This is a genomic window from Hyalangium gracile, assembly GCF_020103725.1.
GTDB lineage: Bacteria > Myxococcota > Myxococcia > Myxococcales > Myxococcaceae > Hyalangium > Hyalangium gracile.
Map to the genome: position 1 here is coordinate 112,895 of NZ_JAHXBG010000010.1, position 114,725 is coordinate 227,619.

Consider the following 114,725-nt stretch of genomic DNA (forward strand, 5'->3'; position numbering starts at 1 on the left):
GAAGAGGCTGGCAACGTGGGTACGCATGAGGGGGACCATAACGCCATCCCCCGGCTCTGTCCCCTACGGACAGGTGGGCGCGGAAGGACTGGGCGCGGCCCCCGGCGCGTGGTGTTCTCCGGCTGTCGAATGATTGCCCTGCCCGCGCTGCGCGCCGCCCTGGAGTCCGCCCTCGCCGCCCTTCCCCCACCCGAGCGCTTTTCTCGGAGTGAGGACGCGGACACCGCGCGCCGCCTCGGCGAGCGCCTGCGGAGGGATCTGCTGCCCCGGCTGGGCGGAGACGCGCCGCTGCTGCTGGTGGCCATCGCGGGGCCCAACAACGTGGGCAAGTCCACGCTCTTCAACTCGCTGGTGGGCGCGGCGCTGTCCCCCGCCCGTCCCGAGGGAGGCCTCACCAAGCAGTGCCTCGCCGCCGCGCACCCGGAGACGTGGACGGGCGAGCTGAAGGACTTCCTCACGCGCCGCTATGACGTCGTCCCGGTGCCCTCGGGCACGGACGCGCCGGTGGACCAGCCGGGCCCCGCGGGGCGGCTCTACCTCGCGCTGGCGGAGGCGGTGCCTCGGGGCCTGCTGGTGATGGACACGCCGGACTTCGACAGCGTGTACCGGGACAACCGCGAGCGCACGGAGGCCCTGCTCGTCACGGTGGACGTGCTCGTCTTCGTGGTGAGCCGGCAGACGTACCAGAACGCGGCGCTGGTGGACTTCCTGCGCGCGGCGGTGGGGCGCGGGCGGCCCTACCTGCTCGTCTACAACGAGGCCACGCGCGAGGAGGTGGCGCGCGGGCACCTGGACAAGCTGGCCGCGGACGTGGGGCACCCGCCCCTGGCGCGGTATCTCGCGCCGCACCAGCCGGAGGTGGAGGCCGGGGAGCGCCCGCTGTCCACGCAGCCGCTGGACCGGGGGCCCTCCCTGGGCGCGCTGCTGGGAGAGGCCGAGCACGCCCGGGAGCTGAAGACGAAGGCGCTGGCCGCCTCGCTGGCGGATGCGCGCGCGGAGCTGGAGGCGCTAGGTCGGGCGGCGCGAGCGTCCTCCCACGATCCGGAGCGGCTGCGCCAGCGGCTGCGGCACGAGCTGTTCGCGGTGGGCAAGAGCGCGGCGCTCAAGGGCGTGCCCGCGGATGTGCTGGTGGATGCCTTCCGGGACGAGCTGGACGCGCGCAGCGCCTTCCACCGCTACGTGCGGCTGCCCTTCCGGGCGCTCGCCACGGCGCTGACGTTCGTCTCGAAGAAGGTGCGCCAGTCCTTCACCGGGCCAGAGCCCTCGGCGGCGCCGGTGATTCACGCCACGGACGAGACGCTGCGTGACGGAGTGCGGAGGCTGGTGGACGTGCTCGCCCCGGAGGTCGCCGCGTGGAAGGGGGACGCGGCGACCCGGACCCGGCTGGCGGAGGCCTTCGGAGCGGGGACGCTGGCCCGGCTGGAGGAGCCCCTGGGTTTCGAGTCGCTGCACGCGCACGCCGCGGACCGGGACAGCCTCTACACCTTCTGCCGGAGCCTGGTCGGCGCCGAGATGCAGGGCGGCATGCGCGAGGAGCTGCTCCAGACCCTCACGACGCTGGTGTACTCGGTGCCCTCGGGCGCCGCGGCGGTGGTGACGGTGGCCACGGGGGGCGTGGGGCATGACGCCGTCATCTGGGCGGGCACGCTGCTGTCCACGCCGCTGCTGGAGCGCTTCGTGGACCTCTTGGGAGCGGACGTGCGCGCCCGCGTGACGCAGAAGTGGGCGGAGGCCCACGGCGCCACCCTGGCCCGGGCGCTGGAGGAGCGCTTCTTCGCGGAGGTACTCCAGCACCTCGACGCCGAGGCCTCCGGCTGGGTCCGCACCGCGGAGACCCTGGAGGACAGCGCTCGAAGGCTCGCGGAGTGAGCAGGCGGCCAGCCTCCTGCCAGCGGGGGTAAACCCCGATATGCTGGGCAGCGAATGCCCCTGCGTTGGAGCTGAGCCGTGCAGACCTTGCCGCCTGGACCGGCCCAGCCTGCCTCATCCACCTCGTCCCGTCTTCCCCTGGCAGCGCGCCTGCTGTTGCTGATGCTCGCCGTGTCGCTGCCGCTGCTCGTGGGGCTGGGGCTGGTGATGATGGACGTCAACGCGGACGCGCTCCGGCTGGCCTCCCGAGAGCTGCACCTGGCCATCGCGGGAGATGTGCGCCGCGCCATCCGGGCCGAGCTGGCGAGAGACCAGCAGGAGCTGGCGAGCGTGAGCCACCTGCTCCTCGCGCCGGGCCTGGGCTCGGATGAGCAGCGGTTCGCGCTCGTGGGCTCGATGCTCTCGACCTCCACGGTGCTCGACTTCGTGACGGTCTACACCCCGGACGGCAAGCGGCTGGGGACCCTCAAGGCGAAGGAGATTCCCCTCCCGGAGGTACCAGAGCAGCTCCCTGCCTCGGTGCTGAAGACGGCCCCTGCCCGCGCGCTGCTGCCGCTGGAAGTCCAGCGAGGCACCGAGGAGCCATGGCTGAGCGTGATGCACCGGGCGGAGGTGGACGGAGAGACGCGAGCCTTCCTCCTGACGCATCTGCGACTCGAGCCCCTGCTGGAGCAGCTGACGAAGCTGGGAGAGGATCGACTCGGCTCGCACACGGGGCTCTACGTGGTGGATGAGTCCCGACGGGTGGTGCTCCACGCGGACCCTGCGCGCATCGGCACCTCGCGGGAAGGACTTGGCATCTTCACCGCGCTGGCGGGAGATGCCTCCTTCCGCTCCGACTTCGGGGCCTCGCCCGAGTTCGAGGAAGACGGCGCGCCCATGGTCGGCGCGCTGGAGACGGTGCCCGAGCTGGGCTGGGCGGTGGTGGTGCAGCGGCCGCGAGCGCTGGCCTACGCCTCGCTCGGGTGGATGCGGCTGTGGGTGGGCGTCGCGCTGGGGGTCTGCGCGCTGGTGGCGCTCGGAGGCGCCCTGCTGGGAGCCAGGCAGCTCTCGCGTCCCATCCGAGCCCTGGTGCGGGCCACTCGCGACATCGCCGCCCGAAGCTTCACCCAGGTCGAGGGAGGCGTGGAGGCACGCGGGGACGAGCTGGGACACCTGGGACGCTCCCTGGGAGAGATGGCCCGTTCCCTCACGGCCTCCGAGAAGGAACTGGTGGAGCAGACGCGCGTGCGCACCGCGCTCAGCCGCTACCTGTCGGCGGACGTGGTGGAGCTCATCGCCCGGGAGCCGGACCGGCTGCGCCTGGGAGGCGAGCGACGCGAGGTGACGGTGCTCTTCTCGGACGTGTGCGGCTTCACCCGCCTGTCGGAGTCGCTCCCGCCCGAGACGGTGGTGGCGCTGCTCAACGAGCTGTTCACCTTCGCCACGGAGATCATCCACCGGCGCGGGGGCATCATCGACAAGTTCATCGGCGACAGCGTGATGGCGGTGTGGGGCACGCCCGAGAGCCACCCGGACGATGCGCGGCAGGCGGTGGAGGCCGCCATGGAGCTGAGGCGCTGGGTGGAGACGGGCAACCGGCGCTGGCGGCAGAAGTGGGGCGTGGAGATCCAGCTCGCCATGGGCCTGCACACCGGCACGGTGGTGGCGGGCAACCTCGGCAGCGAGAAGCGCATGGAGTACACGGTCATCGGCGACACGGTGAACGTGGCGGCGCGGCTGGAGTCGATGGCGCAGCCCGGGCAGATCCTGGTGAGCGCGGCCACCCGAGAGAAGCTGGGCCCGGATGCCGAGGTGCTCCGGCACCTGGGCGAGCGCGCGCTCCACGGCCGCAACGCCACGACGTCGGTGTTCGAGGTGGCGGCGTGAGCCCGGAGCCCGCGGCACGGCTGGGACGCACGCTGGCGGGGCGCTTCCACCTCCTGCGCGTGCTGGGCCAGGGCGGCATGGGGACGGTGTACGAGGCGGAGCAGGTCGGCCTCTCCCGCCACGTGGCCCTCAAGGTGCTGCACCCGCATGTGGCGTCCTCGCCGGGAGCCGTGGAGCGCTTCCAGCGCGAGGCCACGCTGATGGCGCGACTCCACCACCCCGGAGCGGCGCACGTGTACGACTTCGGGCAGGACGGAGGAGAGCTCTTCCTCGCCATGGAGCGCGTGCACGGGGAGACGCTGGAGGCAGTGACGTTTCGGGAGGGCCCCCTGCCGAACCCGGTGGCGGTGGACGTGATGGCGCAGGTGCTGGAGGTGCTCGAGGCGGCCCACGCGCTCGGCATCGTCCACCGGGACCTCAAGCCCGCCAACGTGATGCTCACGGGCGAGCTGTCTTCGCCTCGTGTGAAGGTGCTGGACTTCGGGCTGGCGCAGGTGGTGGACGGGTCGGCCCAGGCGCGCATCACGGCCTCGGGCATGGTGCACGGCACGCCCGCGTACATGTCGCCCGAGCAGTGCCGCGGCGAGCCGGTGGATGGACGCGCGGACCTGTACTCGCTGGCATGCATGCTCCATGAGTTCCTCACCGGACAGCCACCCTTCGGGCAGACACCCGCCGCCGAGGTGATGAGCGGCCACCTCTACCGTCCGCCGCCGCCCCTGCGGCAGCTGCGGCCCCAGCTGCAGCTCCCCCAGGCGCTGGAGGCCCTGGTGCTCGACTGCCTGGCGAAGCGGCCGGAGCAGCGCCCGGAGAACGCCCAGGTGGTCCGCCTGAGGCTGCGCCAGACGCTCACGCCCGCCATCCCGCTCTCCCAGGTGCCACGGGGCGAGGGCAAGAAGAAGGAGCGCCCCGCCTCGGCGCCTCCATCCCCCACCCCTGAAGTTCCCTCGGGGCTTCCTGTGGGCGTTCTCGAGGAGGGAGGGTCCTTCTCCATGGAAGTGGGCACGGCGCTGGCCGCGGTGGGCTTCCGGGTGGTGCCGTGTACCGAGAAGGAGGTGCCTCTAGGTGACTTTCGCGCGCTGGTCATCGTCCCCGCGCCGGGCCGCGATGCGCTCGCGCTGGCCTGCAGGCTGGCCTCGAGGCCCGAGGCTCCGCCGGTGCTGCTGTGCGGCGAGGACGACCTCACGGTGATGACGCGCGCCATCGAAGGTGGAATCTATGACTACGTACCACTACCCCTCGACCCGCCGGAGCTCTGCCGCAAGGTGGCACGGGCGCTCCGAGCGCGCCGCTGAGCGGCTGCTGACGCTGGGGGTGTTGCTGGCCGCGACGCTCGTGGGAGCCGCCGAGCCAGCCCCCTCGAGCGAGGAGTTCACCGCCGTGCAGCCGGGGGAGTCCTGTCAGGCCATCGCCAGACGGGTGTGGGGCCCGACGGGGAGCTATCGACGGCTCCATGAGCTGAACAACCTGGCGAACAACCACCCGCCTCTGGCTGCGGGGACTCGCCTGCGCATCCAGCCCGAACCGGAGGCGCACCTGACCTACGTGAAGCCGGACGTGAACACGCGTCCCCCGCGGGAGCCGACGTGGAAGCCCGGGCGGCAGGGCGAGGCGCTGTACCGGTTCTATCAGGTGAACACCCTGCGCGGCGCGGGAGCGGAGGTGACGCTGAAGGACACGTCCAAGCTGCAGCTGCGTGAGAACGCGCTCGTCGTCATCTACGGCGCGTCCCAAGGCAGCGCCAGGGAGCAGCCCCGCAAGTCCGGCGGTGTGGAGCTGGTGCAGGGAGACCTCCACATGCGGCTGGCGTCCTTGCGAGGCGAGCCCCTCCCACTGGAGACCCCCGCGGCGAAGGTGACGGCAAGCGGGCAGGACCTGTTCGTGGGCGTGGACGACCAGCGCATGAGCCGGGTGGCGGTGTTCAACGGCCGGGCCCAGGTCGCCGCGAGCGGCGCGCAGGTGGAGGTGCCAGGCGGAAAGGGCACGCGCGTGGAGCAGGGAAAGGCGCCGGAGCCACCTCGACCGCTGCTCCCGGCTCCGGCGTGGAACGTCTCGGGGCCTCGGGAGGTACTGCTGGCCCTGGGCGGTGGGCCCCAGCCCCACGTCATGAGGTGGAAGCCCGTTCCGGGCGCGGTGAGCTACCGCGCGGTGCTGGCGAGAGACGAGAGCCTCAACGACGTCGTGGCCGAGGCGACCTCCTCGGGGGACCCGACGACCACGCTCGGCACGGGCGCGCTGGCCCCGGGCAGGTACTACGCACGAGTGCAGGCAGTGGACTCCCTGGGACTGCCGGGCATGCCCTCCGCGCCGCGACAGGTGTACGTCGTGGCGGTGAAGGTGGAGCGTGGCGAGGTGCAGCCTCCCGGCCGCGTCACGGGCAAGGGGCAGGTGAAGCTCTCCGTGGATCCCTCCCTGGGGATGGCCCTGCGGGTGAAGGGAAAGGCCGTGGGCCCCGAAGCGGTGCTGCTGTCCCCGGGGCTGCAGACGGTGGACATGGAGGGCGCGGTGGGCTCCGTGAGCGCGGAGGTCCTCCCCTCCGTGAGCACGGAGCTGGCGCTGAAGGCAGAGGCGGGGCGCTTCAAGCTCGAAGTCACCGCACGGCCGGCGGAGGCCGGCGCTCCCCCCATCGCCGATGGGGCGCTGCAGGTGCGGGGGCTGGAGGGCTCCTCGGTGTCGAACCTGGTCCGTCAGGGAGAGACCCGCTGGACGGCGGACGTGACGCCTGCGCGCTCGGGCGGACGGCTCCGGGCGACGGTGGAGATCTGGACCTACGGAGAGCCCGCCGGACGCGCGAGCGCCGAGGCCCAGGCGCCTTGAGCCAGAGGACGGATCATTCGTATTGGGTAGGAAGTGCCAGCAAGACCAGAAGGGTTATGACCTGACCGGTCACTTCAAAATCACTACCCCGGGTGTCCTTGGAGCCCAACGTTCCAAGTCCTATGAATCGCACCGACTTTTAGCGGTGGGCATGGGACGATCATGGACAAGGAGCTGACCGAGACCCTGAAGAAGGTCATCGGGCCGAACATCCGCAAGGCACGCGTGCGCCTGGGGCTCTCGCAGGCACGGCTCGCCGAGATGGTCGAGATGTCGACCGAGGTGCTGGGGCGGATGGAGCGCAAGAAGGTGCTCCCCCGGCTGGAGCGGCTCGTCCTGCTGCGCAAGATCCTCGGCGTGCCGCCCGACCAGATGCTCGGCTTCTCGTCCGGCCCGAGCACGCCCGTCGCCCCGCGCATGTCACCGGCCTATGACGAGATGATGACGGTGATGCGCCACTTCTTCATGCAGATGGAGTCCCGCCTGACGGAGGAGGAGCGCAAGGAGCTGATGCAGACCTTCTCGCACCTCCAGCGCTTCATCGCCCTCATCAAGAAGAAGGGTCCGTCCAAGGCCCAGTCGCGTCGCGCGCCCAAGGCGCGTGGCCGGACCCGAGAGTAGCCCAGATCACCCCTATCAGGTAGGCAACCCTCGGGGAACCGGGAGAGTTCTAACCTGGGTGGTCTTTTATCCATACCTACCCCGCGTGTCCTTGAAAATCCGACTCATTACGTCTTACGTATGCCCCCAACTTTTCAAGGTGGGCGAAGGTCATGGACAGCGAACGCGTGAAGGTTCTCAAGAAGACCCTGGGCGCGAACATCCGGAAGGCGCGTGAGCGGCTGGGCATCACCCAGGAGCAGATGGCCGAGATGCTCGATATGTCACCCGAGGTCTACGGGCGCATGGAGCGAGGGCTCATCTTCCCGCGAGTGGAGCGGTTGGTGGACATCTGCGCCAAGCTGGGCGAGTCCGCGGACCAGCTACTCGGGCTCCCTCTGTCCGAAGCCTCGGCCGAGAACCTGGTGCGTCAGGACGAGTGGTTCACGGTGATGCACCGCTTCACCCCCGTGCTGCCCCGGCTGACGCAGATCCAGCGTCAGGCGGTGCGGCGGCACATGGCGGACTTCCAGCGGCTGCTGGTGTCGTTCCTGGAGCCCCAGCAGGACCCGGAGGCGAAGCGGTAGCGGCGTGGCAGGCTTCCAACCTGATGAGTCACCTGCCATCTTGCCTACCTGCGGTATTCTGTGCCTCCAACCCATGACGTTGTATTCCATCCATCCAACCCATGATGTTGGGTTGCTCCCGGAGGAGAGGACGCATGGATGGCCTCGACAAGAGGACGCTGGGCAGGAACATCCGTCAGGCCCGTTGCCGGTTGGGGCTCACGCAGGAGCAGATGGCCGAACGCATCGACATGGCGCCGGAGGTGTACGGACGCCTGGAGCGCGGGCTCATCGCGCCCAGGCTGGAGCGCTTCGTCGCCATCTGCCGGGTCCTGGGTGAGTCGCCGGACCGGCTGATTTCCCAACCAGAGGCAGCGGAAGAGGACACGATTCCGGCGGCGCGGGCCGGGACGCAGGCCTCGATCAGCGCCTTCAAGAAGGCGCTGGCCTCCAATGTCCGCGATTCCCGCAGGCGGATGGGCTGGACGCAGGCGGAGATGGCCCGGCGCATCGACATGCCCGTGGAGACGTACGGGCGCATGGAGCGGGGCACGATGCTCCCGAGCCTGGACTGCTTCGTGGCCATCTGCTGCGTGCTCGGCGAGATGTCGGACACGCTGCTCGGACTGAAGCCTCCCAAGCGCCCGAAGCGGCGCTGAAGAGGCCAGACGACCTGCCAGGTCACCCCGAGGTCGGGCGCGAGGGGCGCCCGGCTCGGTTCCCTTGCGCCCTTGGAGCTCGGCTCCCGCTACCGCGAGGAGGCGGGGCTGCAACCCCACTGCGTCATGTCCTCGGTGACGGTGGTGCACACCCACCCGGCGCCACAGGAGTCCAGCACCGTCGGATCGCACCGGCGGTAGCAGGTGCTGGTGGTGGAGCTGCCGACGCCACAGACCTGGCCGGACGGGCAGCTCTCCGCGCGGAGCGGGTCACAGAGCCGAGCGCACCAGAAGACGCCGTGGCCCTGGGACAGGCGCAGGTTGCAGCGCTCGCCCGCGGCGCAGGGCTTTTCGGGACACTCGCCCCTCACTTCAGAGAGGCACTGGTGGTCCGTGTCCCCGAGGCGCTTGCACCGCTGGCCCTGCGCGCAGCCCCGGGTGCGACAGTCCGGGAAGCAGGCGGGGCCGTTGAGCCCCTCCTCACAGGTAGAGCCGTCGGGGCAGCTCGCGGCATCCCCGAGCCGACACGGCGCGCTGCAGATGCCCCGGTGGCAGACGAGCCCTTCCTGGCAGGCCCCTGCCTGCGAGATGAACAGCCCGTCACAGGCCTCGCCCTCGCGGCGCGAGCCCGAGAGGACGCACCGGCGGATGACGGGGCCGGTGGCTCCCGTGGTGGCGGGGCGGCAGACGAGGCCAGGAAAGCAGTGCGCGTCCTCCTCGCACTCGGACGTCTGGCACTCGAAGCGCCGCGTCTCCCGGTTGGCGACACAGCCACTGCCCGCGGGGCAGTCACTGTCGGTCCGGCACTCGCCACAGCGAAAGGCTCCGCCCTCGACGGAGCACCGCATTCCGTCCGCGGGGAGCCCGTCCGAGGTGGAGCTCTCCGCCTCCCTGGCAGGCGGGTTCGAGCCAGGAGCGCCGGCATGGGAGGCGACAGCGGAAGCGGCTGGGATGACGGCAGCGGCTTCGTGGCCACCAGCGGGTGTGGTCGTCACGGCGGCCGGAGCCGAGCCCTGCTCGGGATCAGCGAGGGTGCTTTCGCCACCGAGCCACGAGGGGCATTCCGGCTCTGCCAGGTCCAGCACCCGCGAGACGACAACAAATGCGTCCTGCTCTCGAGGAGACAGTGGGAGCTCGGACGTCATCGGGGCTGACGAGATTGCCACGAACAGCACGGCCGCCAGCAGGAGGAACCTGAGTCGCACATGGGCCTCGAGGTTGCTGCGAGGTGGCTAGCAGCCGCGGGAACTGCAGCACAGGAGGGCTCCGCCATCGGGGGAACAACCGCAGGGGTAGCACTCCCAGCACTCGCGCATCGCCGCGGACGCCATCGTCCCGCCCAGGACGGCCCCCCCCAGGCTGATTGCCAGCAACCAATGCCACATGGTCTGTTTCGCGCTCTTCATGTGTTCCCCCGTGCCGCGGCCATGCCTGCGGCTGGAGCCGGTCGCGTGCGCCACCGGCTCTGCACTCGTGGTTTGACGAAGGGACACCAGGTTGGGCGGTCAGCCGCGAGGTGCGCGGTGTGACTCGCTACGTCATGTCGAGATGTGACCTGGCGGATCCTCGATGCAGGGCTGCTCCATCAGCAGCCGAGCCGGGCGGACTATCGGGCCGACGAGGCGTCGCTGGCTACTGCCCCGACGTCCTGGGTTGAGTCACCTGCCAAACCCTCGAGGTTGCGTTCCGCACGCCTCGAACGGCCCATGGGGTGCGGCAACCCATCGGGTCACCTTCCGAGGCCCCTACCTGGGGCATCCTGTCCACCCAATGCACGAGGTTGTATCCGTTCTCACAACCCACCACGGTGGGTTGTCTCCGAGGAGGAGGACCACATGAGGGAGTTCTCGAAGGTGCTGGGATCGAACATGCGGCAGGCGCGCCAGCGCATCAACCTCACGCAGGAGCAGGTGGCCGAGAGTCTCGACATGCCCGTGGAGGTGTACGGGCGGATGGAGCGAGGGTCGATGCTTCCACGGATGGAGATGTTCGTCGCCATCTGTCGCACACTGGGGGCGACACCCGACCAGCTGCTCGGCTACTCCCAGACCCGGCCGGACCCGATCTTCTGAGGGGCTTCCGGGCCGGCAGCTCCAGGCCTTCGCCCGTGCCGGAACATTTGATCGGCACGGGCAGATGGCGGATAATGTAACCCCTTGTTCTCACTACCTTCCCGAAGCGCCCTGGCGCTGACCCTGGTATTCGTGTGCCTCGCGGGACCCGCGTGGGCCGCCAAGCTGCCGGACGTCATCGTCACGGGTGACCCAGTGGCACCGTCGCCGGACCAGCCCGGCACGGGGCTGTGCGTCGCCAACAGTGTTTCGACGGACCCGGCCGGCGATTTCCCTCAGGGTGCCTCATCCTACATCGGGGGCATGAACGACTTCATAGAGCGAACGGCGGCGAGCCGGACCACCTACGTGCTCCGCACCCCGTTCGACCTGTCCAACAACAACACCGGCGGGACTCAGGCGAGCAGGGGAGATTTCATCGATGCCGTACCGGGTTGCGCCAGCTACGGCTGCAGCTTCTTCGTCAATGATCCGTTCACATCGTTCGGTTCGCGCTTTCGTGGCTACCTGAACGTCACATCGGACATGGTGAACAAGCCGCTGCATTTCGGCTTCTACACCGATGATGCGGTGAGCTTCGTCATCTTCGACAAGGGCAACGTCCAGTACCCCGTCATCAACCGACCGCCGCAACTCGGTGCCGCCACCTGGCGCACCACGAATAGTGTCACCTTCCTGCAGTCTGGCCTCTACCCTGTCGAGATTCTGTATGCCGAGGTCACCGACCACGGCGCGCTGGAACTGGCCATCCTGGACGGCACGTTCACCGACTTCGAACGAACTGCCAACCAGACCCCCATCGTCAAGCTGAACGAATCCGGCTTCCTGCTCGTCCAGCCCGAGAAGTTCTTCCAGACCGAGAATGGTCGCCCATCCTTCCCGGATGATCCGGCGACTCCTGACGACGAGCTCAGGAAGTGCCAGCAGTGCAACCGCGCCAATGCGAACTCACCCGGCAATGGTGGCTGCGGTCTGAACTCGGGCTACTACTGCAACGGTGCCGCGCTGTGCGCGCCTTGTGACACCTCTCGACTCTGCGGCCCCAGCTGCTCTCCCTGCGGCCTGAGCACTCCCAACTGCGTCAACGTCAACGGCACCTATACCTGTGTCGAGTGCATCGATGACTCCCAGTGCGGCGGCCGTCGCTGCGACCTCACCACCAACACCTGCACCGGCTGCCTCGAGGACAAGGCCTGCCCCAATGGCCAGGTCTGCGACAAGCTCAACTACACCTGCGTGGAGTGCAACCGCGACGAGGACTGCCCGCCCGACGAGGTCTGCGCCCCCGAGATCAAGCAGTGCAAGGAGTGCAACGAAGACTCCGAATGCGAGCGCGGCAAGAGCTGCTCCAACCACCAGTGCGTCACCTGCTCCACCAACGACAGCTGCGCCGGCAACTCCTGCAACTGCTGCCCCTCCGACACCCAGTGCGCGGCCCCCTCCCCCGGCGCCTCGCCCTCCTGCGTGGAGTGCACCACCGACAGCCAGTGCGCCGAGGGCAAGAAGTGCGACAGCCTGAACGGCCGCTGCGTCGACGCCATCCCGGAGTGCAACACCTCCGAGCGCTGCGGCTCCCAGTGCGTCAAGTGCCCCACCGACCGCCCCGTCTGCCTCGACGGCCAGGTCTGCGTCGCCTGCCGCAATGACCTCGAGTGTGGCAGCGGCCAGTTCTGCCTCAGCGGCGAGTGCTCCTCCTGCACCACCGACCGCCACTGCGGCGCTCGCTGCGGCGCGTGCGAGCAGGACAAGCCCTTCTGTCTCACCGACGGCACCACCGCGGGCAGCTCCTGCGTGCAGTGCCGCAATGACTCCGACTGCCCCGGCGGCACCTGCAACCCCTCCACCTTCACCTGCGTCAACACCACCGGCTGCGAGGAGAACTGCGCCGAGCAGGACAAGGTCTGCAACGGCTCCTCCTGCGTCGAGTGCTTCGCCGATGCGCACTGCCCCTGCGGCGGCTCCTGCGACGTGAGCACCGGCACCTGCACCACCCAGTGCCAGGACAGCGGGGACTGCCTGGGTGTCGAGTACTGCTCCACCACCACCCAGGAGTGTGAACGGGGCCGCCGCAAGCCCGGCACCACTCCTCAAGGTGGCTCGTTCTGCTGCGAGTCGACCACCAGCGACCTGACCTCCACCGGCACCGGCGCCTTCCTCGCCCTCATGCTGGTCGGCTTCCTCTTCCTGTACTCCCGCCGGGCCTTATGAAGCATGCGCTCCTGACGGCCCTCGCTCTGGCACTGGGCCTCGCCTCCTCTTCCGCCACCGCGCAGGACGCTCGCTTCGACGTCCAGCTCTTCCGGCCGTCCGGAGCTCCTCAAGACGTGGTGATGGTGGGCCAGTCCCGTCCCCTCTCGCACCTGTCGGCCTCCGGCGGCTTCTTCCTCAACTTCTCGCTCGACCCGCTGGTCCTCGTGAACAAGGAGGGTGGCTCCTCCAACAAGGTGCTCAGCATCGTCGGCAACCGCCTCCAGCTCGATGCCATCGCCAGCGTCGGCGTCCTCGACTGGGTGGAGCTCGGCGTGGACATGCCCCTGGTGCTCGCCCAGGGAGGCGACAACCTCGAGGCCATCGGCACCGAGGGCCCCATCCAGGGCTACGTGCTCGGAGACCTGCGCCTCAACGCCAAGGTCGCCATCCCCGGCCTGCGGCGCCGCGCCGAGGACTCGGGCCTGGGCGCCGCGCTCACCCTCGGCTTCAGCCTCCCCACCGGAGACCAGGAAGCGTTCGCCAGCGACGGTGAGTTCACCTACACGCCCGGCCTCATCGTGGACTACCGCTTCGACAGCGGCATCCTCCTGTCCGCCTCCGGTGGGCTCTGGAACCGCCCGGACCGCATCTTCAACGGCACGCAGCTGGGCGACATGGCGCCCTTCGGGCTCGCCACGGAGATTCCCATCCTCCGCGGGCGGGGCATCACCGCCGTCGGAATGGTCCACGGCGCAGTGGGGCTCGACAAGCTGCCGAACCAGCCGCGGGACATCCCCGCCGAGCTGCTCTTCGGCCTGCGCTGGTACAGCTCCACCGGCCTCACCTTCACCGTCGGCGGCGGCGGTGGGTGCGGGTGCTCGCTGCAGGCGCCCTCGCTGCGCTTCTTCAGCTCCATCGTCTGGGTGCCCGCCAAGACGGCCGAGTGGGAAGCGCTCGAGAAGTTCAAGGCGCCCCCGGAGCCGCCTCCACCGCCCGCTCCCGACACGGACGGCGACGGGCTCACCGACGACAAGGACGTGTGCCCCAAGGAGCCCGGGCTGCTCGATCGTGGCGGCTGCCCCATCCGCGACGCGGACGGCGACGGCGTCGAGGACAGCATCGATCGGTGCCCGGACATCCTCGCCGGCCCCGGTGGCAAGTTCGGCTGCCCGGTGGCCCGCATCCAGGGCAACAAGATCCTCATCCTCGAGCCGGTGAACTTCGCCACCGACCAGGACGTCATCCTCTCCGAGTCCTTCCCCGTCCTCGAGGAGGTGTCCCAGGTGCTCAAGACGCACCCGGAGATCCAGCGCGTCCTCATCGAGGGCCACACCGACTCGCGCGCCGGCGAGGTCTACAACCTCGACCTGTCGAAGCGCCGCGCGGCCAGCGTGCGCACCTACCTGGAAGAGAGCGGCGTGCCGGCCGAGCGCCTCTGCTCCCAGGGCTTCGGCCAGAGCCGTCCGGTGGGCGAGAACGACACGGAGGAGGGCATGGCGCGCAACCGGCGCGTCGAGTTCACCATCCTCCCGCCCGCCGCCGAGGGCGAGCCGCGCTGCCCGGGAGATCCCGTGGAGAAGCCCGGCAAGAAGCCGAAGAAGGCTCCGTCCCCGAAGCCTCCCCAGGGCCGCAAGTAGCGCCCGGTCTCACGGACCCGAACACCCGAGAGCGGATGTTCGGGTCTCACGCATCAGCGCCCCACTCGAGCAGGGGCCCGCGGCGGGAGCGGGCTCCAGGCCCCAGGGCCACCGGCGGCACGTAGAGCCCCAGCGGCTCGCGAGTCCACCACGCACCCGTGTGCCGCCGCGTGTCCAGGTCCGTCATCCGATAGTCGTAGAGCATCGCTCGCACGTAGCGCGGAGGGTGCTCCGGGAAGGGGTTCTCGGCGAAGAGCGCGAGCACGTCTGGTGAACCCTCCAGCAGCCGCACCAGCAGCGACAGGAACCAGCTCGGCGGAGAGCCCAGGGCGGCGAACCACATCTGCCAGTCCAGGCGTGGCTGGTGCGGTGCCACCTGCCGTGGAGCCTGCTCCGGCCGTGACACCTTGTAGCGGAACCCGTACTCGCGCCAGTGCTCGCCGTCCTCCGAGCCCTCGATGGAAATCTCCGGCCGGCGCACCGTCATCACGCTGAAGAGGCCGTAGGGATTCACCGAGCGGAGCGGACGAGCCCAGCTCCCCAGGCGCTCGAGGACTTCGGGGCCGCGGCGCGGCAGCTCGAAGCGGGCCAGCAGCTCCCTTGCTCCGAGTGCCAGGACTGGCGCCGCCGCCACGCTCCCGAGCACGGTACGCCAGAGAGGCCGGGGACGTGCCGGCTCCGCGGGCAGCACCGGGAGCACGCGCGAGAGGGCCTCATCGTCCAGCAACCAGACGCCCAGCACGAGCGACTGCACGTTGAAGAAGCCGTAGTTGCCCGTCGCCATGATGGACGCCTGCAGCATGCTGAAGAGCGCGAAGGCGAGCTGGCGGAGGCGTCTCGGGGCGAAGACCAGGAAGGGCGCCGCCGTCTCCAGCCCCAGCGTCGCGGCCGTGGACAGCTTCTGCACGCGCGGCGGGAGGTGGTGGGCATACCAACCTCCCCGGTTGGGCAGCGGCGCCGTCTCGTAGAAGTGGCGGAGCGCGGTCAGCTCGCGCCACGTGCGGTCACCCGACTGGAGCTTGCTCAGCCCCGAGCCCAGGTAGAGCCGGAAGAGGAGCATGCGGAAGAGCGCCACATCCAGCGCGGAGGCATCGTCACGGCCGGGCCCAGGCCGCAGCCCCGAAGGCGCCGTCAGGACGCCGAGCAGCCCCATCTCCAGCAGCAGCACATCCCACTGGAAGGAGAGGAACTCCCGGCCCGCAGAGGCATAGGACAGGTACAGGCCCCAGAGCAGCGCCGTGGTGAGCCTCGGGGCCACGTTGAGGATCAGCAGCAGCGACAGGACCTGCCCGGCCCGGCAGCCGCGCACCAGCGCCTCGTCGGATGTCCCCAGCCAGAACACCGAGGGGATGAGGTGGAAGCGCTTGGGCCCCATGTCCTGCAAGCGCTCCGAGCCCATCAGCTCACGCATCGGGCTGATGCCCCTCGAGCCGTAGAGGCCCAGCACCTGTCTTCCCAGAGACGTGAAGGCGATGAGGAAGGTGCCTCCCAGCAGTCGCAGGAACAGCCACCGCACCAGCCGGTGCTTGGGAGGCCCCACGTACCGTCGCCCGAGAAGGAGCCGATCGAGCCGCGCTGTTTGGCTCGAGGTGCCGAAGAGCCAGCGCAGCGGAGCCCTGGCTGGCAGGAGCCGGACTCGCCCTTGGGTGCGAGCCTCCCAGCTCGCGCCCCACCTCCGACAGAAGCCACAGGCTCCGTCATGGGTGATGAGTGGCTGAATGGTCGGGCCCCAGCGCATGTCTCTCCCCCGGCTACCCAGAAGAAGATGGGAAGTCAGGGCGCCCCTGCCCTCGCTCGCGGGTGGGCCTGCTCGCCTGGTGAGCAAGAGGGACGGCAGGCCACCCGCCAGGGGCTGGACGATGGTGCATAGCTTTGCTCGCATGACCGAGCCGAAGGCGAGAGCGAAGCACCTCGAGGAAGTGGTCCCTGGCGTCTACAACTGGCACGTCCAGGACAACCGCATCGGCGCTCGCAGCGACGCCTACGCCGTGGTCGACCGGGATGGCGCCGTCGTCCTCATCGATCCGCTCCCCATCGACGAGAAGCTGCTGAAGCCACTCGGAACCATCGCGGCGATCGTCCTCACTGCGGGCAACCACCAGCGCTCGGCCTGGCGCTTGCGCACGCTCTTCAATGTCCCCGTCTGGGCACCCGAGAACGCTCACGGGCTCGAGGAGGAGCCGGACAACTTCTACACCAGCGGCGACTCCCTCCCCGGTGGGCTGTCGGCGTTGCACACGCCCGGCCCCGCCGAGGTCATGTACACGCTCTGGCTGCAGCAGCACCCGCGAGGCATCGTCTTCATCTCGGACCTGCTCACCCACGAGGGCGACGGCCGCCCCGAGTTCGTCCCCAGCCAGTACCAGGACGATCCCCAGCGCACCCGCGTGAGCGTGCAGCGCGTGCTCGACCATCTGCCGGTGGACACCGTCTGCTTCGCGCACGGCGAGCCCATCGTCGGTACCGGCAAGGCGGCGCTCCGACTGGCGCTACAGCTGGACAGCGAGGGGCCCTCCGCTCACGCGCCCTGAGAGGCTCCGTGCGCCGCTACCCCTGACCCGGCTCACCGCATCGGGCGGCTGCTCTCGGGCAGTGGCCCCTCGTGGACCAGGATGCGGCCCGCCTCCACTCCAGGGGGGACGATGTGCAGCAGCTCTCCCTCCTCCGCTCGGCGCAGCAGCTCGGCCAGCGCCTCATGGTCGTCCACCGCCACCCGGAGTGTCGGCGGAATGTGGAGCTGACGCTCCATGGCGGCTACCTGCCGCACCTCGTCCACGAGCTCCGTCTCGTAGAGGAAGCTGCGGTCCGCGTAGTCATGGTCGCCGGGCACCATGCCCACCAGCCGGAGCGGACCCAGGCGCGTGTGGACTCGCAGGCTCGGGTTGTTCCACTGGGCGACGCCTCGCATGCGGCGCGCGCGCAGCATCCTCAGCGTCAGCATCTTGATCCATGAGCCGGCGCGCAGGCCGCGCACGAAGCTCAGCATCGAGACGCCGATGAAGAGCCCCGGCACCACCGAGGGCGCCGCGTAGTAGGCCGCGCCGATGGCCAGCGCCTCGGGCGCGAGCCCCAGCCTCTCGCGCGCCTTCTCGTCCAGCATCCTCGCCGGGCAGCGCAGCAGACCGATGGCTCCTGGCAGCAGGTAGAGATCGGAGAGCACCCAGTTCGGCACTCCTATCGCCTGGAAGGCGAGCTGGTTCAGCTCCCGGTACTGCCGCACCAGGTCGCCATGGTGCTCGGCCGGGAGGAACTTCACGGGAACCCCCACGGGCTTCAGGTCCAGCGCCTCCGCGTTGGCGGCTGCGCCCAGCGCCGCGAGCGACAGTTCCGAGTGGCGCGCGAAGAAGCTGTCGGCCAGTACATGCATGTCAGCCCTCTGCCTCCGTTCGAGCCGCCACGGTAACCAGGCGGCTCTCTTCCGGAACGGTAAAGCACTCCGGAGGCAGACGTGCATGAGAATAGACCTTCACGACAAGCGTGTACCCTCCAGGTAGGGTGCCTCCGTTGATCGCCGCACCTTCGCTGCATCCAGTGCTAGCCTCGCGCGCTCGACTCGGTGAGGCTGGGGCCGCGTGGATGAGACGAAACTGCCCGAACCCGAGGATCTCCAGCCCCTGATCGCCGCCGCCCTGGCCCTGCCGGCGCTCAAGCCGCATGCCGCGCGCCTGGAGCGGCTCCGCCAGGATTATGCCCGTGGCGTCGCCCGGAAGGATGCGCCCCTCGCCGTCGCCCTCGTGGGCGCCACCGGCGCCGGCAAGTCCACCCTGCTCAACGCGCTGGCCGGACAGCACCTGGCTCGCGAGGGCGAGGACCGCCCCACCAGCACCACCGCCACCGTCTTCGCTCCGGCCGGCGCGGAGCTGGAGGCGCTCTCACGCGTCGGCGCCTCCGTGGTGCGCTACACCGCCAGCCCTCATGGACTCTGGGGCGGACAGGTCTTCATCGACACGCCCGACCTCAACAGCGTGGCCACCACCCACCGTGAGGTGGCTCGCGCCGCGCTGGAGCTCGCCGATGTGGCCCTCGTCGTCATGCACCGCGGCAGCGTCGCCGAGGCCACCCAGATCGAGTTCCTCGCCGAGTTCGCCCGGCGCCGCTCCCTCGTCTTCCTCATCAACTTCGCGGATGAGCTGTCCGCCGACTCCCGCGAGGCCCTCAAGGCCCAGGCCCGCAAGCTCGCCTCCGAGCAGCTCGGTCTGCCTCAGGACTCCATCCCCACCTTCGCCATCAGCGCCCGCTCCGCCCGCGAGGGCAAGGATGCCTCGGGCGAGTTCGGCGCCTTCCTCTTCCACCTCCGCGAGCTGGCCACCCAGGCCGTCGCCGCCCGCGTGCGCCGTGGCAACGCCCTGGGCGCGCTCGAGGAGATGGCCACCCGGGTGGAGACGGCGCTCCAGGAGACGGAGGCCCTGCTGTCCCGCACCCGCGCCGCCCTCGAGTCAGGCCTCGGCCGCACCAGCGAGGGCCTCCGCAAGGACTTCGACTCGCGCCTCGGCCTAGCCCACGGACACCTCGCCTCCGAGGTCCGCAGGCAGGCGGCGGGCCGCTTCTGGGGTCCCGCGGCGTGGGGGCTTCGCCTCTCCTTGTGGGGCGCGGGCGGCATGGGCGCCGCCACCCTCCTCGCCCGGCGCAGCCTCCCCGTCGGGATCGCCGTCGCCGCCGCCTCCACCGCGCTGGACGCGGTGAGAGACAGGACTCGCGCCCGGGCCGCCGAGACCACCGTGGTGGAGCCCTTCGAGGATGATCTCGCCGTCGAGTCCGCCGCTCGCGCCGCGCTCACGGAGGCCCGCGCCGTCGCTCATGCGAGCGGGCTGCCTCCGGAGACACTCGGCGTCCCCGACACGGACACACTCCTGGCCGAGCTCCAGGCCGTGCGCGCGAGCACCTGGCGCTACACCGCCACCACCGCCGTGGCGGAGGCCGTCTCCATCTGGTGGCGCGTGGCCCGCTGGCTGGTGCTCCCGCTCATCAACCTGCCCCTCTTCGCGCTGCTGGGGCACGTGGGCTATCGCGTCGTCCGCGCGTACCTCGAGGGCCCGCTGTTGACGGTGGAGTACTTCGTCAACGCGGGCGCGCTCTTCGTCCTGCTCGCGGGCGCAGGGGCGCTGCTCGCCTCAGGGAGTCTCGCGGGCGCTGGCCGTGCCGCGCTCCGGTCGGGCCGGACGCGTTTTACGGAGGCCCTCGCCACCCTGAGCGGGCGGCTGGGAGAGGCTGTCGAGGACACTCTTCGCCCCGGCCGGGATGCCGCTCGGCGCCTGCTGAGCCTCATCCGCGGTCGCTGAGAGCGACACCAACGCCTCACCCGTGCGCGACGGCTCCTGCGCGGCCACCATGGTGTCCTGCGTGTCGCGGCACAGCGGCGCCGCCACGCGCGTGTCACGCACCGGATCGCCGTAGCCCACCAGGCGCGCGGGCACCGAGGGGTTGTTCCACCCGCGCCCCGTCTCCTTCGCCACCTTGAAGTGCAGGTGCGCGCCGCACGCCCAGCCCGTCGCGCCCGAGAAGCCCAGCAGCTGGCCCTGCTTCACGCGCTCGCCCGGCTTCACCACCACCGCGTTGAAGTGGAGGTACTGCGTCTCCAGCCCGTCACCGTGCGAGACGACGACGTAGTTGGCCTTGGGGGCGAACTTCTCATCGCAGCCGCCCTCCGTGCTGTCACCGCGCGCCAGGCGCACCACACCGTCCTTCGCCGCGACGATGGGCGTGCCCTCCGGCATGCGGAAGTCCCAGGCATATGTGTCGTTGTACTTGTGACTACCCGTGTCGTGGCCTTGGCTCACCGGATAGATGCGGCCACAGGCAAAGGGGACGCCTACTTCTGGCATGTCCGCGATGGAGTTGGGGGAGACCGCCGGAACCGACGCTAGAACCAGGAGGGTTGAAAGGATCATGGTTGGGGCCGCCTCTCAACGGAGAGACATCCGCGGCCTATTCCGTGACGGATTTCCCGTCCCTCTCGTCCCCCTCACGTCCCCGGAGCAGAGCCCTTGCCCTCCCGGCTGCTCCTCTCCGCCTCGCTCGCGCGGTTCCGAGCCAAACAGTCGGAAATGACTGACTGGTCACTTTTTAAGCAACCGGCTACAACAGAGGATATGCCCCAGCGAAAGGCCCGCTCAGGGACGCCCGCGCGTCCCCACCGCACCCAGCAGGAGCGACGCGAGGAGACGCGCCGCCGGCTGCTCGACGCCACCATCACCGTGCTGGTGGAGCAGGGCTACGCGCGACTCACGACGAACGAGGTGGCGAAGCGGGCGGGCGTCTCCCAGGGCGCCATCTTCACCCACTTCGAGACCAAGGCCGACCTGCTCTGCGCCTCCGTGGAGCTGCTCTTTCCCCGCCTCATCCAGGACTATCTGGCCGGGCTCGGCGCCCAGCCGGCCGGGCGCGACCGCATCAGCGCCGCCATCCAGGGGCTGTGGGTCGTCTTCCAGCGCCCCGAGCTGCAAGCCGCCATCGAGCTGTACGTCGCCGCGCGCACCGACCCCGAGCTCCAGGCCGCGCTGGCCGCCATGGAGGGCCCCCACCGCGACAACCTGGTGCGCGTGGCGCGCGAGCTGTTCCCCGAGGCCGCCTCGCACAAGGAGTTCGAGGCCGTCGTCGAGCTCGTCGTCGACGCGGTGCAGGGCGCCGTCATCGCTCGCGTGGCCCGTCCGGACCACCCCTCCCTCCAGCGCATGCTCAAGGTCCTCACGCGCTTCGTCCACCGCAGCTTCTCCCGGGGCCGGCACCGCCCGCTCGAGCGGGCCTAACGAGGTCAACCATGGACAACTCCCACATTCCCGACCTGCTCACCCCGGCCGTGCCGTTCTTCATCGTGTCGGTGCTCGTCGAGGCCTTCGTGGTGAAGCGGCTGAAGGATCAGGGGCGCGACGTCGCTGGCCACACGGTGAAGGACACCGCCGCCAGCCTCTCCATGGGCCTGGGCAACCTCTTCATCAACTTCTTCTGGAAGGGCGTCGCCTTCGCCTTCTACCTGGCGCTCTACCACCTCACGCCACTGAGGCTCGGCTCGCTGGGCGCGCTGTCCTGGGTGCTCATCTTCTTCGGTGAGGACCTCTGCTACTACTGGTTCCACCGCGTCCATCACGAGAGCCGCTTCTTCTGGGCCGGCCACGTCAGCCACCACTCCAGCCAGCACTACAACCTCTCCACGGCGCTGCGGCAGCCGTGGACCACCCCCATCACCGGCGTGCCCTTCTGGGCGCCCCTGGCGCTGCTCGGGTTCCACCCGGCGATGATTGTCACCGCCCAGTCCATCAGCCTCCTCTATCAGTACTGGATCCACACCGAGTCCATCGGTCGGCTCGGGCCCCTGGAGTGGGTGCTCAACACGCCCTCGCACCACCGCGTCCACCACGCGGCCAATCCCCAGTACCTCGACAAGAACTACGCCGGCGTCCTCATCATCTGGGACCGCCTCTTCGGCACCTTCGAGCCCGAGGTGGAGAAGCCCGTGTACGGGCTGACCAAGAACATCCACACGTACAACCCGGTGCGCATCGCCTTCCACGAGTTCGGCGCCATCTGGAAGGACTTGCGGCGCCCCGAGCCCCTGCGGCTCCGGCTCGCCCGCGCCTTCCGCAACCCGGCCTGGAAGCCCCCCGAAGAGAAAGCCGCTCCTCCGTCGACGCTCCCAGCCTGACGACAGCCCCACCTGCCTGCTCGGGAAGAGGCAGACTCCCTTCCGTGTTCGCGCGCCGCGCCGCCACGGCGCATGGGAGGGTCTTGCACATGTCGTCGCAATCCAGGTGGGGCTCGTGGGGAGGGCTCGGGCTGCTCATCGCGCTCGTGGGGTGCGCCACCACGCAGACGGCTCAGCCGGTGCCCGCCGCTCCGACCCCCGCCACGGGCGCTCCGGCGGTCATCGCCTTCGTCGGTGTCTCCGTCCTCCCGCTGGACTCCGATCGGGTGCTCGGCGAGCAGACGGTGGTGGTGCGCGGCGACCGCATCGTCGCCGTGGGCCCCTCCGCCTCCACCCCCGTGCCCGAGGGGGCGATGCGCATCGACGGGCGCGGCCGCTACCTCATGCCAGGGCTGGCGGACATGCACCTCCACCTGCTGCCCGGTGAGGGAGCCCCCGCCGATCCCGCCGGCCAGCAGATGGCGTTACTTCTCGCCAATGGCGTCACCACCGCACGCGCCCTGGGCGGGCCCCCGAGCGGCCTGGCCCTGAGGGAGCGCATCGCGCGAGGCGAGGTGCTCGGGCCCATGCTGCGCGTGGCGGGGCCCTCCTTCCACGCGAAGTCCGTCCAGGGGCCGGAGCAGGCCAGGCAGCGGGTGCGCGAGCAGAAGGCCGCTGGCTATGACCTGCTCAAGACCCACGGCGGCCTCAACCGGGAGACGTACGACGCCATGATGGCCGAGGCCAAGGCCCAGGGCCTGCGCGTGAGCGGCCACGTCACGCAGGAGATCGGCCTCGCGCACGCGCTCGCCTCTGGCCAGCAGATCGAGCACCTCGATGGCTACCTGGCCGCGCTCCTGCCTCCCGGGGACACCACTCCCGTGGACCAGGTGGAGTTCGGCGCGGCCCTCGCCCGGATGGACCCGGCTCGCATCCCCGCGCTCGCCGAGGCCACGAAGCGGGCCGGCACCTTCAACTCCCCCACCCTGGCCCTCTTCGAGCTCGTCGCCAGCGATGGCGCCGTCCCCGAGCTGCGAACCAACCGCGAGCTGCGCTACGTGCCCACCACCGCCGTGGACGCCTGGACGAAGGAGCTGCTCACCGGCCCGCTGGCGGAGGCTCCCGCTTCCGGCAAGCACCGGCTCCTCGCGCTGCGTCGCCAGGTGCTCCAGGGGCTCCACGCGGCGGGCACCCCGCTGCTGGTGGGCTCGGACTCGCCCCAGCTCTTCATGGTGACCGGCTTCGCCGTCCACCGGGAGATGGAGGCCATGGCCGCCGCGGGCCTGCCCCCGCTCACCGTGCTCCAGGCCGCCACGCGCAACGCCGCCGCCTGGTTCGGCGAGAGCGACCAGTGGGGCACCGTCGCCCCCGGCCTGCGCGCGGACCTGCTGCTGCTCAACGCCAACCCGCTCCAGGACGTGGCGCTCACCCGGGCCCTCGTCGGCGTCATGGTGCGCGGCCAGTGGCTCCCCCGCGGCGAGCTGGACGCGAAGCTGGACCAGGTGGCCACCGCCGCCAAGGCGCCCCCTGGGTGACTTGCAACCTCCTGAACGGACTTGTGTTCAGTGTCGGGCGAAGTGGGTCCGCCAGAAGGAAGCTTGCCGCTCATACCTTCCCCCCTCGGGGATGAGGCGCTAGGACAGGGCTGGGATGGCCTCTTCCGGAGGAACGATGAGCCAGCGAGCGCTGTGGGAGCGATACAAGAAGTACCTGTGCGTCTGCCCGTCCGTGGGCTTCACGCTCGACATCTCGCGGATGAACTTCTCCGCCACCTTCCTGGAAGAGATGGCCGCGCCCATGCGCTCGGCCTTCAGGGCCATGGAGGCCCTGGAGCAGGGCGCCATCGCCAACCCGGACGAGAAGCGCCGCGTGGGCCACTACTGGCTGCGCGCCCCCGAGCTGGCGCCCGAGGCGGAGATCGGCCGCGCCATCCGCGACACCCTCGCGGACGTGCACTGGTTCGCCGAGGAGCTCCACGCCGGCCGCATCGCCCCGCAGACCGCCGAGCGCTTCACCCACCTGCTCGTCGTCGGCATCGGCGGCTCGGCGCTGGGGCCCCAGCTCGTGGCCGACGCGCTGGGCGGCCCCGCCGACCCGATGCGCATCTTCTTCTTCGACAACACGGACCCGGATGGGATGGACCGTGTCCTGGCGCAGCTTGGAGACAAGCTGCCGGAGACGCTCACCCTCGTCATCAGCAAGTCGGGCGGCACCAAGGAGACGCGCAACGGCATGCTGGAGGCCGAGCGCGCCTACAAGGCCCGCAGCCTCGACTTCGGCGCGCACGCGGTGGCCATCACCGGCGCCAACAGCGAGCTGGACCAGTACGCGAAGAAGCACGGCTGGCTGCGCGCCTTCCCGATGTGGGACTGGGTCGGCGGTCGCACCTCCGTGCTGTCCGCGGTGGGCCTGCTGCCCGCCCGACTCCAGGGGCTGGACGTGGACGCGCTGCTGTCAGGCGCCCGGGACATGGACCGAGAGACGCGCCAGCAGGACGTGCTGCGCAACCCGGCCGCGCTGCTGGCCCTGATGTGGTTCCACGCCGGCAACGGGCGCGGCGCCAAGGACATGGTCATCCTGCCGTATAAGGACCGGCTGATGCTGATGTCCAAGTACCTGCAGCAGCTCGTGATGGAGTCGCTCGGCAAGGAGCTGTCGCTCAAGGGCGAGGTGGTGAACCAGGGCCTCGCCGTCTACGGCAACAAGGGCTCCACCGACCAGCACGCCTACGTGCAGCAGCTGCGTGAGGGCGTCCACAACTTCTTCGCCACCTTCATCGAGGTGCTCCAGGACCGGCAGGGCCCCTCCATGGCCGTGGAGGAGAACACCACCAGCGGCGACTACCTGCTGGGCTTCCTCCTGGGCACGCGGCGCGCCCTCTTCGAGAAGGGCCGCGAGTCCATCACCCTCACCGTGCCGGACGTGAGCCCGCGCACGCTGGGAGCCCTCATCGCGCTGTATGAGCGCGCGGTCGGCCTCTACGCCTCCCTGGTGGACATCAACGCCTACCACCAGCCCGGCGTCGAGGCCGGCAAGAAGGCCGCCGGCGCGGTGCTGGAGCTCCAGCGCAAGCTGCTCACCCACCTGCGCGCGAAGAGGGGCAGCGCGAGCTCCGTGGAGGAGCTGGCCACCGCCGTGGGCGCCGCCGACGAGGCGGAGACGGTGTTCAAGATCCTCGAGCACCTGGCCGCCAACCCGGACCACGGCGTGGAGCGCACCCCGGGCGCCACGCCCTTCGAGGCCCGCTTCGGCGGCAAGTGAGGCCGGCGCTCAGGCGCCTCCCAGCTCCTCGATGAGCGCTCGGGCCCGCACCAGGTCCGGCGCGTCCAGGCCCTCGGTGAACTGGCCGTAGAGGGGCACCAGCAGCTCGCGGGCCTCCGCGCGCTGCTGCATGCGGAGCAGGAGCCGGCAGAGCGGGAGCGCGGCTCGCAGCTCCAGCATCCTCGCCTGCCGCTCCCGAGCCAGCGCCAGCGCCTCCCGGAGATAGGCCTCGCCCGCGGTGGGGTCCGGCGCCGTCTCCAGCAGGTGGCTGCCCAGGCGGATGAGGACGTGGAAGATCGAGAACCCCTCGTCCGTGGCGCGTGCCTGACGGAGGGCTCCCTCAAGACGCGCCGTGGCGGCCTCCGTCCTGCCGAGCGAGGCTTCCACCTGCGCCGCGAGTGACGAATAGAAGGGCAGGAGCAGCGCGCTGCCCTGCTCATCCAGCATCGCGAGCGCCCGCTCCATCCCCTCCAGGTCCCGCTTCCCCCAGCAGCGCATGACCTCGCAGTACGCCCCCTGGGACGAGAAGCGCTGACGCTCCATCAGCTCCTTGGCCTGCTCCGCCAGCTCGGCGTGCCGGGCGTGATCCTCCCGGAGCAGGTACAGCCCGAGCGCGAAGATGTAGGCCACCGCCTGCGTGCTGGCGTGGTTCAGCTCGCGCGCCAGGGCCAGCGCGGTCTCCATCATCCGCGCGGCCTTGTCGGGCAGCCCCAGGTGCCACTTCGCCAGCGCCAGGACGAGCCGGGCATAGATGCGAGGCTCGATTCCATACAGGTAGAGCGACTGCCGAGGCTGGGTGCCCGCGTCGAATGACAAGGCCCGGAGCGTGCACTCGCGGGCCTCCGCGAAGCGCCCCTGGGCGCACAGACAGTCTCCCTTCAGGGGGAGCACGACGATCTGATGGCCGACGTCCTCGGCCAGCCCTTCCATGGAGACGAGCCGCTCCACCAGGCCGCGCGCCTGCGCATGCTGGGCGCGCAGGTGGTGGAAGTTCACCAGCGCCCACAGCGTGGGGACCACGTGAGGGCTGTTCCCGAGCAGATCGATGAGCGCCTGGCTGCGCTCCACCCGCTCCTTGACCGACGGATCAGACCAGCCCCGGGTGGCCATCACCGCCGGAGTGATGACGCCGTTGAGGTCCAGCTCCCACCGCGCGCGCTCCCGCACGTCCTTGACGGCATCCAGCCACCCGAGCGCCTCCGTGGCGTGGCTCAGGGCCTCGTGGTCGGCCGAGCGCATCAGCGCCGCCAGCGCCGCCTTGTGCGCGTAGACGAGCGCCTCCTGCTTCTTGTCGCCCGCGGCGTAGTGCCGGGCGAGCAGGTCCGGGCGCTGCTGCGCCAGCTCCGGGAAGCGCTGCTCCAGGGCCGCCGCGATGCGGGCATGCACCTGGCGGCGCAGCGGCTTCACCATGGACTCGTAGGCCGTGTCGCGGATGAGCGCGTGCTTGAACGCGTACGTGGGGTTGCGGGTGCCGCGCCGCCGGTGGACGAGGTCCGCCGCCACCAGCACATCCATGTCCTTCTTCAGCGCCTCCGGGCTGCTCGGGAAGGCGGCCTCGAGCACCTCGTAGCTGAACTCACGCCCCAGCGCGGCGGCGAGCTGGAGGGTGCCCTTGGTCGGCCCGAGCCGATCCAGTCGCGCCATCAGCGAGTCCCTCAGCGTGCTGGGGATGGCCAGGGGGATGGACTCCCGCCCCGGGGCATCGCCCTGCCGGGCCAGGGACTCCACCACCATGCGCGTCAGCTCCTCGACGAAGAGGGGCACGCCATCCGTGCGGCCCACCACCTGCTCCACCACCTCGCGCGGCAGCGGCGCCTCCCGGGTGAGCCTGCGCACCATCTCCTCCACCTGCGGGCGCTCCAGCCGGCTGAGCTGCATCTGGAGCGCCTGGTTGGAGGGCCACGGTGGCACGAACGACGGACGCGCGGTGAGGACGGCGCACAGGCGCGCGCTGGAGGCGTCCTTCAGCAGCAGCGTCACCAGCTCCAGCGTCATCGGGTCGGCCCAGTGCAGGTCCTCCACCACCAGCAGCACCGGCTGCTGCTGGGCCATCTCGAAGATGAGCGCCAGCAGCCCGCCGAGGATCTCCTCCTTCTGGCGCTGGGGAGACAGCGTCTGCTGCGGGTAGCGATCCGAGGTCCCCTTGAGGGGGAAGAGCGAGGCGAACAGCGGCACGAACTCCCGGAGCTCGAAGCCGTAGCGCGTCAGCAGCTTCTCGAGCGCGACGGTGATCTGCTCGGACGTCGAGTCCCGGCCCACGCCCAGCATCCGCTCCAGCAAGTCCACCACCGGCCGCAGCGTGCTGTTGCGCCACTCGGGAGCGCAGCGGCACTCCAGGAAGGTGTGTGGCGTGGCGCGCGCCTGCTGGGCCAGCTCCTGCGTCAGCCGCGTCTTCCCGATGCCCGGCTCGCCGGTGATGAGGATGCCCTGCCCCATGCCCGCCACCACCTGCCGCCAGCGCTGCACCAGCAGCTCCCGCTCGAGCGTCCGGCCGAACATCGGCCCGGTGGGGGTGCCCTCCAGGCCCGACGCGGAGACGCGCTGCCTGTCACGCAGGCGGAACACCGCCACCGGCCGCGTGCCCGAGCCCACGCGGTGCTCTCCCGAGGGCTCCAGGGTGAAGTTCTCCCGCAGCACCTTGGCCGTCACCTCGCTGACGAGGATCTCTCCCGGCTGGGCGAGCGCCTCCAGCCGCTCGGCGATGCCGGGCGTGGTGCCCGTGAGGACCGGCAGCCCCGCGATGCCCTCTCCCCGCAGCTCGCGGCCGATGACGAGCCCGGTGTGGAGGCCCACCCGGACCTCCAGCTGGACGCCGTGGACCCGCGCCAGCTGCGCGCTGCGCTGCTCCAGCTCCGCCTTCAGCTCCAGCGCCACGTGGGCCGCGCGCAGGGCGTCGTCCTCCTGCGCCTGCGGATAGCCGAAGTACAGCAGCAGCCGCTCTCCCAGGACGCTGCCCAGCCAGGCCTCCCGCCGCCGCGCCAGCTCGATGGCGGCCGCGTGCTGCGTCCACAGCATCGCGTCCAGGTCCTCGACGTCCGCCGTGTCGGCTCCCTCGCCGGCCAGCCTCAGGCCGCAGCAGAGGGCGGTGAGCTGTCGGCGCTCTCCCTCGGCGGGGACGTGGGTCGGCGTCACCACGCTCTGGGGAACCCCGGCCTCCGTGGAGGGCCACCCCTGCGTCACGCAGGCCTCCAGCTCCAGCAGCAGATCCTGCGCGGTGACGTCCCGGGCCTTGGGGTCCTTCTCCGTGGCCCGCCGCAGGAGCCGCCCGAGCCGGTGGCCCTCGAGCCACACCGGCAGGGGGATGGGCTCGGAGCCCAGCTGCTTGAAGACGAGCTCCTGCAGGCTGGTGCCCTCCACCACCCGCTTGCCCGTGAGGCACTCCAGGAAGATGAGGCCCCACGCGTACAGGTCCGTGCGCGCCGTCACCGGCTCGCCCCGGAGCTGCTCGGGCGCCGCGTAGGCGGGCGTGCCCAGCGTGTCGCGCGTGCGGGTGATGCGCGAGAGGTCCTCCCGCCGGTCCTCGTCGGACAGCGTCCCCAGCCCGAAGTCGAGCACCAGCGAGTTGCGCCGCACGCCCGTGCTGGTGAGCATGATGTTCTGCGGCTTGAGGTCGCGGTGGACGATGCCCAGCTTGTGCGCGCAGCCCAGCGCGTCCAGCACCTGGAGCATCAGGTGCGCGGCCTCCCACGGCGGCAGCGCCCCCTCCGAGGCGAGCACGTCCCCCAGCGTCCGGCCCGGCACGTACTCGAAGACGGTGTAGAGCTGCCCGTCCTCGGTGCTCCCCGAGTCGATGAGCCGGACGATGTGCGGGTGGTAGAGCCGCGCGCACAGCCGCATCTCGCGCTGGAAGCGGGCGGTGAGCCCCTCGTCACCCGTGTGCAGGAAGTGCAGGACCTTGACCGCCACCTCCTGCCCCGTCGCCTTCTGGCGGGCCCGGTACACCTGGCTGAAGCCACCCTCCCCCAGCTTGGAGAGGATCTCGTAGCGCTCCTGGAACACCGTGCCCGCTGCGATCGAAAACAAGGCTGAAGTCTCGGAAGAGGGGAAGCTGAGGATATCTGATTATCCTAGAATTTTCCGTTTTTACGAGACCTGTGTTTCCTTATCATCACGTTCGCGGAGGCCGCGCCTCGAAGACACGCAGCAGCAGGACGATGGAGGGGACGACGAGGGCGGCTCCCACGGCGATGGCGACCATCAGCAGGCGCAGCACGTTCGGGCTGACGGCCGCGGCCTGGATCGTCACGTCCGGCACCACCAGGTAGGGGTACTGGGACGCGGCCCAGCCGAGCACGATGAAGCCCACCTGCGCCGCCGCCGTGACACGGGCCCAGGAAAAGCGCCGCCGCCACAACAGCACGAAGGTCGCCACCGCCGACAGCGCCGTGATGGCGTGCAGCGCCAGCGCGAAGGGCGCGTGGAGCAGCCCGCTCCAGACGCGCGGCGCGGCCTCCCGCGCGAGCACCAGCACGCCGAGCGCCGCGAGGAACACCGCCCCACCCGAGAGCAACGCCCGGCGCCGGAAGTCCTCGCGCAGCGGCTCGGAGTCCGCCTCCGCCGTGAGGTACACCGCCGCGAGGAACGCGAAGAGGCACAGCGCCAGCACGCCCACCGCGACGGAGAACGGCGTCAGCCACGGCGCGAAGAAGCCGCTCACCACCACGCGGCCCTCCACGCGGATGCGGCCGCTCACCACCGCGCCCACGCACATGCCCAGCAGCACGGGAGAGATGACGCTGGCCACGCTGAAGACGAGCCCCCAGCGCCGCTGCACCAGGTCTCCCCGCGCGTCGTACGTGCGGAAGGTGAACGCCGTGCCTCGGAAGACGATGCCCAGCAGGAGCAGCGTCAGCGGCACGTGCAGCGCCACGGTGAGCACGGCGAAGGCGCGAGAGAAGCCGCTGAAGAGCAGCACCAGGCCGACGATGAGCCAGACGTGGTTCACCTCCCACACCGGGCCGAGGGCGCGGGCGATGAGCGCGCGCTGCTCCGCCTTGCGTGGGCCCGAGGCGAGCAAGTCCCATACGCCGCCGCCGAAGTCCGCTCCGCCGAAGATGGAGTAGAGGACGAACGTCCCCGCCACCGCGAAGGCCAGGAGGAGCTCAGTGGGCATCGTCCGCCTCCCGGCCGGGCAGCGTCCCGGCCACCTGCCGCGCGAGGAGGAAGGCCACCACCAGCCCCAGGAAGAGGTACACGAGCGTGAAGGTCCAGAAGGGGGCGGCCAGGTGCGGCACGGGCGTCACCGCCTCCGAGGTGCGCATCACCCCGTGGATGATCCACGGCTGGCGGCCCCACTCGGTGACCATCCACCCGGCCTCCAGCGCCACCAGCCCGAGCGGCGAGGCCAGCAGCCACGCGCGCATCATCCGCGGCCCTGAAGGCCACTCGCGCCGCCGCCAGCGCAGCACCAGCGTCACCAGCGCGAGCAGCGCCATGGCGCTCCCGGTGCCCACCATGAGCTGGAAGGACAGGTGCACCTTGGCCACGGGCGGCCAGTTCTCCCGAGGGAACTCCTTCAGGCCCCGCACCTCCGCGTCTGGATCCCCGAAGGCCAGGATGGAGAGGGCACGCGGAATCTCCAGCGCGTAGGGCATGGTGGCCGTCTCCTCGTCCGGCAGCCCGCCCACGCTCAGCGGCGCGCCACGCTGCGTCTCGAAGAGGCCCTCCATCGCCGCCAGCTTCTCCGGGCGCGCCTCGGCGGTGTGCTTCGCCAGGAAGTCTCCCACCAGCGGCTGAGCGAGCGCGGTGATGCACGCCAGCGGCAGCGCCACCGCCAGCGCCTTGCGGTGGAACGCCGAGCCCGGGTGCCGCAGCAGCACGAAGGCGTGGATGCCCGCCATCGCGAAGGCGCTCGCCTGGTAGCACGACAGCAGCACGTGGGCCGTCTGGTACTGCCAGCCCGGGCCGAACATGGCCACCAGCGGCTGGATGTTCGTGGGCCCCGTCGGCGTGGGCGTGAAGCCCGTGGGGTTGTTCATGAAGACGTTGACCAGCGTGACGAAGAAGGCGCTCGCCGCGCCGCTCAGCGCCACCATCACCCCGGAGAACAGGTGCAGCCCGGGTGACACCCGCTCGCGGCCGTACAGGTAGATGCCCAGGAAGATGGCCTCGGTGAAGAAGGCCACGCCCTCGAGGCTGAAGGGGAAGCCGATGACCTCCCCGTACTGCCCCATGAACTCGGGCCACAGCAGGCCCAGCTCGAACGAGAGCACCGTGCCGCTCACCGCGCCCACCGCGAAGAGGATGGCCGTGCCCTTGGCCAGCTTCTGGCTCAACAGCCGGTAGTCCGCGTCCCCCGTGCGCCGGGCCTTCCAGTCACTGAGCACCATCAGCACCGGCAGCGCCACGCCCGCCGCGGCGAAGACGATGTGAAACGCCAGCGACAGCCCCATCTGGGCCCGCGCATAGAGCAGATCATCCACGTGGATGAGTCTGCTTTATGCGCGTTCCTCTCGCAATTAAATCAGCTACTACCTCACTGCAGCGGGCACGGGGCGGCGCCGCGGGACGAGTCCCTGCACCGAGTTCTTCGCGATATTCGACGCCAGCGCTGTCGCGAAGATGATGACGAGCTTGCGGCCCAGCTCCACGGCGAGCGGCTTCTGCTCGGCGGAGGAGGCCACGCGGTCCGGGTGCGCCCACGCGCGCTTCATCGCCTTGAGGCGGTGGTCGGCGAGGATCTGCTGCCGGTGCCGCGCGCGCCAGACCGCCACGCCCAGGCCCACGCTCGTCAGCACGGCGGCCGTGATGGCGATGCCGACCAGGAGGTCCCGATGCTGCGCGGCCTGGTAGCGCACGTCCAGCGCCTGGTGCCGGCGCCGGTCCAGCTCCTCCAGCGTCAGGAGCAGCTCATCGCGGATGCGGTCCGCGGTGCGCTCCACCTGCTCCCGGTCGCCCATGCCCTTGGTGATGTGCTCGTGCTCGCCGTCGGGCTTGCGCTCGGCCACGGGCGCGCGCTCGGTACCGCGCAGGAGCTGATCGCCGCGCTCGCGCTTGTCCTGGCCTTCGTTCTTCTGCTCGAGATGGCCCCACTCGTTCATTGCAGTGTCCCCCGCGCCAACTCGAAGTCCGCCTTGAGCCGCTCCTGGGTGTGCGGCAACGGCTTCTTCGGCAGCTTCTTCACCCCGGCCCAGGCCAGCCCTCCCGCGATGAGCAGGATGGCCACCCCCACCAGCAGCACGCCGAGCCAGGCGCTCAACGGCAGCGCCAGCCCTATCGCGACGAAGAGCGCCGCCAGGCCGCACAGCACCAGCGTGAGGGCCGCTCCCAGCAGGATGCCGCTGGTGCGCGCGGCCTTCACCTCCTCGCGCAGTTCCTTCTTGGCGTGGAGCACCTCCGCCTTGACCAGCAGCTTCGCCTCGGCGAGGGCGTGCCGGACGAGCTCGGCGGTGCTCAGGGTTTCCAGTTGGCTTCGCTCCAGGCGCTCCGATTCGAGTTCCACGTCTCCGCCTCCGGACTCCAGAGGGGCGTTGGCGTGTGCCGTGTCTGGCACCACGCGCCCCTGCTCCTGGGTGAAGGTGGGCAGGGCACCGCAGCGGGTGAAGTCCACTGGGCGGGCCAGACGACTGGCTGCCTGCCCGTCCCACGGAGCATGGATCAGCAGGAGGCACGTCGGGCCCGAGGGGCGCGACTTCGCGAGTCAGCACGGCGCGTGCCGACTTGCTCGGCAATGGACGCACTGGATGTGCGGCTCCTATGGTGCTGTCTCATGAGACAACCAAGGCGTCTTGTGTCCGCTACCCTGGTCGCTTGGCTGCTGCTCCTGTCGGCAGTCCCGCGTCCGGCCCAGGCCCAGGCCCCGGGGGAGTTCCAGCGTCACCTCAACGCCGCGATCCGGCTCTACCAGAGCCTGGAGTACGAGCGCGCCCTCACCCAGATCAACCTCGCCCGCGGCAAGCCGCACAGCTCGGACGAGGAGGTGAAGCTGTCGCTCTATGAGGGCATCATCCAGGCGGAGCTGGGCCATCAGGACGAGTGCACCGCCGCCTTCAAGTCGGCGCTCCTCGTCCAGCCCGAGGCGAAGCTGCCGGTGAAGGTCGCCCCCAAGGTCGCCACCCTCTTCGAGTCCGTCCGCGAGCAGGTGAAGCGCGAGCTGGCGGCCATGCCCGCAACGCCGACCCGGCCCGAGGTGGCGGCCACGCCCCCAGCGCCCGCTCCAGCTACCGTCACGCCCTCCGCCACGGAGGTCTCCCGGGAGGCGGCGGGGTCGAAGCTCCTGCGCCGCCATGCACTCATCCCCGCCATCGCCGGAGGAGCGCTCGTGGTGGCCGGCGGCGTCTCCTATGCCCTGTCTCGCGGCGAGCTCAGCCGCCTGCGCGACGACGATGACAGTCTCCAGAGCCGCCAGGCCGTGGACGACACCGTCGCCAAGGGGAACCGGTACCAGACGCTCGGCGTCGCCCTGCTCGGAGTAGGGACCGCGGGGCTGGCCGCGGCGGCGGGCATCTACTTCCTGGGCGCTCCGGACACGCCCGCCACCGTGGGGCTCACGACGGATGGGAGGTCCGCCTTCGTGTACGGGAGGTGGCCGTGATGAGCCGGAGAAACATATGGCTCGCCTCGGCCCTGCTTCTCGCCGGGGCTCTGGGCTGCACGGACTTCGACAAGGAGGGAGAGTCCTTCTGTCAGCGCAACCCCGCCGCCTGCAATCCGGACAAGACGCCTCCCGAGATCACCGCGAGCCAGCAGTCCGCTCCCAGCGCCCTGGGTGAGCAGACGCTCACCTTCAGCGTCACGGCGAAGGACGCGGAGACGGCCCAGCTCCGCTTCTCGTGGACGGCGAGCGCCGGCACCCTCGCGGAGCCAACCCACACCGACACCACCAGCACGGTGACGTGGACAGCGCCGCTGTGCCTGCCCGCGGGCACCCCCATCACGGTGACGGTGACGGTGATGGATGATGGCGGCTTCTCCACCCAGAAGTCCTTCACCGCCACCGTCAACGCCTGCCCCACTCCCAAGGTGGCCGCCGGCGGGGGACACTCCCTGGCCCTGCGCGCCAATGGCACGGTCTGGTCCTGGGGGCTCAACGTCTTCGGCCAGCTCGGCAACGGCTCTCCCATCGTGCTCGTGGCGGAGCCTGGGCGTGTGCCGGGGCTGACCGCCGTGACGGCCGTGGCCGCGGGCCAGCAGCACTCGCTGGCACTGCGAAGCGACGGCACCGTCTGGGCCTGGGGCTACAACAACTCCGGCCAGCTTGGAGATGGGACGACCACCAGCAGCAATGTGCCTGTCCAGGTGACGGGCCTGACCAGCGTCACCGCCATCGCCGCGGGTACCACCCACAGCATGGCCCTCCGAAGCGACGGCACCGTCTGGGCCTGGGGCAACAACAACTCCGGTCAGCTCGGGGATGGCACGACCACCCAGCGCAACACGCCCGTGCAGGTGCTCACCCTCACCGACGTCACCGCCATCGCCACAGGCTCCAGCCACGGCGTGGCCTTGCGCGGGAACAAGACGGTCTGGACCTGGGGCCGCAACAACTCCGGTCAGCTCGGGGATGGGACGACCACCAGCCGCTCCAGCCCTGGCCAGGTGCCCGGGCTGACGGAGGTGGCCGCCATTGCAGCCGGCTCCGTGTCCTCCCTCGTGGCCAGGAGCGATGGCTCCGCCTGGGGCTGGGGAGACAATGATGATGGCCAGCTGGGGGATGGGACGACCACCCAGCGCAACGCCCCCATCCAGGTGGCGACCCTGTCCAACGTCACCCTGCTGGCCGCGGGCACCAGCCACGCCATGGCCCTGCGTGGCGACGGCACTGTCTGGACCTGGGGAAGGAACAGCGCCGGCCAGCTCGGGGATGGAACGACGACGGATCGCCTGCTGCCCCAGCAGGTGCCCGGTCTGTCCAATGTGGCCTCCATCGCCAGCGGCGAGAGCCACTCGATGGTGCTCCACGCCGATGGCACCGTGAGGACCTGGGGAAGCACGGTGCTGGGCCAGCTGGGAGACGGCGTCTCCAGCCTGCGCCTCTCCGCCGTGCAGGTGGCGGGGCTGAGCTCCGTCCTGGCCATTGGCGCCGGTGACTCCCACTCCCTGGCCGCGCTGGCCAATGGCAGCGTCCAGACCTGGGGGGACAACGACAACGGCCAGCTGGGAGACGGGACGCTGGTGAAGCGCAGCCTGCCCACCGAGGTGTCCGGACTGTCCAACGTCCTGAGTGTCGCTGGCGGCAGGAGCCACTCCCTGGCGCGGCTCAGCAACAACGTCGTGCGGGCGTGGGGAAGCAACTTCTATGGCCAGCTGGGAGATGGCACCACCATGGAGCGTCCTTTCTCCGTGCAGGTCACCAGCCTGACCGGCATCACGGCCATCGCCGCGGGAGAGTCCTTCTCGCTGGCGGCGCGGAGCGATGGCACCGTCTGGGCGTGGGGCTACAACGGGCTGGGCCAGCTCGGCGATGGCACGACCACCAACCGCCTCGCTCCCGTGCAGGTGACGGGCCTGGCGGGAGTCACCGCCGTCGCCGCGGGCTATGGGCACTCGCTGGCGCTTCGTGGCACCAGCGTCTGGGCCTGGGGCTACAACGGCTCGGGGCAGCTCGGGGACAGCACCAGCACCAACCGCGGCACCGCCGCCGTGGTGCCCAACCTGACGGGCGTCACCGCCATCACCTGCGGGAGCGACCACTCCCTGGCCCTCAAGAGCGACGGCACCGTCTGGGCCTGGGGTGAGAACGGTGACGGTCAGCTCGGAGATGGAACGACCATCGACCGGTTCGAGCCGCGGCAGGTGCCAGGGCTGAGCGGCATCACCGCCATCGCGGCCGCCCGCTCCGGCTCGCTGGCCATCGGTCCCGGAGGCGTCGTCTTCGCGTGGGGCGACAACAGCTCCGGTCAGCTCGGGGATGGGACGATCATCAGCCGCCCTTCGCCCGTGCAGCTGCCGGGGCTCTCCAACATCACCGCGCTGGCCGCCGGCGGCTACCACGTGCTGGCACTGCGCTCGGACAAGACGCTCTGGGCCTGGGGCTTCGGTGAGGAGGGGCAGCTCGGAGACGGCTCGCCCTCGTACCGCGCCTCGCCGGTCCTCGCAGTCCTCCCCTGAGGGGAGTCCTCGGAGACGTGGGCCTCAGCGCTTGCGGTGCAGCGCGAGCGCCGTGGCCAGCGTCTCGCGCACCTGCCGGGCCTGGAAGAGCCGGTCCGCCGTGTCCACCAGGTTGTCCAGGTAGAGCACCTGCTTGCGCAGCCGCGCGGGCAGCGCTCGCGTGCCCAGGTGCGCGCCCAGCAGCGCTCCGGTCACCGCCGCCGCCACGTCCACCTCGCCGCCACAGCGCAGCACCAGCGCCACCGCCTCGCGGAAGTCGTGCGGCACCTTCAGCGCCGCGTACAGCGCCGTCAGCAGCACCGGCACCACGTGCGCCGGCAGCCCGTCCACGCCCTGCAGCTCGGAGCGGGGCACGCCAATCTTCCGCAGCGCGGTGAGCGCCCGCGTCGGGTCCCACGTGAGCAGCCGGGGCAGGTGCCGCACCTCGTCCGCCAGGTCCTTGTCGTGCTCGGCCGCCGCCAGCGCCAGCTTCTCGCAGAAGGCCACCGCGGTGAGCGGCTCCTCCTCGAGGCCCAGGGCCACCGCCTGCGCGAAGGCCGCCGCCGCCGCCGCGCACGTGGGGTCCTTGTGCGTCACCACCGTCAGCACGCCCGCGTCATGCGGCAGGCGCTTGTGGCCGCTGCGCTCGAAGAGGCCCACCACCATGGCCCGGCTGAGCACCGAGGGGCACTTCACGCCCATGGGCGCCCCCGCGCTCATCCACGGCTTGCCACCGGCCAGCCGCTGCAGCGACTCGGAGAGCCCCCGGGGCGGCTGGAGGATGACGCCCTCCTGCCACAGCCAGGCGAAGTGCGCGGCCGCGCTGCGCCCGTCCACCTTGCCCTCGCGGATGATGCTCTCGGCGGCCGCCAGCATCAGCTGCGTGTCGTCCGAGAACTGCCCCTTGGCGAACTTGCCGCGCGGCCGCGGGGAGAAGTCATCCGCCAGGTGCGTCAGCCGCGTGAGGCTGGCCGGCGGAATGCCTCGGAGCGGGAAGCCGAGCGCGTCCCCGATGGCAAGGCCCAGGAATGCCGCATGGAACCTGTCCTGGCGCTCAGCGGGAGTCAGCGGCATCGGAGGCGCGCAGATTAACCGACGGATCGCCCATGGCCAGAGCAGAAATCGGCTACATGTCGGCGTCACGCCCCAGGTTCACCACCGCTTGCAATCGCGCGACCACCGCCTCTGCTCCCTGGTGGAGGTGTGTCCCATCCCACAAGGCGGGCGTCGTCTTCCCACCCAGGCGGTGGAAGTCCGCTTCTACCTCCGGGTAGGTGAGGTTGCGGAAGCGCACGCGGTCCTCCAACGCATGGTCGACGATGTAGCGCCGGGCCACCGCCGAGGGCGGGTCCGCGATGCGATGAAAGAGCTCGAGCAGATCCACGGCCATTCTCCCGAAGGATTATGGACCGCGCTCCGCCGAGACGGGAAGGAAGAGGTCCGCCAGGTCTCTGCGGGAGCGCTTCACCACGTCCGCCACCGTGTACTTGCCCAGCACCGCGAGGAAGGCCTCGCGCGCCTCGTAGAGCACGCCCTTGAGGCCGCACGCGGGGGCGATGGGGCAGGTGTTCTTGTCCCGCTCGAAGCACTCCACCAGGTGGAAGTCCGGCTCGGCCACGCGGAACACCTCGCCCAGGGAGATTTCCGAGGGCTCGCGCGCCAGGGTGATGCCGCCGGTGCGGCCGGGGCGCACCTCGATGAAGCCGTGCCGGCCCAGCGTCTGCACCACGCGCACCAGGTGATTCTTGGAGATGCCGTACGCCTCGCTCACCTCCTGGGTGGAGACGAGGCGCCCGGGCCGCGCGGCCAGGTACAGCAGCACGCGCAGCGAGTAGTCAGCGTGAAGCGTCAGATGCACGAGAGGTGGCTCCTGCTCCCGCTGGCGTGCTGGCGCTCGGCAGGAAGGCATCCGCGTGGATGTCCTTGAGCGAGAGCCCGGCCAGGAAGAGCTTCTTTCGGAGGGATAGCACCAGCTCCGGGTTCCCGCAGAGGAACGCGCGCCAGCCGACGGGTTTCGGGCACTCGGCGCGGATGAGCGCGTCGAGCGGGCCCACGTGCACATCCTCGCCCAGCCGGCCCTCCAGCACCCCTGGCCGGTAGTGCAGGTTCGGGTGGCGCGCGGCCAGGGCGCGCAGCTCCTCCACCAGGTAGAGGCCTCGCGGATTCAGCGCGCCGTGGAAGAGCCAGAGCGGACCGGAGTGGCCCTGCGCCAGCGCGTCCCGGACGATTCCGTACAGCGGCGCCAGCCCCGTGCCCGTGCCCGCCAGCAGCAGCGGCTGCTCCGGCCGGCCCGGCAGGTAGAAGCACTCACCCGCGGGCCCCTGCAGCCGCACCTCGTCTCCCGGCCGAGCCTCGGAGCGAAGCCACGTGCTCATCGCCCCACCCGGCAGCAGCCGCACGTGCAGCTCCAGCAGCTCCTCGTCCGGCAGGCTCGCCACCGAGTAGCTGCGCGCCAGCCCATCCGCGCGCAGCAGGGTGAGGTACTGGCCCGCCCGGTACTCGAAGGGCGCCTCCGGCCGCAGCCGCACGCGCAGCACGTCCTCACTCAGACGCTCCAGGGACGCGAGGCGCGCGGGCACTCGCAGCTCCTCGGCTCCACCGCCGGCCACTTCCAGCTCCGCGCCCGGCTCCGGCCGGCACGAGCACGCCAGGAAGTAGTTGCGCGCCTTGAGTGTCTCCTTGAGCCCTGCCTGGGACTTCTCCGGCACCACTCCGTTGGCCGCGCGCATCAGGCAGGACTGGCACACCCCCGCCTTGCACGCATGCGGCACGGAGATGCCCTGCCGCAGCAGCCCATCGAGCACGGACTCCTCCGGCTCCAGCGGATACCACCTCGCCTCGTACCTGACCCGGGACATGCGCGCGCCCTCCCTACTTGTTCAGCACGTCCGCGCGCATGCTCTCGGCGGCCTGCAGCACCTGCTGGACGAGCGGCGCGGGCACCCCGAGCTCCGTCAGCGTGCCGCCCAGGTGCTCGGCCACCGCGTTGAAGTGCGAGTCGTTCAGCCCCTGCTTCACCAGGTGCGCGTGCCCCTTGCGCATGTCCAGGCCCGTGTAGCTGTTCGGCCCGCCGCATACCATGGTGAGGAACGCCTTCTGCTTGGCGGCCTGGCGCTCCATGTCCACGCCCTCGAAGAAGCGGCTGATGCGGTCGTCCGACAGCACGCGCCGGTAGAAGAGCTCCACCGCCGCATCCATCGCCTTCGAACCGCCGATCTGCTCGAACAGGGTGCTCATGTGCGCCTCCGGCCTCGCGGGCCCTTAAATATGTATCTTGAATGCATCTTTTTGGGCGCGACGTCAAATACCCGAAAGTTCAGGGGGTTGAACGCGTGGAGCGACCTGGCAGGGAGGCGGCCTGTGAGCGAACGAGTAGCGAACTGGTATGACAAGCAGACCAGTTCGCACAGATTGCGCACGGCATGAGGGCGAGCCGGCCGCGGGGGCGGACTCGAGCCCTCTGGTTGTTTCAGTGTGCGAAGCCTCTTCGGGAGCCGAGAGAGGCTACTTCGGACCGACCTAGCGGACGCCGGCGGCGTGCATGCGCGCCGTCTCGCGGCGCACCGTGGCCTGCTCCACCTCGTAGCGGGCGTCCTCGGGCTTGAGGTCCTTCATGCGCTGCTGGGCCTCGGCCATCCGGCGGCGCGCGGCCTCCACGTCGATGCCGGCGACGGGCTCGGCGCCATCGGCGAGCACCAGCACCTTGTCGTTGCCGACCTCCACGAAGCCGCCCGCCACGAAGAAGGCCTCGCGCCGGCCGCCGTCGATGAGGGTGAGCGCTCCGGGCTCCATCAGCGACAGGAAGGGCGTGTGGCCCGGCCGCACACCGAAGAGGCCGTGACCACCCGGGACGATGGCCTCGTCCGCCTGCACGGAGAGGATGCGCTTCTCAGGGGTGACAATCTCCACGGTCAGCTTGGCCATGTGCTCCTCACGTCCTGCGACGTCAGAATGAGAGGCGGTGCGTCTTCGCACCCACCGACTCGAACTCCACCTTCGCGTCGTCCGTCAGCCGAGGGCCCTTGCCGGGGATGCCCAGCGTCCCCTCCAGCCACTTGAAGTGCGCATGCATCTGCCGCACCTCGCCCAGCTCACGCGACCCGAGCAGGAAGTCCTGCAGGCGCTTCTCCTGCAGCTTCTGCCCGCTGCGGTCATACAGCTCCGCCACCGGCGTGTTGGCCCACGCCGGCACCTTCACCTTCTTCTTGCCCTTCTTCTCCACCGTCGACTTCTTGCCCTTCTCCGCCAGCGGACGGAGCAGCCAGAAGCGCTCCCCGTCATTCGAGGCGAAGTAGAAGTCGTCCACCGTGCCGATGCACCCCTCGAACTGCCACACCGGGCCGCTCTCCTTGTGCATCTCCACCCGGCACTTGCCGGGGGCCTCCTCCACCAACCGCACGCTGTACATGCCGTTGGCGCTGACGTGAGACTTGCTGCGACGCTCCTGGGCCAACCCCGGGAGCGCCACCAGCAACGCCAGGATGAGGAGGGTGCGGCTCATGAAGCACCTCGGGGGGATGCCGGGAGCCGCTTACGCCGCCGCCATCTTGCGGGCGTTCTCGAGCACCTCGTTGATGTCGCCCGCCATGTAGAAGGCCGCCTCGGGGATGTCGTCGTGCTTGCCGTCGGCGATCTCGCGGAAGCCCTGGATGGTGTCCTGCAGCTTCACGTAGCGGCCCGGCTTGCCGGTGAACACCTCGGCCACGAAGAAGGGCTGCGACAGGAACTTCTGGATCTTCCGCGCGCGCGCCACCGTGAGCTTGTCCTCCTCGGACAGCTCGTCCATGCCGAGGATGGCGATGATGTCCTGCAGCTCCTTGTACCGCTGGAGGATGCCCTGGACCTTGCGGGCCACGCCGTAGTGGTCCTGGCCCACCACGAGCGGATCCAGGATGCGGCTGGTGGAGTCGAGCGGATCCACCGCGGGGTAGATGCCCAGCTCGGAGATGGCGCGGTTGAGCACCGTGGTCGCGTCCAGGTGGGCGAACGTGGTGGCGGGCGCCGGGTCCGTCAGGTCGTCGGCGGGCACGTAGATGGCCTGCACCGAGGTGATGGAGCCCTTGGTGGTGGAGGTGATGCGCTCCTGCAGGGCGCCCATCTCCGTGGACAGCGTCGGCTGGTAACCCACCGCGCTGGGGATGCGGCCCAGGAGCGCGGACACCTCGGAGCCGGCCTGGGTGAACCGGAAGATGTTGTCGATGAAGAGCAGCACGTCGCGGCCCTCCACGTCACGGAAGTACTCCGCGATGGTGAGCGCCGAGAGCGCCACGCGAGCACGGGCGCCGGGCGGCTCGTTCATCTGCCCGTACACCAGCACGCACTGGCTGGCCTCCAGGTTCTCCATGTTGATGACCTTGGACTCCTGCATCTCGTGATACAGGTCGTTGCCCTCGCGGGTGCGCTCGCCCACGCCGGCGAACACCGAGAAGCCACCGCGCTCCTTGGCGACGTTGCGGATGAGCTCCTGCAGGAGCACCGTCTTGCCCACGCCCGCGCCGCCGAACAGGCCAATCTTGCCACCACGGGTGTAGGGGGCCAGCAGGTCGATCACCTTGATGCCCGTCTCGAAGGCCTGGACGCGCACGTCCTGGTCCACGAAGGTGGGGGCCGGACGGTGGATGGGCCAGGTCTGCTGGGCCTTCACCGGGCCCACCTCGTCCACCGGCTCACCGGTGACGTTGAGGATGCGGCCCAGGGTGCCCTTGCCCACCGGCACCTGGATGGGGGCGCCCGTGTTTTTCACCGCCTGCCCGCGGGCCAGGCCCTCGGTGGAGTCCATGGAGATGCAGCGCACCATGTTCTCGCCCAGGTGCTGCGCCACCTCGATGGTGAGGTTGTCCGCCTCGGCGTTGATGGTGGGGTTGGTCACCTTGAGGGCGGTGTACACTTCCGGGAGCACGCCGGGCGGGAACTCCACGTCAACCACGGGTCCGAGAACCTGGGTGATCTTGCCTACCGTCGCAGCTTGAGCGCTCATGAGTTCGTCTGCCTCTTGCGAATAAGCGGTGGAAACCGCCTCGCGTCGAAAGTCGGCCCGAGGGTGGGAGGGCGGGCCCCCTTTACCGGGGGGCACACTCCGGGTCAAGCCTCGTGGCGGCCGAGTCAGAAGCGGGACTTAAGGCCCCCCCTGCCCGGGCGCCAGGGTTGCCTGCGAGGCTGGCTGGTGGACCAGCGGCGGACCGCCAGGCCTGAAACGCCGCGGGGCCCGCCCTCCAGCTGGAGGGAAGGCCCCGGGGGTGTGCGGAACGAGGCGCTGGAGCGGCTACTTGAGGGCCTCGGCGCCAGAGACGATCTCCATGAGCTCCTTGGTGATGACGGCCTGGCGCGTGCGGTTGTAGTGCAAGGACAGCTTGCCGATCATGTCCGTGGCGTTGCTGGTGGCGTTCTCCATGGCGCTCATGCGGGCGCCGTGCTCGCTGGCCACGCTCTCGAGCAGCGCGCGGTACAGCTTGATGGAGACGGCCTGCGGCACCAGCCGGTCCAGCACGTCGTTGCGGCTCGGCTCGTACTTGAAGTCCACCAGCCCCGCGCCCGGCGTGGCCAGCGCGCCGCCCGCGGCACCCGCCGGAGCGGCAGGAGCCGCCGGCCCGAAGGTCTGCAGCGGCAGCATCTGCGACACGAGCACCTTCTGGCTGATGGCGGAGACGAACTCGTTGTAGATGATGTAGACGACGTCCACTTCGCCGTTGAGGTAGCTGGCGGTGAGCTCCTCGGCCACGGCCTTGGCGGACAGGTAGTTCAGCCGCTGGTAGAGGCCGCCGAAGTCCTTGCGGATGGTCTGCCCGCGGTTGCGCAGGAAGTCGTGGCCCTTGCGGCCCACCGTGGAGAACTGGATGCGCTCCAGGGCGCTGTTCTCGTAGAGGAAGCGGCTGGCGCGGCGGATGACGTTGGAGTTGAAGCCACCGGCCAGGCCGCGGTCCGAGGTGAGCAGCACCACCTCCGCGCGGCGGATGGGACGGGCCGTCAGCAGCGGGTGGGACACCTCCTCATCCCCCGAGCGCGCGGCCAGATCCGAGATGATCTGGTCCAGCATCTGCGCGTAGGGGCGGGCGGCGATGATGGCATCCTGGGCCTTGCGCAGCTTGGCGGCGGCCACCATCTTCATCGCCTTGGTGATCTGCCGCGTGTTCTTCACCGAGCGGATGCGCTTGCGGATGTCGCGAAGGGACGCCATGGGGACGGTAGCTCCTGTTCGGACGCGGCCCCGCTACCCCAGTACGAGGAGGCAGGCGCCGAGCGGCGCCCCCTATATAAGCGGCACGTCAGCGGGTCAACCGGAGCCTGCACTCTGGATGCCGGGGGGTGTCCAACAGGGAGCGACCGGGCGGAGAGGCCCCTCGAGTGGGGTGCCGCGGCCCCCATCGGGGCATAGCCTTCCAGGGCAGGCACCCGCGTCGGAGGACACCCATGGCCTCTCTGCTGAACGGTCCCATTCTCATCGTCGAGGATGACGAGGACATCCGGGAAGCGCTCCAGGGCTTCCTGGAGCTGCAGGGCTATGACGTGGTCCTGGCCACCCACGGCCGGGAGGCCGTCGAGCAGCTGCAGCGCCAGCCCCGGCCCGCCCTCATCCTGCTGGACATGGCCCTGCCGGTGATGGACGGACACCGGGTGCTCACCTACCGCAAACAGACGAACGGGCTCCAGGAGGTGCCCGTCATCATCGTCTCGGCGGGAATGGCGGCGATGAACCCCCGGGACAGGGCCCTCTACGCGGCCAACTACAACGTGGCCGCCTTCCTGAAGAAGCCGGCGGACCCGGACCAGCTCCTGGAGACCATCGAGCGCCACGCGCTGCGCCCGTCGAGCGAGCCGGCAGGCGCCCCGGCGTGACGGAAGCCCGTTCCACCCCCTTCCAGGCGCCGGGAGGCCGGGAGACAATGCCTTCCCTTCAACGGTCTTCCTTGGAATGGGGCGTCGCGGCGTGCTCGGAGTGTGGATGCGCAGAGGGCTCCTCGGGGCCGCGCTGGCGGTGCTCGGGGTGCTGGCCCTGTCGCACTTCGTCCGGGTGCGCTACCAGGACCGCATCGTCCCGCTGAGCTCCGCCCCCGAGGCGCCGGTGGTGCTGGTGTTCGGCGCGGGGCTGGCGCCGGGCGGGGTGCCCTCGGCGGTGCTGGCGCAGCGGCTGGACACCGCGATTGCCCTCTGGAAGGCGGGCAAGGCGAAGGCGGTGCTCGTCAGCGGGGACAACTCGGACCGCTTCCATGACGAGACGCGCGCCATGCGCCGCTACATGCTCGACCGGGGGCTGCCCGAGCAGGCGGTGCTGGGAGACGACTCGGGGCTGTCCACCTATGACAGCTGCGTGCGCGCCTTCACCGTCTTCCAGGTCCGCAAGGCGCTGCTGGTGACGCAGGGCTTCCACCTGCCGCGCGCGCTGTACATCGCCAACTCGGTGGGCATGGACGCCTGGGGCGTGGCGGCGGACGAGGGCCGGCCCTCCACCCGGCGCTACGCGGTGCGGGAGATGTTCTCCCGGGTGCTCGCGCTGGCCATGGTGACGCTGGAGCGCAAGCCCACCTACCCGGCCGAGCGCACGGCGGCCACCGGGCGCTGAAGCCTCCGAGGGCAGGCGGGCAGGCACCGCTCGTTGCCGCGCCTCCCTGGGGTCCGCACTGTTAGCTCGGTAGCAGCCGAGCCACCGAGTTCCTCAGGAGGAAGAATCATGCGCTTCAAGAAGCTGGGTTCGGAGGATGTGGGGGAGGCGACTTCGCGACGCCATGTGGATCCGGTGACGGGACAGGAAGAGGTGAACATCACCGATCAGGACCTGGCGGCCACCCCTCCGCTGGAAGAGGAGCCTGACTTCCGCGACATCCTCCCGGACCAGATCCACGAGTTCCGTCGGGGCGAGGAGGACGAGGAGGAAGAGGACCGCGAGCTGACGGCGCGGCCGAGCCAGGACATGCGTCCCATCCAGAAGGAAGAGCTGCCCGAGGGCTAGAGCCGTGGCCACGGCATCGCGCCCGCGCTCCCAGGTGTCGCCCCGCACGGTGTGGACGGTGGGGCTCAACGTGCTGGGGCTGCTGGGCCTGCTGATGCTGCTGCGCGCGGCCAGTGGCGCCCTGTCCTGGGTGCTGGTGGCGCTCTTCCTGGCGCTGGCGGCCCAGCCGCTGGTGGCCTGGCTGGAGCGCCACGGCATCCGGCGAGGGCTGTCGGTGGCGCTGCTGTTCCTGGGCTCCCTGGGGCTGCTGGCGGCCCTGCTGACGACCTTCGTGCCCATGGTGCTGGAGCAGGGCCGGGGGCTGGTGACGGCCCTGCCGGGCCTCATCGAGTCGCTGCGCCACCAGGGGTGGATGGAGCAGCTGGACGCGCGCTTCGGCCTCTTCGACCGCATGGCGGAGGAGCTGCGCCAGGGGCTGCCGGGCGCGGCCATGCCCGTGCTGGGCGTGGTGACGGGCATCCTCCACCGCGTGGCGGCCTTCATCACGGTGGTGGTGCTGGCGGCCTTCTTCCTCGCCTTCGGCAAGGAGCTGTTCGACACGGCGATGCTCTGGGTGCCCCCGGACAAGCGCACGCACTGGTATCAGCTCGCGCTGCGCATCCACCGCACCGTGGGGCGCTACGTGGCGGGCTCGTTCTTCATCTCGCTCATCGGCGGCGTGGTGACGACGGTGACCCTGGCGCTGCTCGGAGTGCCCTACTTCCTGCCGCTGGGCCTGGTGATGGCGGTGCTGGGGCTCATCCCGTTCATCGGGGCGTTCCTCGGCGGGATGCTCATCGTGGGCGCGACGTTCGCCACCGTCGGCTCCCACGCCGGCTTCATCTCGCTGGGCGTGTTCCTGGCGTACCAGCAGGTGGAGAACCACCTGCTCCAGCCGTTCATCCAGCGGCGCACGCTGCGGATGAACCCCCTGCTCATCGCGCTGGCGATGCTGGCGGGCACGGCCTTCGCGGGCATCCTGGGGGCGCTGCTGGCGCTGCCGGTCGCCGGGGCCGTGCAGGTGCTCGCGCAGGACATGCTCGCCCGACGTCAGGAGCGCTGGCGCATCGAGGGCCAGGACGACACCCTCGCCGTGCCTCCACCGCCCCCCGTGCCCAACGAGGACGCCCCCGAGGCACGGCACTGAGGAGGGCTCGGGTGGGAGGCGTCGATGGCCTCCCACGCAGGCCCTCCCGCGCACGGCTCAGCGACCGCGTCGCGCCCCGGCCTTCTTGGCGGGGGCCTTCTTCGCCGCGCCCTTCCTGGCAGGAGCCTTCTTCGCAGGAGCCTTCTTCGCAGCAGCCTTCTTCGCAGTGGCCTGCTTTGCCGGGGCCTTCTTCGCAGCGGCCTTCTTGGCCGCAGCCTTCTTGGCAGCGCCCTTCTTGGCCGCAGCCTGCTTCGCCGGAGTCTTCTTCGCAGCGGGCTGCTTCGCCGGAGCCTTCTTGGCCGCAGCCTGCTTCGCCGGAGCCTTCTTGGCCGCAGCCTGCTTCGCCGGGGCCTTCGCGGCTGGAGCCTTCGCCGCCGTGCGCGCCGCAGCCTTCTTGCGAGGCACCGCGGGCTGCTCCTGGCTCTTGAGGCCTTCGATGCGCCGCTCGGCGGCAATCACCGCGGGCTCCTCGAGCCCTGCCTCCTTCTTGCCCGCCTTGCCCTTGAGGCTCTTCATGCGCCGCTCGGCGGCAATCACCGCGGGCTTGTCGAGCGTCGGCTCGCCCGCCACCGGTGCTGCCTCCTCGGCCTTGGGCGCTGCTTCCTCGGCCTTGGGCGCTGCTTCCTCGCCCTTGGGCGGCTTCGCGGCCTTGGGGGCCTTCGGAGCCTTGGGCGCTGCCTTCGGAGGCTTCGTCGCGGCCTTCATCGCCTTGACCGCTGCTTCCGGAACCTTGGGGCGCACGCCCTCCTCATACTCGTACGCCAGCTCCGGCACCTCGGCGGCCGCTTCCTCCTCGCCCGCCTCTTGCTGCGTGGCGGCCGCCTCCGCCTCCTCGCCCTCGGCAGCCACCGCCTCCTCTTCCTCCTCGCCCTCCGCGGCCTCCTTCCCCCCGGCCAGCTCGCTCAGCGCGCCCTGCACGGCGGCGATGGCTCGCGCGAAGGTCCGGTCGCCGAACTCCTCGTGCTCCACCGGCGGCACCAGCACGCTGAGCATGTTCGACAGCGAGCGGTAGAGCCGCATCTCCTTCTTGTCTTCGTCCCACGTGCCGTAGAGCCAGTCCTCGTCCCCGAGCGCATGCACCCATTCCGGCAGGGGCCCGCCCCCATCGCCCTGCTCCACCATGGCGGACTTGCGCGCCGTGAACAGGTGGCGGTGCGTCCCCTTCAGGCCGAAGCGCCACACCCCCGCCACCGGCAGCCCCACCAGCATCTTGCGCGTCTTCTCCAGCACGCTGGCCTGCTCGCCCTCGCCATGCAGCGGGTAGAGCACCACGTCCCCCTCGAACGCGCCGCCATTGAAGGCCGAGTACAGATCGCCCAGCTCACCCGGCAGCGGCACCCCGGACTCCGTCTCGGCCCGCCGCAGCTCCTCCGCGGCCACTCCCGGGTTCTTCGTCTTTGCTGACTTCTGCAGCGCCTCCAACCACTCGTGCATGGCCCCTCCACGAAACAACAGCGCCCCGTTCAGGCGCTCATGCCCCTCTGCGCAGTGCCAATGTCGGTCCTCCTGCACCTGCTGACCAGGGGAATGCTCCGTCCAACCACCGTTCTACACCGCTCTTTGCCTCTCCTCGCCAATCTTCACCTCCCGGGGTGACGTTCTGCTCGTCCGAGCACCCCTCGCGCCTGCCCCGACCAGGCCCCCGCGGGCCCCTCCGTGGGAAATTCCTTGCCCACCCTCGCGGGCCTGCTTCCTCGGCTCCCTGCTCCAGAAGGACCTCCAGCATCCACCACCCGACACACCGCAAGGCACGCCCGGTGCACGCCCCCCTGCCCTGGAACGGAGGGCGTATGGGGCGCTGGAGCTGGCTGCTGGGGGTGGGCATCGCGGGACTGGTGGCATGTGGGCCGGCGGACCATCAGCCTCCCGGGACGCCCCTCCCCGGTGTGACAGGGACGGACCCCCTCCCGGGAGATCCGGATGGGGGCATACCGGTCCCCACGCTTCCGGATGGGGGCCCCCCGGACGGAGAGCCCGGGGATGGCGGGCCCACCCTGCCGGATGGGGGCACCCCGGATGCGGGCCCCCGCCTGGGCGTGTACCCCGCCGTCCAGACGCGCGTGCCGACGTTCGACCTGCGCATCCTCCCGGAGCACCTGGCCCAGCTGGAGGCCAACCCGGAGTCGGACGACGAGGTGCCGGTGGTGGTGGTGTTCGACGGGGTGCCGGCCCCGGGCATGATGCGCTACCGCGGCGCCAGCTCCCGGACGCTGCCCCAGAAGAGCTTCAAGATAGAGCTGGACCCGGGCTACGAGTTCGAGGACCGGGACCACTTCGAGCTGCTGGCCGAGTACTACGACAGCGCCAAGCTGACCGAGAAGTTCGCGGTGGACCTCTTCACCGCGCTGGGGCTGCCGGTGCCGCGCGCCCGCTACGTCCGGGTGAGCATCAACGGCCAGCACAACGGGCTCTACCTGGACATGGAGCACGTGGGGAAGGACTACCTGAAGCACCACGCGCTGGAGCGCAGCGCCTCCATCTACCGCTGCGGAGACCGCAACTGCGAGCTGACGCTGCGCCGCGGCTCCTACCAGGGGGACTTCGAGAAGAAGACCAACGAGGACACGGGCCGCGCGGACCTGGATGCCTTCCTGGCCTGGGTGAACCGCTCGGATGACGCGCAGTTCGAGGCCCACGTGGGGCGGTACCTGGACGTGGAGGCCTACCTGGGCAACCTCGCCGTGGACGCGCTCATCTCCAACAACGTCATCGAGGACGCGCGCGGCTACTGGATCCACGAGCACCAGAAGGACCGGTGGCAGTACGTGCCGTGGGACTTGAACAACGCGCAGATGCTCTTCTGGCGCACGTGGGAGCCCACGGATCCGCCCATCACCAACCGGTGGCCGCAGGCCTTCAGCGTGTATGACCCGTGGGTGCAGCGCCTCTACGAGACGCGCCTGGCCCAGCGCCCGGCGCAGCGGCCCACCTGGAGCGTGCTCAACACCCGCATCTGGGACCGGCCCGCCCTGCGCGCCCGCCTGCTGGCGAAGCTCGAGGCGGCGCTCGCCGGCCCCTTCTCCGAGACCCAGGCGAACGCGCACATCGACGCGCTGTGGAACCTGGTGCGGCCGCAGCTGGAGCAGGATCCTTATATCTCGTCCGAGCACATGGCGCGGGCCCGCGGCTTCCTCAAGAAGTACGTGAAGGAGCGCGCCAGGTACCTGCGCGGCGTGCTCGACACGCTGAAGGCGCACGGCAGCGGGCCGCTCGTGCTGAGCGAGGTGAACGCCGGCAGCGCGGGCTACGTGAAGCTGCACAACCGCGGCGCCACGCCCCTCACGCTGGAGGGCTACGAGCTGACGAATGATCTGCGCGCCACCTCCCGGCACGTGCTGCCCACGCTGACACTGGAGCCAGGGCAGACGGTGCGCTTCGAGGCGGACGGGGACACGGCGGCGGGCCCCCTGCACCTGCCCTTCACCCTCTCCCGGGAGGGCGGCGAGGTGGGCCTCTTCGACGGCAAGCGCCTGTCGGAGTCCGGCAAGCTGCCCGTGTACGGACCGGAGGACATCCTCTATTACGGGCCGCTGCCCTCGGGGACGGTGTATGGGCGCAAGACGCCCCAGAGCGAGGACTTCGAGCGCAGGCCGCTGGCACCCTGACGGCCCGCCCGTTAGAGAGAAGCCCATGGCCCACCCGACGACCTACGAGGCAACCACCGAGAACTTCGACGCCCTGGTGCTCCAGCCCAAGGGCGAGCTGGTGGTGGTGGACTTCTGGGGCGACGGCTGCCCCAACTGCGACATCTACGCGGCGGCCGAGCCCTCCCTGCTCTCCGAGCTGGAGGGCGCCCCGATGCGCGTGGTGAAGGTGAACGCGTACGAGCAGGAGGAGCTGGCGCGGCGCTTCGGCCTGTTCGGCATCCCCACCTTCCTGCTCTTCCGGGACGGGAAGCTGCTCGGGAAGATGAGCCAGTACTACGGCCGGGAGTACTGGCTCGGCGTCGTCCGCGAGCACCTGCCCTCTCGGGCCTGAGGGCTCAGGCGCTCTGGGCCGTGGGCGATGAAGGCGGGTCTCCGCCCTCCAGGCCTCCGGCCACCCCGTCGAGCGGCGGCGTGACGAGGATGGGATCCGGTCCACCCTCGGGAGGCAGCTCCGAGGGCCCGCTGAGATCGATCCCCTCCAGGCTGCCCACGCGGAAGAAGGACGTGAGCCGCCGCAGGGTGTCGGCCTGCACGGCCAGCGCCTCGGCCTCCTTGGCCAGGTCCTCGGCGGACTTCGCGTTGCCCTGCGTGGTGCGCTCCACCTCGGACATGGCGTGGCTCATCATCCCCACGCTGGTGGACTGCTCGCGCGTGGAGGCGGCCACCTCGTGCACCAGCTCCGCCGTGCGGCGGATGGAGGGCACCAGGTCCCTCAACAGCCGGCCGGACTGCTCGGCGATGTTGCGGCTGGAGACGGCCAGCTCGCCAATCTCCCGGGCCGCCGTCTTGCTGCGCTCGGCCAGCCGGCGCACCTCGCCGGCCACCACGCTGAAGCCCTTGCCGTGCTCGCCGGCGCGGATGGCCTCGATGGCCGCGTTGAGCGCCAGCATGTTCGTCTGGTGCGCCAGCTCCTCGATGAGCGACACGTTGGTGGAGATGCGCCGCATGGCCTCCACCGTCTTGCCCACCGCCTGACCGCTCACCTCGGCGTCCTGCGCGCCCACCCGCGCCATCTCCTCCATCTTCTGGCAGCTCTCGGTGTTGCGCAGCACCGCGGCGCTGATCTCCTTGAGCGTGCGCGCGTTCTCCTCGGTGATGGTGGCCTGGTCGGTGGCGCCCTGCGCCAGCATCCGCGACGAGGAGGCCAGCATCGCGGAGGTGGACGCCAGCGTGGAGGCGCCGGCGCGCACCTCGGCGACAATCTTGGTGAGCCGCCCCACCGCCTCGCCCAGCGCCTTGCCCAGCGCGTCCTGGTCCGAGCGCGGCAGCACCCGCGCCGTCAAGTCTCCGTGGGCCAGGCCCACCGCCATGGCCACCATCTCCTGCGTGGAGCGCGCCATGTCCAGCGTGGAGCGCAGCAGCAGGGCGACCTCGTCCTGCGTCTCCACCTCCAGATCCAGCGCGTCCTCGCCCTCCTCCAGCAGCTCCAGCTCGCCGCGCGACAGGCGCATCGTCATGCGCGTCAGCCGCGCCACCGGCTCGATGATGATGCCGGAGATGCGCCAGGCCAGCAGCAGCCCCAGGCCGCTGAGCACCAGGCCGAGCAGGACGAGCTGCACCCTGAGCGACAGGAAGGCGGACTGGGCGCTGGTGTTGGACAGCTCCGCGAAGCGGCGGTTGATGGCCCTCAGCCAGTTCAGCGCCTCGGCGAGCCGCCCCAGCGCGCCCTCGAGCTGCTCTCCGTCCACCGGCGCCTGCGCCAGGACGCGATCCCTCAGCGGCCGATACCCGGCGAAGGCCACATCGAACAGCTGGAGCGCGGAGCTCTCGTCCTGCTGCAGCTTCAGCTCGTCCAGGCCCGTGAGCGTCTCGGTGAAGGCGAGGCTCTGCGTGCTGATCCACTCCTTCTTGTAGCGCTCGATGAGGGCCAGCAGCGCCGCCTCGTGCTCGCGCACCTTGGCGGCTCGCGCGGCGCGCTCCTCCGGGGAGAGGTTCGCCCGGGACAGCAGACGCAGCTCTCCGGCCAGGGCCTCGCGAAGGGTGAGGGCCTCGTCGAGCGCCATGATGGGCACGAGCATGGAGCCGTAGACGGTGTCGTACTCGGACTGGAGCTCCCACGTGCCCCGCAGTGCCAGCGACAGCACGAGGAAGACCGACACGGGGATGAGTACGGCGATGAGAGCCAGCTTCCAGAACAGCTTGAGACGACGGACCATGGGCGAGTGCCCCGAGGCGGGCATGGAGCCGGCCCGGAGAAGGCCTCGGAGTATAGAAATTCTCCACCCCCTACAGACAGTCCCCCTGTGTGGAAAGCGCCAGGCAAGGGGGGAGCCCAGGCCTTGGCGGCTACCCGACAGCCTCCTCCGGCCCCCTCCCGGCCAGCGGTGGACAGTGCGAGAGTGGAGGCTCGCATGCGCCTCGTCCTCGCCGTCCTGCTCGCCTCCTTGCCTGCGTTCGCCGCCTCCCCCTGGGACGCGCCCGCCTTCTCGGCGGATCCGGCCGCCCTGGTGGGAGCCGCGGCGGCGCTCCCCACCCCCGAGGGGGTGGACGTCGAGGTGCTCCTGGAGGAGGGCACCTTCTCCTATGACGCGAAGGGCCGTGAGACGTCCACCTCGCGCCTCGTCTACCGGGTGCTGACGTCCGAGGGGGCCAAGGGCTGGGCGACCGTGGGGGTGGACTACACGCCCTGGCACGAGGAGCGCCCGGAGGTGCGCGCCCGCGTCATCACCCCGGACGGCAAGGCGCACCTGCTGGATCCGTCCACCCTCATCGACTCCACCCCCACCGACAGCGCGCCGGAGACACTGTCGGACCGGCGCCTGCTGCACGGCCCGCTGCCCGCCATCACCGCGGGCGCCGTGGTGGAGCAGCTCATCACCACCCGCGAGACGGAGAGCGTGTTCTCCAGCGGGGTGGTGCGGCGCTTCTTCTTCGGCCGGGAGGTGCCGGTGCGGCGGGTGCGCCTCACGCTCGAGGTGCCTCGGGGCGGCACGCTGAACTTCGTCCCGCGCGGGGTGCGCGTGAAGCCCCGGCAGGAGCAGGCGGAGGGGCGCACGCGGCTGGTGTTCGAGCAGGGCCCGCTGGAGGCGGTGGAGCCTCCCGAGCCCTTCCTCCCCGCGGACGCGGTGAGCTTCCCCCACGTGGCCTTCTCCACGGGCCGGGCGTGGAGCGACCTGGCCCGCCGCTACCATGAGACGGTGGAGGCCCAGCTCGCCGGGGCGGACCTGGAGCGCACCGCGCGGGAGCTCGTCGGAGACGAGAAGCGCCGCGAGCGGGTGGCCGCGCGGCTGGCGAAGTGGATGCACTCGCAGGTACGCTACACGAGCCTCCAGTTCGGCGAGGCCGCCGTCGTCCCGCGCCAGCCGGCCGAGGTGCTGGTGCGCCGCTACGGCGACTGCAAGGACCTGTCCACGCTGCTGGTGGGGCTGCTGCGCGCCTCGGGGATTCCCGCCTCGGTGGCGCTGCTGCGCACGGGCTCGGAGGACGTGCAGGAGTCGCTGCCGGGCTTCGGCCTCTTCGACCACGCCATCGTCTACATCCCCGGCAAGCCGGCGCTGTGGATCGACGCCACGGACTCGTTCAGTCCGGTGGGGGAGCTGCCGGTGACGGTGCAGGGGCGGCTGGCGCTGGTGGCCAGCCCGGACACCAAGGGCCTGGTGCGCATCCCCGAGGCGCCGTCGTCCGCCAACAGCTTCACCACCACGCGCGAGGTGTACCTGTCCGAGCGCGGGCCCTCGCGCATCGTGGAGGTGAAGGACTCCACGGGGGCCGTGGCCGCCGCGTACCGCGAGCACTTCGCGCTCACCGAGGCCTCCCGCGTGCGCGAGGGCTACGTGGAGTACGTGAAGAGCGTCTTCGCCGCCTCGGACGTGGCGCGCCTGAAGTCCCAGGAGCTGGAGACGCTGGAGAAGCCCTTCCGCGTGGAGCTGGAGGTGCAGGACGCCAGCCGCGGCTTCACGGATGACCGGGAGGCGGCGGTGGGGCTCGGCGGCGCGTCCGTGCTCGGCCGGCTGCCGGACTACCTGATTGACGCGCCCTCGGACGACGAGCCGTGGATGAAGCGGGAGGGCGAGCTCGTCCTGATGGAGCCCTACACCGCGGAGCTGCGCTACCGCGTGGTGCCTCCGCCGGGCTACTCGCCCAAGCCGCTGCCCAGGGACTTCACGCGCCGGTTGGGGCCGGCCACCTACTCGGGCGTGTACGCCGTGAAGGGCGGGGAGGTGCACGTCACCTTCCGCTTCGATGCGGGCAAGCGCCGCTGGTCCGCGGCGGAGGTGGAGGCCTTCCGCTCGGCCTTCGAGGACCTGCGCGAGGAGGACGAGCCGATGCTCGGCTTCGAGCACGACGGCGCGACGCTGCTGGCGGACGGCCGCGTTCCCGAGGCGCTCGTGGCCTACCGCCGAGCGGTGGAGCGGCACCCGGGCGAGGCGCTGCACCGGGCGCAGCTGGCGCTCGCGCTGCTGGAGGCGGGCGCGGGGGAAGAGGCGCGCGCGATGGCACGCCGAGCCACCGAGGTGGAGCCGAAGTCCGGCCTGGCCTGGCGCACCCTGGGCTGGGTGCTGCAGCACGACGGCCTGGGCCGGCGCTTCAAGCCGGGCTTCGACTACGCGGGCGCCATCGCCGCGTACCGCAAGGCACGGGCGCTCGATCCGGACGACTTCGAGACGCGCGGGGACCTGGGCATCCTGCTGGAGTACGGCCCTGGGGGCGAGCGCTACGCCCGGGACTCCCGGCTGGGGGAGGCCGTGGCGGAGTTCCAGGCGCTGCGGGAGGACCTGGGCCGCAAGGACATGGACGACCACCTGCTGCTCGACCTGTTCCTGCTGGAGCGGTACGCGGAGGTGCTGAAGCTGGGCGGTACGCTGGAAGCCTCGCCGCTGCGCAGCAGCGTGCGCCTGAGCGCCTCGGCGCTGGTGGACGGACCGGCGGCGGCGGTGAAGAACGCGGCGAAGTGGGTGCCGGCCATCGATGCCCGCCGCGAGGCGCTGGAGGACGCCGCCAACCGGCTGCTGCGGCTGCGGCGCTACCCGGAGGCCGTGGCGCTGCTCACCGAGTCGGCCCGAGGCGCGCCGGACGCCGTGGAGAAGCAGCGGCGGCTGACGCCACTGACGAAGACGACGCGCTTCGAGCGCAAGGCCCTGAAGGGCGAGGATCCGCGCTCGGTGGTGCAGCGGCTGTTCCTGGCCGTGCTGGACGAGGACGGGGGCCAGGCGCAGGCGGAGGGGCTGATCCTCAAGTCGGTGCTCACGGCGGATCCGACCCTGCCCGCCGAGCTGCTGCGGACGGTGCGCGTGGTGCTCAACCAGGGCTTGCTGGCGGAGGTGCCACAGGACGCGGCGGTGGACCTGGCGCTGTCCTTGATGGAGCTGCGCATGGATGGGGACGCGAAGCAGGGCTTCCGCATCCAGTCGCGCCTGCCCTTCGAGGGCGCCAACGCCAGCGAGAACTGGTTCGTGGTGCGCTCGGGCGGCGAGTTCCGGCTGCTGGGGACGGGGTACGACTACGGGGTGCTGGGCCAGGAGGCGATGAGGCGCCTGGAGGCGGGAGACCTGGCGGGGGCGCGCCAGTGGCTGAACTGGGCGAGGGCGGCGATGCCCTCGACGCTGGTGGAGAGCCAGGCGGGCGCCAACTTCCTGCGCCTGTGGCGAAAGGGCGCGGAGGCCGGGCGGGAGGAGATGCGGCTGGCGGCGGCGAGCCTGATGGCCTTCGGGCAGCAGGCGGTGCGGGCCATTCCCCACCTGAGCCTGGCGCGAGAGCGGGCGACGACGGACGCGGAGCGACGGGGGTTCGATCGAGACCTGCTGGCGGCGTACTACCACCTGAAGCGGCTGCCGGAGATTCTCGAGACGGCGGATCGGCTGCTGGAGGCGGCGCCGGTGGATGAGGTGGCGTTCTCCCATGTGGCGTACGCGCTGCAGCAGCTCGAGCGGCCGGATGACCTGGTGAGGCGCGCGGAGGCGCGACTGAAGCTGTTGCCGGACGACGAGCGGGCGCTGGAGACGCTGGCGAACGTGGCGACGATGCGCGGCGACCTGAACAAGGCGCAGGAGTACCGGCGGCAGATCGTCGAGGCGGGCAAGGCGACGGCGCACACGTACAACGAGCTGGCGTGGAACACGCTGCTGCTGGGCAAGGTGAGCCAGGAGGCGGTGGAGGACGCGCTGAAGGCCAACAGCCTCACGAGCTACGGCAACGCGTCCTACGTGCACACACTGGCGACGCTCTACGCGGAGCTGGGCAAGGGGCAGGAGGCGCGCCAGTTCCTGCTCAAGTCCCTGGAGCTGCACGGCGTGGGGACGCTGGAGACCTACGACTGGTACGTGGTGGGACGGATCGCCGAGGGCTACGGGCTGCTGGAGGAGGCCCGCGCAGCCTACAAGCGCGCGCGGAGCTCCAAGCCGGACATCAGCAGCGTGGACTCGCTGGCCAGCACGCGGCTCAAGCTGTTGGAGGAGGTGCCGAGGACGGTGGCGAAGCCGGCCCCGTGACTCCTCCCGGCGATGTGCTAAGCGCGAAGGAGCAGCCCGCCTGAAGACGAGTCGACTCCTGTGGATCCGGCTGGGGCCGCGGGCGCACGCGACCCGCCCGCTCCGGCATGCGACAGCGCCCCTGGGCAGACGCGAGGGATCCCGAGGTGACCCGGATTACTCCGCGACGGCCAGCGCCTCGGCGGAAGGCAGGGAGGCGAAGGAGACCTGGGCCGCGAAGCCACCCGGCCCGTGGCCACGCAGCACGCTGACCGTGCCGTCCGAGCCGTTCGTCACCGCAAGGTCCACCCAGCCATCCGCGTCGATGTCACGAGCCACCACGGCGCTGCCACCCTCCACGGGGAAGGAGACCTGCGACGCGAGCGTCCCATCGCCCTGGTTCAGGAACACGCTCACCGTGCCGCTGTCCGGGTCCGTCACGGCGAGATCCACCTGACGGTCCCCATTGAAGTCCGCGCACGCCATCGCGGCGGGGAACCGACCCATCGCCTGGAAGACGCCGGACACGTCGAAGGCTCCCTCGTCGTTGCAGCGATCCAGGGCCTGGGTGCTCGTGGCCAGGTCCGCACCGGCCTCCACAGCCTCGGGCTGGCCGCAGCCGACGGCGAACAGGGACACCACAGCGACTCCAACCCACGACATCGTGTTCAGGCTCGACATGACTCTCCACTCCTTGCGTTGGTATCCGCCCCTCCTCGAGAGGGGCGTGGCAGGTGTGAAGAATACGGATCGGTCTGACATTTCCCGGGGGCAGCGCTCGGGCTCCCGGCCCACATCCGCGCCTGCGCCCCGGGTAGGCTTCACCCCAGGCTGTGGAGCCGACTCCGCAGGTCGGTCCGCCCGGGGAGCTGGCGGTGTGTTCAGGTCTCCGGGGAGACCTGTTGTGGCGCGGTGAGGCCCGAGGTGTAGCGCCAGAAGGCGGGCAGCAGGAACCCGCAGAGGATGACGCCCACCACGCAGAGGATGCCTCCCGAGGTGATGGAGACCCGCGTCGAGGTGAGCGAGGCGATCCAGCCGGCCCGAGCGTTGCCGATCAGCGGGCCGCTCAGGTAGCTGATCATCTCGATGCCCGCCATGCGGCCTCGCATCTCGTTGGGGATGGTCTCGTTCCAGATGACGCCTCGGAACAGGCCGCTCACCATGTCCGCGGCCCCGGCCAGCCCCAGGAAGAAGAGCGCGAGCGGCAGGTTCGGCGCCAGACCGAACGCCACCATCGCCACGCCCCACAGGCCCGCCGCGATGACGACGGCGGCGCCCCGGCGTCGGACCCGCCCGGTCCAGCCGCTGAAGGCCGTGAGGACCAGGCTGCCCACGGACATGGCGGAGAACAGGGCGCCGGCCGCCGTCGCTCCGCCCCACCCCTCGGCCATCGCGGGGAACAGGGCGGTGGGGAAGGCGAACGTCATGGCCACGATGTCCACCACATAGGTCCCGATGAGCTCCGGCCGCCTCATCGCGTAGCGGAGCCCCTCGAGGACGCTGGCGAGCCCCGGCGCATGAGCTGTCTCGGGCGGAGGCATCTGCCGCATCATCCACAGCATCGCCAGCGCGAAGAAGAACGAGACGAAGTCCACGAAGTAGGCCAGCTTCGTGCCGCCCGCCGCGATGAGGACGCCACCGAGCGCGGGCCCCGCCACCATGCCCACGGTTCCACGAAAGGACCCCAGCGCGGCGATGGCTGGCAGGTCCTTCGTCTGGACGAGCTTCTGGGTCATCGCATCCATCGCGGGGCGGTGGAAGCCGTTGGCCGCCTGCGTGAGCGCGGAGATGACGAAGATGGCCGCGAGGCTCGGCTTGGGCAGCAGCGAGTTGACGGTGAACCCCAGCGCTCCCAGGCACATGAAGGCCTCTGCGGCCAGGAGCAGCTTGCGGCGGTCCATCGTGTCCGCCACAGTGCCTCCCACGAGCCCGAAGACGAGGACCGGGACGAGCTGCACCGTGCCCAGCAGGCCCACCATCAGGTTCGACTGGGTGAGCTCGTACACCTGATAGGGGACGGCGACATAGGTGATCATGCTGCCCAGGAACGAGACGAGCTGTCCCATGAACAGCAGGCGGTAGTCCCGGTACCGCCGCAAGGGTGAGAGATCGATCAACATCGTGTGGACCCGGTCCGGCGCATCGGAAGGAAGAGCGGTCGCATGGCCGCAGGCTCCCGAGGAGTGTCACAGGAGCCACCTCGAAGGGAAGCGGAGCCTTCCACGCCTCTCTCCGGGTACGGCAGCGCCTCCGAGGTGACAGTGCCTCGCCCGAGACGTCGCCCAGGCTTGCACACGCGCCCCGGCATTGTTCAACTCTTCTTGAACAATCCGGAGGAGAGCATGCAGGGAATCGCTGGAAAGATCGCGCTCGTCACGGGGGGCAGCTCGGGCATCGGTCTGGCCACGGCCCAGGCCCTGGGTCGCGCGGGAGCGAAGGTGGCCATCGCCGCCAGGAATGCGGACCGAGGGGAGTCCGCCGTCCGGGCCCTGCGGGAAGCAGGAGCCGATGCCCTCTTCATCGCCACCGACGTCTCCCGCTCGGACGAGGTCCAGCGGCTGGTGGACGGCGTGATGGAGCGCTGGGGACGCCTGGATCTGGCCGTGAACAACGCCTCGCTGGCGGGGCTGCGACTGGCGCCCCTGGCCGAGCTCTCGGAGGAGGAGTTCGACCGGACGGTCTCGGTGTCGCTCAAGGGCGTCTGGCTGTGCATGAAGCACGAGCTGCCGGCCATGCTCCGTGGAGGCGGAGGCGCCATCGTCAACGTGTCCTCGGTGAATGGGTTCTCGGGGACGCCCATGGCGGCGGCCTACTGCGCGGCCAAGCATGGGGTGCACGGCCTCAGCCGGACGGCGGCCATGGAGTACGGCGGGAAGGGCGTGCGCGTGAACGTGGTGTGCCCGGGCGCGCACCGCACTCCCATGCTGGAGGGGGTGTTCGCGAGCGTGTCTCCGGGGGCTCCCGAGCAGGCGGAGGCCATGTACAACTCCCACATTCCCCTGGGGAGGATCGGTGCTCCCGAGGAGTCGGCGCGCGCCATCGTCTGGTTGCTGTCGGCGGAGGCCTCCTACGTGAATGGCTCGCTGCTGACCGTGGACGGGGGCCTGGCAGCTGGGATGAGTTAGGCACCTGTGCCAATGCAACGGCCTGGCCAGGGAGGCGCCCTGGGAGCGAACCGGTACCCAACTGGTATGACAAGCAGACCAGTTCGGACAGAGTCCGTCTGGCAGGAGGGCGGCTCCAGGCACCCATGAAGAAGACGCTGCTGCTGCGAGAACCCCACCAGGTGAGGGTCCTGGCCCATCCGCTCCGAATGCGCATCATCGAGGCGCTCCGCGCCCAGGAGGCCTCTCCCAAGCAGGTGGCGGAGATGCTGGGGACGAAGCCAACGCGGCTGTACCACCACTTCTCGGCGCTGGAGGAGGCGGGGCTCATCACCGTGACGGGGACACGGCCGCGACGGGGCGCGGTGGAGCGGCTCTACCAGCCTACGGCTCGGAGCTTCGTCGTGGACCGAGCCCTCTTCGAGGGTCGACAGCGCCGGCAACACGGCGCGGACGTCACGAGTGCCGCCTCGACCATGTTCGCGGTGACGCTGGACGAGCTGCGGACCGGCATCGAGGCCGGGACGATTCCGCTGACGGACCGCGAGCGCGTGGAGGTGGCCAGCCTGCGTCTCCCGCTTTCCCCACGGGCGCTGCCGCGGCTGATGCGGCAGCTTCGGAAGCTGCTGAAAGACTTCCAGGCCGCCGAGGCGCACGAGGACGGTGAAGCCGTGCGCCTGACGCTGGCGTTGTTCCCTGTCGGTCCGAAGCAGGTGGGCCCGCGTCAGTCCCGGTAGCCGCGCGCCTGCAGGTGGAACAGGTGGGCGTAGCGCCCGTCCTTGGCCATCAGCTCCTCATGGCTGCCCAGCTCTTCCACCTGCCCGTTGTGGAGCACGGCGATCTGGTCCGCCATCCGCACCGTCGAGAAGCGGTGCGAGATGACGATGGCGATGCGGTCGGCAGCCAGGGCCTGGAAGCGCTCGAAGAGGGCGTGCTCGGCCTCCGCGTCGATGCTCGCGGTGGGCTCGTCGAGGATGAGCACCTCCGCGTCCTCGCGCATGAAGGCGCGGGCGACGGCCAGCTTCTGCCACTGGCCCGCGCTGAGCTCCTGCCCCTTCTCGAACCACCCGCCCAGCATCGTGTCGAACTGCTGGGGCAGCGCCGAGATGACGGGACTGGCGCCTCCGAGGTCCGCCGCGCGGACGATGCGGTTGCGGTCCTCGAGCGCCGGCACGTGTCCCAGCCCGATGTTCTCCGCCACGCTGAACTGGTAGCGGACGAAGTCCTGGAACACCGCGCCGAAGCGGCTGCGCAGGTCCTCCACGTCCATGTCGCGCAGGTCCACGCCTCCGTAGAGGATGCAGCCCTCGGTCGGCTCGTAGAGGCGCAGCAGCAGCTTCACCAGCGTGCTCTTGCCCGCTCCGTTCTCTCCCACCAGCGCCAGCTTCTCCCCGGGCTTGAGCGTCAGCGACACATGCCTCAGTGCCCACGCGTCCTTGCCGGGATACTTGAAGGACACGTCCCGCAGCTCGATGGAGTTACCGCGGCCGTGAGGAGGCTTGAGCGGGGGCAGGACGCGCGGCTGCTCCGCGCCGGTGGGGATGTCCAGGTACGCGAACAGGTTGCTCATGAAGAGCGCGTCCTCGTACATGGAGCCGATGCTGGTCAGGATGCCCTGGAACGCCGCCTGCCCCTGACGGAACACCGCCAGATACATGGCCATGTCACCCACTGAGATGGCGGAGGAGGCCGCCCGGCTCGCGACGAAGGCATAGCAGCCGTAGAAGGCGGCCAGAGACAGGATGCCCAGCCCCAGCCCCCACCCCATCCGCTTGAGCGCCAGGGCCCGGTCCTCATTGAAGAACTTCTCGAAGAGCGTGCGGTAGCGGCCCAGCACCAGGGGGCCCAGACCGAACAGCTTCACCTCCTTCACGTGGTTGTCCCGCGTGAGGATCCACTCCAGGTAGTTGAGCTTGCGGCCCTCGGGGGCACGCCACGAGTAGAGACGGAACCCCGCGGCCGCCAGGCGGGCCTCGGCGATGAAGGCGGGGATGGACGCGGCCACCAGCACGGCCACGCTCCACGGCGCCAGAGACACCAGGAGCGCCGCGTACGTGGACAGCGTCACCACGTTGCGCGCGATGGTGAACACCTGCATCACGAGGGAGAGCGGGCGGCTGTTGGCCTCACGCCGCGCGTTCTGCATCTTGTCGTAGGTGTCCGAGTCCTCGAAGTGCCGAAGCTCGAGTTCCAGCGCCTTGTGGAGGATGCGCTCGTTGAGGAGGTTGCCCAGGTTGGCGCGCAGCAGCTCCCGGGTGAGCGCCAGGCTGCGCTCCACCAGCGCCGAGCCCAACATCAGTCCGAACTCCAGCCCCACCAGCTCCATCACGTGCGAGCGGAGCGCCGGGTCTCCACCGCTCTTTGCCGCCGCCACCACGCCGTCGACGATGAGCTTGCCCACGTAGGCGATGGCCGCGGGCAGCAACGCCGCCACGAGCGTCAGCCCCCCGAGCATCACCGCCAGCTTGGGGCTGGACTGCCAGAAGATCCGGAACGTGCCCGGGAGCTGCTTGAAGAGGCTGCCCGCGTTCTTCAGGCGGGACGTGAGTGAAGCCGGAGGGGATGCGAGGGGTGGAGCCACGATCCGCTGTTACTAATCGATTCGCGGCCGGTCCGCTTGCCCGCCCATCCTCCCTATATCTGTAGCGAGGAGGAAGAGTCCCACGACGCCCCTGGCCTGGTGCCGGGCACATCGCTATCGTGTGGGCATTCCACTCACGGCGCGTGGGCCTTGGCCACCAGCACGTCACAGCTGGCGCGCATCACCAGCTGCTCGGGGAACCCGGGCCCCGGCAGCGGCGACTCCTCGCCACTCATCCCCAGCGCCAGTAGATCCGAGCCCCGCTCCTCCGCCTCCGCCAGCATCGCCTCCACCAGCGGCTCGCCGCACCGGATGGAGACCTCGCACTCCCGCCCCGCCTCCCGGTACGGCGCCAGGAACCGACTCAGCGCCTTGCGCGCCGCCAGCTCGAGCTCCTGGCGCACCGACAGCCAGTGCTCCTTCGACGTCATCCCCGCGTGCCACAACCCCGGCGCCAGGCACGGCGCCGGCACGTGCACCACGTCCACTCCCACCGGCGCCGGACACAGCCGCAGCGCCAGCTCCAGCGCCCGCCGCGAGTCCTCCGACAGGTCCACCGCCACCAGCGGCCGCTGATACGCCCGCGACGGATGCGCCCCCACCACCAGCAGCGGCGCCTCCATCCGACGCACCAGGCCTCGCACCGTCGCGCCTCGCTCCTGCCCTCGCGCCGCATGCGGGCGCCCCACCACCGCCACCTCCACCTCCAGCCGCCGCACCGCCCCGGAGATCTCCTCCACCGCATCCCCCGCCCGCAGCTCCTCCTTCACCTCCACCGGCTCCCGCTCGCGCAGCCTCCGACGCGCCGCCCCCGCCACCCGGCTCAGGCAGCGCCCCTCCAGCAACATCTCCCCGGGCACCGGAATCAACGGCAACTGCTTCGCCGCGTGGAACAACGTCAGCGAGGCCCCTTCGACCAGCGGCAGCCGCAGCGCTCGCGCCAACGCCAGGTCCGAGCACATCGAGAAGTCCGTCGCCACCAGCAGCCGCGTCAGCCCCCGAGCCTTCTGGCTGGCGTGCAGCAGCTTCTTGAGGAATGGGTGCGGCGTGACCGTCGAGCCCACGTCGAGATGTGAGGTTCCAGCCATCGCGACACCTCCATCCTCCTCTCTTTTGAAGCTTCAGACTCCGGGACGTCGCCGCCACCTTTTCGGGAACAGCCCGCTCCCCCGCTCGCAGGGCCTGCTCCCTCGGCCACGCCCCCCCACCCGTCGCCACACCGCCCCCTGCGTCGCTCGGGATGCGGCCGCGTGCAGCCCCTGGCACAACGGGACGCTCTTCCGTCCTCCAGTCCACGCCCTGTCGGAAGGAATTACAGGAGTGTGCGCAGTTCCACGCACTTGCGCGCAGGCAGGCATGCATCCCGCAACCACAAATCGGCTCCTTGCCGTGTCCGCTCCGCGACACGCTCCGGCTCCGCGCGAGCCGCAGCGACGGCCAGCCCTTTGCAGAGGAACAGGGCGTCAGTTGGGGAGCTGCCGCGGTGACAGAGCGGGAGCGTAGAAGGGGGAACAGCCATGCGCGGAGTCATCACAGGACGTGAGGTGGTCGCCAACCTCGGCCTCATCTACCGGGAGTTCGGCGCGAGCTGCCTCGTGCGCTGTCTGTGGGCGCTCGTCAGCGGCAAGTCCACCACCTTCCTCGAGGTGGCCTGCCAGTGCGAGCGCCACCCCTGAAGACACGAAGGGCCGCAGGGAGCTGCACCCCCCACGGCCCCTCAGTCCCCCCTTCGCCGGTCCGAGCCTACGGCTCCTCCCGGCGGCGATCCGGATCCACCGCGTCCTTGATGACACGCTTGGCGTCCTCGATCTTCTCCTTCACGTTGCCCTTGAAGGTGTCGGCCTTGCCCTCGGCCTCCAGCTCACGGTCGCCCGTGGCCACGCCCGTCGTCTCCTTGATCTTCCCCTTCGCCTTGTCGGTCCACTCACCCATGGTGCTTCCTCCTGTGTCGTGTGCGCCGTGGCGCCCCGAGTCAAAGGTGGGCACACACTTCAAGGCTGGCAGGCGTCGGGACCACGTCCGCTCGCACGCTCTCCGAGGAGCGGGGCTCAGTCCGCCAGGGGTTCCGGAAGCGGCGCGAGCCCGCCGCTCACGCTCAGCACCGGCAGGCGGAGTGTCCGCGCCAGCTCACCCATGAGGGCCCCGAGCCGCGCCAGGCGCTCGCGGGGCTCCGGACGTCCCTCCTCGAAGCTCGCCGCATCCAGATACTCGAGCTGCGCCGAGGCCCGGCCGTGGAGCGTCCCCAGCCTCGCGTCGAGCGCCTCCAGCCGCACGTGCATCGCCTCGAGGAAGGCCGTGGCACGGCCGAGCTCTCCGCACGCCGCGTCGAAGGCGCGAATCGACTCGCTCTGCGCCGACGTGGGGCCGCAGGCCGCCGCGGGATAGAGCGAGACACCGTCCACGATGACGGCCGGCGCCTGCTCCTTCAGCCAGCCCCGCTCGAGCCACTCCAGCATCGGCGCCAGCTCCGGCGGCGCCACCTCGCCCACGCCCAGCAGCGCCCAGGCCCGGCGCGCCGAGGGAGCCACGGGCTCACGGGGCAGCGCACCCACCGCGACAGCGCCCTCGGGCGTCAGCACCTCGGCGGCCCGCGCGTGCTCCCAGCGCTCCAGCCGCTCCAGCAGCTCGCGGAAGGGGAGCGCCGTCTGCTGCCACGCCAGTGACTGGCGCTCGCCGTACGTGCGCGCCCGCTCCTTCACCCGCTGACGCGTGGCCCGGAGCGTCTTCACCGCCTCCTGGTGCCGCGCCCAGGCCTCCCGGCCCGCGGTGCCCTCCGGGAACGGCGGCGGCGGCGAGAGCTCCTCCAGGGCGCGCTTCAGCCCGAGCCCCAGCGTCGTCAACGCGATGCCGCCGAGTGCGACGGGCAGAAGGAAGAACATGCGGACACCTCCACCCGCACCCTAATCCGCTCCCACCCGCGAGCCGATCGCCGCCCGCGCGCTCCCCTTCTCCTCAGGCGGGCCTGCGAAGGCTCCACCCCTGAAGCCCACCTCGCAGGAGCGGAGCGCATCAGGCCGCGCCACCTGAAACGGGCCGAGGGCGACCCGAGTCCTCATCACCCCCATGTCCAGTCCACCCTCCCTGCCGGGCGAACCGTGGCCGTACTGGTCTGCTTGTCATACCAGTTGGGGCCAAGTCCGCGCACAGGGCGCCTCCCTGGCCAGGCCGTGGCCCTGGCGCAGGCCCCTTCCCGCCAGATGCATGAACTTCTTCGGAATGGCTTAATCTCTCGGGTGAGCACGGGTGGCTCCCTCTCCCACCCTGGTCCTTCCCATGACGACTTCAGCCCTCTCCGCCCATGAGCGTTGCGCCGGCGCGCTTCGCCTGCTGTTCCTCGGCGAGTTCGCCCTCCTCCTCCTGAGGCTCCTCCGCATTCCGGCGGACGCCCTCTTCATGGCGCATGTGGCTTCCTCCGGAGCGGGGCTGCGGATGTACTTCGCCGCGTACACGCTGATCTCCCTGCTGCCCGAGGGGCTCGTCGTGCTCGGCCTCCTGCGCTTCGGAGCGTCCCTGGAGAACCCGACGGTGCGCCGGTGGTCGTGGGCGACCGTCAGCCTCCTCGGTGTCCAGGTGGCCACCAGCCTCACCGGAATGGCGCTCTCGTGGGCCATGGAGGGCAGGAGAGGACCGGCAGGCACCGTCCTCTCCGTCGTCGGCAACGGGGTGTTCCTGGCCTTCCTCGCGGCGATGCTCGTGACGGTGTGGAAGGGGTGCCGGAGCCTCGAAGCCCGTCCGCCTCGGGAGCTCTTCCTGGCCATCGGGGGCATCTCGGCGCTGGTCTTCGTGGGGCGGCTCCTCAGCCACTTCCTCCAGCCCGGCGACCCGGATCTGCCGACCCTGTACATGGTCCTGCAAGGTCCCACCCTGGCCAGCGCTGGCCTGCTGGTGGGAGCCCTCTTCCTGACCCGCGCGGAGTTGCTGCGCGCGCGGGAGGCACAGCCCGAGGACTCGGAGTGGAGCGCCGCGCGGAAGGGACTCCGCCTGTGGCTCTGGGGCCTGGTCACGCTCGTGGGCGGGGGCCTCCTGGCGTTCGCGCTCGTGCTGGCGAGCTGGGATTCCAAGACGACCGTCGTCGTGGCGTTCTGCGCCCCCTTTGTCCTCCTGGCCATGGGCCTCTTCCAGTACGCGCGCGTGCCGGAGGCTTCCGGTGCGCGAGTGCCCGCCTACGTGGCCGTCAGCCTGTTCGTGCTCGTGTTCTCATCCATCGCCTGGGTGGCCCACCCGGTGTTCTCGATCGGGCTCCGCGTGCTCAGCCTGACCGGCATGGCCTTCCTCGTCCGCTCCTTCATCCGGGCGGCGCCCTCCCTTGCCGACACCACGAGGCACGTGGGCCAGGTCCTGCTCATCTCGAGCGCGGCGACGTTCGGGCTGGTCCTCTTCGCGGCGTCCGACGACATCCTGCGCCTCCTGTACTTCGTGGCGGCGCTGGTCAACCTCATCTACGGAGTGCGCTTCATCGTCCTGGTGAACCGGCTCAGGCGCGAGCTGGGGCCGGAGGCCGAGGCCACCGCGGCGGCCCCCGTGTTCTCCCAGGTTTGACGCGAGCCGGGCTCAGCCCGCGCGCACCTGGGCCGCGGGCAGCCCCTCCAGCGGCGGCACATAGGGCCACTGCGGCAGCGCGCCCTTGCCCGCCTCGCGCGTGAGGTAGTCGGCCGCGATGTTCGCGCTCTCCATGATGGTGAGCAGCCCGCTGCCCGGGTGGGTTCCTCCGCCCACCCAGTAGAGCCCCTCCACCTCGCGGTTCTTCACCTTCGGGCGCAGCGGCCCCAGCTGCAGCCAGGTGTGCGAGAGGTTGAACACCGCGCCTCGGAAGACGTGGAAGTCGTCCCGCCACGTCTCCGCCGTGAAGTAGCGCTCCGCGCGGATGTGCCGGCGCACGTCCTTCAGCCCCACCTTCGCCAGCATGTCCGGGATCCGCTCGCGCAGCGCCTTCTCCGTGGCCGCCCAGTCCACCGGCTGCGCCGTGTTCGGCGTGGGCACCAGCACGTACAGCGTGGAGTGCCCCGCCGGCGCCCCCGAGGGGTCCGTCACGGTCGGGTTGCACACGTAGAAGGGCGGATCCTCCACGTCCACGAACCGGTCCTCCAGCGCGTCCCGGTCCGTGCGCCGCGCGTTCTCAGACAGGTAGATGAGGTGGTGCGGCAGGTCCGAGTACACCGTGTCCAGCCCGTAGTAGGCCATGAAGGTGCTGCACGAGTACTTCGCCTTCTCCAGCGACGCGTCCGACAGCCGGGTGCCCTGGCGCGCGTCCGGGGGGATGAGGTTCTGCGCCGCGTACGCCAGGTCCGCGTTCACCACCACCGCGTCCGCGTCCAGCGTCTGCCCGCTGGCCAGCCGCACCCCCACCGCGCGCCCCGCGTCCACGCGCACCTGCTCCACCGCCTCGCCCATGCGGAAGGTGGCGCCCAGGTCCTCCGCGCACTTCATCATCCCCCGCGACAGCGCCCGGAAGCCGCCCTCCACGTGCCACACGCCGAAGGCCAGCTCCAGGTACGGAATCACGCTGAACACCGAGGAGCACGTGGTGGGGTGCAGCCCCAGGTACTTGGAGGGGTAGGACAGCGCGTACGTAATCCGGTCGTCGTGGAAGAACGAGTCCAGGTGCCGGTACAGCGTCTGCCACGGCTTGAAGCGCAGCGTGGGCGCCAGCCGCCACGGCGCGTAGTACCCCAGGCTGCCGGCGTTGGTGGCGATGAACTTCTCGTAGGCGATGGCGTACTTCTCCCGGCCCTCCTCCAGCCACGCCCGCAGCGCGCGAGGCTTGTCGGCGCCGAACCTCGCCACCTCCGCCTCCATGCGCGCCGGGTCCTTCGAGGTGTCCAGGTACGTGCCGTCCCAGAAGTGCACCCGCGTGTTCGGGTCCAGCGGCACCAGCTTCACGTAGTCCTCGAGCCGCTTGCCCGAGCGCACGAAGATGCGCTCCAGCACCCCGGGCAGCTGGAGGATGGACGGGCCGGTGTCCAGCGCGTACTCGCCGCGCTCGCCCAGGGTGAGCCCCTTCATGCGCCCCCCCGGCAGCGTGTCCTTCTCCACCACGGTGACCTTCAGCCCCTGGCCCGCCAGGTTGATGGCCACCGACAGGCCTCCCGGGCCGGCTCCCACGACGATGACGTGTCGCACCATGCCCCCTACGATGCCCGGGACGGCCCGGCGTTGCAGCAAGCACGTGGCTTTCCGGAGAACCTGGAGCCCCTCTTTCCTCCGGTACACAGCTCGTCAACGAGGTGGTTCCCGAGCCCGGGAAGCCCTGTTAAGCGAGGGGGCTACACCGTGGCTCCCGCTCCCCCATGACGCCCCTGCCCCGTGAGGTGCTCCTCTTCACCCTGGAGGGCCAGCGCTACGCGCTGCCGTCGGCGGATGTGCGCGAGCTGGTCCGCGCCGCGCTCCTCACCCCCCTGCCCCGCGCGCCCGACGTGGTGGAGGGCCTGCTCAACCTGCGCGGCGAGCTGCTGCCCGTATTGGACTTGCGCCGCCGCTTCCGGCTGCCCCCGCGCCCGCTGTCCCCCTCGGACCACTTCATCGTCGCCCAGGCCGGAGCGCGCCGCGTCGTCCTCCGGGTGGACCGCACCGAGGAGATGCTCGCCATCCAGCCCGGTACGCTGGATGAGACGCCACGCACCCTGCCCGGCGTGGGCTATGTGGCCGGCGCCGTGAAGCTGCCCGACGGGCTGGTGCTCGTGCACGACTTGAGGACCTTCCTGTCCGAGGCCGAGGCGCTCGCGCTGGACTCGGCCCTCTCGGGTGCCCGGGAGGGCGTGTGAGCTCCGGACCGCTCCCCTGGAGCGACATCGGCTATGCGCGCGTCTTCGAGCGCGTGCAGGAGCGCGCCGGCCTGCTGCCCCCCACGTGCGTGCCCGCCGCCGAGGAGGGCATCGCCCGCGCCATGGCCCGCGCCAGGGACTCGGACTTCTCCTCCTATCTGGAGCGGATTACGTCGGACGCGGCGGCGCTCGATGACCTCATCACCGAGCTCACCATCGGAGAGACGTACTTCTTCCGCACGCACGAGCACTTCGACTTCCTGAGCCGGCAGGCGCTCCCCGAGCTGCGCCGGCTGCGCCCTCCGGAGCACACGTTGCGCGTGTGGAGCGCGGGCTGTGCCTCCGGCGAGGAGCCCTACTCGCTCGCCGTGCTCTTGATGGAGGAGGGGTTCGGGGACCGCATGGAGGTGCTCGCCACGGACATCTCCCGCGCCGCGCTCGCCCGGGCCCAGGAGGCCAGCTTCGGCCTGTGGTCCTTCCGCGGCACCCGGGCCGACCGGATGCGGCCCTTCCTGCGCCAGGAGGGGCCGCGCTACGTGCTCGCGCCCGAGGTCCGCCAGCGCGTCCGCTTCGACTACCTGAACCTCGCGCTCGACACCTGGCCCTCTCCCGGCAGCGGCATCCACGACCTGGACGTCATCTTCTGCCGCAACGTGCTCATCTACTTCACCCGCGCCACCATCGAGGCCGTGGCACGCAGGCTCCACGCCAGCCTCGCGGACCAGGGCTTCCTCGTCACCGGCCCCTCGGATCCCTCGCTCATCGGCCTGGCGCCCTTCGAGCCCTTCCTCACCGAGTGGGGCGTCGCGTACCGCCGCCTCCCCGCCGAGGCGCCCCGGGTGCTGCCTCCCTCCAGGACGCGCTCCCAGACGTCGCTGCCCGTCATTCCCCCGCTGCCTCCCCCCGCGCCTGCCCCGAGGGCGGCGCCTCCGGCTCCCGCGCCCCGCCCGCCGCCCGCCGCTCCCATGGCCCCGAAGCCCTCCGAGGCGCTGGAGCCCGCGCGACAGGCGCTGGTGCGCGGAGACTGGCGCGAGGCGGCACAGCTGGCCGGCGCCCAGAAGGACAGCCCCGAGTCCTCCGTGATGGCCATCCGGGCCCTGGCCAATGTCGACGCGGAGGCCGCCGTGAGGGCCTGCGCCGAGGCCGCCGCCCGGCACCCCATGGCGGTGGAGCTGCGCTACCTGGAGGCCCTGCTGCTGCTGGGCCTCGGCCGGCTGGGTGAGGCCGAGCGCGCCGCGCGCCAGGCGCTCTACCTGGAGCCCTCCCTGGCCGTCGCCCACCTCACGCTGGGCCACGTCCTGCGGCGGCTGGGTGATATCTCCGGGGCGGTGCGCGCCTTTCGCACCGCCGAGGCGCTCTGCGCCACCCTGCCGCCCGAGGCGGCGGTTCCCCTCTCGGAGGGTGAGCGCGCGGGCAGACTGGCGGAGCTGGCGCGAGGCGAGCAGCGGCGGCTGGAGGCCATTGAGTCTCGGGAGAAGAGCTGATGGCGGAAGACAAGCCAGGACAGGTGCTGGACTGGGAGGCCGCCCGCGCGCGGCTGGCCCGGCTGGCCGAGGCCACGGAGAGCGCTGGCACGCTGAGCCCCGAGCAGGCCCGCGCCGTGCTGGAGGCCCGCGCCCGGGAGCTGGCGCGCACCTCCGCGCCGGAGAAGCCGGTGGGCGCCCTGCTGGAGGTGGCGCGCTTCCACTCGGCCGGCCAGGCGTACGCGCTGGAGACGCGCTTCGTGCACGAGGTGCTGCGGGCCCCCGAGCTCACGCCCCTGCCCGGCGCTCCACCCCTGCTGCGCGGCCTCACCCTGCTGCGCGGCGAGGTGCTGCCCGTGGTGGAGCTGGCCCCCCTGTTCGGCCGCCCGGCCTCGGGGCTCGGCGCCGTGGTCCTCACCGTGGGCGCCTCCCGGGCGGACCTGGGCGTGTGCGTGGAGACGGTGGAGGAGGTGACGCTCCTCTCGCGTGACGCCCTGCTGCCTCCGCCCGGCACCCTCTCCGCCGAGGCCGCGGCGCTGGTGTCCGGCATTCATCGCGACGGCACCCTCCTGCTGGAGGGAGCAGCCCTCCTGGGCGACAGTCGCCTCATCTTCGACGTCTCCGACGAAGGGAAGTCATGAGCATCGGGAAGAAGATTGGCGTGGGCTTCGGCCTGTCCCTGCTGGTCTTGCTGGCGGTGGCCGGCGTGGCCTACCAGGTCATCCAGCAGCTCACCCGCACCACCGAGGTGCTCCTCGAGACGCGCAACAACCTCAAGTACATCCGAGAGCTGCGCCTGGCCATCGCGGACGCGGAGACGACCGAGCGCGGCTACCTGCTCTCCGGCAACGAGGGGTTCCTGGCGCCCTACCGCTCGGCGCGCGAGAACCTGGAGGCCAACCTCCAGGCGCTGCACACGGCCCTGAGGGACGCGGACCTGCAGAACCGGCTGCGACGCATGGAGCCCCTGCTGCGCAAGCGGCTGGAGGAGCTGGATATGGGCATCCGCATCCGGCAGGAGAAGGGCGTGGAGGCGGCGATGGAGTTCGTCCGCACCAACCGCGGCCTGGAGACGATGCAGAACATCCGCGACCAGGTGGATCAGATGCAGGCCCTGGGTGAGCAGAGCTGGCAGGACCAGCAGAACGCGAGCCGGGAGAACGCCCAGCGCAGCATGATCTTCCTCATCATCGGCGCGGTGTTCGGCCTGGTCGTCGTCGCCGCCGGCAGCATCATCATCACCCGGGACATCACCCACCCCCTGGATCGGCTGATGAAGGGCGTGCAGGAGCTGGGGCGCGGCAACCTCGCCCACCGCATCGAGGTGCACAACGAGGACGAGACGGGACAGCTCGCCCGCGCCTTCAACACCATGGCCGAGCGCCGGCAGCAGTCGGAGTCCCAGCTCGCCAAGGAGTCGCAGCAGCGGGAGCAGAACCTGAGGACGGTGGCCGAGTTCGTCAACCAGCTGGCCGGCGCCACCTCGCAGATCCTCTCCAGCACCAGCGAGCAGGTGGCCAGCGCCCAGGAGCAGGGCAGCGCCGTGTCCGAGACGGTGAGCACGGTGGAGGAGATCGCCCAGACGTCCGAGGAGGCCGCGGGCCGGGCGCGCGCGGTGAGCGAGTCCGCCCGCCAGTCCGAGGAGCTGGGCCGCACCGGGCGCCAGTCGGTGGACGAGGCGGTCTCCGCCATGGCCGCCGTGAGGGCGCAGGTGGAGTCCATCGCCGCGCGCATCCTCGCCCTGGCCGAGCAGGCCCAGGCCATCGGCGACATCATCAACACCGTCAACGACATCTCCGAGCAGACGCACATGCTGGCGCTCAACGCCTCCATCGAGGCCAGCCGCGCCGGTGAGCATGGCCGCGGCTTCGCGGTGGTGGCCGCCGAGGTGAAGGCGCTGGCCGACCAGTCCAAGAAGGCCACCGCCCAGGTGCGGCAGATCCTCGGCCACATCCAGAAGGCCACCCACTCGGCGGTGATGACGACCGAGGAGGGCACCAAGAGCGTGGCCATGGCCACCCGCGTGGTGGGCCAGGCGGGCTCCACCATCCAGACGCTCGGGGAGCTGCTGGCCCAGGCCTCGCTGACGGCCGCGCAGATCGCCGCCTCCGCCAACCAGCAGGCCACCGGCATCGGGCAGATCCGCCAGGCCATGCGGGACGTGAACCAGTCCTCCCAGCAGGCGCTGTCCTCCACGCGGCAGACGGAGCGCGCGGTGCAGGACCTCAACGCCATGGGCCTCAAGCTCAAGGGCATGCTGAGCGACTACGGACGCTGATGGACCGGGACAGGCTCGCACAGGCGCTGATGGCCACGTTCCTCGAGGAGCTCGAGGGGCACGTGGCCGCGCTCAACAGGGACCTGCTGGCCTGGGAGAAGGCCTCCAGCCCCGCGCGCGCCCAGGAGCTCATCACCTCGCTGCTGCGCACGGTGCACAGCGTGAAGGGCGCCTCGCGCGCGGTGAGCCTGACCCTGGTGGAGACGGCCTGCCACCGGCTGGAGGAGGTGCTCGTCGCCCTGCCGCAAGGGCAGCCGACCTCGCCCGAGGTGTATGAGCTGGGCTTCGCCCTCGCGGATGCGCTGGATGACGCGCGGCAGAGGCTCGCCCGGAAGCAGGACCTGGTCGGCTCTCCGCTGGAGGCGCTGCTGCCTCGGCTGGCGGCGGCGGCGCAGAGACAGCCCTCCGCGGTGGCGTCCACCCCTCCTCCCGCTCCGCCCGAGCCCGCGCCCCGCGCGCCCGAGCCTCCCGCCGCTCCCGCCACGGAGGCCCCCGTCGCCGAGACGCTGCCCGTGCGGGTGTCCGCGCAGAAGCTGGACGCGCTGCTGTCGCGCAGCGGTGAGCTCCGCGTGTCGAGCCTGCGGCTGGAGGGGCGCGCGGAGTGGGTGGAGACGCTGCGCGAGGAGCTGGCCTCGCTGCGCTCCCGCCTCCAGGGCTCCGAGGAGGCCTCCGCCCGCAGGTTGGAGGCCCGGCTGGGACAGCTCTCCCGGGAGCTGCTGGCGGATCGGCTGGCGCTCTCCCAGGCCGTGAGCGGGCTGGACGAAGAGGTGCGACGCGCGCGGACCCTGCCCTTCGCGGAGGCCTGCGAGGGGCTGGAGCGCACCGCGCGAGACGTGGCCCGCGGCGCCGGCAAGCAGGTGCGGCTGGAGGTGCATGGCGGAGCGCTGGAGCTGGATCGCTCGCTGCTCCAGGGCCTGCGCGAGCCGCTGCTCCACCTGGTGCGCAACGCCGTGGCCCACGGCCTGGAGACGCCCGAGGAGCGCCGCCGCGCGGGCAAGCCGCCGGAGGGGCGCATCAGCCTCGCCGCCAGGCTGTCCGGAGGCCGCGTGCAGGTGTCGGTGGAGGACGACGGGCGGGGGCTGGACCTCGACGCCATCCGAGCCCGCGCGAGGGCCCAGGGGTGGGATGTCCCCGAGGGCATCGACGCCGCCCGGCTCATCTTCCGCCCAGGCCTGTCCACCGCCTCGCAGGTGACGTCCGTCTCGGGGCGAGGCGTGGGGCTGGACGTGGTGCGCTCCCAGGTGGAAGGGCTCCGGGGCAGCGTGGATGTGTCCTTCCTGCCGGGCGCGGGCACCCGCTTCGTGCTGGATGTGCCGCTCACCTTGAGCACGCTGCGGGTGCTGCTGGTGAGCGCGGGCGGGCAGCAGTTCGCCCTCCCCGCCGAGAGCGTGGAGCGGCTGATGCGGCTGGCGCCCACCGAGGTGCGCGAGGTGGAGGGACGGCAGGTCTGGGTCGCCCAGGACGTGCTGGTGCCGCTCACCTCGCTAGCCAGCGTGCTGGGCCTGCCCGCCGGGGTTCCGCGCGCCCGCCTCGCCACGGTGGTGCTCGCCTCGGGCTCGCTGCGCGTGGCGCTGGGCGTGGACGAGGTGCTGGCCGAGCAGGAGGTGCTCGTCCGCGGGCTGGGTGCCCGCGTGCGCCGGGCCCGCCACGTCTCCGGCGCCGCGGTGCTTCCCGACGGGAAGATGGCGCTCCTGCTCCACCCCGCCTCCCTGATTCGCATCGCCGAGGGCCTGCCCCACGCCAGCCTCTTCCCCGCGCCCACCGCGCGCCGGGCCCGCCAGCGCATCCTCCTGGCGGATGACTCGCCCACGACGCGGGCCCTGGAGCAGAGCCTGCTGGAGGCCGCGGGCTACGAAGTCCTGGCGTGCGCGGACGGCGCCGAGGCCTGGGAGCGGCTGCAGCGCGTGGGCGCCGACGCGCTCGTCACCGACGTGGAGATGCCGCGCATGGACGGCTTCGCCCTCACCGAGGCGGTGCGCACCTCGCCGCGCTTCTCGCGGCTGCCCGTGGTGCTCGTCACCGCCAGGGACAAGCCCGAGGACAAGACGCGCGGCCTCGAGGTGGGCGCCAGCGCCTACCTGGTGAAGAGCGCCTTCGATCAGACGAACCTGCTGGAGACCTTGAGGCGACTGCTATGAACGCCAACCTGCCCAACCCGCTGCGAGTCGTGGTGGCCGAGGACTCGCCCACCGCCCGCCGCCTGCTGGTGGAGATCATCCGCGCCGACCCGGGGATGCAGGTGGTGGGCGAGGCCAGGGACGGGCTCGAGGCGGTGGAGCTCACCCAGCGGCTGCGCCCCCACCTGGTCACCATGGACATCCAGATGCCGAACATGGATGGGCTGCAGGCCACCCAGCGCATCATGACGGAGGTGCCCACGCCGGTGGTGGTGGTGTCCACGCTGGTGGAGCGCGACATCCAGACGTCCATGGCCGCGCTGCGCGCCGGAGCGCTCGCCGTGCTGCAGAAGCTGGTGGGCCCCGAGTCCCCGGACTTCGAGCGCGAGAGCCGCCACCTGCGCGACACGCTCAAGGCCATGGCCGTGGTGAAGGTGGTGCGCCAGTGGCCCCAGCGCGGGCGGGTGTCCACCTCGCTGCCTCCCGTCACACCCGTGTCGAGGACCCGGCCCTCGGTGCTGGCCATCGCCGCCTCGACGGGCGGGCCCGCGGCGCTCCACCGCATCCTCTCGGGGCTGCCGGAGAACTACCCCCTGCCCATCCTCGTCGTGCAGCACATCGCCCTGGGCTTCGCGGAGGGCATGGCGCAGTGGCTCGACTCCGTCACACCGCTGGAGGTGAAGGTGGCCAGCGAGGGCGAGCTGCTGAAGCCGGGCACCGTCTACATCGCCCCGGACGATCGGCACCTCGGCGTCACCTCGGAGGGGCGGGTGCAGGTGTCGAACGCGGCGCCCGTGGGGGGCTTCCGGCCCTCGGGCACCTGGCTCTTCCGCTCGGTGGCGCGCGCCTACGGCTCCAGCGGCATCGCGCTCATCCTCACCGGCATGGGCCAGGACGGCCTCGAGGGCGTGCGAGAGCTACGCCAGGCCGGTGGGCGGGTGCTGGCGCAGGACGAGGCCACCTCCGTCGTCTACGGCATGCCCGGAGTGGTGGTGGGCGCGGGGCTGGCCGACGCCGTGCTCCCGCTCGACGGCATCGCCGCCCACGTGAGGGAGCTGGCCGCTCCGGCCGCGGGCTGAACCTCCGGGCTCGCGGGCGCGGAGGGCTTGAAGGTCAGCCGCAGCGCCTCGATGAGCCGTCCCAGCTCCCACACCCGGAGGTAGCGGATGCGCAGGTGGACCTGGCGGTTGTGCACCTGAGCGTCCACCCTGGGAGGAAAGCGGGTGTTGTCCTGGAAGAAGCGCTTCAGCGTCTCGAGGAAGCTCTCCACCGGCGCCTCCTCCGGCTCCAGCTTGCCATGGCCGGGCCAGGCGCGCCGGGCCTGGATGGCCGCCCTCAAGTCATCCGCGGTGCAGTCCGCGAAGGGCTTGGCGATCTGCAGTCCCCCTCGGCGCGGAATCTCGATGGGCGTGGAGCCCGGCTCCTTCCTGTCGATGTGCCAGATCCAGATGTGGGCCAGCCGCAGGTACTCCAGGAGCGCTCCGAGGCTGGCCATGCCGTACTTCTCACACACCGCCAGGGGGAAGGCCCGCGCCACCGCCCCGTACATCGTCAGCGTCGACTGCGAGAGCACCCGGACGTGCCGGCGGAAGTACTCGCGCGTCGTCCGGTACCCGCGATTCACCGCCAGCCGGCGGGCCACGATGTGGTTGTAGAGCAGGCCGATGCGGTAGTGGCCAGCCGTGCCCTGCATCAGGCACTGAAGGATGCCGTCGTGGCACTGCTCGAGCGTCATCGTCCAGGGGATGATCTCCGCGTTCTTCTCGTTCATGGGTGTCTGCCTCGTTCTGGGAGTGGTGGAGCGCAGCGCCCCAGAGCAGGATCCAGACCAGACAGGAAACCCTTTGAATTCAATGGGTTGGGAAAACCGAGAGCCTCCCCGAAGTCCCACGGCATGGATCGGCGGGTCCACGGGCCTGGACGGATGGCGGTGACCCGGGCAACTGTTCTCCATCATCAGATAGGGCCTTGAACAAGCAGCCGAGCCCCTGGACACTCCGGGGGTCCAAGGAACAAATCTCCCCCCGCTGTCTTCTTCCTGCGCGTGAGCATCCCCAGAGTCATGAGCGAGCAGACCGATACGTGGGCCCAGGTCTTCACGGCCCTTCCGGATCCGGCCTACCTGCTCGACGAGACAGGCCGCATCTGCGCATGCAGCGCGGCCGGCGCGCGCACCCTGGGCCTGGAGCCCTCGCAGCTCCTCGACCGCCGCTGGGGCGAGCTCCCCGTGGAGCTTCAACTGCTCGCCCGTCTGGAGACCGAGCGGACCCAGGTGCTCGCCACCGGGCTGCCCCGCTCCGTGGAGCTCTCCTGGCCCACGCCCGAGGGCACCAGCCTGCATGCCTTCCAGCTCACGCTCGTGCCCGGCGCGGCCGGAGCAGGCGCGCGGGTGCTGGTGACGGCGCGCTCGCTCTCGGAGGCGGAGACCGTCTATGCCCGCGCCCTGGAGCTGGAGCAGGCCGCCCGCGCCGAAGTGGAGGCCGCCGAGCGCCGCCGCTCCTTCCTCTATCAGGCGATGAGCACGCTCTTCGCCCACCCGCCGGACCCCCAGGCCATGTACACGCTCCTGGCCCACCTGGCCGTGCCGGACCTGGCGGACTGGTGCCTGGTGGATGCGCTCGAGCAGGGCGCCTGGGTGTCTCGCGTGGCCTCCGCCTGCCTGGACCCGACCCAGGAGGAGAAGGTCCGCGCGCTGCCCCAGCGACTGGAGCTGCGCCCGGATGCGCCCATCGGCCTGCTGCGCGTGCTGCGCACCGGTGAGTCCGAGCTGGTGCCCGCGGTGACGGACTCGCTGCTGCGCGCCGCCGCCGCCGAGCCCCACCACCCGGTGCTGCTCTCCGTGCTCCAGGCCCGCTCGTACATGATCGTCCCGCTGCGCGCGCGCGGGAACACGCTCGGGGCCGTCACCTTCGTGGCCTCCAGCTCCGGGCGACGCTACGGGCAGGAGGACCTGGCCCTGGCCGAGGACCTGTGCCAGCGCGCCAGCCTCGCCATCGACAACGCGCGCCTGTTCGGCGAGTCGCGCCGGGCCACCCGCGCCCGCGAGGACCTGCTGGCCGTCGTCTCGCACGACCTGCGCAACCCGCTGAACGTGGTGCAACTCGGCTCGGCGCTGCTGCTGCGCGAGCGCCCCGGCGTCCCGCGCGACGAGCACGTCGTCAAGCACGCCACCCGCATCCGCGACGCGTCGGACCGGGCGCTGCGGCTCATCTCGGATCTGCTGGACTGGGGCCGCCTGGAGGAAGGGCACCTGCCGCTGGAGCTGCGCGAGGAGGACCCGTCGACGCTGCTCATGGAGGCCGTGGACAGCATCCGCGCCCTGGCCGAGGCCCACCACCTCCACGTCACCCTGGATGTGCCCGACGAGCTGCCGCGGGTGCGGTGTGACCGGACGCGCGTGCTCCAGGTGCTGGGCAACCTGCTGGGCAACGCGGTGAAGTTCACCGAGGCCGGCGGACAGCTCACCGTGAGCGCCCGGATGCGCGGCCACGAGATCCGCCTCCACGTGCGCGACACGGGCAAGGGCATCGCCCCCGAGCAGCTGCCCTACGTCTTCGATCGCTACTGGCAGGCCAAGGACGCGGCCAGCCGTGGCACGGGGCTGGGGCTGGCCATCGCCAAGGGCCTGGTGGAGGCCCACGGCGGCCGCATCTGGGCCGAGAGCACTCCGGGTGAGGGCAGCACCTTCTCCTTCAGCCTGCCCGCGCTGCAGCTGTCCCAGCAGCCGCCCGCCGAAGACGCCCGCTCCTGACGGCTCCGCCCCTGCCGCGGCGCGAGGCGACAGCCGGCGCCTACCTCCGTCCCCCGAGGTCCCTTGAAGCTCGCGCGAAAGATCAGCCTTGCCCTGGCCCTGCTCGCCATCGCCGTGCTCGCGGGGATGGAGTCGCTCGAGGTGAGGCGCGAGCTGGCGCACTCGTCGGCGGACATGCGGCACAATCACCGCCTGATGGGCCACACGATCGCCGGCTCCATCAGCAAGGCCTGGCAGCAGGCGGGAGAGACCGAGGCGCTCGCGCTGCTCGAGCAGGCCAACCGCGTCCAGGGCCAGGTCCGCCTGCGCTGGGTGTGGCTCGAGGGCTCCCTGGAGCACCCGCCCCGCGTGCCGCTCCCGGCGCCCGTGCTCGACCGGCTGCGCGCCGGGCTGGACGACGCGGTGACGGACCTGGACGAGCCGCCGGGCACGCTGCGCTCCTATATCCCCGTGCCCGTGAATGGCCGGGCGGGCGCCATCGAGCTCTCCGAGCCGCTCGTCGAGGCGCAGCGGCACGTGCGCAACACGGTGATTGGCACCACCATCGCCACGCTGGCCATCGCCGGGGCCTTCCTGCTCGTGGCCATGGCCATGGGCAACCGGCTGGTGGGCCGCCCCATCGATCAGCTCGTGCAGCTGGCCCGGCGCATCGGCGAGGGGCAGCTGGATGCCCGCGTCCAGTTTCGCCAGAGGGATGAGCTGGCCACGCTGGCCGCGGCGATGAACCAGATGGGCGAGATGCTCCAGCACGCGCGAGAGACGCTCGCGGCGGAGACGGCGGCCCGCCTGAACACGCTCGAGCACCTGCGCCACGCGGACCGGCTCACCACGGTGGGCAAGCTGGCCTCCGGCGTGGCCCACGAGCTGGGCACCCCGCTCAACGTGGTGCTCGGCCGGGCGAAGATGATCTCCTCCGGCGAGGTGGTGGGCGAGGAGGTGGGCGAGTGCGCCCGCATCATCTCCCAGCAGGCCGAGCACATGACGCGCATCATCCGCCAGCTGCTCGACTTCGCGCGGCGCCGAGAGCCCCAGCGGACCCCGGAGCCGCTCGCCCAGCTCGTGGCGCGCACGCTGAGCATGCTCCGGCCCATCGCCCACAAGCGGGAGGTGGCCCTGGTGAACGAGGTGCCGGAGGCGCTGACGCTGGAGGTGGATGCCGGGCAGCTCCAGCAGGTGCTCACCAACCTGGTGATGAACGGCCTGCAGGCCATGAAGAAGCCCGGCACCGTGCGCGTGAGCGCCGAGCCGGCCCGGGCCACGCCTCCGGCGGACATCGGCGGACCGGAGGCGGACTGGCTGCGGCTGGACGTGCGCGACGAGGGCGAGGGCATCTCCGCGGAGCACCTGCCCCACATCTTCGAGCCCTTCTTCACCACCAAGGACGTGGGCGAGGGCTCCGGCCTGGGGCTGTCCGTGTCCCATGGCCTCATCCAGGACCATGGGGGGTGGATCTCCGTGCGCAGCGAGCCCGGCCGCGGCAGCTGCTTCTCCATCTACCTGCCGCGAGGAGACACCACATGCCAGGACGCATCCTGATCGCCGAGGACGAGCGCGAGATGCGCGCGCTGCTCGACAAGGGGCTGACGCGCCGGGGCTTCACACCGCGCGTGTGCGAGACGGCGGACGAGGCGCTGGCGCTCGTGGTCGCCGAGGACTTCGACGCGGTGCTCACGGACCTGCGGATGCCGGGCATGAGCGGGCTGGCGCTGTGCGAGCGCATCGTCCTCACCCGGCCGGACATCCCCGTGGTGGTGGTGACGGCGTTCGGCAGCATGGAGACGGCCGTGGCCGCCATCCGCGCCGGGGCCTATGACTTCATCACCAAGCCGGTGGACCTGGACGCGCTGGTGCTCGTGCTGGAGCGCGCCGTGCGGCACCGCGCCTTGCGAGAAGAGGTGCGGCGCCTGCGCCAGGCGCTCGCCCAGGGCGTGGAGCTGGGCGGCCTGGTGGGCCAGAGCCCGGCGCTGCGCCAGGCGTACACCGTCATCGACCGGGTGGCGGACGTGGACACCACCGTGCTCATCACCGGCGAGAGCGGCACCGGCAAGGAGGTGGCCGCGCGGGCGCTCCACACCCGAGGCCGGCGCCGGGCCGGGCCCTTCGTGGCCATCAACTGCGCGGCCATGCCCGAGCCGCTCCTGGAGAGCGAGCTGTTCGGCCACGTGAAGGGCGCCTTCACCGACGCGCACGCCTCGCGCACCGGCCTCTTCGTGCAGGCCAGCGGCGGCACGCTCTTCCTGGACGAGGTGGGCGAGCTGCCCCTGGGGCTCCAGCCCAAGCTGCTGCGCGCGCTGCAGGAGCGCAAGGTGCGGCAGCTGGGCGGCAACGAGGAGGTGGCCTTCGACGCGCGCATCGTCGCGGCGACCAATCGCGATTTGGAGCTGGCGGTGGAGGAGGGGCGCTTCCGCGAGGACCTCTACTACCGGCTCAACGTCATCAACCTGGAGCTGCCGCCGCTGCGCGCCCGAGGCAACGACGTGCTGCTGCTCTCCCAGCACTTCGTGGAGCACTTCGCCGCGCGCACCGGCAAGCGCGTGCTGGGGCTGAGCCCCGCGGCGGCGCAGAAGCTGCTGGCCTACGGCTGGCCGGGCAACGTGCGCGAGCTGCAGAACTGCATCGAGCGCGCGGTGGCGCTCACCACCTTCGAGCAGCTCACCGTGGAGGACCTGCCCGAGCGCGTGCGCAGCTACACCGCGCCCCGGGTGCTGCCCGAGGTGTCGGATGTGTCCGAGTGGGTGACGCTCGAGGAGGTGGAGCGCCGCTACATCCACCGCGTCCTCGAGGCGGTGGGCGGCAGCCGTACCCTGGCCGCGCGCGTCCTCGGGGTGGACCGCAAGACGCTCTACCGCAAGCTCCACCGCGACGAGGACGACGAGTCCAAACCCTGAAAGAGCGGGGCTCCGCCGTGATTACAATCTTGCGGTAAGCCGGTCCGACATTCCGCGGGAGAACCGGCAGCGGGCCATGCGCGTGACGGGGTATGGTGGCGGCCTCGAATGCGTCCCCTGCTCCTCGTCCTCGTCCTCGCCGCGAGTCAGCCGGCTCGCGCCCAGGACAGCGCGGGCCCCGTGCCCTATGTGCCACCGCCGCGCGCGCTGACCCATGAGATCCACTCTCAGTGGGGGCTGCTGACGGGAGGCTACTCGCACGGCGGCGGGAGCTGGGACGACCTGTACATGGCCAGCATCACCGGGGGCCACTACCTCTTCAACGGCTTCACCGTGGAGGCGGGGCTCCTGTCGCTCACGCCGCTGGAGCGCGGCGGCCCCAACCTGAGCGCCTCACTCAGCGTGCGCCTGGGCTACACCGGCGAGCGCTGGAGCGTGCTGGCCGGCCCGGTGATCCAGGCCTCGTACCCCTCGACGCCGCTCGTCACGGTGCTGCCCTCGGTGCGGGGGCTCTACCGCTTCGAGAAGGTGTCGCTGGACGCGGGCCTGCTGGACCTGGTGGGCCTGGTGCCCGCGCACGTGGGAGCCACCTACGGCCCGGTGAGCCTGGCGTACGTGCTGCCCCTGGGCGCCAGGGCCTCCGTGCGAATCCCGCTCTCCGCCCGCGCGGGCATCCAGGTGGATGGCTTCGCCTTCCGCTTGGGCACCGCCCACAGCGCCATGCTCGTGGTGGGGCTGGTGGGCAATCCCCCGTCGTCCCGGCCAGGAGGCAAGCCATGAGCCGCCGGCACCTGCTCTCCCTGGGCCTGCTGCTGGCCGCGTGCAGTGATCGGCCGAACTTCGACGAGGACGTGGTGAAGGCAACGCCCCTGGGCGAGGGCCTGCCCGCCGGCTTCATGCTGGGCACCTCCACCTCCTCCCATCAGACCGAGGGCGGCCTGGAGAACGACTGGGCCGTCTGGGAGCGCGGCCGCTGGCCGGACGGGCGCCCGCATATCAAGGATGAGTCGGTGTCCGGGGACGCCACGGACTCGTGGAACCGCTTCGACGAGGACGTGCGGCTCATGGAGCGGCTGGGCGCCAACGCCTACCGCTTCAGCGTGGAGTGGGCGCGCATCCAGCCCACGCCGGACACCTGGGACGAGGAGGCCCTGGCACGCTATGCGCGGTGGGCTCGCACGCTGCGCCAGCAAGGCATCACCCCGCTGGTGACGCTGTACCACTTCACCCTGCCGACGTGGGTCTCGGACACGGGCGGCTGGGAGAACCCCGCCACCATCGACGCCTTCGAGACGTACGCGGCGCGGGTGGCCCAGGCGCTCGGCGGCGAGGTGGACTGGTGGTGCACGGTGAACGAGCCCAACGTCTACGCGGTGCTCGGCTACCTGGATGGCGAGTGGCCTCCGGGCAAGCAGGACATGAAGGCCACGGCCGACGTGCTCTCCCACCTCATGGAGGGCCATGCCCGAGCGGCCCGCCAGCTCCGCGCCCTGGACACGGTGGATGTGGACGGGGACGGCGCCGCCACGCGCATCGGCCTGGCCCACCACGTGCGCGTCTTCCAGCCCGCCACCGGCACCACGGCGGACACCCTGGTGGCGGGCCTGACGGACGACTTCTTCAACGAGAGCGTGCCCGAGTCGCTGCGCACCGGCCGCATCCGCCTCTCGGTGCCGGGGCAGGTGAGCATCGATCGCGCGGTGGAGGACCTGAAGGGCTCCATCGATTATCTGGGCATCAACTACTACACGCGTGACTACGTGCGTCAGTACTTCGGCGAGCCCTCGCTGTCGCGCCAGTACGTGCCGCGCGGCCGGGACACGAATGACCTGGGCTGGGAGCTCTACCCGGAAGGCCTCTACCTCTTCCTCACCCGCTACGCGAAGCTGGGCCTGCCCCTCGTCGTCACGGAGAACGGCATGGCGGACAGAGCGGGCGAGCGACGGCCCTACTACCTCCAGAGCCACCTCTACGCCGTGGAGCAGGCCATCGCGAAGGGCGCGGACGTGCGCGGCTACTTCCACTGGAGCCTGCTGGACAACTTCGAGTGGGCCGAGGGCTATGAGCCGAAGTTCGGTCTTTTCACGGTGGACCTGGAAAGTCCGGAGAAGACGCGAACGGAGACGGCCGCGGTGTCCACCTTCCAGGACATTGCACGAAGGCTGGGCCTCACCCCCAGGCCCTAGCTTCCCCCGCGCGACCATGCTGGTGTTATCGATAGGATGAGCTGATTCCCCGAATGTCCGAGCCCCCCGCCAAGAAGCGCTCCCGGCGCACCGACCCTGCCCCCGACCCCACCTCGGGCAAGCCCACCGCCAGCAAGCGCGCCGCGCAGAGCGGCGACACGAAGAAGGTCCCCGCCGGCCAGCAGGGGCGTCGCGTGGCCGCGGCGGGCCCGGCCTCCGACTCGCCGGAGGCCCAGAAGGCCTACGAGGCGCTGCGCGCCGTCGTCGCGGGCTCCACCGACTCGGTGTCCGCCAAGGATCTCCAGGGCCGCTACCTGCTCATCAACGAGGCGGGCGCTCGGGCGCTCGGGCGCTCGGTGGAGCAGGTGCTGGGCAGGGATGACTCGGAGCTGCTCCCACCGGAGCAGGCCGCGGACGCCATCGCCAAGGACCGGCAGGTGCTGTCCACCGGGCAGACCATCACCTTCGAGCGGGTGGAGCACACGCCCGGCGGGGCGCGCGTGCTGCTGTCCACGCAGGGCGTGCTGAAGGACACGGCGGGGCAGGCGTTCGGCACCTTCTGCGTCCACCGGGACATCACCCGGCACCAGCGGGTGGAGGAGGAGCAGTCGCTCAACGTGGAGCGGCTGCGGCTGTGCATGGAGGCGGCCCAGGTAGGCACGTGGGACTGGGACATCCAGGCGGGGCGGATCCGCTGGTCGGAGAACATCGACTCCATCCTGGGAGGCGTGCCGGGCGGGCCGGGAGACACGTACGAGGCCTTCCTGCAGCGGGTGCTGGCGGAGGACAGGACGCGCTTCGCGCAGCAGGTGGCGGCGGCGCTGAAGGCGCCGGCGGACTTCGAGGCGGAGTTCCAGGTCTACGTGCCGCAGGGGGCGCCGAGGTGGATGCGCTCGAAGGTGCGGGTGCTGTCGCGGGACGGGCAGGCCACGCGGATGCTGGGCACGCTGAAGGACGTCACGCGCGAGCTGCAGATGGAGGAGGAGTCGCGCCGGGCGGTGGACTTCCAGGAGCAGCTGGTGGGCATCGTCAGCCACGACATCCGCAGCCCGCTGGGGGCGATCATCTCCTGGGCGCGCATCATGGCGGCGGGAGGCCCGCCGCCGGAGGAGCAGCAGCGCACGTTCAAGCGCATCACGTCGGCGGCGCTGCGCATCGAGCGGCTGACGCGGCTGCTGCTGGACTTCGCGCGGGCGCGGCTGGGCGGGGGCATCACGCTGGAGCCGCGGCGGTGTGACATGCGTGAGCTGCTCCAGAAGGTGACGCACGAGTTCCGGGTGGCGTACCCGGATCGCGCGGTGTCGTTCGAGGTGGAGGGGGCGGACAGCCACGGGAGCTGGGATCCGGATCGACTGGGGCAGGTGCTGTCGAACCTGCTGGAGAACGCGCTGAAGTACAGCCCGCCGGACACGGCGGTGCGGCTGGGGGCTCGGGGGGAGAAGGATCAGGTGGTGCTCGCGGTGCACAACCAGGGCAAGCCCATTCCCTCGGAGCTGATGCCGCACATCTTCGAGCCGTTCCGGCGGGGGCCGCAGTCCTCGCGCACGGCGAAGACGAGCTACGGGCTGGGGCTCTACATCGTGCAGGAGATCGTCCACGCGCACGGGGGCACCATCGAGGTGCGCTCGGACATCGAGGAGGGCACCACGTTCACCGTGTGCCTGCCGCGAGTGCCGCCCGCGGCGATGGAGCTGATGAAGCGCCCGTCCCCGGTGGCGCCTCAGCGCCCGTGAGGCGGGGCGGACCGTTCAGAGGTACACGCCGTCTACCTGCTCCAGAACGGCCCTGATGGCTTCTTCTGTCGTGCCGCAGAAGGCCGCGAGCTCCGGGGCTGCATGTGTCACGGCGACGGTCGAAGGAGGATCCTTCGCAAAGCGCTTCCCGAAGATGGAACCATGTTCTCCGGGCCATGGCAGAGCCTGCAGCTCACGCCACCTGGCCGCAGGTTCCAGAATGGTAAAGCAGGGCCATGAAGGGAACCGAAGCGTCTGGGTGTCGCACCCGAGAAAGCGCGTCCAATTCAAGTGCGCCTCGGAGAAATCACACCCCTCGATGCTTCCCTCGGTGGGCCGATCCGGCCAGCTCCCGAAATCGTTTCCACTGAAGCGCCCCTTGAACCGGCAGCCCCGCAGGTGAGCCGTGTCCCAGCGGAAGTCCTTCAGTGGCTTCTTGATGATGAACGTGCAGTCGATGAACCGGGCCTGGGGAATGATCAGGTTGCGCGCGGACATCCCCAGCACGAGCGTGCAACCGCGAAGCGTCAGCATCGGCCCGAGAAAGCACACGACCCCGGAACCGAACTCGAGCCGCTCGTGTGTGAGCTCCCTGTTTTCGAGATTGACCTGGGTCAAGTCTTCCCGCCCTCGGGCTCAGAACGCGATCATGCGAAAGAAGATGTCCGCCATCCGCCGTCCATGAAGCTCCATGTTCGAGTGGGTTCCAGAGAGCACCTCGTAGCGAATGCCCGTGGCAGGGTCAACCGCATCCACTCCCCTGCCGTTCCATCGCAGGTGTGTGAACTCCCTGCTCAACATCCGCTCCACCCATTGTCCCCGAAACCTGCGCTCCATCAGGTGTGCCTCGAGAAACCTGCCCTGAGCTCTCGCCTTGTCGATGGCGGCGGACTGCTCTCGCGAAAATTTGTCAGGGCCCCAGTCCCTGGCGATGCGCCTCCCCGCTTCCACCAGTCGATCCCCCACCGGATCCTTGAGGGGAATCTCCCGGCTGGACTGGCCGGCTCGCAGGTGCCAGCGCTGGCCATTGTCGAGGAAGACCTGACGGTTGCCGCCTCGGTGGCGGATGATGGTGGTGACACCAGCCCGGACCGCCCTGGCTTCTTCCGCCACCGCCGCGGTGCTTCCGGGACGGCGCACCATCAGGGTGAAGGTCCGCTCCTCGGCAACCCCCACCGCCTCCACTTCGCCCACTGCCGTCAGCCTCAGCCCCTGCGCCTCTGCCCACGCCGCCGCGCGCTCGAAGCCAGGCAGCCGGGGCAGCTTCGCGGCGAACCTCACCGCTCCCCCCGTCAGCACCGCCGTCACCAGCATCACCACCACTCGCGCCGTGTTCTCCCCCATCACCCGGCGGAAGCGCTCGCTGGCTTGCTCTATCTGTCCGTAGCTGGTGGCCCGGTCCACCTCCCTCACCAGCAGCGCCCACCCATCCATCAGGCTCCACAGCGCCTGCACCGGCAACCACGCCAGCAGTGCCACCGTCAGGCTCGCCGCCAGCGCCTTGGAGACAGGCTCGGGCAACAGCCACAGCAACAGATAGAAGCAGCCGGTCCACACCACCATGGACACCAGCGCCGCGGGCGACACCAGTTGCCGGAGCGCCATCCGCGTCTCCTTCAGCACCTGCCTCAACGACAGCGCCAACCCCAGGGTGCGCAGGTCCTCACGCGTCAGGACGGGCCCGTCCGTGAACAGCCCCAGGCAGTCGCCCCCGCCGTACTCCTCCTGGCACATTCCCCCATAGCCGCGTGCAATCTCCGCCACGGAGGCCGCCTCCAGAGGGCCGCCCTCCTCCAGCGGTAGCAGCCGCACCACTCGCCCTCGCTCGATCTCCGCCCTCAACTCCGCTCGCAGCTCGCCCTCCATCAGCCAGCGCGCAAGCTCCCGGGGCTCCGAGGTGAGGTGCAGCTCCGGCGCCACCATCCTCATGGCCCGCTGAAACTCCTCCTTGGGTACCACCACCGGCTCGGCGCGTCCCATGTCCGCGCTCAGCTCGTGCTCCTCGTAGCCAGCCGCCGCGGACTCCGCCTCCTCCGGCTCCACACCCAGCTCCCGGTGCACCACGCGGGGTGTCCCCGAGCACCCCATCAACAGCACCAGGAAGAGCGCTCCCACTTCGCGTGGGCTCATGTGATGCCTCCCTCAAGGCGGAAGACTTCACGCTACACCCAGAGAAGACCGCAGTCCTCGCGCACGGCGAAGACGAGCTACGGGCCGGGGCTCTACATCGTCCAGGAGATCGCCCACGCGCACCGGGCACCATCGAGGTGCGTTCGGACATCGCGCAGGGCACTACCTGGCCGTCCACTCAGGTCCGACGAGGAGTTTCCGCGACTCCGTGCGAACTGGTCTGCTTGTCATACCAGTTCGGTACCGGTCCGCTCCCAGGGTGCCTCCCTGGCCGGGCGCATGTCCGCCGCTGGCAGGTCGAGACGACACATCCCGCTCCTCTCGGGCACTCATGGCAGGTGAGCACGAGGGTCGCTTCTTCATTCACGGCGCGGGAGAGCTCGAGGTGCAGGAGTTCGACCCGGTCGCCCGCCACTTCGTGGCCCTCGGAGAGCTGTACCCCGAGCAGGGCGGCACCGTGTCGCTCTCATGGGACGTGACGGGGTGAGGGCGCTGGCCGCCGAGCCGCTCGGACGGTGCCGCCCGACGTAGGCGCTGCGCTCCCACTCTTCCTCCCGCTCGCATCGAAGCGCTCACGCGCGGCCTGGATCGCCTCTCGATGATTCTGGGCCCACGCCGCCAGGGCATTCACCGGCTCGAGCAACGTGCGCCCGAGCTCCGTCAGTCCGTACTCCACCCGCGGGGGCACCGTCGGAAACACCGTCCTCGTCACCAGCCCGTCGCGCTCGAGTCCCCGCAGCGTCAGCGTGAGCATTCGCTGGGAGATGCCTTCGATGCTCCGCCGCAGATCGCTGAAGCGCAGAGGCCCGTCCCCCAGGCTCCCGACGATGAACACGCTCCACTTGTCGCCCACGCGGTTGAGCACTTCGCGCGCGGCGAGGCACTCGGCCTCGGGATGCCTGGTGTTCCTTGGTGACATCGGTGTGCCTCCTTGCGCGGCCACAGGCTCCTCTTTAGAGACTCTGGGAACAAGCAGTAACCAGCCTCCTGCTGGTTACCAACCTATGACTGGAGCCCGTCCATGGCCCTCCCCCTCCTCTCCCACCGAAAGCTCGCTCGCGTGCGCACACTGCCCGCCCCCTCACCGGGCCAGTTCGGCCCGGCCCACACCGCCATCGAGGTCATCCGGCCTCACGAGTGGGAGGACGCTGACCCGTTCATCCTGCTGATGGATGACCGCCTGGACGGTCGGTTGGTGGCCGGCCCTCATCCCCATGCCGGCTTCGAGACCGTGACCTTCCTCGTCGACGGAACCATGCCCGCCGAGCACCAGCGCGAAGGCGCGCTCGCCGCCGGAGACGTCGAGTGGACCACCGCTGGCAGTGGCATCGTTCACGGCCCCGATGCGCCCATCGAAGGACGGATGCGCGTGCTGCAACTCTGGCTCACGCTTCCCCAGGCCCAGCGCTGGACGGAGCCCGATCATCAGTTCATCCGCCGCGATGCAGCGCTCGTGCGCCGCGAGCCCGGGGCGGAGGTCCGTCTCTACAGCGGAGCGACCGGCTCGCTCGTCTCGCCGACGCGCAACCGCGTGCCCGTCACCCTCGTCGACGTGCATGTTCAGCCGGGCGCGGAGGTGACGCAGCTCCTGCCCGCGTCCCACAATGGCTTCCTCTACGTGCTCGAAGGCGAGGCGCGAATCGGCATCGATGCCCAGCCGCTGAGGCCCGGGCAGGTGGGTTGGCTCGATCGTGTGATGGGCGACGGGGAGACGGCGCTGCGCATCGCGAACGCTGGCGCGGAGCCGCTGCGTGTCCTGCTCTATACGGGCCAGCGGCAGAACATCCCCCTGGCCTGGTACGGCCCCTTCATCGGAGACACCCGCGCGGACATCGTCCGTTCGTTCGAGCGGTACCAGGCAGGGACCTTCCTCAGGGTCTGAGCGTCCGGCACTCCCGGCGGAAGCTCACCCCGCCTGAAGGCCGTGCGCGCGCCACGGCAGGTGCACGCTGAAGGTCGTGCCGTGAGGGTCCATCGAGGACACGAGGATCCGCCCACTGTGCGCCGTGACGATCCGCTCCGCGATGTACAGGCCGAGGCCGAGCCCCTCGGACTTCCGCCCACCGCTGCTCTCCCCCCGGATGAAGGACTGGAAGATGCGAGGGAGCAGCTCCGCCGAGATGGGCGCTCCCTGGTTGTGGATGCTCAGGACGCACTCACCCTCGCGGGCCTCGACCCTCACGTCCACGGGGCTGCCGGCGGGGCTGTGGTTCAGGGCGTTGCTCACCAGGTTGGCCACCACCTGGGCCAGCCGCGCGGCGTCCCACACCCCTTGCAGGGACTCCGGTAGCTTCAGGTGGATGTCGCGCCCGGGGTGCGCGGCGCGATGCTCCTCGACCACCTGGAGGATGATCGCGTGCAGATCACACGGCTGCGGCTGGATGGGAATCCCTCCCCCGAGCCGCGCCCGGGTGAGGTCGAGCAGATCCCGGATGATGCGGCTGGCGCGCTCGGTCGCGGCGTTGATGACATGCACCTTGCGCAGCAGCTCCGGATCCCTCAAGCGCTGCGAGAGCAGGGTCGTCGCGAAGGAGATGGCGCTGATGGGGTTGCGCAGATCGTGGCCCACGATGCCCACCAACCGCTGCTCGAGCTCCATCATCCGGGAGGACTCCTGCTCCTGGTGTTTGCGCTCGGAGATGTCCCGCAGCGTCCCCACGGAGCGCTCCGCCGCGCCCCGCGCATCCCGGAGGATGCGGCCCTGCACCGCCACCCAGCGCTCCACCCCATCCTCCGCTCCCACCGTGCGGAACTCGTCCTGGTACACCGCCTGCCCCGGGGCGGCCAGGGTGGACTCGATGTTCGCGATGACGCGCGGGCGATCCTCGGCGTGCAGCGCCGCGCTCAGGGACGCGCGATCCAGGGCCTGCTCGGCTCGCAGGCCCAGCAGCGCCCGGGAGCGGCTGTCACACGTCAGCTCGCGGCGCCTGGCGTCGTAGTCCCACGTCCCGATGTCTCCCGCCGCGATGGCCAGCCGCAGCCGCTCCTCGCTCTCACGCAAGGCCTGCTCCGCGCGGACCTGCGCCGTCACGTCTCGCGCGATGCACAGCACCGACGTCACCTGCCCCTGCTCATCCCGCTCCGGGACGAGGCGGGAGTGGAAGTGGCGCCGCAGTCCGTCCGCGGCCACGAAGTCGAAGCTCATCGACGTCTCGCTCCCTCCCAGCGCGGTGTCGATGGCGGCGCTCCAGCTTTGGACCAGCTCGGGCGGCATGCCGAGCTCGGCATTCGTCTTCCCGATGAAGTGGAAGCTCGGGATGCCGCCGAGGCGGGTGATGCCCGGGCTGACGTAGAGGTGCCGGTGCTGGGTATCGAAGCGCGACACCACGTCCGGGAGGTTCTCCGCCAGCCGGCGGAACTGCAGCTCGCGCTCGCGCACCTCGGCCTCGGCCCGGAGCGCCCGCTGGTGGTTGCGGCGCAGCCGCGCCAGCCCGTTGGCTCGGGCCGCGAGCTCCGCGGCGGCATAGGGCTTGGCGAGGTAGTCGTTGGCGCCAGCGGACAGGCCCTCGACGATGTCCGCGCTGGTGTCTCGCGCGGTGAGCAGGAGGATCGGCAGCTTTGCAGCGTCCCACTGCTGGCGCACGAAGCGGCAGATATCGAGCCCCGATGAGCCAGGCAACATCCAGTCGAGCACGACGACATCCGGCAGGGACCCCAGCGACAGCCGCTCGAGGAAGGAGGGCCCGTCGCGAAAGGCCGCGACGTCACAGGAGCCCGCCAGGGAGCGCTGAATCGCGGCGGCCTCCATGGGGCTGTCATCCACGACCCAGACGATGTAGCGCTCTGAGAAACTCATATGAATGGGGCACAAAACAGCGGGTGTCGAGCCAGCCCCCCTCTCGAGTGCCCGCAGCGATGAGCATCCCCGCAGCGGTAGCTGTTACCATAAGTGGAGTACCCATTCATCGGGTGCAACACAATCCAGTGTTTCATGCGCTGGAACGCATCAGGCGCGCGGCGGCTCGACGCGGCGCGGCCACGAACGGGCGCACGCTCGGCGGAACGGGCCAGGGGCAGGCAGCGGGTCAGCCGCCCCCCACCCGCCCTTCGAGCCTGCTCCGGCTCACCGCACGTAGCGCTCGATGAGCGCCGCCATCTCGTCGAGCGGAGCCCTGTCATCCGAGAGGCCCGCCTCCGCCACCGCCCGAGGCATGCCGTACACGACGCAGGACTCGGGCGACTCCGTCAGCACGCGTCCCCCCGCCCGGCGGATGGCACGCGCGCCCGCCAGCCCATCCTCCCCCATGCCCGTGAGCACCACGCCCACCACGTCCGAGCCCCAGCCCGCCGCCGCGCTCTCGAAGAGCACGTCCACCGACGGGTGATGGGGGGCCTGCAGCGGCGCCCGGCTCAGCCGCACCCGGGCCTGCTCTCCGTCCCGCTCCACCCGCAGGTGCATGCCCGCCCTCGCCAGCACCGCCCGCCCGGGCCTCAGCGCCAGGCCATCCGCCGCCTCCAGCACCTCCAGCGGGCTGTAGGTGTCGAGCCGCCGCGCCAGCGCCTCCGTGTAGCCCGCGGGGATGTGCAGCGCCAACGCCAGCGGCGCCGGAAAGTCCGCGGGCAGCGACAGCAGCAGCTTCGTGAGCGCCGCCGGGCCTCCCGTGGAGGTGCCCACCACCACCAGCCGCCGCGCGAGCTCCGTCTGCGGCGAGGCCATGGGCTTCTCCGCCGGCCGAGGCTCCGGTGCCGTGCGCACCCGAGCCCCCGCCGCCGTGCGCACCTTGGCCACCAGCTCCGCGCCCAGCTCGTAGAGCCTGTCCGTGGCCAGCGCCGTGGGCTTGTGCACCAGCTCCACCGCCCCCGCCTGGAGCGCCGCCACCGCCAGCTCGCTCTCCTCGCCCGCGCTGCTCACCACCACCACGCGCGGCGAGGCCGCTCCCGCCAGCGCCTTCAGCACCCCCAGCCCGTCCAGGCCCGGCATCACCAGGTCCAGCGTCACCACGTCCGGGCTCAGGGCGGCGATCTTCTCCAGCGCATCCAGCCCGTCGCGCGCCGTGTCCACCACGGTGATGCCCGCCGCCGCGGAGAGCACCTGCCGCAGCACCTTGCGCGCGAAAGCCGAGTCGTCCACCACGAGCACGCGGATGGGTACGTCCGTCACGGTCCCTCCTTCGGACGGGTGTAGAAGAAGGCGCCCCGCCGCTCCTCGCAGTTGAGCGCGGTGCCGAAGCGCAGCAGGGACTCGGAGGTGCCCACCACCAGGCTGCCGCCGGGCACCAGCGCGCGCGTGAGCGACTCCGCCACGCGACGCGCCGTCTCGTCCTGGAAGTAGATGAGCACGTTGCGGCAGAAGATGACGTCGAAGGTGCCCAGCGCGGAGATGGCCTCCGCGTCCACCAGGTTCACCCGCCGCCAGTCCACCGCGGCCACCAGCTCCGCGCGGACGCGCGGCCGACCGTCCACGACGTCCAGGTAGCGCCCCTCGATGCCCACGGGCAGCGCCCGCATCGAGCGCAGGTTGTGCTCGCCCGTCCGGGCCCGCTCCAGCACGCGCTGGCTGTAGTCCGTGGCCAGCAGGGACACGCTGTCCAGCACCCCGCGCTGGTGGAGCATCATCGCCAGCGTGAGGGGCTCCTCTCCGGTGGAGCAGGCCGCGCACCAGAGCCTCGGCCGCCGCCCCAGGCGCACGGCGAGCGCCACCTCGTCCGCAATCACCTCCAGCGACAGCGGATCCCGGAAGAAGTACGTCTCGTGCACCAGCAGCGAGTCGACGAGGGCGTCCAGCGCGGCCGACCCGTCCGGGTCGTACCGGAGGAAGTAGTAGTAGTCGAGCAGGGACTCGAACCCCGCCTCCAGCGCCCGCGCGGACACCTTGTCCGCCAGGAGCTCCCGGTCATCGGCCTCATAGTGCAGCCCCGCGCGCTGCTCGATGAGCGCGGCGAGGATGGCGAAGACCTGGGGGGACAGCGGCAGCGAGGGCATCAGCGACTCAGCGCGAGGAGACAGGCTCGCCGGACCTCGGGGTCATCATCCTGGGCAGCGGTCTTCTCGAGCAGCTCGCGCGCCTCCACCGTCCCCAGCGCCGCCACCGCCGTGGCCGCCGCGCGCCGGCCCGCGGGGCTGCTCGAGCCCAGCGCCGTGAGCAGGGCCGCGCGCGCGTCGGCGCGCTGCATCCGCGCCAGCGCCGCCACCAGCAGCGGCGCCACCGCCTCGTCCGCCGCCTCCAGCGCCGTGAGCAGCCCGGGGATGCGCCCCTCGGCCGGCAGCGCCAGGGCGCTCACCACCCGCTCACGCAGGGCCGGGTCTCCCAGCAGCGACACGAGCGCCTGCGTGGCGCTCGTCCCCGAGCGGGTGGCCAAAAAGCCCACCGCCGCGCTGCGCACGCTCTCGTCCGGGTCGCCCGCCGCGCGCAGCAGGGCCGTCACCGTCTCTGGCGCGTCGTACTCCGCCACCGCCGAGAGGGCCACCAGCCGCGTGGCGGGGTCCCCCTGCGTGGCGGCCTCGAGCAGCACGGGCAGGGCATCCGGGCGCTTGGAGACGCCCAGCCCCAGCAGCGCCGCGCGGCGCACGTCCGAGTCCTCGGAGGCGGCCGCGCGCCGCAGCGCCGCCATGGCACTCTCGGTGTGCAGGTGGGCCAGCGCGTCCACCACCGCCACGCGCACCTGGCCCGCGTCGTCGTTGGCCAGCGCGACGATGGCGTCCGCGGCGGCCTCCTCGTTCAGCTTCCCCAGCGACTGGCACGCGTAGTAGCGCACCCACGGGTCCTTGTCGTTGAGCCCGCCCAGCAGGCACGAGGTGACGCGCGCCTCCTTCTCCGTCTGGCCCAGGGCGCGCATGGCCGCCGCGCGCGTGCGCTCCGAGTCGTGGCGCGAGGCCTCCAGCAGCGCGTCCACCGCGCGCGGATCATCGATGAAGGGCAGGCCGTAGATGGCCGCGTCCCTCAGCCGCTCGTCCTGCTCGCGCATGGCCTGGAGCAGCACGTCCAGCCCGCGGGGATAGCCGAAGTAGGAGATGATGCGCAGGGCCGCGCGGCGGCGCCGGGGGTCCGCCGAGCGCGCCGCGGCCAGGGCCAGCTCCTCCGTCTGCTCGCTGCCGAGCGACTGGATGGCGCCCACCGCCGCCTGCGCCACCCGCTGGTCCTCGTCGCCCAGGTGCTCGAAGAGGGCGCTCACGGCCGACGGGTCTCCAATGCGGGAGAGGGTGTCCGCGGCCAGGGACCGCACCGTGGGGTCTCTATCCTCCAGGCACAGCACCACCTCCGGCACCGCCGCGGAGCGCCGGGCCACCAGCGGCAGCAGCACCAGCCGCCGGGCGCTGTCTCCGTCGCGCAGGGCCTGGAGGATGGGGCCGTCCGCCTCCGGGCCCAGCTCCATGAGGGCGTTGGCCGCCGCGCGGGCCACCGTGGGCTCCGTGTCCAGCAGCGCCAGCAGCCCCGTGGCGGCGTCCGGTCCGCCCACCCAGCCCAGCAGCCGCGAGAGCGCCGCCTTCTCCGCCGCGTCCGCGCCCGACAGGCACCGGGCCAGCCGGCGCCCCAGGTCCGCGGTGCTCGCGCGCACGCGCAGCGCCGTCTGCACCACGCGCGTGCCGCCGAAGCGCTGCACCTGCGCCTCGTGGATCTCCACCAGCGCCACCGCCGCCACGCGCATCACCGCGTCCGTGCCCCGCTGCAGCAGCCCCACCAGCGCGGGCACCGCGGCCTCCTGGCCGGTGCGCCCCAGGGCGCGCGCCGCCTCGGTGGCGTAGAAGGGGTCTCCCAGCAGGTCCAGCAGCGCCGGCACCACGGAGGGGTCGCCCGAGCGGCCCAGCACGTCGATGGCGGGGAAGATGCGGAAGAAGTTGCCGCTGCCCAGCGCCGCCAGCAGCGCGTCCACCGCGGCGCCGCCGCCAATGCGGCCCAGCGCCTCGATGGCGGCCACGGCGACGTTGTCGTCCGGGTGCAGCGTCAGCTTCGCCAGCAGCGGCACGGCGCGCCGGCTGCGGCGCCGGCCCAGCACCTGCGCCACGTCACAGACGACGGCGGGGTTGGCGTCCTCGCCGAGCGCGATGACGCACCCGTCCACCTCGCCCGTGGAGGCCACCAGCGCCTCGACGATGGCGGCCAGGCGGGCCTCGTTGTCGCGCCGGTGCTGGAGCAGCTCGCACAGCGGCTCGACGGCCGGGGTGCCCATGCGCGCCAGCGCGCCGATGACGGCGCGGCGCACCGCCCAGCTCGGCGTCTCCAGGTCCACGATGAGGAACTCCAGGCTGGAGGCGCCACGGCGGGCGAGCGCCTCCACCTCCTCCACGCGGGAGCGGTCCTCCGAGGACAGAGACAGCGGATGGCTGGGGGCTCTCACGCCTGCTCCACCGCGCGGGCCGACTTCCCCTCCGGCCTCCACGCGCCTCTCAAGAGCCCGCTCAGCCGCGTCAGGTGCTCCACCTGCTCGCCCTGCATCCGCGACAGCTGGGTGATGCGCGTCGTCACCTCGCGCACCTCCCCGGCGGTGCTCGCCGTGCCGCGCGCCTGCTGCGCGGTGGTGGCGGCGATCTCCCGGGAGCGGTTGCGCATGTCCTCCACCGCGCGGGCGATCTGCTCGGTCATCGCGGCCTGCTCCGTGGAGGCCTTGGCCACCGCCGACACGGCGGCCACCTGACGGCTGGAGGAGGCGGTGGTGGCGTTGAGCACCTCGGCCTGCTCGTCCAGCGCGCGCGACGTCTGCTTCGCCACGCGGCGCACCTCCTCGCCGCTGCGCGACAGCAAGGTCAGCGCCTGGCTCTGCTCGTCGGTGGCGCGCGTCACCTCCGCGGCCAGCTTCGCCACCTGGCGGGCGGCCGTCTCGCTCTGCTTCACCGCCCGGCCCTGCTCGGTGACGGCCTTGGCCACGTGGGACACCTGCTTGCGCGTGTCCTCCATGGCCCGGGCCACCTCGCCGGCGGCCTTGGCCTGCTCCGCCAGGCCAGCCAGGGTGCGCTGGGTGAAGGTCGACACCTCCTGCGCGAGCGCGGCCACGCCGGCCACCTCCTTGTTCTGCGCCACCACCGCCGAGCTCACCTGGTGCACCAGCGCGCGCATCTGCGTGGCCGTCTTCGCCAGCTCTCCGGCCGCCGAGGCCTGCTCCTGCATGGCGCGGGACACCTGCTCGGCGGACGCGGCGAGCTGCCCGTTGGAGCGCACCGCGTCCCGGAGCGCGCGCGCCTGGTCCACCGTGGCCTGCGTCGTCTGCTTGGCCATGCGGCGCATCTCCGCCGCGCCCTGCGCCAGGGACTGCGCCGCCTGCGCCTGCTCCGTGGCGGACGCGGTGATGAGGCGGCCCTGCTCGCTCACCCGGCCGGTGGCCTGCGAGAGCGCCTGCACCGCCTGCACCTGCTCGTTGGTGGCGCGCGACACCTCGCGCACCGTCGTGCCCAGCTCGTCCACGCCCTTGAGGATGGCGCCCAGCGCCCGCTCCGCGTCGGCCGCCAGCGAGGCGCCCTCGTCCGCCGCGCGCACGCCGTCGCCGGTGGCCGCAGCCGCCTCGCGCGCCGTGTTCTGCAGGCCCCGGACGATCTTCGCCACGTCCGCGCTGGCCGCCGCCGCCCGGTCCGCCAGCGCGCGGATCTCCTCGGCCACCACCGCGAAGCCGCGCCCGTGCTCGCCCGCGCGCGCCGCCTCGATGCTGGCGTTGAGCGACAGCAGGTTGGTGCGGTCCGCGATGAGGTTGATCGTCTGGACGATGTCGCCGATCTCCTCGGCGCGCCGGCCCATCTCCTTCATCACCCCGGCGGACTCGGTGATGGACTGGCGGATGCGGGTGAAGCCGGAGATGGAGCGGGCCACGGTGGCGCCACCCTCGCGGGCGGTGGTGCTGACGCGCTCACCGGTGGCGCGCGCCTCCTCGGCCATCTGCGCGATGCGCCGCGTGGACGTCTCCAGCTGGCCGGAGGACGTGGCGCTGACGGCGGCCAGGGTGTTGATCTGCTCGGCGCTCCGGGCCACCGTCTGCGCGGAGCGGGCCAGCTGCTCGATGGTGGCGGCGTTGGCGTCCACGGTGGCGGCGTTCTTCTCCGCGGTGGCGGCCACCTCCTCCACGCTGGCGGCCACCTCCGTCACGGTGGAGGCGGTGGAGGTGGCGGACGCCTCCAGGGTGCGAGCGTGCTCGGCCACCCCGCGCACGGAGCGGGCCACCTCCTCGGTGGTGGAGGCCGTCTCCTCCACGCTGGCGGCCATGCTGGTGGCGTCCCGGGACACCTCGCCCAGGGCCCGGCCGATGCCCACCACGGCCGTGGTCACCGTGGCCACGCGCTCGCCCACCCCTTGCGCGTCCGTGGCCAGCCGGGTGATGCCCTTGGACATCTCCTCCATGGTGGCGGCCACCTGCTCGGCGGCGGAGGCGCTGGTCTGGTTGCGCGCCACCACGTCCGTCACGGTGGCGTTCATCTGCGTCATCGTGGCCAGCAGCTCCTCGCTGGCGGCGGCCAGGTCCTCCGCGCTGGCGCTCACGCCCTTCACGGAGCGGGCCGTCTGCTCCAGGGTGGCCGCGATGTTGTCCGCGGAGGTGGACAGGGCGGCCCCGTCCTTGCGCACCGCGCCGATGGAGGCGGTCAGCTCCTGGATGGCCCCGGCCGTCTGCTCCACCTCCTGCTGCACGCTCCGGGCGGACTCGCTCACCGCGCGCTGCGAGCGCACCAGCGCCTGCACCGAGGCGGAGGTCTCCTCCACGCTGGCGGCCACGGCCTCGATGGAGGCCCGCACCTGCTCGCTGGCGGCGGCCTGCTCGTTGCCGTTGGCCATCAGCCGCGAGGCGAGCTGCTCCACCGTCTGCAGCACCCCGGCGCTCTCCTGCACCGAGCGGGAGGCGCTCTCGGCGAGCACTCGGGGATCCTCCACCGCCTGGGCGGCATTCACGTTCTCAGTCGGCATGAACCTTCTCCTCCCCGATGACTCGGGAGAAATCGATGAGCATCACCAGCCGCGGGCCGAGCTGGGCCACGGCCTTCACGAAACCTCGCGCCTGCTCCGCCACCAGCGGGGGCGGCGGCTGGAGCTGCTCGGGCGCCAGCTTCATCACCTCGCGGGCGCTGTCCACCAGCAGCCCCACGGTGCGCGTGCCGAGCTGGCCCACCACCACGCGCGAGTCCAGCGTCCGCTCCGCGGCCGGCATGCCGAAGCGCGCCCTGGCATCCACCACCGGCACCACCCGGCCTCGCACCTGCACCAGCCCCGCCACATGCGGGGGCGCTCCGGGCACGGGCGTGGCCCCGGTGAAGGACTCCATCTGCAGGACTTCGGAGGCGGGGATGGCGTACTCGGCCCCCGCAACCTTGAACACCACGTGGAGCGTGCTCATGCCACGCCTCCTCTCTGCGCCGGGCGCTCCGCGCGGGCAGCGCCTCCACGTGCCGCGCCCAGCGCGGGCAGGTCCAGCACCAGCGTGGGCTGACCATCTCCCAGGTCCGTGGCCCCCGCCACCCCGGGCACCTGGACGAGCGGATCCTCGAGCGGACGCAGGACGATCTCCTGCTGGCCGAGCAGCCGGTCGACGGCGAAGGCCACGGGCGTGCCGCGCTGCCGGACGACGAAGGCCTTGGGCCCCGGCGCCGCGCGCCCATCATCCCGCTGCAGCAGCCGCTCCAGGCGCACCAGCGGGACGGCCTGGCCCCGGCGCTCCACCAGCGTCACCCCTCCGTCGCCCAGCCCCGGGGGCCGGACGAGGTGGGCGGTGTCCACCTCGATGATCTCCTCCACCGCGCTCACCGGCACCGCGTAGCGCAGGGCGGCGCACTCGAAGACGAAGGCGTCCAGGATGGTGATGGTGAGGGGCACGCACAGGCTGAACGTCGTGCCCTTGCCGGGCTGCGTCTCCAAGCTCAGCTCGCCGCCCAGCTGATCCACGATGATGCGCTTGACGATGTCCATGCCCATGCCGCGCCCGCTGGTGGCGTTCGCGGAGGCGCGGGTGGACAGGCCCGGGCGGCACAGCAGCTCCAGCAGCTCGGCGGAGGAGCCGGGCACGGGCACCCCGGCGCGCGCGGCCACGGCGGCCACATCCACCCCGCGCCCGTCATCGCTCACGGTCAGCTCGAGCCGCCCGCTGGTGCGCGCATGGCAGGCCAGGCGCACCACGCCCTCCTCGGGCTTGCCCGCGGCGCGGCGCTCGTCGGGCCGCTCCAGGGCGTGGTCCATGGCGTTGCGCACCAGATGGACGAGCGCGGGCAGCAGCCGGTCCGCCACCGCCTTGTCCAGCTCCGCGTCTCCCACGTCCATCACCAGCCGCGCCTGCTTGCCGGTGGTGCGGCGCAGCCCTCGCAGCAGCAGCGGCATGCGCTCCAGCACGTCGCCCACGCGCACCATGCGCAGGTGGAGGATGGCGGCGCGCAGATCCCTCAGCTGGCGCGCGTTCTCCTGGAGCACCTGGACCAGCTCGCGCGTGGGAGCCCCGGCCGCGGTGAGCTCCGCCACGGCGCGCGCCAGCTTCGAGCGGTTGACGACGAGCGCGGCCAGCCGCTCCAGCGCCTCGTCCAGGCGGGACACCTCCACGCGCAGCACGCCAGCACGGCGAGGCTCGGCGGCCGCCCGCTCCTCCTCGAAGAGGGACGACTCGTCGGGGAGCGCCGAAGCCGCGGGGGCGGGAGCAGGCTCGGCCGGAACGGACGAGAGCGGCGTCACCTTCGCGGGAGGGCCGCCCACCGCCTCGAGCAGCACCGCGTCCTCCGTGCTCGTGAGCAGCAGCAGCGCGAAGGTGAGGTTTCCCGCCCCCGAGGTGGGGCCCGCCACGGGGATGACCTTGACGATCTCCGCGAGCTTGCCCAGGCGCTCGCGCACGGTGTTGATGGTGAGGCCGGCGGCGGCGCGCTCGGCCGAGGGAACGTAGTCCAGCCGGATCGCCCGGCGGCCGCCGTTCACGCCCGCCAGGAGCTGCTCCTGCTCGGACGTGGAGAGCTTCGCGGCGAGCGTGGGCTCCAGCTCCAGCCTCGCGGAGGCGGTCTGGGTGCTGGCGCGTCCCGGGGCGTTGAGGTCCAGGGCCTCCAGCCGCTCCAGCAGCGCCCGGGGCACCTCCGCGATGGGCTTGCCCAGGGCGAGCTGACGCACGCGCTGCTCGATGGCGCGCAGGCCCTCCATCAGCGGCTCGATGCTGGACTCGGGCAGCCGCCCGCCGGCGTGGTCCGCCTGACGCAGGGCCGTCTCCATCCAGTGGGCGATGGAGACGATGGTCTCCACGTCGATCATCGCCGACAGGCCCTTGATGGTGTGCAGGGCGCGGAACAGCTCCCGCACGTGGCGAGGGCTGGCCGAGCGCTGCCGGGCGGCCGTCTCCAGCGCCAGCAGGTGGGTGTTCGCGGCCCCGAGCAGCTCCTCCACCTCGGTGAGGTAGGCGGGGAGGAAGTCCGCCAGATCGACGCTCAACCGCGCCCCCGCTCCAGCAGCCCCTTCACCTCTCCGAGGATGGCGTCGGGAGTGAAGGGCTTCGTCATGAAGCGGTCGGCGCCGACCTCGAGGGCCCTGGCGCGCGAGGCCTCGTCCCCACGGGTGGTGACGATGACGATGGGCAGGTGGCGCAGCGTGTCCTGGCTGCGCACGAACTCCACCACCTCGATGCCGCCGATGTCCGGCATGTTCAGGTCGAGGATGATGAGATCATACGGCTTGAGGGACAGCCGCTCGATGGCCTCCAGGCCGCTGGAGGCATGGGTGAAGGCGAGCCCGGGGTAGGGCCGCAGGCAGGCCACCACCATGTCCCGCATCACCTTGCTGTCATCGACGACGAGTACTTCGGGCATGAACGTCCTCTGGCAACGACTGGCCAACCTAGAGGGATTCCGTTGGAGGGAAAGGCTCTCGCCGTCCGACGTACCATGGCATCGACCAGTGGCCGACATTCCGGCGGGACTGATACGGGGATGTAGCGACGGGGTCCCTCTCCGCGCCACGAGCCCTCCCTGGCTCGGAGCCGGGCAGCCGTGCCAGCAGACCAGAATAGAACACGCGAGGGGTGCCCCGTCCGCTACTCAACTCGAGGGCCTGGCGGCCGTGGGAAACACGCAGCCCGCCGCCCGCCAGCGCGACGCCTTGCGCCGCTCCGATGCTGCTTTACGGTTGGGTGAGACGGCGGCGAGCCCCCGGGACTTCGCCGCCTGGCGAAGCAGAGAAGGAGGAACCGTCATGGCTGATCTACCTGTCCGTCGTGCTGGTAGCAGTGGCAGCGGTCTGCAGAGGACCCGCGAGTGGGATCCCTTCCAGCGGATGCAGGAGCTGATGGGGTGGGATCCGTTGGAGCTGATGAACCAGTGGTTGACCAGTGGAGGACGTGAGAGCTCGCTCGCCTTCGTGCCGGCCTTCGAGGTGAAGGAGACGAAGGACGCCTTCATCTTCAAGGCGGACCTGCCGGGCGTGGAGGAGAAGGACATCGAGGTGACGCTCACGGGCGACCGCATCGTCGTGAGCGGCAAGCGCGAGTCCGAGAAGCGCGAGGAGTCCGACCGCTTCTACACCTACGAGCGCAGCTACGGCACGTTCAGCCGCGCGTTCACCCTGCCCGAGGGAGTGAACCCGGAGGCCGTGAACGCCGACCTGAAGAGCGGCGTGCTGACCCTCACGCTGCCGAAGCGGCCCGAGGTGCAGCCCAAGCGCATCAAGGTGAGCGTGGGCAGCTCGGAGAAGAAGGAGCAGATCAAGGCGTAGCGGCCTGGAGCTGGAAGGACGTGGCTCGGCTGCCGCTCCCGGTGGCCGGGCCACGCAGCCCTGGGGACTCCAGGACCAATTGATAATGACAATCAATTTCGGATATTCCGGCGGCGATGAACTTCCGCCCCTGGATGGTCCTGTCCGCGCTGCTGCTCGTCGCCTGTGAGCCGGCGCCCGTCTCCCCGAAGCACTCCCAGCCGGTCGCCCCGCTGTTCGTGGTGTTCTCGCCTGGGCCCGTCACGGAGCTCCATGAGGAGTCCGTGCAGGTGTCTGGCCGGGTGAGGGCGGGAGGCGGCCTGCGCGAGCTCACCTGGCAGGCCGATGACGGAGCGCCGCGGCCCCTCGCGTTCGAGCTGGATGCGATCGACCAAGCCTTCTCGTTCACGGTGCCCATGGCCGAGGGCGAGCACGTGGTGCGGCTGAGGGCGGTGGATGGCAACGACGGGGTGGGCTCGGCGACGATGCGCATCACCCGCTCGCCCGCGCCGGACACACGGGCTCCGGAGGTGCGGGTGCTCACGCCGACGGAGGGCCAGAGCGTCACCGTGAGGCGCGTGCGCCTGGAGGGCACGGCCACGGATGACCGGCGGCTGGCGTCGCTCACGTGGGAGCTCAACGGCGCGGTGGGACAGGCGGTGGATGTGGCGGCGCTGGGAGCTGGCGGGGCCTTCGCCCTCGAGGTGACGCCTCGCCCCGGCGCCAACGTGGTGGTGCTGCGCGCCACGGATGCGAGCGGCCATACCACCGAGGCGACGGCCTCCTTCCACTTCGGCAGCCGGAGCGGCGGTGGCGGGCTGCACAGCGGCGTGGTGCGAGACGGCGCGCTCTACACGTGGGGCCGCAACAACCGGGGCCAGCTCGGCCTGGGGGCGGCGGTGACGGCGGACCAGAAGCTGCCGCTGCGGGTGCCGGGCTTCGAGGGCGTGGCCGCCATGGCCTTCAACCAGAACAGCTCGCTGGCGCTGAAGGCGGACGGCACGGTGTGGTCCTGGGGAGAGAATGCGCAGGGCCAGCTCGGCCTGGGCGCGCCGCCGGATGGGTCGCAGCCGCGCACGCCGGACCTCACGCCCCGCTGGAGCCCCACGCGCATCGCCGGCCTGAGCGGCGCGGTGGCCATCACCCTGGGCTACCGCCACGCGCTGGTACTGATGGAGGATGGCTCGGTGCGCGCCTTCGGCGACAACAGCACGGGCCAGCTCGGTGACGGCTCCTCGGAGAGCCTGAGGGACTACCCCGTGACGGTGGTGGGGCTGCCAGAGGTGGTGAAGGTGGTCGCCGGCTCCATGCACTCCGTGGCGCTCGGGCGCAATGGCACGGTCTGGGTCTGGGGCCGCAACACGTACGGCAACCTGGGCCAGGGCACCGTGGACAGCGCCTCCCACTCCACGCCGGCGCGGGTGCCCGGGCTGGAGAACGTGGTGGACATCGCCACGGGGCGCGACCACGTGCTGGCGCTGCACGCGGACGGCACGGTGTCCTCATGGGGGCTGGATGCCAGCGGCCAGCTCGGCTTCGGCGAGGTGTTCCCCGACGAGGTGAGCGCCATGCCGGTGAAGGTGAAGGGGCTGACGGACGCGCGCGCCATCTTCGCCAACGGCAACATGAGCTACGCGCAGCGGGCGGATGGCGCGCTCGTCTCCTGGGGGCAGAACTTCAACGGCCAGCTCGGCAATGGCGGCAAGACGGACGTGAACGTGCCGACGCCCTCCGTCCCGCTGCTGTCGGGGCTGCTCACCCTGGCGCCGGGCGCCACGCACGTCATCTCCATCCGGAAGGATGGGGCGCTCTTCGCCTGGGGCTGGAACGCCCGCGGCAGCCTCGGTCGGGATGATCTGCTGGACAACTGGTCCTACCCCGAGCCGATCCAGGTCACGCTGCCGTGAGGCCCGTGCTCCTGCCGCTGCTGGCGCTGCTGCTCGCGCTCGCGGCCTGCCAGTCCGAGGAGGCTCGGCCCCCACCGCCACCGCCGGAGGAGCCTCGGCCTCCAGAGGAGCCTCGCCATGACTTCGTCGAGCCGGGCGAGGAGTCGCCCGGTGGCGCGACGACCGTGCGGGACACGAGCCGTGACGCCTTCACCCACCCGGCGGCCAACCTCACGCTGGAGCGGCGCTCCGAGTTCATCGTCGGCGAGGCCTTCTTCGAGACGGACTGGTTCGCCGCGCCCAACGCCCGGACGGATCGGGACGGGCTGGGGCCGCTCTTCAACGCCCTCTCCTGCCTGGCCTGCCACGAGCGCAACGGACGCGGTGCGGCGCCCGACCCCTCCCAGCCGCCGCTCTCGCTGCTGATGCGGCTGAGCGTGCCGGGCACGGACTCGCGAGGCGCTCCCCTTCCCGAGCCCAGCTACGGAGATCAGCTGCAGCCGCGCGCCGTGGCGAGCGTCCCTCCGGAGGCCCGCGTGGCGGTGCGCAACACCGAGCGGGCGGGCACCTTCGAGGACGGCGAGCCCTACGGGCTTCAGGTGCCCGAGTACGTGCTCTCGGAGCTGGCCCATGGCCCGCTGCATCCGGACACGCGCCTGTCGCCCCGGATGGCGCAGCCGATGTTCGGGCTGGGGCTGCTGGCCGCCGTGCCGGAGTCCACCCTGCTGGAGTGGGCGGATCCGGAGGACGCGGACGGCGACGGCATCTCCGGGCGTCCCAACCGCGTGTGGAACAAGCGGCTCGGACAGACGGTGCTGGGGCGCTTCGGCTGGAAGGCGAACCAGCCGGACCTGGAGCACCAGAACGCGGGCGCCATGGCGGGAGACCTGGGCATCACCTCGCCGCTGGCGCTCGACGAGCCCTGCACGGCCGCCCAGGCCGAGTGTCTCGCCGCGCCCAACGGGGGCACGCCCGAGCTGGATGCGCGCAGGCTCACGGCGCTCACCTTTTATACCCACGTCATCGGAGTGCCCGCGCGCCAGGGCGTGGACGCGGCCGAGACGCTCCGGGGCAAGGATGTCTTCCACCGGGTGGGCTGCGCGAAGTGCCACCGGCCCTCGGTGGTGACGGGCACGCTGGAGGGCTACCCGGAGCTCTCCGGCCAGCGCATCTGGCCATACACGGACCTGCTGCTGCATGACCTGGGCGAGGCGCTGGCGGACGGGCGCGAGGACTTCGCCGCCTCCGGGCGGGAGTGGCGCACGCCTCCGCTGTGGGGGCTCGGGCGGACGCAGGAGGTGAGCGGCCACACGCGCCTGCTGCACGATGGACGGGCGCGCTCGGTGATGGAGGCCATCCTCTGGCACGGCGGCGAGGCCGAGCCCGCGCGCGAGCGGGTCCGGCGCCTCTCGAGCCAGGAGCGGGCCGCCCTGCTCACCTTCCTCGACTCTCTCTGAGGGGCAGCGGGCTCACGCCTGCGCGGGCCTGGCGCTCGCGTGGACGGCGACGCCGGCCCGAGGCAGGAGGACGCGGAAGGTGGCGCCCTGGCCCGGCACGCTGTCCACCGTCACCGCGCCGCCATGGGCCTCGACGATGCGGCGCACCCGGTAGAGCCCCAGCCCCAGGCCTCCGTAGTGGCGGGCCGACACGGCGCGCTCGAAGCGCTGGAAGAGCCCCTCCACGCGCTCGGGGGCAATGCCGATGCCGTGGTCGCGCACCTGCAGCACCGCCGTTTCGGACTGGGACTCGAGCGCCACCTCCACGGGCTTGCCCGGGCCGAACTTCATCGCGTTGGCCAGCAGGTGCTTCACCACCTGCGCCATGCGGACGCGATCCCAGCGCCCCGGCGTGCTCGGCATCGGGCGCAGCACGAGGTGACAGCCGGCGCGGGAGGCCTCCTGCTCCGAGCGGGACACCGCCTCGCGCACCACCACGGCCAGGTCCACGTCCTCCAGTTCCAGCCGCGGCGCCTGGTGGAGCTGGGACACGTCCAGCAGCGTGTCCACGAGGCTGGCGAGCCGCTCCACCTGCCGGTCCGCGGAGCCGAGCGCCTGGGTGATGCTCTCGGGCGACCAGGGCCTGTCCTCGTTCAGCGTCGTCGTCACGCCCTGGAGCCGCAGCCGCAGCGCGGTGAGGGGCGTGCGCAGCTCGTGGGCCGCCACGCTGAGGAACTCGTCGCGCGTGCGGACCGCCTCCTGCGTCTCGCGCAGCAGGCGCAGCCGCTCGGTGACGTCGTCGATGATGCCGGCCATGCGCACCGGCCGTCCCGCGGCGTCGCGCAGGGCGCGGCCCCGGCTCACGCAGGAGCGGTAGCCGCCGTCGGCATGGCGCAGCCGGAAGGAGACATCATAGGGAGCGGCCTGCTCCAGGTGGGACGACAGGGCGTTCACCACCGTGTCGCGGTCCTCCAGGTGCAGCCGCTCCACGAAGGCTTCATAGGTGCCCGGGAAGGCGTCCGGCGCCAGGCCGAGCATCTCCAGCAGGCGCGGGCTGCACCAGAACGAGCGGCGTCGGAGATCCCAGTCCCAGACGCCATCGAAGGACCCGGCGACGATGAGGCGGTAGCGCTCCTCGCTCTCGCTGACGGCGCGCTCGGCCTGGGTGAGCAGACCCACCTGACGCTCGAGCCGCCGCACCATGCCGTGCAGGTGCTCGTCGACGGAGGGGCTCTGGTCCGAGGCGACGGAGACGGAGCCGCCGTGGCGCAGCTCACGCAGGAGCGCGCCGATGATCTCGTCTCCGTCCTGGGAGCGGCGCACGAAGCCGTTGGCGCCCACGTTCTGGGCCATGCGCAGGTCCAGCTCATCCGGCGCACCGATGTGCGTGAGGAGGACGGGCACGTGGGCCAGGCGCGGCTCCTTGCGGAGGGCCAGACACAGCCGGAAGCCATCCATTCCGGGCATCAGCACATCCGCGAGCACCGCGTCCGGCCGCCTCCTGCGAGCCACCTCCAGGGCGGACAGCCCATCGGTGGCCATCACCACGTCGAAGTGGAAGGGCGCGAGCAGCAGCAGGAGCAGCTTGCGGGAGACGGGGTCGTCATCGGCCACGAGGAGGGTCGGGCGGTGCACGCCATCGGGAGTCTGGGCTTCGGGCGGCAGGGTGGCGCGGACGGCGGCCACCAGGGCGCCGAGGGAGAGCGGGTGGCCCAGGAAGACGGCCCGGAGCTTCTGACGGGACAGCCGCTCCTGCTCGGCGGCGGAGGCAATCACGAGCAGGGGTGCGCCCAGGGCCTCCAGCGCACGACGCGGTGCATCCTCGGAGGCCAGGCCCTCCAGGGGCGCGCTCGCCTCGAGCACGATGGCGTCGGGCCGGGGTCCCCACGAGGTGATGGCCGAGACGGAGTCCGCCTCATGGACCTGCCAGCCCTGGCTCTCCAGCGCCAGCGTCTGGAGGGCTCGGACATGGGGCGAGCCCGAAATGAGGAGGATGAGGGGCTTCATCGAGGTGTACGCGCTGGCTGCTCGGGCAAAGTTGGGAAGCCCTCTTCCAGGATGGAAGAGATCGCAGTCTCGGCATCGAGGCCGCACAGTCAAGACGCCATTCCGGCGGATGTTCAAAGTTGCAATTCAAATTGCGCACGGCACCGGAGATTGGAGCGCCACCTCGCCTGGTCCCTGGGCGAAGTCGCGGTGGCGCCCCGGCGGAACGAAGATGGAGGGCTGAACCCACGCATCACCTTCGCTTCTCGCGGTCGCGTGCTCTGGGGAGGTGCCAGGAATGGGATGCGCGTGCTCGCGCTGGGTTGGCTCCTGGCCGGGTGCGGCGAGGACGAGCCTCCCGCGCCACCGGAGCTGAGTCTTCGCGCAGGAGGAGGATCCGAACGCGCCCGAGGAGCTGCCAGGCCTGCTCCTGGTGGTCCCGACTCCGGAGCCGACCCTGGGCAAGGCGGTGCGACTCACCGCGGCCGTGGTGACGGAGGCGCAGGCCCGCGCGACGGACTCACGCTCGGGCACGCTCCAGTGGGGCCCGGACGCCTGTCCCTGAACCCCATCAGGCAGGTCGGCCAATGCCCCCTGTCGGGCCGAACCCGGACCGAACTGGTATGACAAGCAGACCAGTTCGGTCTGGTCGCGCGCGACAGGGCCACCTCTTCAACGACGGTCCACCGGACTATCGGGAGTCGGCGGGGTCCGACGTGGGCTGCCGCTTGCGGCGGGGAGCGACAGCAGGGGCGTAGAGGTTCCTCAACCTGTGCTCTTCACTGGATGCACACAGGCACGCCGCAAGGCGCTGACGAGCGGGCGGAAGCGGTTCAGGAAGTCTCCCGGCCCTGCGTTCCCGTTCGTGATGATGCCCACCGCCAGACCCGTGGCGTGGTCGCCGAAGCCGAGCGTGCAGAACGCACCGGCATGCCCGAAGCAGGAGCTCGTAGCCCATGCTCCGTAGAACGAGGGCCAGGGCGTGCCAACCAGGAACCCACGCCCCGCCGAGAACGGAAGCCGGTTGCTGCGATCGAGGCCGAAGACAGCTCGCGCGGTATAGGCACGCACGGTGCTCTCAGCCAGGAGTCGCTGCCCCCCACGAGCGACGCCTCCGCTGACGAGCAGTTCATAGAGGGCGGCGAGATGCGCGGCATCCGTCCATAAGCTCGCGCCAGGGACGAAGGCCGTCAGCACCTGCGGCGCGTTGTAGACCGTCTCGAGCTGGGCGCTGACGTCCACCTCGTGCACGCGCACGGCGCGGGAGCCTACCCAGTAGCTGCGGGCCACCTGCGATGCCTCCTCGGCTCTTCCCTGGAAGCGCATACCCACCACGCCCGCCGGAGCGAGCAGCTCGCGTTCGCAGAGAGCCGGCAGTGGCTGCCCCGTCACGCGCCGGACGACCTCGGCGAGGATCCATCCGAACTCGTTGGGGTGGTACGCCAGGGTCCCACGTCTGTAGCGAGGAACGGCCCGCACCAGGGCGTCCACCACCGCGTCCCAGTCTCCCCACTTCTCCCAGGACTGGATGAAATCAGGCAGGAGCACACCCCCGCGGTGCGTCAGGACATCGAGCAGGGTGATGGCGTCCTTGCCGTGGGCCGCGAACTCCGGAAAGTACCGCGCCACCGGAGCCGAGAGCTCCACCTGCCCCGCCTCCTCCAGCCGTGCGATGGCGAGCGCCACCAGCGGCTTGCTCGCGGAGAAGACATTGAAGCGCGTCTCGGGCGTGACGACGGCCTCCGCGACCTCCTGCCGGAAGCCTCGTGCGAGCCCCACCGCGAGGTTGGCGACGCAGTGTCCTGCCCGGCGCACCACCAGCTGCCCTCCCGGAAAGGCACCACGGGCCTGCTGCGCGCGGAAGAGTCCGAGCGCGCGCTCGAGCCTCGCTGGATCCATTCCGGCCGACGCGGGAGCCACCACGGGGTCATGAGGGAAAGATTTGTGCATGGCAGGCCTGGTCACCATGGAATCGAAACGTCCATGCTAGTCGCTCGGTCCTCCACCCAGGCGCCGAACAGCCAGCGAACTGGTATGACAAGCAGACCAGTTCGCACAGAAAGCGCCCGGAGCGCGTCGCCCGTGTGCGATGACGGCTCAGTGGGAGGGGGAGCTCAGCTCCGGCGCGGCGCTGTTTCCCCCCGACTGTCTCGTGCCAGGGCGCCGTAGCGCTTCAGCTTCCGGTAGAGCGTGGCGGCGCCGATGCCGAGCTGTCGCCCAGCAACAGCGTCCCTCCGCTGGCCGCCTCGAGCAGCCCGGGCCGGTCGCGCACCGCGCCCGTGAACGCTCCGCGCGCATGGCCGAAGAGCTCGCTCTCCAGCAGCGTCTCCGAGAGCGCCGCGCAGTTGATGGCCAGGAACGGCCCGGACGCCCGCGAGGACTCCTCGTGGATGAGCCGCGCCACCCGCTCCTTGCCGACCCCACTCTCGCCCGTGATGAGCACGGTGGAGTCCACCTGCGCCACCCGCCGCGCCAGCTCGATCACCCGCCGCAGCTCCCGCTCCGCGCGCACCAGCGCCGCGGTGACCTGGCGCAGCGCTCCTTCCAGCCCCTCCTGCCCGAAGAAGGGCAGGTGCGGCTCCAGCGCGGCGCCCCAGGCCTCCCGCGTCCTCGCGTGGAAGTCTCGCCCGGCTGGAGGCGCTCTTCTCCCGCCAGACTCCACGCTCCCCTGCCCGCAGAGCAGGCGAGCCAGCGGCCTCTCCGGGCGCACTCTGTCCACTACCCACCGGGCCCGTGCCCTGGCGCGGGTCAGGTCAGGTCGGATGCAGCCCTACAGTCCAAAAGGGCGAACGTTTATAATAAGTCTCCGCGAGTTTAGCCTTGATTCCGGGCCATGAAGTGCAAATACATGGGCCCTCAGAATTTTGCCCCCCGAGCTGGAACATCCCGGGGTGGCTGCCTGGAGGCACACACACATGGAGACGAAGGGGCTGCGGGACTTCCTCGAGATTCCGTACGACGAGCTGGAGGCGATGAACCTCCGCGTGAAGGAGCAGCGTCTGCGGCGCGAGTCTCCCGACAAGCTGCGCGAGGAGCGCATCAAGTACCTGACCGACGAGAAGCGCATCAAGGCGGTCACCGTGTGCTTCACCGACCTCGAGGGTCGGCTGCACATGCTGGACTACGACAAGAAGTTCCTGCTCAAGAGCTCGGACAACCTCACCTTCGACGGCTCGTCCATCCGCGGCTTCTCGGCGCAGGCCGAGAGTGACCTGCGCCTCAACCTGGACTGGGCGTCCTTCTACTGGCTGCCCTCGGACATCTTCGGCCCCGGCAAGGTGCTGATGTTCAGCGAGGTGCTCGAGCGCGACGGCTCGCCCTACCACTCGGACATGCGCGGCCTGCTCAAGAAGATCACCGAGCAGATGTACCAGAAGGACGGCACGGTGTTCCACGCCGCGCCCGAGATTGAGGGCTTCCTCTTCAAGGGGCGCGACGCCGAGCGCCACTACCACGAGACGGGCACGCTGGAGTTCGTCTCCACCGGCGGCTACTACCACTCGCTGCCGGGTGACGCGCTGCGCGCCTTCATCGACAAGGCCGCCGAGGCCCAGCGCGCCATGGGCTTCCAGAACGAGAAGGACCACCCGGAGGTGGCGCCCAGCCAGTTCGAGATGAACTTCTCGTACAGCGAGGCGCTCATCGCCGCCGATCAGATCCAGCTCTACAAGCTGCTGTGCCGCCAGGTGGCCGCGCAGATGGGCCTGACGGCCAGCTTCCTGCCCAAGCCGGTGACGGGCGTCAACGGCAACGGCATGCATATGAACATGTCGCTGTCCAAGGGCGGCAAGAACCTGTTCTACGACAAGAACGGCCAGGACGGCCTGAGCGCGATGGGCTGGGACTTCATCGACCGCATCCTCAACAACGCCAACGACATCTGCCTGGTGCTCAACTCGAGCGTGAACGCGTACCGCCGGTTGGATCCGCACTACGAGGCGCCCAACCAGATCAAGGCCAGCCCCAACAACCGCGGCGCCATGGTGCGCATCCCCTTCGGCAACGAGCGCAGCGCGCGCGTCGAGTGCCGCTCGGTGGCCCCGGACGCCAACCCGTACATGGTGCTCTACGCCCTGCTGCGCACCGGCCTCGAGGGCCCGCAGCCGCAGGAGGACGCGGAGACCAAGCGCAGCCGCACCCGCTTCCTGCCCGACAACATCTTCGACGCCGTGCGCCTGTTCAAGGGCAGCCAGTTCGTCGCCCAGACGCTGGGTGAGAACGTGCAGGGCAAGTTCGCCGAGCTGAAGCTCGCCTCGGCCGAGCGCTGCCCCAAGCAGCTGGGTACCCGCGTGAAGGCCGCGGAGATCCAGTTCCACCACGAGGTCACCAACCAGTACCTCTGGAACCAGTTCTAGAGCGCTCGAAACCACACCCGAAGTGAACGGGGCCGTCGCCTTCCCGCATGCCGGGCAGGGGCGGCCCCGTTGCTTTGCGTGGCCGCTTCCGGGCCAGCAGGGTCCAAGGGTCAGCCCGCTCACTCCGCCTGGCGCCCACTGGACAGGTAGGATCCGATCGGGTTATCGCACCCTGGGTTCTAATGAAATCGAGCTACATGAGCGCTTCCGTACGAAAGGTCTCCTCGAAGTCCCGAGTCAGGTCGCACCCGGCGGCCCGGAGGAGCACAACCCGGGGGGTCCCGAGCGACTCCCCGGCCAGGCACGTGAAAGTGCCGGGGAGATCCGCTATGCGACTGGCCATGGGTGAAAAGAAGGGCACCGCCCAGCCGAAGCTCGCCGACTTCCAGGAGAAGATTCGCAACGCGGGCCTGCGCAGCACCGCGCCTCGCGTGGCCGTGCTGCGAGAGCTGGAGGCCGCCACCGCGCCGCTGAGCCACGCCGACCTGGTCGAGTCCCTGGGGGACGAGGGCTATGACCGCGTCACCATCTACCGCAACCTGACGGACCTCACCGAGGCCGGGCTCGTGGTGCGCGCCGACCTGGGCGACCACGTGTGGCGCTTCGAGCTGAAGCGGGCCACCAAGGCGCACTCCGGCACCCACCCGCACTTCACGTGCACCGACTGCGGCACGGTCTCCTGCCTGCCCGAGGAGTCCGTCCGCATCACCCCCGCCAAGGGCGCGCCCAAGGCCCTCATCTCCCGCGCGGTCGAGGTCCACCTGCGCGGCCTGTGCGACCGCTGCGACTGAGTGCCGAGGTGGCCGGCGCGGCCACGGCTGTCCACCCGCTGACGGCCCGGAGTTGAGCGCTCCCGCTCTTTCTGGGAGCGTGGAGCCGTGCGGCGCTCACGCCTCAGATGGGCCGGGCTCGTCTCGGTCCTGCTCCACGCGGCCCTGCTGGCCGTGCTCTGGGTGCATGAGCCCGTACCCCCGGAGCAGGCACCGCCGGCCCCGCCTCCGCTCGTGGTGGAGATCCTCTCCGCTCCTCCGGAGGCGTCCCCGGCCCCTGCTCCCACACCGCCGCCACCGCCCTCCGCCCCGGCTCGGCCCGAGCATCCCCGGCCCGCGCCCCGCCCTCCCCCACCCGCAGAGCCGCAGCCCTCCGCGCCCGCTCGCCCCGAGGAGTCCCCGCCTTCCTCGGCACCCGAGCAGACCGCGCAGCAGGCCCCCGCTCCCCCGCCTGCTGCCCAGACGGTTCCTCCTCCCGACGCGCCGCTCGCGGAGCAGCAGCAGCACCCTTCGCTCCTGCCCTCCACGCCCTCGGGAGGCTGGAGCCTGCCGCCGGGGATGGCCGAGGCCCCTCGGGGACGGACCCTCTACCCGGACGACCCCAGCCTCACTCCCGAGGCGCTGGCCGCCGAGGAGCACGCCCGCGTCAGCGCCCGGGTGCAGACGTGGGCCGAGGATGACCTGGCGAAGCTGCGCGTGGAGAACGGGCTGGTGCACCCGTACTTCAGTGGCATTCGCTCCGCGCTGGAGAAGCAGATGGAGAAGCCTCCGCTCTTCACCACGAAGGGCACCACGCAGCGGCTCGCCCAGGCCTACGTGAACCAGGCCCAGCGCTATGGAGCCACCGGCACCACCGCGCCCCCGCGCAAGCCCCAGGGGCCCGAGGGCCGCGAGCCCCCCACCGCCTCCGAGCGGTTCGAGTCCATCTCGCGTGGCAACCCCGCGCATGACTCGATGCGCGCCTTCTTCCAGGCCGGCGAGGCCATGCAGCAGCTCGCCGAGCCCGCGCCGGACCTCGTCATCGTCCTGGAGCTGCAGCAGGCGGCCGATGGCCAGCTGCGCTCGGTGCAGGTGGTGGAGCCCAGCGGCAACCCGGCCTTCGACCAGTACGTGCTGGACTCGGTGCCTCCCTCGCTGGCGAAGCTCACGCCTCCGCCCGCCAACGCCGTGGGCGTGCGCAAGGACGGCATCCGCACCCTCTGGGCCGTGGAGGGCCGCGTCGTCTATATCCGCCACATCAAGGAGCTGGAGGGCCAGGACGCCTGGTACATCGCCTCCGCCGCGGGCCTGGGCGTGCTCTCCGGCCGCTTCGAGGAGACCACCGGCGACATCTACGTCATCGACCTGCGCAACCCGAAGTTCGTCTGCCGCCCGAGGCTGCTGAAGCTCTGGTAGCCCGAGCAGCGCCCGCCTGCCTGGCTGCTCTGCCTGGCTGCTCCCCAGACAGGGAGTGCCCGGTGAGGAATGACTCGGTTGGCACGGACAGGAAGGCTCCCCACCGTTTCCCCCGAAGTTCATTCACTCCGTTCAAGGGGATTCGGGAATGAAGAAGCTCATTGCGGCGCTGGCGCTGTGCCTGGGCACTGCGGCCTTCGCGGAAGACACCAACACCAAGGTCCAGAACCAGCAGGAGGCCCAGCAGGCCAAGAAGCGCGACGCCACCCAGGTGTTCACGCAGCAGCCGGGAGACTCCATCCGCGAGGCGAAGCGGGACGCGGAGGAGGGCGTGGACGCCACCCAGGTGGGCCCCAAGATTGGCAAGGCGGCCAAGGACGTGACGGGCGTCCAGACGGAGGACGAGGGCACCTTCAAGACGGCCCAGGCCTTCTCCATGCGGGGCACGCTGAAGGACAAGACGATGGAGGGCATCACCCTGGAGCGTCAGGGGCTGCCGGCCGCGGACCTCGACATCCGTGACAAGACGGCGGTGTGGCTGGACGGCAAGAAGGTGGACAAGGACGCGCTGCCCGAGGGCGCCCAGGTCCGCGCCAAGTTCCAGCTCGAGGGCCAGGACATCGTCGCGGTGGAGCTGCGCGCCACCAGCCCCAAGGGCACCAAGGCCAACAAGTCCATGAACAAGGACTCGGTCAACGCTCCGGCGACCAACGACGCCACCGGCGGCTCCGGCACGCTGCGCGATGACACGCGCGAGATGGGCAACGACATCAAGAGCGGCGCCAAGGACGTCGGCAACGACGTGAAGGAGGGCGCCAACGAGGCCAGCGACGACATGAACAAGGCGCTGAAGTAGTCGCCCTGATCGCCTCGAGCACTCGGGCCCGCTTCCCTCATGGGGGAGCGGGCCCTGCTGCTTCTGGGTAAAGCCGTTCCCTCCCTGTGACGCCAACCGCCCTTCCCGGGCCCTCCACCCCCGCCTACGGCCCGGTACGGCGATTGCTTCTGATCCTGCCGGTCGAGGAGGCAACAGAGCGT

Annotated in this window: 92 protein-coding genes and 2 pseudogenes (1 of these 94 cut by a window edge); 51 read left to right on the forward strand and 43 right to left on the reverse strand. The window is 71.0% G+C overall.

Annotation, left to right across the window (positions count from 1 at the left end):
• Nucleotides 1–27, reverse strand: the beginning of a protein-coding gene (locus KY572_RS47300) for a thioredoxin family protein (RefSeq protein ID WP_263451877.1). 171 nt of this gene lie to the left of the window's left edge; 27 of the gene's 198 nt are visible here — the first part of the coding sequence; its start codon is at nt 25–27; its stop codon lies beyond the left edge, outside the window.
• A gap of 102 nt (nt 28–129) precedes the next feature.
• Here KY572_RS47300 and KY572_RS21555 point away from each other — a divergent pair, with 102 nt between their 5' ends.
• From KY572_RS21555 to KY572_RS21585, 7 genes are all read left to right on the forward strand, one after another.
• Nucleotides 130–1,869, forward strand: coding sequence for a GTPase (locus tag KY572_RS21555; RefSeq protein ID WP_224244798.1), 1,740 nt, complete (start codon nt 130–132; stop codon nt 1,867–1,869).
• Between the two features lie 78 nt (nt 1,870–1,947).
• Nucleotides 1,948–3,738, forward strand: coding sequence for an adenylate/guanylate cyclase domain-containing protein (locus KY572_RS21560; protein WP_224244799.1), 1,791 nt, complete (start codon nt 1,948–1,950; stop codon nt 3,736–3,738).
• Nucleotides 3,735–5,033 carry a serine/threonine-protein kinase gene (locus KY572_RS21565; RefSeq protein WP_224244800.1) on the forward strand — a complete coding sequence of 433 codons (1,299 nt, stop codon included), beginning with the start codon at nt 3,735–3,737 and terminating at the stop codon, nt 5,031–5,033. Before KY572_RS21560 ends, KY572_RS21565 begins: the two co-directional genes overlap by 4 nt.
• On the forward strand, nt 4,957–6,555 hold the full coding sequence (locus tag KY572_RS21570) for a FecR domain-containing protein (RefSeq protein ID WP_224244801.1): 1,599 nt from the start codon (nt 4,957–4,959) through the stop codon (nt 6,553–6,555). The genes KY572_RS21565 and KY572_RS21570 overlap by 77 nt, the downstream gene beginning before the upstream one ends.
• A 162-nt stretch (nt 6,556–6,717) precedes the next feature.
• Nucleotides 6,718–7,176 carry a helix-turn-helix domain-containing protein gene (locus KY572_RS21575; protein ID WP_224244802.1) on the forward strand — a complete coding sequence of 153 codons (459 nt, stop codon included), beginning with the start codon at nt 6,718–6,720 and terminating at the stop codon, nt 7,174–7,176.
• Nucleotides 7,177–7,328: 152 nt separating this feature from the next.
• On the forward strand, nt 7,329–7,742 hold the full coding sequence (locus KY572_RS21580) for a helix-turn-helix domain-containing protein (protein WP_224244803.1): 414 nt from the start codon (nt 7,329–7,331) through the stop codon (nt 7,740–7,742).
• Between the two features lie 134 nt (nt 7,743–7,876).
• Entirely contained in the window at nt 7,877–8,380 is a 504-nt protein-coding gene (locus tag KY572_RS21585; RefSeq protein WP_224244804.1) for a helix-turn-helix domain-containing protein, read from the forward strand.
• An 89-nt stretch (nt 8,381–8,469) separates the two neighbouring features.
• Here the strand turns inward: KY572_RS21585 and KY572_RS21590 are convergent, their stop codons facing one another.
• A complete protein-coding gene (locus tag KY572_RS21590) occupies nt 8,470–9,228 on the reverse strand; it encodes a hypothetical protein (RefSeq protein WP_224244805.1) in 759 nt (252 codons plus the stop codon).
• A 987-nt stretch (nt 9,229–10,215) separates the two neighbouring features.
• On the opposite strand from KY572_RS21590, the gene KY572_RS21595 reads away from it, so the two are divergent.
• The 3 genes from KY572_RS21595 to traB all read left to right on the forward strand — a co-directional run bounded on the left by KY572_RS21595 (nt 10,216) and on the right by traB (nt 14,279).
• The gene (locus tag KY572_RS21595) at nt 10,216–10,452 is read left to right on the forward strand and encodes a helix-turn-helix domain-containing protein (RefSeq protein WP_224244806.1); all 237 of its coding nucleotides are present in this window, start codon (nt 10,216–10,218) and stop codon (nt 10,450–10,452) included.
• Between the two features lie 123 nt (nt 10,453–10,575).
• Nucleotides 10,576–12,660: an outer membrane exchange protein TraA gene (traA, locus tag KY572_RS21600; RefSeq protein ID WP_224245019.1), complete on the forward strand. Its 2,085-nt coding sequence runs from the start codon at nt 10,576–10,578 to the stop codon at nt 12,658–12,660.
• The gene (traB, locus tag KY572_RS21605; protein WP_224244807.1) at nt 12,657–14,279 is read left to right on the forward strand and encodes an outer membrane exchange protein TraB; all 1,623 of its coding nucleotides are present in this window, start codon (nt 12,657–12,659) and stop codon (nt 14,277–14,279) included. The genes traA and traB overlap by 4 nt, the downstream gene beginning before the upstream one ends.
• A 46-nt stretch (nt 14,280–14,325) precedes the next feature.
• Here the strand turns inward: traB and KY572_RS21610 are convergent, their stop codons facing one another.
• Nucleotides 14,326–15,819: a lipase maturation factor family protein gene (locus KY572_RS21610; RefSeq protein ID WP_317987881.1), complete on the reverse strand. Its 1,494-nt coding sequence runs from the start codon at nt 15,817–15,819 to the stop codon at nt 14,326–14,328.
• Between the two features lie 340 nt (nt 15,820–16,159).
• On the opposite strand from KY572_RS21610, the gene KY572_RS21615 reads away from it, so the two are divergent.
• Nucleotides 16,160–16,810 carry an MBL fold metallo-hydrolase gene (locus KY572_RS21615; protein ID WP_224244809.1) on the forward strand — a complete coding sequence of 217 codons (651 nt, stop codon included), beginning with the start codon at nt 16,160–16,162 and terminating at the stop codon, nt 16,808–16,810.
• Nucleotides 16,811–16,842: 32 nt separating this feature from the next.
• On the opposite strand, the gene KY572_RS21620 is transcribed toward KY572_RS21615, so the two are convergent.
• Nucleotides 16,843–17,646 carry a hypothetical protein gene (locus tag KY572_RS21620; protein ID WP_224244810.1) on the reverse strand — a complete coding sequence of 268 codons (804 nt, stop codon included), beginning with the start codon at nt 17,644–17,646 and terminating at the stop codon, nt 16,843–16,845.
• A gap of 205 nt (nt 17,647–17,851) precedes the next feature.
• On the opposite strand from KY572_RS21620, the gene KY572_RS21625 reads away from it, so the two are divergent.
• A complete protein-coding gene (locus KY572_RS21625) occupies nt 17,852–19,558 on the forward strand; it encodes a GTPase (protein ID WP_224244811.1) in 1,707 nt (568 codons plus the stop codon).
• 174 nt (nt 19,559–19,732) lie between these two features.
• Here the strand turns inward: KY572_RS21625 and KY572_RS21630 are convergent.
• A pseudogene (locus KY572_RS21630) lies at nt 19,733–20,167 on the reverse strand (M23 family metallopeptidase); the annotation flags it as partial.
• Between the two features lie 201 nt (nt 20,168–20,368).
• Here KY572_RS21630 and KY572_RS21635 point away from each other — a divergent pair.
• The 4 genes from KY572_RS21635 (at nt 20,369) to KY572_RS21650 (ending at nt 25,158) form a co-directional block, all read left to right on the forward strand.
• On the forward strand, nt 20,369–21,025 hold the full coding sequence (locus tag KY572_RS21635; RefSeq protein ID WP_224244812.1) for a TetR/AcrR family transcriptional regulator: 657 nt from the start codon (nt 20,369–20,371) through the stop codon (nt 21,023–21,025).
• A gap of 11 nt (nt 21,026–21,036) precedes the next feature.
• Complete coding sequence (locus KY572_RS21640) at nt 21,037–21,918, forward strand: sterol desaturase family protein (RefSeq protein WP_224244813.1); 882 nt, start codon at nt 21,037–21,039, stop codon at nt 21,916–21,918.
• An 89-nt stretch (nt 21,919–22,007) separates the two neighbouring features.
• The gene (locus tag KY572_RS21645) at nt 22,008–23,432 is read left to right on the forward strand and encodes an amidohydrolase family protein (RefSeq protein WP_224244814.1); all 1,425 of its coding nucleotides are present in this window, start codon (nt 22,008–22,010) and stop codon (nt 23,430–23,432) included.
• A gap of 136 nt (nt 23,433–23,568) precedes the next feature.
• On the forward strand, nt 23,569–25,158 hold the full coding sequence (locus KY572_RS21650) for a glucose-6-phosphate isomerase (RefSeq protein WP_224244815.1): 1,590 nt from the start codon (nt 23,569–23,571) through the stop codon (nt 25,156–25,158).
• 9 nt (nt 25,159–25,167) lie between these two features.
• Here the strand turns inward: KY572_RS21650 and KY572_RS21655 are convergent, their stop codons facing one another.
• The 5 genes from KY572_RS21655 to KY572_RS21675 form a co-directional block, all read right to left on the reverse strand.
• Nucleotides 25,168–29,181, reverse strand: coding sequence for a TOMM system kinase/cyclase fusion protein (locus KY572_RS21655; RefSeq protein ID WP_224244816.1), 4,014 nt, complete (start codon nt 29,179–29,181; stop codon nt 25,168–25,170).
• A gap of 85 nt (nt 29,182–29,266) precedes the next feature.
• Nucleotides 29,267–30,271, reverse strand: coding sequence for a cytochrome d ubiquinol oxidase subunit II (locus KY572_RS21660; protein WP_224244817.1), 1,005 nt, complete (start codon nt 30,269–30,271; stop codon nt 29,267–29,269).
• The gene (locus tag KY572_RS21665) at nt 30,261–31,580 is read right to left on the reverse strand and encodes a cytochrome ubiquinol oxidase subunit I (RefSeq protein ID WP_317987882.1); all 1,320 of its coding nucleotides are present in this window, start codon (nt 31,578–31,580) and stop codon (nt 30,261–30,263) included. Before KY572_RS21665 ends, KY572_RS21660 begins: the two co-directional genes overlap by 11 nt.
• Nucleotides 31,581–31,628: 48 nt before the next feature.
• Nucleotides 31,629–32,198: a hypothetical protein gene (locus tag KY572_RS21670; protein WP_317987883.1), complete on the reverse strand. Its 570-nt coding sequence runs from the start codon at nt 32,196–32,198 to the stop codon at nt 31,629–31,631.
• Nucleotides 32,195–32,599 carry a phage holin family protein gene (locus tag KY572_RS21675; RefSeq protein ID WP_224244818.1) on the reverse strand — a complete coding sequence of 135 codons (405 nt, stop codon included), beginning with the start codon at nt 32,597–32,599 and terminating at the stop codon, nt 32,195–32,197. The genes KY572_RS21670 and KY572_RS21675 overlap by 4 nt, the downstream gene beginning before the upstream one ends.
• A 288-nt stretch (nt 32,600–32,887) precedes the next feature.
• On the opposite strand from KY572_RS21675, the gene KY572_RS21680 reads away from it, so the two are divergent.
• A complete protein-coding gene (locus KY572_RS21680; protein ID WP_224244819.1) occupies nt 32,888–33,691 on the forward strand; it encodes a hypothetical protein in 804 nt (267 codons plus the stop codon).
• Nucleotides 33,691–36,207 (forward strand): RCC1-like domain-containing protein, encoded by a 2,517-nt coding sequence (locus tag KY572_RS21685; RefSeq protein ID WP_224244820.1) that lies wholly within the window; start codon nt 33,691–33,693, stop codon nt 36,205–36,207. Before KY572_RS21680 ends, KY572_RS21685 begins: the two co-directional genes overlap by 1 nt.
• Before the next feature lie 24 nt (nt 36,208–36,231).
• On the opposite strand, the gene KY572_RS21690 is transcribed toward KY572_RS21685, so the two are convergent.
• The 9 genes from KY572_RS21690 to atpG form a co-directional block, all read right to left on the reverse strand.
• Nucleotides 36,232–37,260 carry an ADP-ribosylglycohydrolase family protein gene (locus KY572_RS21690; protein WP_224244821.1) on the reverse strand — a complete coding sequence of 343 codons (1,029 nt, stop codon included), beginning with the start codon at nt 37,258–37,260 and terminating at the stop codon, nt 36,232–36,234.
• A gap of 52 nt (nt 37,261–37,312) precedes the next feature.
• A complete protein-coding gene (locus KY572_RS21695) occupies nt 37,313–37,576 on the reverse strand; it encodes a hypothetical protein (RefSeq protein WP_224244822.1) in 264 nt (87 codons plus the stop codon).
• Between the two features lie 12 nt (nt 37,577–37,588).
• On the reverse strand, nt 37,589–38,044 hold the full coding sequence (locus KY572_RS21700; RefSeq protein WP_224244823.1) for an RrF2 family transcriptional regulator: 456 nt from the start codon (nt 38,042–38,044) through the stop codon (nt 37,589–37,591).
• Nucleotides 38,022–39,044: an FAD-binding oxidoreductase gene (locus tag KY572_RS21705; RefSeq protein ID WP_224244824.1), complete on the reverse strand. Its 1,023-nt coding sequence runs from the start codon at nt 39,042–39,044 to the stop codon at nt 38,022–38,024. The genes KY572_RS21700 and KY572_RS21705 overlap by 23 nt, the downstream gene beginning before the upstream one ends.
• 13 nt (nt 39,045–39,057) lie before the next feature.
• A complete protein-coding gene (locus KY572_RS21710; protein ID WP_224244825.1) occupies nt 39,058–39,423 on the reverse strand; it encodes a group I truncated hemoglobin in 366 nt (121 codons plus the stop codon).
• Nucleotides 39,424–39,705: 282 nt separating this feature from the next.
• Nucleotides 39,706–40,110, reverse strand: coding sequence for a F0F1 ATP synthase subunit epsilon (locus KY572_RS21715; protein ID WP_224244826.1), 405 nt, complete (start codon nt 40,108–40,110; stop codon nt 39,706–39,708).
• 22 nt (nt 40,111–40,132) lie between these two features.
• Nucleotides 40,133–40,687, reverse strand: coding sequence for a hypothetical protein (locus tag KY572_RS21720; RefSeq protein WP_224244827.1), 555 nt, complete (start codon nt 40,685–40,687; stop codon nt 40,133–40,135).
• Nucleotides 40,688–40,717: 30 nt separating this feature from the next.
• Nucleotides 40,718–42,163 carry a F0F1 ATP synthase subunit beta gene (gene atpD / locus KY572_RS21725; protein ID WP_224244828.1) on the reverse strand — a complete coding sequence of 482 codons (1,446 nt, stop codon included), beginning with the start codon at nt 42,161–42,163 and terminating at the stop codon, nt 40,718–40,720.
• Between the two features lie 285 nt (nt 42,164–42,448).
• Nucleotides 42,449–43,360 (reverse strand): ATP synthase F1 subunit gamma, encoded by a 912-nt coding sequence (atpG, locus tag KY572_RS21730; RefSeq protein WP_224244829.1) that lies wholly within the window; start codon nt 43,358–43,360, stop codon nt 42,449–42,451.
• 233 nt (nt 43,361–43,593) lie between these two features.
• Here atpG and KY572_RS21735 point away from each other — a divergent pair, with 233 nt between their 5' ends.
• The 4 genes from KY572_RS21735 (at nt 43,594) to KY572_RS21750 (ending at nt 46,256) form a co-directional block, all read left to right on the forward strand.
• On the forward strand, nt 43,594–44,019 hold the full coding sequence (locus tag KY572_RS21735) for a response regulator (RefSeq protein WP_224244830.1): 426 nt from the start codon (nt 43,594–43,596) through the stop codon (nt 44,017–44,019).
• 106 nt (nt 44,020–44,125) lie between these two features.
• Nucleotides 44,126–44,743, forward strand: coding sequence for a SanA/YdcF family protein (locus tag KY572_RS21740; RefSeq protein ID WP_224244831.1), 618 nt, complete (start codon nt 44,126–44,128; stop codon nt 44,741–44,743).
• Nucleotides 44,744–44,851: 108 nt separating this feature from the next.
• Complete coding sequence (locus KY572_RS21745) at nt 44,852–45,130, forward strand: hypothetical protein (protein WP_224244832.1); 279 nt, start codon at nt 44,852–44,854, stop codon at nt 45,128–45,130.
• A 4-nt stretch (nt 45,131–45,134) separates the two neighbouring features.
• Complete coding sequence (locus KY572_RS21750) at nt 45,135–46,256, forward strand: AI-2E family transporter (protein ID WP_224244833.1); 1,122 nt, start codon at nt 45,135–45,137, stop codon at nt 46,254–46,256.
• Nucleotides 46,257–46,313: 57 nt separating this feature from the next.
• On the opposite strand, the gene KY572_RS21755 is transcribed toward KY572_RS21750, so the two are convergent.
• On the reverse strand, nt 46,314–47,690 hold the full coding sequence (locus tag KY572_RS21755) for an SMI1/KNR4 family protein (protein WP_224244834.1): 1,377 nt from the start codon (nt 47,688–47,690) through the stop codon (nt 46,314–46,316).
• Between the two features lie 356 nt (nt 47,691–48,046).
• Between KY572_RS21755 and KY572_RS21760 the strand changes: the two genes are divergently transcribed.
• Nucleotides 48,047–49,861 carry a CotH kinase family protein gene (locus KY572_RS21760; RefSeq protein ID WP_224244835.1) on the forward strand — a complete coding sequence of 605 codons (1,815 nt, stop codon included), beginning with the start codon at nt 48,047–48,049 and terminating at the stop codon, nt 49,859–49,861.
• 25 nt (nt 49,862–49,886) lie between these two features.
• Nucleotides 49,887–50,234, forward strand: a complete 348-nt coding sequence (locus tag KY572_RS21765) for a thioredoxin family protein (protein ID WP_224244836.1) — start codon at nt 49,887–49,889, stop codon at nt 50,232–50,234.
• Between the two features lie 4 nt (nt 50,235–50,238).
• Here the strand turns inward: KY572_RS21765 and KY572_RS21770 are convergent, their stop codons facing one another.
• Complete coding sequence (locus KY572_RS21770) at nt 50,239–52,059, reverse strand: methyl-accepting chemotaxis protein (RefSeq protein WP_224245022.1); 1,821 nt, start codon at nt 52,057–52,059, stop codon at nt 50,239–50,241.
• Between the two features lie 195 nt (nt 52,060–52,254).
• On the opposite strand from KY572_RS21770, the gene KY572_RS21775 reads away from it, so the two are divergent.
• Entirely contained in the window at nt 52,255–56,331 is a 4,077-nt protein-coding gene (locus tag KY572_RS21775) for a DUF3857 domain-containing protein (protein WP_263451878.1), read from the forward strand.
• Nucleotides 56,332–56,487: 156 nt separating this feature from the next.
• Here KY572_RS21775 and KY572_RS21780 read toward each other — a convergent pair whose 3' ends face one another.
• Nucleotides 56,488–56,991: an FG-GAP repeat domain-containing protein gene (locus tag KY572_RS21780; RefSeq protein ID WP_224244838.1), complete on the reverse strand. Its 504-nt coding sequence runs from the start codon at nt 56,989–56,991 to the stop codon at nt 56,488–56,490.
• 200 nt (nt 56,992–57,191) lie between these two features.
• Nucleotides 57,192–58,430: an MFS transporter gene (locus tag KY572_RS21785; protein ID WP_224244839.1), complete on the reverse strand. Its 1,239-nt coding sequence runs from the start codon at nt 58,428–58,430 to the stop codon at nt 57,192–57,194.
• Nucleotides 58,431–58,652: 222 nt separating this feature from the next.
• Here KY572_RS21785 and KY572_RS21790 point away from each other — a divergent pair, with 222 nt between their 5' ends.
• Nucleotides 58,653–59,435 carry an SDR family NAD(P)-dependent oxidoreductase gene (locus tag KY572_RS21790; protein WP_224244840.1) on the forward strand — a complete coding sequence of 261 codons (783 nt, stop codon included), beginning with the start codon at nt 58,653–58,655 and terminating at the stop codon, nt 59,433–59,435.
• A gap of 125 nt (nt 59,436–59,560) precedes the next feature.
• Nucleotides 59,561–60,151 carry an ArsR/SmtB family transcription factor gene (locus KY572_RS21795; protein ID WP_224244841.1) on the forward strand — a complete coding sequence of 197 codons (591 nt, stop codon included), beginning with the start codon at nt 59,561–59,563 and terminating at the stop codon, nt 60,149–60,151.
• Here KY572_RS21795 and KY572_RS21800 read toward each other — a convergent pair.
• Both KY572_RS21800 and KY572_RS21805 read right to left on the reverse strand, forming a co-directional pair.
• Nucleotides 60,139–61,995, reverse strand: coding sequence for an ABC transporter ATP-binding protein (locus tag KY572_RS21800; RefSeq protein ID WP_407659984.1), 1,857 nt, complete (start codon nt 61,993–61,995; stop codon nt 60,139–60,141). The two genes, KY572_RS21795 and KY572_RS21800, sit on opposite strands and share 13 nt — an antisense overlap.
• 134 nt (nt 61,996–62,129) lie before the next feature.
• On the reverse strand, nt 62,130–63,083 hold the full coding sequence (locus KY572_RS21805; RefSeq protein WP_263451879.1) for a universal stress protein: 954 nt from the start codon (nt 63,081–63,083) through the stop codon (nt 62,130–62,132).
• Between the two features lie 429 nt (nt 63,084–63,512).
• On the opposite strand from KY572_RS21805, the gene KY572_RS21815 reads away from it, so the two are divergent.
• Nucleotides 63,513–63,671: a hypothetical protein gene (locus tag KY572_RS21815; protein ID WP_224244842.1), complete on the forward strand. Its 159-nt coding sequence runs from the start codon at nt 63,513–63,515 to the stop codon at nt 63,669–63,671.
• Nucleotides 63,672–63,738: 67 nt separating this feature from the next.
• Here the strand turns inward: KY572_RS21815 and KY572_RS21820 are convergent, their stop codons facing one another.
• Together KY572_RS21820 and KY572_RS21825 are read right to left on the reverse strand one after the other, a co-directional pair.
• Nucleotides 63,739–63,927: a CsbD family protein gene (locus tag KY572_RS21820; RefSeq protein ID WP_224244843.1), complete on the reverse strand. Its 189-nt coding sequence runs from the start codon at nt 63,925–63,927 to the stop codon at nt 63,739–63,741.
• 116 nt (nt 63,928–64,043) lie between these two features.
• Nucleotides 64,044–64,874, reverse strand: coding sequence for a hypothetical protein (locus KY572_RS21825; protein ID WP_224244844.1), 831 nt, complete (start codon nt 64,872–64,874; stop codon nt 64,044–64,046).
• A 394-nt stretch (nt 64,875–65,268) separates the two neighbouring features.
• Between KY572_RS21825 and KY572_RS21830 the strand changes: the two genes are divergently transcribed.
• Nucleotides 65,269–66,534 carry a hypothetical protein gene (locus KY572_RS21830; protein ID WP_224244845.1) on the forward strand — a complete coding sequence of 422 codons (1,266 nt, stop codon included), beginning with the start codon at nt 65,269–65,271 and terminating at the stop codon, nt 66,532–66,534.
• 12 nt (nt 66,535–66,546) lie between these two features.
• Here KY572_RS21830 and KY572_RS21835 read toward each other — a convergent pair whose 3' ends face one another.
• Nucleotides 66,547–68,118 (reverse strand): phytoene desaturase family protein, encoded by a 1,572-nt coding sequence (locus tag KY572_RS21835; protein ID WP_224244846.1) that lies wholly within the window; start codon nt 68,116–68,118, stop codon nt 66,547–66,549.
• A 164-nt stretch (nt 68,119–68,282) separates the two neighbouring features.
• Here KY572_RS21835 and KY572_RS21840 point away from each other — a divergent pair, with 164 nt between their 5' ends.
• From KY572_RS21840 to cheB (KY572_RS21865), 6 genes are read left to right on the forward strand one after another with little or no spacing between them, the layout of a single operon-like run.
• Nucleotides 68,283–68,756, forward strand: coding sequence for a chemotaxis protein CheW (locus tag KY572_RS21840; RefSeq protein ID WP_224244847.1), 474 nt, complete (start codon nt 68,283–68,285; stop codon nt 68,754–68,756).
• Complete coding sequence (locus KY572_RS21845; protein WP_224244848.1) at nt 68,753–70,240, forward strand: CheR family methyltransferase; 1,488 nt, start codon at nt 68,753–68,755, stop codon at nt 70,238–70,240. The genes KY572_RS21840 and KY572_RS21845 overlap by 4 nt, the downstream gene beginning before the upstream one ends.
• Complete coding sequence (locus KY572_RS21850) at nt 70,240–70,860, forward strand: chemotaxis protein CheW (protein ID WP_224244849.1); 621 nt, start codon at nt 70,240–70,242, stop codon at nt 70,858–70,860. The genes KY572_RS21845 and KY572_RS21850 overlap by 1 nt, the downstream gene beginning before the upstream one ends.
• Nucleotides 70,857–72,497 carry a methyl-accepting chemotaxis protein gene (locus KY572_RS21855; RefSeq protein WP_224244850.1) on the forward strand — a complete coding sequence of 547 codons (1,641 nt, stop codon included), beginning with the start codon at nt 70,857–70,859 and terminating at the stop codon, nt 72,495–72,497. The genes KY572_RS21850 and KY572_RS21855 overlap by 4 nt, the downstream gene beginning before the upstream one ends.
• Entirely contained in the window at nt 72,497–74,635 is a 2,139-nt protein-coding gene (locus KY572_RS21860) for a hybrid sensor histidine kinase/response regulator (protein WP_224244851.1), read from the forward strand. The genes KY572_RS21855 and KY572_RS21860 overlap by 1 nt, the downstream gene beginning before the upstream one ends.
• Nucleotides 74,632–75,693, forward strand: a complete 1,062-nt coding sequence (gene cheB, locus KY572_RS21865; RefSeq protein ID WP_407659985.1) for a chemotaxis-specific protein-glutamate methyltransferase CheB — start codon at nt 74,632–74,634, stop codon at nt 75,691–75,693. The genes KY572_RS21860 and cheB (KY572_RS21865) overlap by 4 nt, the downstream gene beginning before the upstream one ends.
• Here cheB (KY572_RS21865) and KY572_RS21870 read toward each other — a convergent pair.
• On the reverse strand, nt 75,585–76,385 hold the full coding sequence (locus KY572_RS21870) for a hypothetical protein (protein WP_224244852.1): 801 nt from the start codon (nt 76,383–76,385) through the stop codon (nt 75,585–75,587). The genes cheB (KY572_RS21865) and KY572_RS21870 overlap by 109 nt on opposite strands.
• Nucleotides 76,386–76,676: 291 nt before the next feature.
• On the opposite strand from KY572_RS21870, the gene KY572_RS21875 reads away from it, so the two are divergent.
• From KY572_RS21875 to KY572_RS21900, 6 genes are all read left to right on the forward strand, one after another.
• Nucleotides 76,677–78,365 carry a sensor histidine kinase gene (locus tag KY572_RS21875; protein ID WP_224244853.1) on the forward strand — a complete coding sequence of 563 codons (1,689 nt, stop codon included), beginning with the start codon at nt 76,677–76,679 and terminating at the stop codon, nt 78,363–78,365.
• A gap of 63 nt (nt 78,366–78,428) precedes the next feature.
• On the forward strand, nt 78,429–79,901 hold the full coding sequence (locus KY572_RS21880; protein ID WP_224244854.1) for a sensor histidine kinase: 1,473 nt from the start codon (nt 78,429–78,431) through the stop codon (nt 79,899–79,901).
• The gene (locus tag KY572_RS21885; RefSeq protein ID WP_224244855.1) at nt 79,883–81,253 is read left to right on the forward strand and encodes a sigma-54-dependent transcriptional regulator; all 1,371 of its coding nucleotides are present in this window, start codon (nt 79,883–79,885) and stop codon (nt 81,251–81,253) included. The genes KY572_RS21880 and KY572_RS21885 overlap by 19 nt, the downstream gene beginning before the upstream one ends.
• A 108-nt stretch (nt 81,254–81,361) precedes the next feature.
• Entirely contained in the window at nt 81,362–82,033 is a 672-nt protein-coding gene (locus tag KY572_RS21890) for a hypothetical protein (RefSeq protein WP_224244856.1), read from the forward strand.
• The gene (locus KY572_RS21895; protein WP_224244857.1) at nt 82,030–83,439 is read left to right on the forward strand and encodes a glycoside hydrolase family 1 protein; all 1,410 of its coding nucleotides are present in this window, start codon (nt 82,030–82,032) and stop codon (nt 83,437–83,439) included. The genes KY572_RS21890 and KY572_RS21895 overlap by 4 nt, the downstream gene beginning before the upstream one ends.
• Before the next feature lie 53 nt (nt 83,440–83,492).
• Entirely contained in the window at nt 83,493–85,172 is a 1,680-nt protein-coding gene (locus KY572_RS21900) for a sensor histidine kinase (protein ID WP_224244858.1), read from the forward strand.
• A gap of 15 nt (nt 85,173–85,187) precedes the next feature.
• Here KY572_RS21900 and KY572_RS21905 read toward each other — a convergent pair whose 3' ends face one another.
• On the reverse strand, nt 85,188–85,790 hold the full coding sequence (locus tag KY572_RS21905; protein WP_224244859.1) for a pentapeptide repeat-containing protein: 603 nt from the start codon (nt 85,788–85,790) through the stop codon (nt 85,188–85,190).
• Between the two features lie 18 nt (nt 85,791–85,808).
• The gene (gene sitA5, locus KY572_RS21910) at nt 85,809–87,302 is read right to left on the reverse strand and encodes a SitA5 family polymorphic toxin (protein WP_224244860.1); all 1,494 of its coding nucleotides are present in this window, start codon (nt 87,300–87,302) and stop codon (nt 85,809–85,811) included.
• Nucleotides 87,303–87,633: 331 nt separating this feature from the next.
• Between sitA5 and KY572_RS21915 the strand changes: the two genes are divergently transcribed.
• Entirely contained in the window at nt 87,634–87,789 is a 156-nt protein-coding gene (locus KY572_RS21915; RefSeq protein ID WP_224244861.1) for a hypothetical protein, read from the forward strand.
• Here KY572_RS21915 and KY572_RS21920 read toward each other — a convergent pair.
• Nucleotides 87,769–88,221 carry a winged helix-turn-helix transcriptional regulator gene (locus KY572_RS21920; RefSeq protein ID WP_224244862.1) on the reverse strand — a complete coding sequence of 151 codons (453 nt, stop codon included), beginning with the start codon at nt 88,219–88,221 and terminating at the stop codon, nt 87,769–87,771. The two genes, KY572_RS21915 and KY572_RS21920, sit on opposite strands and share 21 nt — an antisense overlap.
• A 102-nt stretch (nt 88,222–88,323) precedes the next feature.
• Between KY572_RS21920 and KY572_RS21925 the strand changes: the two genes are divergently transcribed.
• Nucleotides 88,324–89,184 carry a pirin family protein gene (locus KY572_RS21925; protein WP_224244863.1) on the forward strand — a complete coding sequence of 287 codons (861 nt, stop codon included), beginning with the start codon at nt 88,324–88,326 and terminating at the stop codon, nt 89,182–89,184.
• 24 nt (nt 89,185–89,208) lie between these two features.
• Here the strand turns inward: KY572_RS21925 and KY572_RS21930 are convergent, their stop codons facing one another.
• From KY572_RS21930 to KY572_RS21965, 8 genes are all read right to left on the reverse strand, one after another.
• Complete coding sequence (locus tag KY572_RS21930; RefSeq protein ID WP_224244864.1) at nt 89,209–91,098, reverse strand: PAS domain S-box protein; 1,890 nt, start codon at nt 91,096–91,098, stop codon at nt 89,209–89,211.
• Nucleotides 91,099–91,365: 267 nt separating this feature from the next.
• A complete protein-coding gene (gene cheB, locus KY572_RS21935; protein ID WP_224244865.1) occupies nt 91,366–92,403 on the reverse strand; it encodes a chemotaxis-specific protein-glutamate methyltransferase CheB in 1,038 nt (345 codons plus the stop codon).
• Nucleotides 92,400–93,224 (reverse strand): CheR family methyltransferase, encoded by an 825-nt coding sequence (locus KY572_RS21940; RefSeq protein WP_224244866.1) that lies wholly within the window; start codon nt 93,222–93,224, stop codon nt 92,400–92,402. The genes cheB (KY572_RS21935) and KY572_RS21940 overlap by 4 nt, the downstream gene beginning before the upstream one ends.
• Entirely contained in the window at nt 93,224–95,578 is a 2,355-nt protein-coding gene (locus tag KY572_RS21945; protein WP_224244867.1) for a HEAT repeat domain-containing protein, read from the reverse strand. Before KY572_RS21945 ends, KY572_RS21940 begins: the two co-directional genes overlap by 1 nt.
• Nucleotides 95,575–98,121, reverse strand: a complete 2,547-nt coding sequence (locus KY572_RS21950) for a methyl-accepting chemotaxis protein (protein ID WP_224244868.1) — start codon at nt 98,119–98,121, stop codon at nt 95,575–95,577. The genes KY572_RS21945 and KY572_RS21950 overlap by 4 nt, the downstream gene beginning before the upstream one ends.
• Complete coding sequence (locus KY572_RS21955) at nt 98,111–98,548, reverse strand: chemotaxis protein CheW (RefSeq protein WP_224244869.1); 438 nt, start codon at nt 98,546–98,548, stop codon at nt 98,111–98,113. The genes KY572_RS21950 and KY572_RS21955 overlap by 11 nt, the downstream gene beginning before the upstream one ends.
• Nucleotides 98,545–100,605, reverse strand: coding sequence for a chemotaxis protein CheA (locus tag KY572_RS21960; RefSeq protein ID WP_224244870.1), 2,061 nt, complete (start codon nt 100,603–100,605; stop codon nt 98,545–98,547). The genes KY572_RS21955 and KY572_RS21960 overlap by 4 nt, the downstream gene beginning before the upstream one ends.
• Nucleotides 100,602–100,979 (reverse strand): response regulator, encoded by a 378-nt coding sequence (locus tag KY572_RS21965; protein ID WP_224244871.1) that lies wholly within the window; start codon nt 100,977–100,979, stop codon nt 100,602–100,604. Before KY572_RS21965 ends, KY572_RS21960 begins: the two co-directional genes overlap by 4 nt.
• Before the next feature lie 382 nt (nt 100,980–101,361).
• On the opposite strand from KY572_RS21965, the gene KY572_RS21970 reads away from it, so the two are divergent.
• The 3 genes from KY572_RS21970 (at nt 101,362) to KY572_RS21980 (ending at nt 105,202) form a co-directional block, all read left to right on the forward strand.
• Nucleotides 101,362–101,880 carry an Hsp20/alpha crystallin family protein gene (locus tag KY572_RS21970; RefSeq protein WP_224244872.1) on the forward strand — a complete coding sequence of 173 codons (519 nt, stop codon included), beginning with the start codon at nt 101,362–101,364 and terminating at the stop codon, nt 101,878–101,880.
• A gap of 116 nt (nt 101,881–101,996) precedes the next feature.
• On the forward strand, nt 101,997–103,766 hold the full coding sequence (locus KY572_RS21975) for an RCC1 domain-containing protein (RefSeq protein ID WP_224244873.1): 1,770 nt from the start codon (nt 101,997–101,999) through the stop codon (nt 103,764–103,766).
• Nucleotides 103,763–105,202: a di-heme oxidoreductase family protein gene (locus KY572_RS21980; protein ID WP_224244874.1), complete on the forward strand. Its 1,440-nt coding sequence runs from the start codon at nt 103,763–103,765 to the stop codon at nt 105,200–105,202. The genes KY572_RS21975 and KY572_RS21980 overlap by 4 nt, the downstream gene beginning before the upstream one ends.
• Before the next feature lie 12 nt (nt 105,203–105,214).
• Here KY572_RS21980 and KY572_RS21985 read toward each other — a convergent pair whose 3' ends face one another.
• On the reverse strand, nt 105,215–107,188 hold the full coding sequence (locus KY572_RS21985) for a hybrid sensor histidine kinase/response regulator (RefSeq protein WP_224244875.1): 1,974 nt from the start codon (nt 107,186–107,188) through the stop codon (nt 105,215–105,217).
• Between the two features lie 412 nt (nt 107,189–107,600).
• Here KY572_RS21985 and KY572_RS47305 point away from each other — a divergent pair, with 412 nt between their 5' ends.
• Nucleotides 107,601–107,732: a hypothetical protein gene (locus tag KY572_RS47305; protein WP_263451880.1), complete on the forward strand. Its 132-nt coding sequence runs from the start codon at nt 107,601–107,603 to the stop codon at nt 107,730–107,732.
• A gap of 200 nt (nt 107,733–107,932) precedes the next feature.
• Here the strand turns inward: KY572_RS47305 and KY572_RS21990 are convergent, their stop codons facing one another.
• On the reverse strand, nt 107,933–109,117 hold the full coding sequence (locus tag KY572_RS21990; RefSeq protein ID WP_224244876.1) for a serine hydrolase domain-containing protein: 1,185 nt from the start codon (nt 109,115–109,117) through the stop codon (nt 107,933–107,935).
• Nucleotides 109,118–109,358: 241 nt separating this feature from the next.
• Nucleotides 109,359–109,778 (reverse strand): annotated as a pseudogene (locus KY572_RS21995) (sigma 54-interacting transcriptional regulator); the annotation flags it as partial.
• A gap of 304 nt (nt 109,779–110,082) precedes the next feature.
• On the opposite strand from KY572_RS21995, the gene KY572_RS22000 reads away from it, so the two are divergent.
• The 4 genes from KY572_RS22000 (at nt 110,083) to KY572_RS22015 (ending at nt 114,543) form a co-directional block, all read left to right on the forward strand.
• The gene (locus KY572_RS22000) at nt 110,083–111,522 is read left to right on the forward strand and encodes a glutamine synthetase family protein (protein WP_224244877.1); all 1,440 of its coding nucleotides are present in this window, start codon (nt 110,083–110,085) and stop codon (nt 111,520–111,522) included.
• Between the two features lie 341 nt (nt 111,523–111,863).
• The gene (locus KY572_RS22005) at nt 111,864–112,313 is read left to right on the forward strand and encodes a Fur family transcriptional regulator (protein ID WP_224245026.1); all 450 of its coding nucleotides are present in this window, start codon (nt 111,864–111,866) and stop codon (nt 112,311–112,313) included.
• A gap of 87 nt (nt 112,314–112,400) precedes the next feature.
• A complete protein-coding gene (locus KY572_RS22010) occupies nt 112,401–113,687 on the forward strand; it encodes an energy transducer TonB (protein ID WP_224244878.1) in 1,287 nt (428 codons plus the stop codon).
• Nucleotides 113,688–113,835: 148 nt separating this feature from the next.
• A complete protein-coding gene (locus KY572_RS22015) occupies nt 113,836–114,543 on the forward strand; it encodes a hypothetical protein (RefSeq protein WP_224244879.1) in 708 nt (235 codons plus the stop codon).
• The last annotated feature ends 182 nt before the right edge of the window (nt 114,544–114,725 follow it).

Coding starts and splice junctions, on each gene's coding strand:
- KY572_RS21555 (WP_224244798.1), top strand. CDS start 130: ATGATTGCCCTGCCCGCGCTGCGCGCCGCCCTGGAGTCCGCCCTCGCC.
- KY572_RS21570 (WP_224244801.1), top strand. CDS start 4,957: ATGACTACGTACCACTACCCCTCGACCCGCCGGAGCTCTGCCGCAAGG.
- KY572_RS21575 (WP_224244802.1), top strand. CDS start 6,718: ATGGACAAGGAGCTGACCGAGACCCTGAAGAAGGTCATCGGGCCGAAC.
- KY572_RS21580 (WP_224244803.1), top strand. CDS start 7,329: ATGGACAGCGAACGCGTGAAGGTTCTCAAGAAGACCCTGGGCGCGAAC.
- KY572_RS21585 (WP_224244804.1), top strand. CDS start 7,877: ATGGATGGCCTCGACAAGAGGACGCTGGGCAGGAACATCCGTCAGGCC.
- KY572_RS21590 (WP_224244805.1), bottom strand. CDS start 9,228: ATGCGGTGCTCCGTCGAGGGCGGAGCCTTTCGCTGTGGCGAGTGCCGG.
- KY572_RS21595 (WP_224244806.1), top strand. CDS start 10,216: ATGAGGGAGTTCTCGAAGGTGCTGGGATCGAACATGCGGCAGGCGCGC.
- traB (WP_224244807.1), top strand. CDS start 12,657: ATGAAGCATGCGCTCCTGACGGCCCTCGCTCTGGCACTGGGCCTCGCC.
- KY572_RS21615 (WP_224244809.1), top strand. CDS start 16,160: ATGACCGAGCCGAAGGCGAGAGCGAAGCACCTCGAGGAAGTGGTCCCT.
- KY572_RS21620 (WP_224244810.1), bottom strand. CDS start 17,646: ATGCATGTACTGGCCGACAGCTTCTTCGCGCGCCACTCGGAACTGTCG.
- KY572_RS21635 (WP_224244812.1), top strand. CDS start 20,369: ATGCCCCAGCGAAAGGCCCGCTCAGGGACGCCCGCGCGTCCCCACCGC.
- KY572_RS21640 (WP_224244813.1), top strand. CDS start 21,037: ATGGACAACTCCCACATTCCCGACCTGCTCACCCCGGCCGTGCCGTTC.
- KY572_RS21645 (WP_224244814.1), top strand. CDS start 22,008: ATGTCGTCGCAATCCAGGTGGGGCTCGTGGGGAGGGCTCGGGCTGCTC.
- KY572_RS21650 (WP_224244815.1), top strand. CDS start 23,569: ATGAGCCAGCGAGCGCTGTGGGAGCGATACAAGAAGTACCTGTGCGTC.
- KY572_RS21660 (WP_224244817.1), bottom strand. CDS start 30,271: ATGCCCACTGAGCTCCTCCTGGCCTTCGCGGTGGCGGGGACGTTCGTC.
- KY572_RS21670 (WP_317987883.1), bottom strand. CDS start 32,198: ATGAACGAGTGGGGCCATCTCGAGCAGAAGAACGAAGGCCAGGACAAG.
- KY572_RS21685 (WP_224244820.1), top strand. CDS start 33,691: ATGAGCCGGAGAAACATATGGCTCGCCTCGGCCCTGCTTCTCGCCGGG.
- KY572_RS21690 (WP_224244821.1), bottom strand. CDS start 37,260: ATGCCGCTGACTCCCGCTGAGCGCCAGGACAGGTTCCATGCGGCATTC.
- KY572_RS21695 (WP_224244822.1), bottom strand. CDS start 37,576: ATGGCCGTGGATCTGCTCGAGCTCTTTCATCGCATCGCGGACCCGCCC.
- KY572_RS21705 (WP_224244824.1), bottom strand. CDS start 39,044: ATGTCCCGGGTCAGGTACGAGGCGAGGTGGTATCCGCTGGAGCCGGAG.
- KY572_RS21710 (WP_224244825.1), bottom strand. CDS start 39,423: ATGAGCACCCTGTTCGAGCAGATCGGCGGTTCGAAGGCGATGGATGCG.
- KY572_RS21715 (WP_224244826.1), bottom strand. CDS start 40,110: ATGGCCAAGCTGACCGTGGAGATTGTCACCCCTGAGAAGCGCATCCTC.
- KY572_RS21720 (WP_224244827.1), bottom strand. CDS start 40,687: ATGAGCCGCACCCTCCTCATCCTGGCGTTGCTGGTGGCGCTCCCGGGG.
- atpD (WP_224244828.1), bottom strand. CDS start 42,163: ATGAGCGCTCAAGCTGCGACGGTAGGCAAGATCACCCAGGTTCTCGGA.
- atpG (WP_224244829.1), bottom strand. CDS start 43,360: ATGGCGTCCCTTCGCGACATCCGCAAGCGCATCCGCTCGGTGAAGAAC.
- KY572_RS21735 (WP_224244830.1), top strand. CDS start 43,594: ATGGCCTCTCTGCTGAACGGTCCCATTCTCATCGTCGAGGATGACGAG.
- KY572_RS21740 (WP_224244831.1), top strand. CDS start 44,126: ATGCGCAGAGGGCTCCTCGGGGCCGCGCTGGCGGTGCTCGGGGTGCTG.
- KY572_RS21745 (WP_224244832.1), top strand. CDS start 44,852: ATGCGCTTCAAGAAGCTGGGTTCGGAGGATGTGGGGGAGGCGACTTCG.
- KY572_RS21755 (WP_224244834.1), bottom strand. CDS start 47,690: ATGCACGAGTGGTTGGAGGCGCTGCAGAAGTCAGCAAAGACGAAGAAC.
- KY572_RS21760 (WP_224244835.1), top strand. CDS start 48,047: ATGGGGCGCTGGAGCTGGCTGCTGGGGGTGGGCATCGCGGGACTGGTG.
- KY572_RS21765 (WP_224244836.1), top strand. CDS start 49,887: ATGGCCCACCCGACGACCTACGAGGCAACCACCGAGAACTTCGACGCC.
- KY572_RS21770 (WP_224245022.1), bottom strand. CDS start 52,059: ATGGTCCGTCGTCTCAAGCTGTTCTGGAAGCTGGCTCTCATCGCCGTA.
- KY572_RS21775 (WP_263451878.1), top strand. CDS start 52,255: ATGCGCCTCGTCCTCGCCGTCCTGCTCGCCTCCTTGCCTGCGTTCGCC.
- KY572_RS21780 (WP_224244838.1), bottom strand. CDS start 56,991: ATGTCGAGCCTGAACACGATGTCGTGGGTTGGAGTCGCTGTGGTGTCC.
- KY572_RS21785 (WP_224244839.1), bottom strand. CDS start 58,430: ATGTTGATCGATCTCTCACCCTTGCGGCGGTACCGGGACTACCGCCTG.
- KY572_RS21790 (WP_224244840.1), top strand. CDS start 58,653: ATGCAGGGAATCGCTGGAAAGATCGCGCTCGTCACGGGGGGCAGCTCG.
- KY572_RS21795 (WP_224244841.1), top strand. CDS start 59,561: ATGAAGAAGACGCTGCTGCTGCGAGAACCCCACCAGGTGAGGGTCCTG.
- KY572_RS21805 (WP_263451879.1), bottom strand. CDS start 63,083: ATGGCTGGAACCTCACATCTCGACGTGGGCTCGACGGTCACGCCGCAC.
- KY572_RS21815 (WP_224244842.1), top strand. CDS start 63,513: ATGCGCGGAGTCATCACAGGACGTGAGGTGGTCGCCAACCTCGGCCTC.
- KY572_RS21820 (WP_224244843.1), bottom strand. CDS start 63,927: ATGGGTGAGTGGACCGACAAGGCGAAGGGGAAGATCAAGGAGACGACG.
- KY572_RS21825 (WP_224244844.1), bottom strand. CDS start 64,874: ATGTTCTTCCTTCTGCCCGTCGCACTCGGCGGCATCGCGTTGACGACG.
- KY572_RS21830 (WP_224244845.1), top strand. CDS start 65,269: ATGACGACTTCAGCCCTCTCCGCCCATGAGCGTTGCGCCGGCGCGCTT.
- KY572_RS21835 (WP_224244846.1), bottom strand. CDS start 68,118: ATGGTGCGACACGTCATCGTCGTGGGAGCCGGCCCGGGAGGCCTGTCG.
- KY572_RS21840 (WP_224244847.1), top strand. CDS start 68,283: ATGACGCCCCTGCCCCGTGAGGTGCTCCTCTTCACCCTGGAGGGCCAG.
- KY572_RS21850 (WP_224244849.1), top strand. CDS start 70,240: ATGGCGGAAGACAAGCCAGGACAGGTGCTGGACTGGGAGGCCGCCCGC.
- KY572_RS21855 (WP_224244850.1), top strand. CDS start 70,857: ATGAGCATCGGGAAGAAGATTGGCGTGGGCTTCGGCCTGTCCCTGCTG.
- KY572_RS21860 (WP_224244851.1), top strand. CDS start 72,497: ATGGACCGGGACAGGCTCGCACAGGCGCTGATGGCCACGTTCCTCGAG.
- cheB (WP_407659985.1), top strand. CDS start 74,632: ATGAACGCCAACCTGCCCAACCCGCTGCGAGTCGTGGTGGCCGAGGAC.
- KY572_RS21870 (WP_224244852.1), bottom strand. CDS start 76,385: ATGAACGAGAAGAACGCGGAGATCATCCCCTGGACGATGACGCTCGAG.
- KY572_RS21875 (WP_224244853.1), top strand. CDS start 76,677: ATGAGCGAGCAGACCGATACGTGGGCCCAGGTCTTCACGGCCCTTCCG.
- KY572_RS21885 (WP_224244855.1), top strand. CDS start 79,883: ATGCCAGGACGCATCCTGATCGCCGAGGACGAGCGCGAGATGCGCGCG.
- KY572_RS21890 (WP_224244856.1), top strand. CDS start 81,362: ATGCGTCCCCTGCTCCTCGTCCTCGTCCTCGCCGCGAGTCAGCCGGCT.
- KY572_RS21895 (WP_224244857.1), top strand. CDS start 82,030: ATGAGCCGCCGGCACCTGCTCTCCCTGGGCCTGCTGCTGGCCGCGTGC.
- KY572_RS21900 (WP_224244858.1), top strand. CDS start 83,493: ATGTCCGAGCCCCCCGCCAAGAAGCGCTCCCGGCGCACCGACCCTGCC.
- sitA5 (WP_224244860.1), bottom strand. CDS start 87,302: ATGAGCCCACGCGAAGTGGGAGCGCTCTTCCTGGTGCTGTTGATGGGG.
- KY572_RS21915 (WP_224244861.1), top strand. CDS start 87,634: ATGGCAGGTGAGCACGAGGGTCGCTTCTTCATTCACGGCGCGGGAGAG.
- KY572_RS21920 (WP_224244862.1), bottom strand. CDS start 88,221: ATGTCACCAAGGAACACCAGGCATCCCGAGGCCGAGTGCCTCGCCGCG.
- KY572_RS21925 (WP_224244863.1), top strand. CDS start 88,324: ATGGCCCTCCCCCTCCTCTCCCACCGAAAGCTCGCTCGCGTGCGCACA.
- KY572_RS21930 (WP_224244864.1), bottom strand. CDS start 91,098: ATGAGTTTCTCAGAGCGCTACATCGTCTGGGTCGTGGATGACAGCCCC.
- KY572_RS21940 (WP_224244866.1), bottom strand. CDS start 93,224: ATGCCCTCGCTGCCGCTGTCCCCCCAGGTCTTCGCCATCCTCGCCGCG.
- KY572_RS21950 (WP_224244868.1), bottom strand. CDS start 98,121: ATGCCGACTGAGAACGTGAATGCCGCCCAGGCGGTGGAGGATCCCCGA.
- KY572_RS21955 (WP_224244869.1), bottom strand. CDS start 98,548: ATGAGCACGCTCCACGTGGTGTTCAAGGTTGCGGGGGCCGAGTACGCC.
- KY572_RS21965 (WP_224244871.1), bottom strand. CDS start 100,979: ATGCCCGAAGTACTCGTCGTCGATGACAGCAAGGTGATGCGGGACATG.
- KY572_RS21970 (WP_224244872.1), top strand. CDS start 101,362: ATGGCTGATCTACCTGTCCGTCGTGCTGGTAGCAGTGGCAGCGGTCTG.
- KY572_RS21975 (WP_224244873.1), top strand. CDS start 101,997: ATGAACTTCCGCCCCTGGATGGTCCTGTCCGCGCTGCTGCTCGTCGCC.
- KY572_RS21985 (WP_224244875.1), bottom strand. CDS start 107,188: ATGAAGCCCCTCATCCTCCTCATTTCGGGCTCGCCCCATGTCCGAGCC.
- KY572_RS21990 (WP_224244876.1), bottom strand. CDS start 109,117: ATGCACAAATCTTTCCCTCATGACCCCGTGGTGGCTCCCGCGTCGGCC.
- KY572_RS22000 (WP_224244877.1), top strand. CDS start 110,083: ATGGAGACGAAGGGGCTGCGGGACTTCCTCGAGATTCCGTACGACGAG.
- KY572_RS22005 (WP_224245026.1), top strand. CDS start 111,864: ATGGGTGAAAAGAAGGGCACCGCCCAGCCGAAGCTCGCCGACTTCCAG.
- KY572_RS22015 (WP_224244879.1), top strand. CDS start 113,836: ATGAAGAAGCTCATTGCGGCGCTGGCGCTGTGCCTGGGCACTGCGGCC.